Below are 109,462 nucleotides of genomic sequence, written 5' to 3'. Positions count from 1 at the left end.
CCGCGCGGCCCTGAACGTAGCGCTGAACGATGCGCTGGGCGCGAAGGCGGCGGAGGATTGGGAGCGCGAGCTCAACGCGGCCGGCGTGCCTGCAGGCTGCGTGCTGACGGTGCCGCAAATCCTCACCCAGCCGCAGTTGCTCGAGCGTCGATTTGTCGAAGCATTGCCGGCAGATCCGGACGAGGGAAAACCGCTGCGGATCACGCGGCCGGGCTTCCGGCTCGGCGAGGAGTTTCCGGTGCCGACGTTGCCGCCCGAGCTCGGCGCCGACACCGAAGGCTGGCTCGCGCAACTCGGCTACTCCGCGGCGGCCATCGCCCAGCTCGTGGCGAGCGGAGCGGTCGCAGGAAAGAAGGTAGAGCAAGCCACCGGGGGGCACCATGAGCGATGAAACAGCATTGCGGGAAGCGGCCGCGCATTGGTGGCGGACGTCGATCTGCGATATCGCGCCTGGGCGCATCGCCTATCGGGGCTATCCGATCCAGGACCTGATCGGCCGGATCTCCCTTCCGGCGATGATCTGGCTGATGCTGCGCGGGGAGTTGCCAACGGCGGCGCAGGAACGATTGCTTCAGGCCGCGCTGGTCGCCTCCGTCGATCATGGCCCGCATGCGCCGTCGATTGCGATCGCCCAGATGGCGGTGAGCTGCGGCCTGCCGCTCAATGGCGCGATGGCCTCCGCCATCAACACGCTCGATGACGTCCATGGCGGCGCCGGCGAGCAGGCGGTCGAGCTCTATGACGACGTGTTGCGGCGAAGCGAAACTGAGGACATCGATGCAGCGGCTGGCGCGGCCATTGACCATTTCACCGCGACCCGCAGCAAATATCTGCCGGGCTTCGGCCATCGCTTTCATCCGGTCGACCCGCGTGCCGCACCGCTGCTCGCGCTGGTGGATGCTGCCGCGACCGAGGGCAGCGTCGGTGGCCGTTACGCCGCTGCAGCCCGCGCGATCGAGCGCGTGATGCAGGCGCGCAAGGGCAAGCTGATCCCGATGAACATCGACGGTGCCACCGCCGTCATCTATGGCGAACTCGGCTTTGCGCCGCCGCTGGCGCGAGGCGTGTTCTGCCTGTCGCGCGCGGTCGGCATTCTCGCGCATGCCTGGGAGCAGACCGGACGCAAGGACCGCAACAAGGGGCCGATGCCGAAGCAGTTCGCCTACAAATATGAGGGGCAGCCGCACCGCGCGCTCGGCGAACGGCCATGATGTATCTCGACACGCCGCCGCGGCGGCTCGAGAGCCGCGTCTTTTCGGCGATGCCGGCGGAATTTCGTCGCACCGGCGTTCGCTCGGACTGGGCCGATGCCAACCGCGGCGGCCATCCCGTCGACAGTTTCATCGAAGGGCCGGCCTTCGATGCGAATGGCAATCTGTACGTCGTCGACATTCCGTTCGGCCGCATCTTCCGGATTGCGCCCGAGGGGGCATGGTCTCTGATCACGGAATACCGGGGATGGCCGAACGGCCTGAAGATCGCGCCGGACGGCCGCATTCTCGTGGCAGATTACATGAACGGCATCATGGAGCTCGATCCCGGACGCGGCACGATCAGGCCAATCCTGGCGCATCGCAACTCGGAGTCCTTCAAAGGCTGCAACGACCTGCACATCGCCTCGAACGGCGATGTCTATTTCACCGATCAGGGCCAGACCGGGCTGCATGATCCGAGCGGCCGGGTGTTTCGCTTGCGCGCGGACGGCCGTCTCGACTGCCTGATCGCGAACGGGCCAAGCCCGAACGGGCTTGTGTTGAGCCCGGATGAGGCGGTGCTGTTCGTCGCGATGACGCGCGACAACAGCGTCTGGCGCGTGCCGCTGATGCGCGACGGCGGCGTCGCCAAGGTCGGGCGCTTCGCCTCGTTCTTCGGCACCAGCGGGCCGGATGGGCTTACAATGGATCGCGCCGGGCGCCTGTTCGTTGCGCATGCCTCGCTTGGCCATGTCTTCGTGCTGGCGCCGAACGGGGAGTGCATCGCACGGATCAAATCATGCACCGGGCAGACCTGCACCAACGTGGCGCTGGATCGGACCGGCGAGACCTTGATGATTACGGAATCGTCGAGTGGGTCCGTATTGGCGGCTTGCGCTTGATTTTGAGTGGTGATGATGCTTCTGGTGGCTGACCGTCACGTCCCGCAGAACGTCTGCAGCACCCGCTGGTCCGGCAGCGGCGGATCGGCGTAGGCGGCGTACTCCGGCTGGTCCTGATACGGCCTCGCCAGCACCTTCACCAATTCCTCGAAAGGCGCGTAGTCGTCGTTGTTGACCGCGGCCTGGATCACGGCCTCGACGCGGTGGTTGCGCGGGATGAAGATCGGATTGACGGCGTGCATCGCGGCTTGCCGCTCGGTCGCGCTCTGCGGCTCCAGCGCGATGCGCGCGCGCCAACGTCCAGCCCATTCGTCGAAGGCTGCGGGCTCCATGAACTGTGCACGCACGTCGGCCCCGTCATCGGCCGCGGCGTCGCCGAGCTTGCGGAAGGTGAGGGTGAAGTCGGCCTGGTTCTTGGCCATGGCGTCGAGCAGGTCCTGGATCAGCGCCTCGTCGCCGTCGCGTTCCGTGAACAGGCCGACCTTCTTGCGCAGGCCGGCTTGATAGGCGGCGCTGAACGTCTCGCTGAAGGCGCCGAGAATGTCCTGGGCTTCCGCGACGGCCTTTTCCTGGTCGTCGGACAACAGCGGCAGCAGGCATTCGGCGAGCCGCGTCAAATTCCACAAGCCGATGCGCGGCTGGTTGGCATAGGCATAGCGGCCCATCTCGTCGATCGACGAGAAGACCTGCGCGGGGTTGTAGGCGTCCAAGAAAGCACACGGGCCGTAATCGATCGTCTCGCCGGAGATGGAGGAATTGTCGGTGTTCATCACGCCATGGATGAAGCCGACCAGCAGCCAGCGCGCGATCAGTTCGGCCTGGCGCGCGACGACGGCGCCGAGCAGGGCGTGATAGGGCCGTTCGTCCTGAAGCAGATCCGGATAGTGCCTGGTGATGACATGGTCGGCGAGCCTACGGATCGCATCGGTGTCGCGGCGCACCGCGAAGAACTGGAAGGTGCCGACGCGGATGTGGCTCGACGCGACGCGCGTCAGCACGGCGCCGGGCAGCACGGTCTCGCGGATCACGGGCTCGCCGGTGATGACGGCGGCGAGCGAGCGCGTGGTCGGAATGCCGAGCGCAAACATCGCTTCGCTGACGATGTATTCGCGCAAGACCGGTCCGAGCGCCGCGCGGCCGTCGCCGCGGCGAGAGAACGGGGTGGGGCCGCTTCCCTTAAGCTGGATGTCGCGGCGGATGCCGTCGATGTCGATGACCTCGCCGAGCAGGATGGCGCGGCCGTCGCCGAGCTGGGGCACGAAATGCCCGAACTGGTGGCCGGCATAGGCCATGGCGATGGGATCGGCTCCGGTGGGAACCGTCTTTCCGGCCAGGATCTCGGCGCCCTCAGGGGTCTCCAGCACATCAGGATCGAGGCCGAGCTGGACCGCCAGCGGCCGGTTCAGCTTGATCAGCCGGGGCGCGGCCACGGGGGTCGGCGCGACGCGGGCAAAGAAGCTGTCCGGCAGTGCCGAATAGGAGTTCTGGAAGGGGAAATGGACGGTCATGGAGGTAAAGATAGGCGGGGAACGCCTGATGGCAAAGGCTTGGGGCCCAATCGGCCAAAAATGGGCGCTTCAAGCCCCAAAACAGGCCGTTCCCTTGGTTGCCGCATCCGGCCTCGTCGGGTAAACCCTGCCGCAACGTCGGACCGGTCGTTTCAGGCCGTCCGATTCGTATCCTCCGACATTGATTTTTGGGACGACCATGCATCGCTACCGGTCACATACATGCGGCGCGCTCCGCGAGAGCAACATCGGCGAGACCATCCGCCTCTCGGGCTGGGTTCATCGCGTTCGCGACCATGGCGGCGTGCTGTTCATCGACCTGCGCGACCATTACGGCCTGACCCAATGCGTGGTCGACCCGGACTCGCCGGCATTCTCGCTGGCCGAAAAGCTGCGTTCGGAATTCGTGGTCAAGATGGACGGCAAGGTTCGCCGCCGCCCCGAAGGCACCGACAACGACGACCTGCCGACCGGCAAGATCGAGATCTACGTCAGCGAGATCGAGGTGCTGGGTCCTGCCGGCGACCTGCCGCTGCCTGTTTTCGGCGATCAGGAATATCCTGAGGATATCCGGCTGAAGTACCGCTTCCTCGATTTGCGCCGCGAAAAGCTGCACCAGAACATCATGACGCGCGGCGCGGTGGTCGACTCCCTGCGCAAGCGGATGAAGGAGCAGGGCTTCTTCGAATTCCAGACGCCGATCCTGACGGCCTCATCGCCGGAGGGCGCGCGTGACTTCGTGGTGCCGTCGCGCATCCATCCCGGCAAGTTCTATGCGCTGCCGCAGGCGCCGCAGCAGTACAAGCAGCTGTTGATGATGTCGGGCTTCGACCGCTACTTCCAGATCGCGCCCTGCTTCCGCGACGAGGACCCGCGCGCCGACCGTCTGCCGGAGTTCTACCAGCTCGACGTCGAGATGAGCTTCGTCACCCAGGACGATGTGTTCGCCGCGATGGAGCCGGTCATCACCGGCGTGTTCGAGGAGTTCGCCAACGGCAAGCGTGTCACCAGAAACTGGCCGCGGATTCCGTTTGCCGAGGCGCTGCGTAAATACGGCACCGACAAGCCAGACCTGCGCAACCCGATCGAGATGCAGAACGTGTCGGAGCACTTCCGCGGCTCCGGGTTCAAGGTGTTCGCGCGCATGCTCGAAGACCCGAAGAACCAGGTGTGGGCAATCCCGGGCAAGGGTGGCGGCAGCCGCGCCTTCTGCGACCGTATGAACTCGTGGGCGCAGGGCGAAGGTCAGCCCGGCCTCGGCTACATCATGTGGCGCGAGGGCGGCGAGGGCGCGGGGCCGCTCGCCAACAATGTCGGCCCGGACCGCACGGCCGCGATCCGCGAACAGCTCCATCTCAAGGAGGGTGATGCCGCGTTCTTCGTGGCCGGAGACCCGGAGAAGTTCTGGAAGTTCGCCGGCATGGCGCGCACCAAGGTCGGCGAGGAGTTGAACCTGATCGACAAGGATCAGTTCGCGTTCGCCTGGATCGTCGACTTCCCGATGTACGAGTATGACGAGGAGAACAAGAAGGTCGACTTCTCGCACAACCCGTTCTCGATGCCGCAGGGCGGCCTCGACGCGCTGAAGTCGCAGGATCCGCTGACCATCAAGGCGTTCCAGTACGACATCGCCTGCAACGGCTACGAGATGGCGTCGGGCGGTATCCGCAACCATGTGCCCGAGGCGATGGTGAAGGCCTTCGAGATCGCCGGCTATGGCGAGCAGGAGGTCGTCGAGCGGTTCGGCGGCATGTACCGCGCGTTCCAGTACGGGGCACCGCCGCATGGCGGCATGGCCGCCGGCCTCGAGCGCATCGTCATGCTCCTGTGCGGCACCAACAATCTGCGCGAGATATCGCTGTTCCCGATGAACCAGCAATATGCCGACCTCTTGATGGGCGCGCCGTCGGAAGCGACGACCAAGCAGCTTCGCGAGCTGCATGTGCGGGTGAACCTGCCGCAGAAGTGATCTCGTGCTCCGGACGCTGCGCAACAACGCTTGCGCGTTGCAGCGCGTCCGGGACACGAGGGTTCGCTATCTTCCTGCAACCCCGTCGATGCCTCGATCCTGAATTGCGCCAGCGCGTTCTGCGGGTCGGATTGCAGGAGCTGCATGATCTGCATCAGCGACGCTTCGGTCGCCCGGCAGCGTGACTCGTCCTCGTTCTCCGTTGCTCATTGTGCGCTGCGCAAGCTGCCACCTTCGGGGAGCGTCGCAAGGCCCAGGCAAAGCTAGCGCTATCAGGTGTTTGACAGTGCGCCCTGTTGATGGGGGCGCAATCGGATGTTGCCACCGGGCCTTCGGCCGTGCTTGATCCGGTTTCCACGACCCGGAAATACCAACCGCTTGGAAGGCTGCTCCGGATGATGCATTTTGAGGCCGGTAACGCGAGGCAAGAGACCGCATGTCGTCCTATTCCGATGATCTCCACCAGGCGGCGCTGGCCTATCACCGTCTGCCGCGCCCCGGAAAGCTCGAGATCCAGGCGAGCAAGCCGCTCGCCAACCAGCGCGACCTCGCGCTTGCCTATTCCCCGGGCGTTGCCGCCGCCTGTACCGAGATCGCCAAGAACCCGGCGGAAGCCGCGACCCTGACGACGCGCGCCAATCTGGTCGCCGTGGTCTCCAACGGCACCGCGGTGCTCGGCCTCGGCAATATCGGCCCGCTGGCCTCCAAGCCGGTGATGGAGGGCAAGGCCGTCCTGTTCAAGAAATTCGCCGGCATCGACGTGTTCGACATCGAAATCGCCGCCGACACCATCGACCGCGTGGTCGAGACGGTTGCGGCGCTCGAGCCGACCTTCGGCGGCATCAATCTCGAAGACATCCGCGGACCGGAGTGCTTCGAGATCGAGGCGCGGCTGAAGGAGCGCATGAAGATCCCGGTCTTCCATGACGATCAGCACGGCACCGCCATCATCGTCGCCGCCGCCATCACCAATGGCCTCCGCCTGAACGGCAAGAAGCTGTCCGACGTCAAGATCGTGGCGTCGGGGGCAGGGGCCGCGGCGATCGCGACGCTCAACCTGCTGGTGTCGATGGGTGCGCAGCGCAAGAACATCTGGGTCTGCGACATCGATGGCCTCGTGCACGAGGGGCGCAACACCTCGATGGACCGCTGGAAGGCGGTCTACGCGCAGAAGACCGACAAGCGCACGCTCGGCGACGTCATCGGCGGCGCCGACATCTTCATCGGCCTGTCGGCCCCCGGTGTGCTCAAGCCCGAGATGGCCAAGTCGATGGGCGAGAAGCCGCTCATCATGGCGCTCGCCAACCCGACCCCGGAGATCATGCCGGAGGAGGCGCGCAAGGTGCGTCCCGACGCGATGATCTGCACCGGCCGCTCCGACTACCCGAACCAGGTCAACAACGTCCTCTGCTTCCCCTTCATCTTCCGCGGCGCGCTCGACGTCGGCGCCAGCGCCATCAACGAGGAGATGAAGCACGCCGCCGTCGAGGCCATCGCGCAGCTCGCGCGCGAGGCGCCGTCCGATGCGGTCGCGCAGGGCTTTGACACCGGCGAGACGCAGGGTTTTGGCCCGGGCTCGCTGATCCCCAGTCCCTTTGATCCGCGTTTGATTCTCCGCATCGCGCCCGCCGTGGCAAAGGCTGCGATGGAGTCGGGCGTCGCGACGCGCCCCATCACCAATTTCGACGAATACACCGCGCTGCTCGAGCGCTTCGCCTTCCGCTCCGGCCTCGTCATGAAGCCGATGTTCGCGAAAGCAAAGACCCAGCCGGTTCGCGTGATCTACGCCGAAGGCGAGGACGAGCGCGTGCTGCGCGCCACGCAAGTGGTGCTCGAGGAGAAGCTGGCGACGCCGATCCTGGTCGGGCGTCCCTCGGTGGTGGAGGCGCGCATCAAGCGCTTCGGCCTGTCGATCAAGGCGGGCAAGGATTTCGACCTCGTCAATCCCGAGGACGATCCGCGTTACCGCTCCTACGTGCAGTCCTATGTCGAGGTCGCCGGCCGCCGCGGCGTGACGCCGGATGCGGCGCGGACGGTGGTGCGCACCAACAACACTGTCATCGCGGCGCTCGCGGTGACGCGCGGGGAGGCGGATGCGATGCTCTGCGGCGTCGAGGGCCGCTACATGAGCCATCTGCGTCATGTCCGCGAGATCGTCGGCTTCTCGCCTGGCGTCAGCGACTACGCCGCCCTGGCGCTGCTGATCACCAGCAAGGGCGCGTTCTTCATCGCAGATACGCAAGTGAGGCCCAATCCGAGCGCGGAAGAGCTGGCCGAGATCGCTTCGCTGGCCGCCGTCCACGTCCAGCGCTTCACCATCAAGCCGAAGATCGCCTTCGTCTCGCATTCCGATTTCGGCAGCTACGACACCGACTCCTCGCGCAAGATGCGCCGGGCGACCCAGCTGTTGAAGGAGAAGCATCCGGAGATCGAGGCCGACGGCGAGATGCAGGGCGACACCGCGCTGTCGGCTGCGGCGCGCCGCATGGTGCTGCCGCACTCCAAGCTCGAGGGCGAGGCCAACATCATGATCATGCCGAGCCTGGATACCGCCAACGTCGCCTATCAGATGATCAAGTCGCTGGCGGACGCGCTCCCCGTCGGTCCGATCCTGATCGGCCCGGCGCGGACCGCGCACATCCTCACCCCCTCGGTGACCGCGCGCGGCATCCTCAACATGACGGCGGTCGCCGTGGTCGAAGCGCAGGAGCGCGCGGCCCGGCAGCAGCCGACGTTGTTTACGTAGAACGGAAGCGTCATCGGAAGTGCAAATCCTTCTCCCCTTGTAGGGACCTTGTAGGGGGAGAGGGGAAGAGGCGCTCCGCCGCTTTTGAATAACTTGCGGTTTTCCATTTCCCCGTTTGTAAACCGCGAACGGACTCTTCATAATCCTTGTGCGTCCCGTGCTCAGCGTTTTGCCAAGAGGCCGATCATGCCAGCGTTCGTGACTTTCGGGCGAATCCTGTTCGCCGTTCTGTTCATCTACACGGGCGCGACCAAGTTCTTTCCCCTCCAGGCGACGGCCGATTTCATCGCTGGCAAGATCGTGGTGCCCGATGCGATCGCGCCCTATGCCAAGCAGGTCGAGACGGCGACCGCGATGACGACGCCGCAGCTGCTGGCGATCGCGGCCGGCGGGCTCGAGATCATAGCGGGGTTGATGATCGCGCTGAATTTCGGTGCGCGTTTCTTCGCTCTGCTGATGGTCATCTACGTGGCGGTCTCGACCGTCCTGTTCTCCGATTTCTGGAATCAGGCGGCGCCCGACAATGCGGCGATGGTGGTCGACGCGCTGAAGAATCTCTCGATCATCGGCGCGCTGTTCATGATCATGGGGTATGGCCGCGCCACGCGGTCGGCCGAAACCGCCTACGGCGACGTCTAGCCGGACAGGCGTTTCTGCACGCGCGAGTGCGCGTGGCGTGAACCCTCATTCACACGTTATGGCTTTGAGATCACAGCGGTTCTACAAAATCGCGGCCGCTGGACCGAGCGCACCTTTCTAGCCTTGTCGGACTCTGCCGGAACCGAATACGACCAGTCGACCGGTTGGATGGGCTCGACCGGCATGGCGTATTCGGGGGCGGGACTTGGTTCATTCGAAGCGACTGATGGCGGGTGCGGTGGTTGTTCTGGGAGCCGCGCATGCCGCAGCCCTTGCCGTCACGGCGGCCGATGCTGCCGACCTGCCCGTGAAGGCGCCGCCGCAATTGGCGCCCGCGGCGAACTGGACCCAGTTCTATGTCGGCGCAGGACTTGGCTTCGACTTCGCGTCGGGGCAGTCGAACCTGGCGCCGCTCGGCGGCGGCCCTTCGCTCTTCAGCCTCGACGGCTTGCAGGGCGCCGATCTCGGATTGTCCGCGTTCGCCGGCTTCGACGTCCAGGTTGCGACGCGCTTCGTGGTCGGCGGCTTCGTCGATTACGACTGGTCGCGGCAGCGGACGACCGTGAACGTGGGCGGGGCTGGCTTCGGGCAGACCCTCACGGCGGCCATGCCGTCGCTCGACCAGGGCTGGACCATCGGCGGTCGTGCCGGATTTCTGGCGACGCCCGATATCCTGCTCTATGGCCTCGCTGGTTACAGCCAGATGCGCATCAATGACTGGAATCTCAATTACGCGGTGCTCGGCGGCGGCCCGTCGTTCACCGTGCAGGAGCCCGCACTGACCGCGTACGGCTATACGGTGGGTGCAGGCGCGGAGTATCGCCTCGCCAACAATTGGTCGCTGCGTGGCGAGTATCGCTATGTCGGGCTTGGCCACAACACCACGGTCGATCCACTCGGCGCGGTCTGGACCACCGATCTGTCGGAACATGTGATCCGGATCGGCGCGGCCTACCGCTTCGGCCAGTTTGGCGGTGCCGCGACGACTGCGGCAGCACCGGCGCTCAATCCGGCGTGGACCGGTGTCTATGTCGGCGCCGGCATAGGCGGTGACGCCATCACGCCCCATGTTGCGGCCTCGGCTCCTGGCATTCTGGACTTCAACGCGGCGGGCCTTGGTGGCGCCGATGTCGGCGGCACCTTCACCATCGGCTACGATCGTCAGATCGCACCGAAATGGGTGATCGGCGCATTTGGCCTGATCGACGTCGCGACGAACGGCGGGGCGAGCATTACGGCGACGGGCGCCGGTGCCGGAGGAACGATCACGTCGGATCTCGCCTCGGTGAAGTGGGCCTGGACCGTGGGCGGGCGTGCCGGCTATCTCGTCAGCCCGGAGACACTCGTCTACGTGCTCGGCGGTTACAGCGGATCGACGGCGCGTTCCGTCAGCTACGATCTCTTCGGCGCCATTCAGAGCACCAGTCCGGCGCGCGAATATCACGGCGCCACGATCGGCGGCGGCTTCGAGCGTTTCTTCAGCGACAGGATCTCGGCCCGCGCCGAATATCGCATGACGCATGTCGAGACGCGCGACGATCTGACGGACAGCTTCTTCACCAGCCTGAGCGCGGGCGGCACGATCCACACGCTGCGCGGTTCACTGGTCTATCACCTGCCGACGCCCTGAGCCGCCGATCGGCGGAGCTAGCCCCGCCGCCACGGCGTGACGGTGACGTCGTGCGCGGCGTCGAGCATGTAAGGCGTGCCCGGCGCCAACCCGTGTGACGCCAGCACCTCGTGCGGAGTCCGCCTGGGCACATCGACGAAACAGCCTTCGCCGCCGGGCAGCCGCACATGCGGGGCTTCCGAGAGCCAGAACGTGTCGTAGCGGTGCATGAACATCTCGAACACGACGGGGCCGCCGATGACGGCGACCCGTCCCGCCGCGACATCGGCAAAGGCGCAGGCATCCTCGAAGCTCGCATGCTCCGGATTCCACAGCGTCGCGTTTGGCATCTCCGGATCGACGGTGAGGGCCTTGATCTTGCGGGTGGCGATCAGCCGCTTGCGCTTGGGCGAGTTCGTCTGCTGTTCGTACGAGTTGCGGCCGTGCACGATCAGCGCGGCGCCATCGAGCGCCTGCTCGAAGAACAGCTTGTCGCCTTCGAACTTCAGGCTGTCGGGCATGACGCGGCTGGCGTCGGCAAGCATGCCGTCCGCCGAGACGATGACGTAGCCTTCGAAATGGAACGTCAAGCGACGACTATTCGGAAACGGTCGTCACCACGGAACTGACCGGACGCGTGCTCACCGTCGGCAGCTTGACGTCCTTCATCAGCTCCTGGTCGTATTCGGGGAGCGAGGCGACCGGCGCCTTGGCGCGCATCGCCACCACCTTGTAGCCGCCGGCCTTGAGGCGGTTCAGCAGCTCGGGCAGGGCTTCCGCCGTGTGCTTCTGGAAGTCGTGCATCAGAATGATGCCCTTGCCCTTGTTCTCGAGCTTCTTCATCACGGTCTCGATCACCTTCTCGGGCTTCGAGGCCTTGAAGTCGAAGGAGTCGATGTCGCAGGAGAAGATCGCGACGTTGCGGTTGCCGAGATAGGTGACCATCTCCGGCGGATGTTGCAGCGCCGGGAAGCGGAAGAACGCAGCCGGCGAAATGCCGCCGAGCGCCCACTTCACGGCGCTGATGCCCTTCTCGATCTCTTCCTTGCGCTGCGCTTCGGTCAGCTTCTTGTTGTTGAGGTTGGCGTGCGACCAGGTGTGAGTGCCGATGGTGTGGCCGGCCGCGTACACCTGCTTCAGGAGCTCCGGCTCGTAAGTGGCGTGCTTTCCGATCGAGAAGAAGATGCCGGTGGTGCATTGGTCGGCGAGGGCCTTCAGCACGGCGGGCGTGTTGTGGGGCCAGGGACCGTCGTCGAAGGTCAGGACGACCTCCTTGTCGCGCAGGAAGTCGAGCTCCTTGAAATGCTCGAAGCCGAAGCCGGGACCGCCTGTGGTGTCGATCTCCACGGTGCGGGCGACGCCCAGTGCGTTCGGATTGTTGCAGGCCGCGCGCGCCGGCTGCGGCGCCTGTTGCGGTGGCGGCGGGAAGGCAGCGGCTTGCGACGCGGGCGCTGCAGCAGCGGGGGCCGCAGCGGCCGGAGCCGGGGCTGCAACAGCCGGCGCCGGCGCGGGAGCGGCCTGCGTGGCCGCCACGGGTTTCGCAGCCGGGGCTTGCGACCAAGCCGCGCCTGTCAGCGCAACAGAGATCGCGCCTGCCAAAATCAGTCCTGCCGCCACACGCATGGTGTTGTCCTCGAGATGATCCCGTTGTTCCGCCGTGGCTTTTCACCTCCGGCAAAACCTATCCTGCCCAAAATATCTTACCGTTCATCCTAGCCTAGATGGTGGTCCGTCGCCATTGCAACGGCTGTTTGGCACTTCGCCACAATTGTGCCCAAGCCTCTTTCGAGAGGCGCGTCAACTGTCCGCCAATGCCCGCGCGATCGCAGTCTTGATGCGGGTGTCGGCAGGCTCGACCGCGGATGGAAACACCTCGGCGATGTAGCCATCACGACCGAGAAGGTATTTGTGGAAGTTCCACTTCGGAACTTCCTTCGGCCGCGCTTCGGCGGCCCATCGGTAAAAGGGATGCGCCTTGGCTCCGACCACGACCGCCTTTGCCGTCATGGGGAAGGTAACGCCGTATTGGTGATGCGCGGTCTCCGAGATCTCGCTGGTGCCTCCCGGCTCCTGACCGCCGAAATCGTTGGAGGGCACGCCGATTACGACAAGGCCGCGCGCGCGAAACTCGCTCCAGAGCTCTTGCAGGCCCGCATATTGCGGCGTGTATCCGCACAGCGAGGCCGTGTTCACGACCAGCACCGGCTTGCCGGTGAAGGCGGCGAGGCGAATGTCGTCGCCTGATAGCGCCGGGAAGGAGAAGGCGTAGGCGGAAATCCGGCTCATGCCGCCATCGGCCCGCGCGCGCGTTGCCGATGCTGCGAGCAGCGCCGCGGTGAGTACGGTTCTGCGGTTCATCATGACGGCGTCCCCCGGATGTGATCCGGCACGAAGCTTACTCCGCCGTTGCGGCCGTCCCGCTCAACACCGCGTTATCGCTGCCAGGCTCAGTAGAGGCGGACGATGAAGTCGGTGCCTTCGCCGGTCTCGCCCTGGTTGATGCCCTGGTCGGAGACGATGACCGAGCCGCCGGTGGTGAGCATCTCGTTGATCTTCGCCATGGCGTCGGCGGGGATCGTGATGCGATCCAGGGCCTCGGCCGGGCTATCCGGTGTGACCACGGGCTTTGCGGCGACAGGGATCACGGCGGCGCCGCGCCGGCGCACGACACGGCCATCATCGTCGCGCGCCGCGGCACGGACGGAAACCGGCAGCGACACGACCGACCAATGCAGCGCATTGGAATCGGACTTGTCGACTTCGGCGGTGAAAACGTGCGTGCCGAGCGGCCGGTCGCTTGCGGCGATCGTCACGGGCACATCGAACAGCGGCGCAAAGTTCTGCCGCACGTAGAGCTTGGAATCCTTGCGACTGATGAACACGGCAATCTGGCCGGTCCGCTTCGGCAGGTCGGGCTTCACTGACGGCGCGGGATCGGCGACGCGGGTCTGGTCCTTCTTCACATCCGGCGGAGCAGCTTGCGCAGGAGCCGTGGCCGTCACTGCCGCGTCGGGCTTCTTCTCGGTTGCCGTCGTGTCGGCCTTGACCGGCTCAGACTTTGCGGCCTCGACCTTGTCGTCCGAAATTGCCTTGGGCGCTTCGGCAGCCTCGGCTGGCTTCGCGGCCGGGCTCACTGTGTCGGCAGGCTTGGCTGCATCGTCCGTCTTCGCAGCTACGTCGGGCTGCTTGACCGGCTCGGAAGCCTCGGCTGACTTGGTGTCGTCGGTCCTGACCTCGGTCTTAACTTCGGTCTTGGCGGTTTCCTCGCGGACCGGTGCATTGCCCGTGGTCACGTCAGACATCACGGCATGGCCGACTGTGGAGCGCAACTCGAGCACGGCGTCGGCGCTGGCGGTCTGTGTCTCCAGCGATTTGGTCTCTACGGGGCTGGCGTCCGTGACCCTCTCAGGCGCGCCCTTGTCCGCCTTGTCGCCGACGCTGGTCGTCGGCTCGAGGCTTGCTGCGGGCTGTGGCGGGACACGCAGCGAGGCGAGCATCGGATGCGAGAAGCTTTGCGGCGTCATCTGGCCGGGCGTGACGATCACGCGCGCGCCCATCTTGGTCCAGTTCCACATCTTCACCGCGAACGCCATCGGCATGCGGATGCAGCCGTGCGAGGCCGGATAGCCCGGCAACACGCCGGCGTGCATGGCGACACCGGACCAGGTGATCCGCTGCATGTACGGCATCGGCGCGCCGCTGTAGATGTTGGAGTGGTGGAATTTGTGCTTCTGGATGATGCTGAACACGCCCATCGGCGTCGAGTGGCCCTTCATCCCCGTCGACACCGGCGATTCCGCGAACACGCCGTTGGAATCGTAGATCGTCACCTTCTGCCGCTCGATCGAGACGACGATGACGAGCGGACCTTGCGGCTTCGCGCCGCTCTCCTTCTCGACGAGCGCCTCTTTCTTGTTCCTGGTGGAAGCAGCGCTGCGCTTCTGCGGCCCCAGCCGCGGCTCCTCGATACGCCGTACCTGCCGTCCATAGGATCCGTCGGAATAATCAGGATAATAATAGAACGCTGCTTCCGCCTGGCTCACTGTCCCGATCGTACCTGCCGCCGCCAGAATCGCGACCTGCCACAACCGTGCCGGCGCAGCCGAAAAAGGGGACCCGTTCACGCTATTCATTCCTCGAATCCGCAATCCAAATCAGACGTTAGTGTCGCAGAGGGGATACGCGTTCACTAGCACGGCAGTTCTGCCGTCAGCGACTTTTGTCCAATCCGTAACAAAAAAGCCTCACGGAGCGGTAAACGGCGGCCGTGTTCGCCTGCCGTCATCTTCCTGACGCGACATCCCATACCTACATTGCGGGGACTTGTTACCGGAGAACTTCATGTCATCTCGTTTCCCCGGTCTTTCCGGCATCCGCTTGAAAGGCCTCGTTTTATTCCTTCTGGCATTGGTCGCGTCCGCGGCAACCGCGCAAGCCGCCGACGAACCGGATCTGATCTTCCGCCGCTCCACCGTGTTCAAGTGGATGAGCCCGAACGACAAGCTCGCGACCTATGGCCTGGACGACCCCGAGGTCGAGGGCGTGGCCTGCCATTTCACGGTGCCGGAGAGGGGCGGGTTCAAGGGTTGGCTCGGGCTTGCCGAGGAGGTCTCTGACGTCTCGCTCGCCTGCCGCCAGATCGGCCCGATCAGGTTCAGGGACAAGATGGAGCAGGGCGACGACATGTTCCGCAAGCGCCGCTCGCTCTTCTTCAAGAAGATGCAGATCGTCCGCGGCTGTGACGCCAAGCGCAATGTGCTGGTCTACATGGTCTATTCGGACAAGCTGATCGAGGGATCGCCGAAGAACTCGACCTCGACGGTGCCGATCATGCCGTGGGGACCGGCTGACGCGAACGTCCAGAAATGCGGCGACTTCTTTACTCAGTAGTATGATCGCGGCTGAGGTGCGGTTTCACGAGGTGCGAACCGCTCAGCCGCACGAATGCCTGCGGCGCGGCCTCGCAGCCGCGTCCCGATTGCAGTGCCATCGCGCCAGGCGAGTCACTGCGGCGGCTGATCCGTCGATCGGCGCGGTCCGGCGGCTGCGTCGTGTCGCGCATCGTTGCGCGATCTTGCGCCATCATAATGACCATCCCTCACATCCGACCCTCGGATGCCAACCTCTTCAGCAGAAAACCGTAAAATGCATGTGAAGCGCTGACGTCGTCGATATGACCGCACGGCTTCAGCCAGGCCGAACGCTGGTTCCCAAGCGGGTTCAAGGTGCCGTCGCCCCTTTTGAAATGATTGATGTTTTCCGCGAATTGTTTCGTCAGGCCGCCGCCGACGAAACAATTCTCACCGGCAATGAAACCATTTTGGGCTTTGGGCGCATCACGGGAGAAACCGGTGATGGTTATCAGCGTCACAACGACGACGGCAGACCGCCGGCCACGCAATTCAGGGACATCGCCATGCGCGCGCTCAGTTTCATCCTGGCTTTCGGCTTCGTGCTCGCAGGTTCGTCGCTCGCCGGCGCGCCGGACGGCGATCTTCCTGGTATCGGCACCTTCCATTACAGCGGCTCGCCGGTCACGATCACGGCGGCGCAGCCGGTGGTTCTCGCAGCGCGCTTGTGATCAGCAACAAGACATCAGCCGGCAAAGTCCATCATGCACCTTCGTCTCTGCGCCGCGGCGTTCCTGACCCTTCTGACGATCGGCTCCGTTGAGGCGCAGGTGCGCGCACCGAGCCGGTTGCCGGACCCGCGCACCGAATTCGTGAGGCAATGTGCCCCGCGCATGCTCGGACGCTGGGAGCATCCGGAGGAGGTCTGCGGCTGTCTGCATGATCATGCCGCGGCCGTTGTCGAGGACCGCGACCTTCGCGAGGCGCTGCTGCGCGGCATCAGCGAAACCGGCGTTCCCACCATCGAGACCGATTGGGTGCCGGTATCAAAGCAAAGCGAGATCGGCGCCACCTTCACCAAGATCGCCAAGCCGACCCTGCAGTGCATGTTCGATCCGGCGAAGTCTTAGGCGGTCACCTCGACTTCGGGCCGAACCGCGGCACGCAACTGGCCGTTCGCACCACGCCCTTGTCGGTCATCTTCGAACCGCGCACTTCCTTGACCTGTCCCGCTGGGCAAGTTCCGTCATCCACTTGCACGCGTTGGCCGAGCTTGAGGTCGACGATGTCCTGCTCGCGTCCGACCGTCGTTGCGCAGGCCGTTGACACGAGCGCAGTGGAGATCAGAAGCGCGAGGCAGCTTGCGCGGCCAATTGTTGTGACATGTGACATGATGAGAGATCCCGAAAGCGAGCCGGGATGTTAGGGAGCGATCGGTGATTCTGATAGTCAACCTTCGTCATGCCCGCCGGGCCGGCTTGACTTTGCGCAAGGCGAAGCGTGCTTCCCGCGCCAGCCGTTCGGCGGCGACGACGATGTGTGGAACCGCGTGCCCCGAAAATCCCAGCACGAAACCGGGCAGGGGTCGCGCCCGCGCGTAGGTGTCGGCGAGCAGCCAACCTTCCGCGCCAGCGGCCTGCTTCGCCTCGGTCGCGGCGACAGGCGCAACCGATGGATCGAACCGCGCCACGAGGTGCAGGCCCTGTGACGGCACCGGAACCGACAATGCGCCGTCCGAGGCCGCCTCGAGCGTCTCGGCCAGCGCATCGCGCGCCTCGCGATAGAGTCTTCGCACGCGCTTCAAATTGGCCGCAAACGCGCCGGAATTGAGCATGTCGGCGACCGCACCCTCCATCAGCGTGGCAGGAAAGCGGTCGAGCGCGGCGCGCGCGGCGGTGACGTCGCCGATGAGGCGCTCGGGCAGCGCGCAATAGCCGATGCGCAAGCCCGGAAACAGCGTCTTGGCGAAGGTGCCCATGTAGATCACACGCTGGAGGCGATCGATGCCGGCGAGCGACATCAGCGGCGCGCCGTCGTAACGGAACTCGCTGTCGTAGTCGTCCTCGAACACGAAAGCCCCGGCCTGCCTGGCCCAGTCCAGCAGCTCGAGCCGCCGCGGCATCGACATCTGCACGCCCAGCGGAAACTGATGCGACGGTGTCACATAGGCCGCGCGCGCCGATGGAGCGGCGGTGCGGCCTCTGGCGACTTGCAGCCCCTGCGCATCGACGGGAACGGGTACGGTGCGATAGCCGCATTGCGCGATGGTCCTGCGCGCGATGGGATAGCCGGGATCCTCGCACCAGACCCGATCGTCGGTCTTCAGGATCGCACCGAGAACGATGCGCAGCGTGTGCAGCGTGCCCGACGTGAGCATGATCTGGTCGGGGTCGCAGCGCAGGCCCCGCGCCGAAAGCAGATGATCGGCGATCGCGACGCGCAACTCGCGGCTGCCGCGCGGGTCGCCGTAATGCAGATGCTCGCTGCCAAAGGCGCGCATCCGCCGGCCGACGAAGGCGCGAAATCGCTGCACCGCGCGCTCGTCGATATGCGTGCAGCCGAGTGCGAGCGCGCCTCGCCGCGGCGTCTCGACGATGACCTTCGACTTCTTCGGTGCTGTGGCACGCGTGGGAATCCGCGCCGCGACGTAGGTGCCGGAGCCGACGGTCGCTTGCGCAAATCCGTCGGCGATCAGCCGCTCATAGGCGGTGACGACGGCGTTGCGCCGAAAGCCGGTCTGCTTCGCCAGTGTGCGCGAGGGCGGCAGCGGCTCGCCCGGTTTGACCAGGCCAGAGACGATCATCTCGCACAGCGCCTGGTACAGCCGGTGTGCCGATGACGCGCCGGGGGTGATATGCGGCCCAGCGAGATCGAGCGGCAGTTCGGTCTTTCCAGGGGAATTGGTCGGAATTTTTTGCATGGAATTGGCACTATCGCAGACCAAATGCGTCGCTACAACGGCTCTGGAATTGTTCCAGATACGACAGGAGTGGCCGTGAGCCCGAATTCCTATCCGACGTCAGCGCGCAACCAGGTGAAGCGCCGGCACGACCGCGGCTTCTACGATTACGCCACCGTTCACCGCATCCTGGATTCCTCGATGCTGTGCCACGTCTCCTACGTGATCGACGGCCAGCCCTATTGCACGCCGACCTTCTTCTGGCGCGAAGGGAGCAGGCTCTATTGGCACGGCTCGAGCGCGAGCCGCATGCTGCGCAACCAGACCAGGGGCGAGCGGGTGTGCCTGACGGTTGCCCATCTCGACAGCCTCGTGCTGGCGCGATGCGGCTTCAATCACTCCGCCGACTACCGCGCGGTGATGGCGTTCGGCACCGCCTATCTGGTCATTGATCACGAAGAGAAAGAGCGCGCGGTGGTCGCGATGGTCGACCGCTTCTTCCCGGGTCGCACCGCGAGCTTGCGGGCCAGCAACGTCCAGGAAATCAAGGCGACCTCCTTCATCGCGATGGAGATCGAGGAAGCCTCGGCAAAGGTCCGCGCCAAGGGTGTAGCCGACGACGATGAGGACTACGAATTGCCCATTTACGCCGAGCGTATTCCGGTCCGCACCGTTCTCGGCGCGCCGGAGCCGTGTCCGCGGCTGCTCGATGGCGTGACGCGCCCTGCGACGCTGACTGGCTATTCGGAAGGCCGACTGCTCGAAGATGCATTGCGGGATGCATATTTTGTGGAGTACCCGAACGGCTGAAATCGGCTAGCTTGCGCGCACCCTTGATCATTTGGATGCCCGGAGTTGCCTGATGAATGCCGAAACGCAGCAGAGGATTCTTGACGCCGTCGATGCCGGCTTCGAAGCCCAGCTTGCGACGACACGCGATTTCGTCGCGATCCCTTCGACCCGCGGGGCGGAGGGACCGTGCCAGGACATGATCGGCGATCTCCTTCGCGCGCGCGGCTATGAGGTGGACGACTGGCATATCAATGTCGACGACTTGAAGGATCTGCGCGGCTTCGGTCCGATCGAGCATGACTTCTCCAAGGCACGTTCGGTGGTCGGCACCTATCGCCCGGCGACCGAGACCGGCAAATCGCTGATCCTGCAGGGCCACTGCGACGTGGTGCCCGCGGGGCCGCTGGAATTGTGGGACACGCCGCCGTTCTCGCCCGTGATCAAGGACGGCAAGATGTTCGGCCGCGGCGCCTGCGACATGAAGTCGGGCACCATCGGCGCGCTCTACGCGCTGGATGCGATCAAGGCGGCCGGCCTCAGGCCGACGGCGCGAATTCACTTTCAGTCTGTGATCGAGGAGGAAAGCACCGGCGTCGGCGCGCTCTCGACGCTGCAGCGCGGCTACCGCGCCGATGCCTGCTTCATCCCCGAGCCCACCGCCGGCAAGATGGTGCGCTCGCAGGTCGGCGTGATCTGGTTTCGCCTGCGCGTGAAAGGCCATCCGACCCACGTCGCGTTTGCGGGCTCTGGCTCGAACGCGATCATGGCGGCATATCACCTCGTCCACGCCTTGCAGAAGCTCGAGATCGAGTGGAACGAGCGTGCGAAAGCGGATCGTCACTTCAAGACGCTCAACCATCCGATCAATTTCAATCCCGGCATCATCAAGGGCGGCGACTGGGCGTCCAGCGTGCCGGCCTGGTGCGACGTCGATTGCCGCATCGCGATCCTGCCGGGCTGGTCGGTCGCCGATCACCAGAAGGAGATTTTGGCCTGCGTTGCGGCTGCCTCGCGCAACCATCGCTTTCTCGCCAACAACCCGCCCGAGGTTGAATGGTCCGGCTTCCTGTCGGAAGGCTATGAGCTGACCGATTCCGCTGCGCCAGAGGCCGCATTCGGCAAGGCCTTCGACAAGGTTTATGGCGGCGCGGTCGAAGATCTCGTCTTCACCGCGCTGACCGACACCCGTTTCTACGGCCTCAACCACGGCATCCCGAGCCTGTGCTTCGGCGCCAGCGGCGGCGAGATGCACGGCTTCAACGAGTTCGTGGACCTGGAGTCGCTGAAGAAGACCACCAAGGCGATGGCACTGTTCATCGCGGAATGGTGTGGGGTGGAGAAGGCGTAGAGGCCGCTCCGTCTACGGCATCTTGGCTGGGTGCCGGTTGCCCGAAACAACGGCTCCGTCAAATCCTTTAAGCTTAAAATAAAGACTAGGATGCGGCCGCTCCCGGTGGCAGACTGGCGCCCGATCGCAAGGCCTGAGTCCGTCGAGGGAGTAGCAATGCGCGATTGGGATGACGCTTACGCCAACTCGGCCCATATCCCGGGCTCGGACAAGATGCCGGCGCAATGGGCGGAGCGGGCGGCGGTTTACCGCGCCGGGCTGAGAAGCTTTCGTCCCGATATCGCCTACGGGTCGGGCGAGCGCCAGCGTTTCGACCTGATCCTGCCCGATGGCGACAGCAAGGGCCTCGTCGTGTTCGTGCACGGCGGCTACTGGATGCGCTTCGACAAGTCGACCTGGACGGATCTCGCCGAAGGCGCGCGGCACCACGGCTGGACGGTTTGCCTGCCGAGCTACACGCTGACGCCGGCCGCGCGCATCTCCGACATCACCGCGGAGATCACCGCCGCTGTTGCGAAAGCGGCTTCGCTCGTCGCGGGGCCGATCCGGCTCGCCGGCCATTCCGCCGGCGGCCATCTCGTCACGCGCATGCTGTGCGAAGACAGCCGGCTAGAGCCCGCAATCTTCAACCGCATTGCCGGCACGCTCTCGATCAGCGGCCTGCATGATCTGCGGCCGCTGCTCAAGACGAAGATGAACGAGACGCTGCGCATGACCATGGAGGAGGCGACGCTCGAAAGTGCGGCGTTGTATCTGCCGCGCGGGCACGCGCCCGTGACTGCCTGGGTCGGCGGCAGCGAAAGGCCGGAGTTCATCCGCCAGTCCGACCTGCTGGCCAATGTCTGGACCGGCTTCGACGTACCGACGCGCCTCGTCGTCGATCCCGGGCTGAACCATTTCACCGTGATCGACGGCCTGAAGGATCCGTCGTCGCCGATCACTGCGCGCCTGATCGGGCTCGACTGACGAGGGCAGGGATGATCGATCGAGAGGGCTTGTCATGACGTCCAGCGATTACGATCCCGCAAAAGAAGGCGCCGAGACCGATTTCGCCCGCCGCATGTCCTATGGCGATTACCTCGCGCTGGATGCGATCCTCGGCGCACAGCATCCGCTCTCCGAAGCGCATGACGAGATGCTGTTCATCATCCAGCACCAGACCACGGAGCTGTGGATGCGGCTCGCGATCCACGAGCTCAGTGCCGCGCGCCGGGCCATCGCCAAGGACGAGGTGGCGCCCGCGATGAAGATGCTGGCGCGGATGTCGCGCATCTTCGAGCAGCTCAACAACGCCTGGGACGTGCTGCGCACGATGACGCCCAGCGAATATACGCGCTTCCGGTCGCAGCTCGGCCAGTCCTCGGGCTTCCAGTCGCGCCAGTACCGGCTGATCGAATATCTGCTCGGCAATCGCAACCACGCCATGCTGAAGCCGCACGCGCACGATGTGGAAACGACGATGCTCCTCGAGGCCGAACTCGCCACGCCGAGCCTCTATGACGAGGTGCTGCGGCTCGCCGACCGCAACGGGCTGAAGATGCCGGCCGCCGTGCTGGCGCGCGATGTCCGCGAGACCCACGGTTTCAGCGAGGGCGTGCTGCAAGCCTGGCGTATCGTCTACGAGGCGCCGGAGACGCACTGGATGCTGTACGAGCTCGCGGAAAAGCTGGTCGACTTCGAGGATTATTTCCGGCGCTGGCGTTTCAACCATGTCACGACGGTCGAACGCGTGATCGGCTTCAAGCGCGGCACCGGGGGCACGGGCGGCGTCAGCTATCTCAAGCGCATGCTGGAGGTCGAGTTGTTCCCGGAGCTCTGGCGCGTCCGCACCATTCTGTAGAGATCCATCCATGACCAGGCTTCGCGTCTACGACGACACAAGGGCGCTGTTCCACCTGCCTGACGGCGTGATCTATCTCGACGGCAATTCGCTCGGTGCATTGCCGCTCGGCGTCGCCGAGCGCGTCAATCGGGTGATCACCGCGGAGTGGGGCGTTAAGCTGATCCGCGCCTGGAACACCGCAGGCTGGTATGCCCAGCCACGCCATGTCGGCGATCGCATCGCGCGGTTGATCGGCGCCGAAGTCGGCTCGGTGATGGTCGGCGACACGCTGTCGCTCAAGGTCTATCAGGCGCTCGCCGCCGCGCTCGACATGAATTCGTCGCGCAAGGTCGTGCTGTCGGACACCGGCAATTTCCCGACCGATCTCTACATGGCCGAAGGCCTGATGGCGACACTCGGGCGTGGCCATCAATTGCGCCTGGTGGCGCCGGAGGCGATCGAGGCTTCGCTGTCGGAAGAGATCGCGGTGCTCTACATCACCGAGGTCGACTATCGCACCGGCCGTCGCCACGACATGGCGAAGCTGACTGCGAAGGCGCATGGGCTCGGCATCGTCACGGTCTGGGATCTCGCGCATTCGGCCGGTGCGCTGCCGGTCGATCTCGCAGGCTGCGCCGTCGATTTCGCCGCCGGATGCACCTACAAATACATCAACGGCGGCCCCGGCGCGCCGGCGTTCCTCTACGTCTCGCCGCGCCACGCCGATAACGCGCGCGCCGCACTGTCCGGGTGGATGGGCCACGCAAAGCCGTTCGCATTCGAGCTTGCCTACGCGGCCGCCGGCGGCGTCGAGCGCATGCGCGTCGGCACGCCGCCGGTGCTGGCGATGGCGGCGCTGGAGGCCTCGCTCGATATCTGGGACCGGGTCGACATCAAGGAGGTCCGCATGCGCTCGCTGGCGCTCGGCGATCTCCTGATCGCGGAAGTCGAGCGCCGCTGTCCGTCTCTGACGCTCGTGACGCCGCGTGCACACGAGCAACGTGGCTCGCAGGTCTCCTTCGCCTTCGAGGGCGGATACGCTGCAATGCAGGCCCTGATCGCCCGCGGTCTCATCGGCGATTTCCGCGCGCCCGACATCATGAGGTTCGGGATCACGCCCCTGTATATCGGCGAGAGCGAGGTCCTCCGGGCGGCCGAAATCATCGAGGAGGTGATCGCGGGCGAGGTGTGGCGGCGGCCGGAATATCAGGTCGTCAATGCGGTGACGTGAGGCGCGAAGTCTTTCCGAGGTCACAGCCATTACCTCCGACGTCATTGATTTGCCGCGCGAAGCCATTCACGTTGCGGCAACAATGAATTGGGAGGAGATCCGATGACGCCGCTGGAAAAGCTTAAAGCGATGAAGATGCCATTCGCCGATCTCAAGGGTGTCGAATTCGTCGAGGCCGAGAAGGATCGCGTGGTGGCGCGGATGACCGTCCGCCCCGATCTGTGCACGCTGCATCACACGATCCATGGCGGCGCGGTGATGGCGTTTGCGGATTCCGTTGGAGCTGCTGCGACCGTGATCAATCTGCCGGAGGATGCCAAGGGCACGACCACGCTGGAGAGCAAGACCAACTTCATTGGCGGCGCCAAGGAGGGAACCACTATCATCGCCACCGCCACCCCCGTTCACCGTGGCCGCCGGACCCAGGTCTGGACCACCAGGCTGGAGACCGAGGACGGCAAGCTGGTCGCTGTTGTGACCCAGACGCAGCTGGTCCTGTAAGACTACGGGGCCTTGATTTTATTAACGAATTAGTCGTTCCCTTCGCCTCAAACTTGGGCAGGTTCCCGTCTTGAAAAGTTTGTTGCGACGCACAATATTGGGGGCCTAGGGATTCGAACGCCTCCTCGAGGGACACCAAGAGGAGTTTTGACGTGGTACTTGAAGACACCGTCCGCACCGCCCCGGGCTATGTGCGGACCCTAATCCAGCAGGAAGAATTGCCGCTCTTGCGCGATCACCTGCTCAGGCTCGATGCCGAAAGCCGGCACGACCGATTCAACGGATTTCTCGACGACAGCTTCATCGAGCGTTACGCCGCCCGCTGCGCCGAGGATGGCACCGTCATCGTCGCCTATATCGTCGACGGTGTGGTTCGCGGTGCGGCCGAGCTGCATCCGCCGGAGGGCGATTCGCTGCCCGAAGTCGCATTCAGCGTGGAAGCCTCCGCGCGCCGCCAGAACGTCGGCACCGTGCTGTTCAGCCGCCTGATCGCGGAAGCGCGCTGGAAGGGCTACAAGAGCCTACGCATCACCACGGGCGCGGAGAACCACGCCATGCGCGCGCTCGCCAAGAAGTTCGGCGCGCACCTGCAATTCCGCCACGGCGAATCCACCGGCACGATCGATCTGACCAAGGCTCCCGAGGACGAGCTGGCCGATCTCGCGGCGGCGCCGTTCAAGGCCGGCCGTGCGCTTCTCAGCTTCAACTCGACCTGCTGGAAGCTGATTTCCAGCATGTACGGCAATCGCGCGGCCTGAAATCGAAGGCCTGAATCAAAAAAGCGGACCGGCCAGGCCGGTCCGCTTTCTTGTCGAAGCAAATGAATGAGCGCTCAGGTGCCGGTGCGCTTGTCGTTGCCGAAGCGGCGGACAACGCGGCGTTCGACCACGACCGAGCGCTGTGCGCCCTGTTCGCCGGCGATTACGCGTGTGGCGGTGATGCGGCTGTTGGTGCGGGCCTGCTTCTTCACCTCGGCCTGAACGACGTCGAGCGGCATCCCCATCAGCGCGGCAGCGATCTCGGCCTGCTGCTCCTGGTCGTCGGTGATGCCGACGGCGGCGAAGATCGCCTCATCCAGGGTGGGCGGATCGTGGCGCACGCGCCGCGTGCCATATTTGGTATTCCAGTCTGCGCTCATAACGGCCTCGTCTTGATGCCGGGATACCTAGTGCCATCGATGTTGCATTGCAATATGAAATCAGTGTGGCATCACAGCTATGCACCGGTCGGGTGTCATGGTGGTGACGCAGCACCGGCATCGACCTCAATCCGCTGTTGCGGCCAGCGTTTCAGCGCCGCATGGCCTGCCGTCGTCAGCCCGTAGATTCCCCGGTCGGCGCGCTCGAACCAGCCATACACATTGTTAAGCAAGATTTTGCCGGCATCAGGACAACGTTCGCGCAGCTCGCGCACGCGCCGAGGGCCAGCAACGAGCTCGGAAGCGCAGGCCAGCGCCTGCTGCCGGTAGGCGGTCATGATCGGCGCGCGAGTGCTGCCGCCAAGCACGGGATCGCCCTGGCGGCGCTGATGCTCGGCGACCAGCCGCGAGCGCGTTTTCGGCTCGCGGCGGGGAGCCGTGGTCGGGGGCTTCACCAGAACCTCGACCTCGCCCTTGTCGGTTACCCCGAGCATACCGAAGCCGAGGCGCCGACAGAGATTGCGATAACGCGCATCGCTCTCGCGGCCCTTGCCGCGCGCCGATATCTTTGCCGCGATCCAGACCTCGTCGCCCGCCGGCGCGCGATCGACCGCTTGCAGGATCAGTTCGAGGTTGAAGGCGAGCTTGAGCTCGCCGATCACCACCATGGGAGGATCGCCGGCGCTCAGGCCCACGAGATCGCAGCCGCGAATTTCGCCCTTCACGTCGAAGCCGAGGCCTTCGAGGAATCGTTTGACGGGCAGATAGAGCGCGGTTTCCAAGGCGAGTTTCCGATTGGAGAATCAGTTGCCGTCAGTCTAGCCCGGATCGGACTCACGGCTGATCGGGATTTGCCCGGATCCGGCCATGCCGGCTATATCCTCGCGCGGGGAACAGGGTGCTCGCGAACATGGCGATCAGGAACGGGCTCTATCACATCCGGATCGAGATGCTGGACGGCGTGCAGGGCGGCAATCAGGGCGTCATGGTGCTGCGCGATGGCACCATGCGCGGCGGGGATTCCTTTTTCTTCGCCTATGGCAGCTACGTTTCCGCCGACGGCAAGTGGAAGGGTGAGCTGACTAACGAGGAGCATTCGCCCTCATTCGACGAGCGCCCGGTGTGGGGCCGCAAGGTCGTGACCATCGGGTTCAGCGGCACCTACACCGGCGATACCGCTTATGGCGAAGGCATCGCGCTCGCGGGCAAGCAGAGCATCCGTTTCAGGGGCAATCTGCGGCTGCTCGTGCCGGATTGATCACACCCGTCCGCTCACAGGAATGAGCGCGCCGGTGATGCCGCTCGCGGCGTCGCTGACGAGGAACAGGATCACCTCGGCAAGCTCCTGCGGCGTGACCCATTTGGCGAAATCCGCTGTCGGCATGTCGGCGCGATTGGCCCTCGTGTCGATGATCGACGGCAGCACCGCGTTCACGGTGACCTTGCCCTTCCATTCATTGGCCAGCGCCTCGGTCAGCCGATGCACGCCCGCCTTCGATGCCGCATAGGGCCCCATGCCGGAGCCGGCCTGTAGCGCGCCAATCGCGCCAATATTGACGATGCGGCCGGCCTTCGACGCGGCAAGATGCGGCAGCGCCGCGTGCGAAGTGTTGAGCGCCGTCAGCAGGTTCAGCGCATGCATGCGGTGCCAGGTCTTGATGCCGCCGTCGCCGACGGTCTCGAAGGCAAAGCCGCCGGCGATGTTCACCAATGCGTCGACCTTGCCGAAATGCCTCGCGGCCGCCTCGACGGCCGTCTTCGCCTGCGCCGCGTCGGACAGGTCGACGCTGCCGATTTCGATGCGCTCGGCTGTTGCCGCAACCTGAGAGGGCGCGTGATCGATGCCGGCGATCCGCGCGCCGCGCGCGAGCGCGGCCTCAGTGACCACCTTGCCAAGCGCGCCGAGCGCGCCGGTCACGATCAAAACCTTGCCTTGCATCGTCGATCTCCCGGGCGCGGTCGCCTATGATTGCAGGTAGCGTTCCTTCAGCGCGGTCCGCTCGGCCGCGCCAAGCTCGAGGCCATCGCGCAAGTAAGTCTCGACATCGCCATAGTCGCGGCCGACGGCGTCGAAGGCTGCATCGAGATAGGAGGCGTTGACCGAACCGATGGCGTCGAGGACGTCGGCTGGCAGATCGGAGACACTCGACACGTCGCGCTTGTAGTGGCGGTTGGTCAGCAGATAGTCCTCCGCGATGACGTCATCGGGCACGCCGAGCGCATGCAGGATCAGGGCGCTGGCAAAGCCGGTGCGGTCCTTGCCGGCGGTGCAGTGGATCACGAGAGGAGCGCGGTCCTCCAGCAGATGGCCGAACAACATGCGGAAACTGTGCGTGTTGTGGCGGACATAGTTGCGATAGGACTCGCGCATGAGCTCGAGCGCGACCGGTCCGGTGAGCGTGCCTCTCGCGAGTTCAGCGCGCAGCGCGGCGACAACGGTCGGTTCGATCGGCAGCGAATGCACGGTGATCTCGTTGACGACGCAGATGCCGGCCGTGCGCTCCTCGAGCCCACGAAAGTCGAACGCGCTTTTCACGCCGAGTGCGCGGACGATCGCGATATCGTCAGCGGTGAGCTGGCCGAGGTGGTTGGAGCGGAAGATGCGGCGCCAGCGCGTGGTGCGGCCGTCACGGGTGGCATAGCCGCCGAGGTCGCGAAAATTGCTGGCGCCTTGCAAAGCGAGGTGACGGGCAGGGGAATCTGACATGGGTTAGGTTGGGCTCAGCTTGGGTTATGGTTCCACCGGACGCACTGAGGGCGTCCTTGAGGTCTATTACAGGGGGCGATCATGGGCCGGCACAAGGCCATTCTTTGGGGGATCATCATGCTGGCGGCTGGAATGTCCGGCGGGCGGCAGGCCGAGGCGCAGACGTTCCGCACCTATCGCTGCGCCGATGGTACCCAGTTCATCGTTGCGTTTTATGACGACGACAAGCGCGCGTTTCTCCAGATCGACGGCGAGCCGGTGACGCTCGCCAAGCGATTGGCCGTTACGGGCGCGCGCTATTCGGGGGCGGGGATCACGCTGCGGGTCGACAAGACCGGGGCCACCACGGTCAAGCATTTGAAGCGGCCGGTGACGGCCTGCGCGGTCATCTAACGACGCCACCAGGTCCGGAATCAAAAAGGGTCGAAACGTCGTTGTTTCGACCCTTTTTCAAACTTCCGCTGAGCGCTTGTGAGCGCGCGGTGCTCTCAAACCAGACACTGGCATCAGCGTTCCCATTTGGGCTTTGCTTCGTCGACCGCGTCCTGGTGGTACCAGCTATCGCTGCAGATCGAGACGTTCGCGGGAAGCGACGCGTGATCGGCAGGAAGGCGGGTCTCGCCAAAGCGGCGTCCCGCGAGAGCCGCGCGGCCCCCGGCAGGGAATTGGTAGATCTTCGCAGATCCGTGACTCAGACCATTGTTCATCATTGCGATTGCTCCTTGGTCGAAGCGCCTTGGCCTCCATGGTGCGCCCGACTCGTTCTGATGTGGTTACTTGGAATCCCCATATCGGCCGCGCCTCCCGGATTGGAAAGTGCTGAAAAGGAAATCAGTTTCCGCCCAATTATTGGGCAGACGACCATCTGCACCCCCCAAGGCACCGTCTGAGTGACTAACGCCTGGGCCATTCCAAAGGTTGCTGGGCAGGGCCGGGACGCTTTTCGAAAGTTGCCGGACGTTGATGCGCGTTTGATCGGCAACCTTGGAGCTGCGCCTGCCTGCTCCAGAATCAGGCGTTTTCCGCGGGATTTTTGCAGTGCAGCTTCACGGTAAGGTGCGCGGCTATGCCGCATGCCGCTGTGGACGGTTTTCCATCAGCCGTCTGGTTCGGGACGCAGTGGAAAACCTCCCGCGCTGCGGCCTTTTGGCACGCAACATGCTTGTAAGGGGCCGGCCGATGATGGCCGGGTACAAACGTGCGGGGCTCTCAACCCCACCTTTCGCATCATCTACAGAGAGGCTCAATGACCAAGTATAAGCTCGAGTACATCTGGCTCGACGGATATACGCCGACTCCGAACTTGCGCGGCAAAACTCAGATCAAGGAATTCGCGTCTTTCCCGACGCTCGAGCAGCTTCCGCTCTGGGGCTTCGATGGCTCCTCCACCCAGCAGGCCGAAGGCCACAGCTCGGATTGCGTGCTGAAGCCGGTCGCGGTGTTCCCGGACGGTGCCCGCACCAACGGCGTGCTGGTGATGTGCGAAGTCATGATGCCCGATGGCAAGACCCCGCACGCGTCCAACAAGCGCGCCACCATCCTCGACGACGCCGGCGCCTGGTTCGGCTTCGAGCAGGAATACTTCTTCTACAAGAACGGCCGTCCGCTCGGCTTCCCCGAGGCCGGCTATCCGGCACCGCAGGGCCCGTACTACACCGGCGTCGGCTATTCGAACGTCGGCGACGTTGCCCGCAAGATCGTCGAAGAGCATCTCGACCTCTGCCTGGCTGCCGGCATCAACCATGAAGGCATCAACGCGGAAGTCGCGAAGGGCCAGTGGGAATTCCAGATCTTCGGCAAGGGCTCCAAGAAGGCCGCTGACGAAATGTGGATGGCCCGTTACCTGATGCTGCGCCTGACCGAAAAGTACGGCATCGACATCGAGTTCCACTGCAAGCCGCTCGGCGACACCGACTGGAACGGCTCGGGCATGCACGCCAACTTCTCCACCGAGTACATGCGTACGGTCGGCGGCAAGGAGTACTTCGAGGCGCTGATGGCGGCCTTCGACAAGAACCTGATGGACCACATCGCCGTCTACGGTCCTGACAACGACAAGCGTCTGACCGGCAAGCACGAGACCGCTCCGTGGAACAAGTTCAGCTACGGCGTGGCTGATCGTGGTGCGTCGATCCGCGTTCCGCACTCCTTCGTCAACAACGGCTACAAGGGCTATCTGGAAGACCGCCGTCCGAACTCGCAAGGCGACCCATACCAGATCGCTTCGCAGATCCTGAAGACGATCGCGTCCGTCCCGGCTGACAAGAAGGCCGCGGCCTAAGATCCTCCCGGCCCGGACCTTGGGGGCTTGGTCCGGGTTGGCTTTCAATCCGCCGGAGCAGAACTGCTCCGGCGGATTTTTACATTCAAATGACGGCCATTCCTGTGCAGCGCGGGGCTGCGCCGCGCGAAACCTGCCCATCATCGGCGAAAGCGGGATAGACTGTTTCTCGATGTGCGCAGGGCCGGGGACGGCTGGTGTTTGAAGGTTTCTACAAGGTTCGATTTCAGCTCGGCGACGCCGTCGGCCGGAGCGTGATGCATGCCGGCAATGGCAAGATGCTCGGCGGCAATTCGGCGTTCGCCCATATCGGCACCTACGAGAAGACCGAAGGCGGCGTCGACACCATCATCAAGACCGTCCGCCACAACCCCGATCCGAACTACCGCGCCATGGCCGGCACCGACGATGCGACGCTGATCGCGAAGGGATTTGCGGACGGCGATCTCTACCGCTTCAAGGGTGAGCTGAAGGAGCTGCCCGGCGTGCCCTTCCAGTCGCTGATGACGCCGATCACCGACGACGAGGTACCGATCGCCGGCGGCATCGGCGAGGCCGGCATCATCGACGGCCTCTACTCGGTTCACCTGCGCATGCTCGACGGCGTCGACGGCGGACTTACCGGCGTGATGCTGCTGAACAAGGGCCGCATCCTCGGCGGCGATGCGTCCTTCTACTATCTCGGCAGCTACGCGGCCGCGAACGGCCGCTGGAAGGGACAGATCCTCAACCAGGAGCACACGCCCGCCAAGGACGATCCGATCTTCGGCGGCCACGAGGTCGGCATCGGCTTCTCCGGCAGCTATGACGGCGAGGGCGCGGTGCTGGAAGCCACCGCGCTCGCCGGCAAGCGCAGCCTGCGCCTCACCGCCGCGCTGAAGCTGATGCATCGCGCCTGATCGCGACAGGGAAGCCGCCCATGGAAAAAGTTCGCATGCTCTCGACGCTCGGCCTGATGGGGGCGATGCGCAGCCTGTCCGCCGCGTTCGAGACCGCAACGGGCATTCACGTCGATGCCGATTTCGCGCCGACGCTGGCGCTGCTCAAGCGCCTGCGCGCCGGCGAGGCCGCCGATCTCGTGATCCTCACGCGCGAGGGGCTCGACGACATGATCGGCGAGAGGCGGGTGATCGCAGCCAGCGCAGCTGATCTCGCGCGCTCCTATGTCGGCCTTGCCGTGCGGAAAGGCGCACCGCACCCCGACATCGCCAATGAAGCCGCGCTGCGCAAGGCGCTGCTCGCGGCGCGCTCCGTCGCCTATTCGCGGCTGGGGGCGAGCGGGGTCTACTTCGCCCAGCTGATCGTGCGGATGGGCATCGCCGACGAGATCAACGCCAGGGCGACCATCGTCGAGCAGGGCTTCACCGCCGAGCGGCTCGTCAGCGGCGAGGCTGACCTCGCCGTGCAGCAGATCAGCGAACTGAAGCAGGTTGGCGGCATCGAGGTGATCGGCCCGGTGCCGCACGATCTGCAGATTCCGGCCGTGTTCTCCGCCGGCCGCATGGTGGACGCGAAGCAGGCCGAGGCTGCCGACAGGTTGCTGCGCTATCTGGCCTCGCCGGAGGTGGTGCCTGTGTTGCGGCAGTCGGGGCTCGAGCCTTGAATTCGCCGGAGCGCGGACGCAACGTGATCGCCATGCGGATTTTTCTTTTTGCCATCCTCGTTGTGCTTGCCGCGTCTGTCATCGCGCATGCGCAATCGGCCGACCTCGTGCTGTGCGACCGTGTCGCCGCCGATCCCAGCGATCCCGACAAGCCGGCCGACGTGAAGGGCGTGCCGGAGATTGCAGCCTCGGACATCGCAACCGCGATCAAGTTCTGCAGGCAGGCGTCGGCTTCATCGCGGCGCGCGATGTATGCGCTCGGGCGCGCCTATGCGGCCAACCGGCAGACGGCGGAGGCGATCGCCGCCTGGCGCAAGGCGGCCGACAAGGGCTCCAGTGCTGCGATGGTCGAGCTCGGCGTCGCCTACGGCACCGGCGCCGGCATCGCGAAAGATGAAGCCCAGGCGCGAAGGCTGTTCGAGAAGGCTGCTCAAGCGGGCAATCCCCGCGGCGTCTCCAACCTCGCCGCGCTCGGCAGCGCCGGCGGCGGAGCCCCTGCCGATCCCGCGCAGGCGCGCGCGTTGCTGGGCAAGGCGGCGGAGACCAATGCGGAGGCGCAGTACCAGCTCGGCCTGATGCTCTCCAATGGCAATGGCGGCGAGAAGGACGATTTCGCCGCGCGTGCACTGTTCGAGAAGGCGGCTGCGCAAAATCACCCAGGAGCGCTGGAGCGCATGGGTGCCTTCGCGCAGGAAGGCCGCGGCGGTCCGAAGGACAAGGACGCGGCCAAAGCCTATTACGAGCGCGCGGCTGCGCTCGGCGACGAGGACGCCAAGAAGGCGCTGGAGCGGCTACGCTGCCCCTACGCGATCAAGGACAAGCAGGGCAAGCTCGTCACCACGCTGTGCTTCTAGCTCGCGGTCCTTGATCGAGCGCAAGGTCCTTCGGGATCGGCACGTCGTAGACTGGGTCTTCAGAAAGACTGGAGATCTGTGATGAAGCTTCGGGTGTGGATGCTGGTGCTGGCCGGCCTGGGAGCGGCCACCGCCGTGGCGGCGCAAGATCTCAAGTCGCCGTCGACCGACCTGTACGTGCCGCGGCTCGGCGACATCATGAGCGCCGCGCAGACGCGCCATCAGAAGCTCTGGCTTGCGGGCCGGGCGCAGAACTGGGAGCTGGCGGCCTTCGAGCTGCGCCAGCTCACGGCGAGCCTGGTCGAGGCCGCGGTGCTGTATTCCGGCATCCCCGTCAGCAACGTCACGACACTGGAGCCGTCGCTGCAATCCGTCACCGGCGCGATCGCGGCGAAAGACGGACGCAAATTCGCAAAGGCTCTGGGCGATCTGACCGAGGGCTGCAATGCCTGCCACCGGTCGATGGGGCGCAGCTTCGTCGTCATCAAGGTTCCCACCGATCCGCAGCCGTTCGCCAACCAGCAGTTCGCACCACAGGCCAAGCCGTAAAGGAACGCAACGCGAGCCAAGCTGGTTGACCTCGCGGGCATGACAGGAGGCGCAACCATGATCCGCAAGCTCGCATCCGGCGAATACCGGCTGTATTCGCGCAAGGTGAATCCCAAGACCGGCAAGCGCCGCAACCTCGGTACGTTCAAGAGCCGCGCGGCGGCCGAGAAGCACGAGCGCGACGTGCAATATTTCAAGCGCCACTGACGCGCGCAGCGATGCCGGTGGTGAACCGGGCCGGCACAAAGCCGAAAACAACCCCATGCACAGTAGGCAAGTGGTTGAAGTTCAAGGCAGCCGGACCCTCGGAAACCGCGATTTCGGTTTTTACGAAATTTTGTTGACCCGTCGGGCAAAACAGGTGCATGATGGGACGATGGCCGGACCGGTTCCGCGAGTCCCTGCGCGGATAAGCCGGATGGCATCGGTGCGGCGACGGTGCTAGGTACCCCGCGATTCTTTATTGATTTTGCGGGTTCAGGACATTGCTCGACGGACTTTACAAAGTTGAATACGGCATCAACGGCGCCTTCGGCCGCAGCATCATGTGCCTGCATGACGGCAAGATGCTGGGCGGCAATTCCGCCTTCGCCCATCTCGGCAGCTACGACGTCAGGAACGGCGTGATCGAAGCCGAGGTCATCACCGAGCGCCACAATGACGATCCGCATTTCAAGCCGCTGATGGGCGCCGACGTCACTGGGATCAAGGTGCGCGGACGCACGGAGGGATCGACGATCCTGCTCGAGGGCAAAGCGGACGCGATGCCCGACGGCGTGTTCTGGGCCAACCTCGCGCCGCTCGACGACGCGGCGCTGCCGCCGCGCGGCGCGATCGGAGAGGGCGGCATCGCCAACGGGCTCTATGCGATGCAGCTCCGTGCACTCGACGGCGTCGATGCCGCGCTGTCAGGCGTGATGCTGCTGCTCGACGGCCGCATCCTCGGCGGCGACGCGTTCTTCTACTATCTCGGTTCCTATTCCTCGGTGTACGGCCGCTGGAAGGGCGAGATGCTCAACCAGGAGCACACGCCGGCAAAGGGCGACAATCCCGTGTTCGGCGGCTACGAGGTCGGGATCGGCTTCTCCGGGACCTGCACCGAAGACAGCGGCGAGCTCGAAGGCATAGCGCTCGCGGGCAAACGCAGCCTGCGGCTGGCGGCGTCGCTGAAGCTGATGCGTAGGGCGTAGATCACACGTTCGAGGTGTCCGCCTTGTTATTGGACGGGACTTGAAGTCGACGAAGCAGCCCATGACAGTTCCGCCCTTGGCCGCAGCCGAAAGTCCTGGCGGCAGGCGTATCCGTCTCTTCGTAGGGATCTATTAATCAACTATTCCTTTTGCGCGCAGGAACTCAGTTGCGCAACCTTGTTTTATTCTACTTTAGATATGCATCCATATCGGGCTTCAATACGCGCAACACCGCGAGGCGGTTAGAAGTGCGCGGGGCTCTGGAAGTGGAAGTGCAGTGTGAGCGATCGGAATTTGTGGCTGCGCGAGGCGTTTACAAAATCACCTCTCGAAGGTCACCTGTCATCGCAAATACTGGGAACATACGCATTCCTGATCTCGCTCTTGAGCATCTTCTATCTTTCCAACGCGTCGGTTCTTTTGAGCCACTACGATCTCGGCTGGCACCTTGCCGCTGGTGATCTGATCAGAAGCGAAGCTCGTGTTCCATTTCAAGATCCGTGGGCGTTCACGCTTGGAACCAAACAATGGTTCAACCTCTCCTGGCTATGGGATGTCATCGCCAGCGTCATTTTTGATTATGCCGGATATGGTGGGCTCGTCAGCCTGGTTGTCGCGTGCGGAGCCCTGATTGTTGGTTATCTCACGTCGGCGTGCCTGATAGACGGAGCCTCTGCACTCGCAACCTGCATCGCAGTGTTTCTGGCGTGCCTGCTGTATCCCGCCTACGAAGGGGCTCCCAACATCTACTTGGCGGCATCCCCGAACGTCGCGACGATGCTGTTCAGCGTCATCTTCTACCGTGCATGTCTGAGGTCGGCGAAATTGTTGTGGCTGACTTTGCTGATGGTGCTCTGGGTAAACCTCCATGGCGGATTTGTGCTTGGCTTCATGATCCTCGCTGTATTTGGCGGCGGGGCTCTGCTCCGGCGCGATTGGAACAGGCTCAAAGCCATGGTGCTGGCGGCGGTCGGTTGCTCCCTGGCAACATTGGTGAACCCTTTGGGCTGGCACATTTACGAAGGTGTCACGGCGACCTTGGGGCACTTCGTCCAGAGCAATATTGGCGAATGGCTTCCGTACTCGCACAACATCGAGATCCCGGGCAGCATCCCCGGCATGGTTTACATTCTGGCGTTTGTTGGATTCGAGTTGCGCTACGGCGCGACATCCGACGTCCGTCTGGAGTCGCGCATCCTTTCCTGGGTTTTTCTTGGGCTTGGGTTTCACCAATTTCGATACATGTCATTATTCTTCATGTTTTCGGCGATCCCCGTAGCTCTGCACCTCGATCAAGTTCTTCCCAAGCGGCTACCTCAGTTCAAAGTTCAGTCAGCGCTGCTGACAGCCGCAATCGTCGGTGCATTTGTACTACCCATCGTTTTTCTGAGGATCGAACCCGCGCTGGCGTTGCCGGAAATGTTGTCGGATCAGGATGCAGAATATCTGAACACACATCTTGCGAATGCGCGGGTGCTCAATCATTGGAACGTCGGAGGATACCTGATCCTCAAGACCCACGGATCAGTCCCACTATTTGTCGATGGGCGAGCCGCGACCGCCTATCCAGATGAATTGCTTCGGGACTACTTCAAGCTCGTCCATTGGGAGATCGATGAGAGCACTTGGGACACGGTTCTCGAAAAATACCACATCGATGCCGTGCTGTGGCCAAAGGGGCATAAACAACTGAGGCAGTTCCTCGTGGGAAAGCGCGGCTGGAAGGAAGAACACACCGGGCTCTACGAAAGCGTCTATACAAGGCCAGCAACGGCGCGTTGACGTCCGTTCCGAAATGTCCGCTGTGGGGCTCACTTGAGGAGCCTCAGCGAGGGTCCGGCCATCAAGGTCGGTTACAGCCGTCGCCATTTGATGAGGCGAACGGCTCCTTTGGCGCCTGCCACGCCACCTGCCACTGTGCACACCAGGATTGCGAGCAGCACGACGAGGTCCAGTCGCTATGGATGCCCCCGGGGACTTGACCTAGAAGCGAAATCCCGATCGACATGGCGACAAAGCCTAGCGCAGCTGCTCCGGCAACGCAGCCTATCAAGCCTGTGAACAGGACGAGCAACGACGTTCTTTCATCTCCCACCCGAAATTCTTCGGTCGCGGCTGGACTAGCCTCCCTGTCGCAGCGCCTCGACCGGATCGAGCCGCGCGGCGCGCCATGACGGGTAGAGTGTCGCGAGGAACGATAGCGTCAGCGCCATGACTACGACCGCTGTGGTCTCTACGAGGTCGACGTTCGCCGGCAGTTTTGAGAGAAAATAGAGCTTTCGTGGGAACAGATCAGTGTTCGTCAGCCAGGACATAAACTGCCTGATTCCGTCGATATTGACGCAGACAACAAGACCGACGAGCAGGCCGACCAGCGTCCCGGCCACGCCAATTGATGCGCCCGTGATCATGAAGGTTCGCATCACCGCGCCCTGGGAGGCGCCCATGGTCCTGAGGATCGCGATGTCGCTGCCCTTGTCCTTCACCAGCATGATCAAGCCCGACACGATGTTCAGCGCGGCGACGAGGACGATCAGGCTGAGAATCAGAAACATCACGTTGCGCTCGACCTCGAGCGCGCCAAAGAAGGTCGAATTGCGCTGCCGCCAGTCGACCAGGAAGATCGGCCGACCGGCCGATTCGGCGATCGATTTGCGAAAACGGTCGATCCGGTCAGGATTGTCCGTGAAGATCTCGATCGCGGTAACGTCCTGGTTGCGGCTGAAGAAGGCCTGCGCCTCCGCGATCGGCATGAAGATGACACCAGAATCATATTCGGACATTCCGATCTCGAACACAGCCGTCACCTGATATTTCTTGACGCGGGGCATCATGCCCATTGGCGTGACTGCGCCGCGTTGGGCAACGAGCGTGATGGCGTCACCGGCATGGACGGACAGTTGATCGGCAAGGCCCGCGCCGATGACGACGCCCTGGCCGTCATCGAAATGGCCGAGCGATCCGTGTCTGATGCCGCCGGCAATCGAGGGCAGCTGTTCGAGATCAGTCGCACGAATGCCGCGCACGAATGCCGCGCACGAGGACGCCGGAGGCGCTGGATGAGGAGGCGAGGGCCGGGCCGTCAACGACGGGAACTGCCAACCGGACGCCCTGTACCTGGCTGATCCGCTCAGCGACATCCCGCCAGTCGGTCAAGGGAGTTTCCAGCGGCTGTGCCACGAGATGTCCGTTGAAGCCGAGAATCTTGCCGAGGAGTTCGGCGCGAAAGCCGTTCATCACCGCCATGACGATGATCAGCGTGGCGACCCCGAGCATGATACCCAGAAACGAAAAACCTGCGATGACCGAAACGAACCCTTCCTTGCGCCGGGCTCGCAGGTAGCGTGCCGAGAGCATCCACTCGAAGGGGGCAAAGGGGCCGGCTTTTGGCGAAATCATCGCTGTCTCGTCGGTTATCCGCTAGGACGGTCATTCTCTCCGGTTGTGAGCGGATTGGCTACAGGGACGTGCCTCACGGCGCAGGGCACGCCGCTCCTGTCTTCACCCAGGCCTCCACCAGTGCGCCGGCCTGTGCCTGCGTGCCCGGCACGGGCGAGCGGCCGAAGCCGGGCTTCCAGGCCCAGCCGACGAGGGTGTCCTTGCCGATGTGGTCGATCAGCTCCTCTATCTTGCGGCCGCCGTTGCGCGCGGGGTCGCGGATCTGCTCGCAGATCTCACTGATCGTCTTGCCCTCCCAGGCCATCTCGCGCGGGGCGAGGTGCCATTCGGGGTGGCCGGGAATGCGGCCGGGTTCGAAGTTGGCCTTCTGGTGGCAGGTATGGCAGCGCATCGCTGCGGTGCCATGGCCGTCGGCGCCGCGCGTCACCGGCGGCTGATGCGGGTGGGGATTGTCGCCCTGGCGCGGGCTGTCGCCGGCGGGATGGCAGTTGGTGCAGCGCGGATGCGTCAGCACCTTGCCGAGCTCGGTGAAGATCGCGGCCGAACGCTTCCCGGTGTCGGCAATGTTCGCAAAGCTCTCGGGCGAGGCGAGGCCGTGGCTGCTCGTATCAGAGGCGGCGTAGCCCGCACACAGGCTGCTCGCCAGCGCGGCCATCACAACCATGATCTTGACGCGCGCATTGAACATCGCTGGCGTACTCACTTGGTGGCGACGAGATAGCGGCTGGAATCGGCGAGGATCACGTCGCGCACCGCCTCGTGATATCTGATGTAGCCGGTGCAACGGCACAGATGCCCGTCGAGCGCATCCGCAATGGTCTGCTCCAGCGCCTCGCGGGCGACCGGAGCGCGCGCGAGACGTTCGAGCAGCACCTGGCCCTCGCCAAGGAAGCCTGCGGTGCAATAGCCGCACTGGAAGGCGAAGTGATCGATGAAGGCCTGCTGCAGGGGCGAGAGCTGGCCGTCTTTGGCGTGCCCTTCGACGGTGCGGATCGACTTGCCGTCGAAATTCACGGCCGGCGCGATACAGGTCGGGCTGGTGTAGCTGGTGCCGTCTGGCTCGTCGACGATGATGGCGCAGCTCAGGCACTGCGCGGCGCCACAGCCGAACTTGGTGCCGGTCATGCCGAGCATCTCGCGCAGGAAATCGTTCATCGAGAGATCGTCGCGGACGTCCACCGGGCCATGTTTCCGGCCGTTGATGGTGAGGCTGAGGGTCGTCACGCGAGCACTCCCTTCAGGAGATTGGTCGTCACAGGCAAGGCGCGGAAGCGATGGCCGGTGGCGTCGTGGATGGCGTTGATCAGCGCCGGCACGATCGGGATCATCACGACCTCCGCCATGCCCTTGGGCGCTTCGTCCGGGGTGAGCGGCTTCAGCATCTCGATCTCGAGATCGCGCAAGGGCAGGTCGGAGCCACGTGCCACGAGATAGCGGCCGAGATTCCATTCGCCGTTGCCGGGACCGCCCTCGAACGGCGGCAGGGTCTCCAGCAGTGCGTAGCCGACGCCCATGGCGAAGCCGCCATGGGACTGGCCCATCACCACTTCAGGCACCAGCGCGGTGCCGCATTCGAACACGCTGTAAGCCTTGGCAATGCGGATCGCGCCGGTTGCGCGTTCGATCTCGACGCGGGCGAGCGTGCCGCACATCGAGGTGTAGGCGGTGCCAATGCGGTTATTGTCGGTCGGCGGAAACGCGACGCTTGAGCGGGTGATCCGCTCGAATTTGTTGCCGCCGCGGCGGATCGCGAGCGCGTCGATCTCGGCGCGATATTGCTCGCCGAACAGCGGAAAGCGCGCCCGCGACCAGGCCCAGCGCGAGAAACTGTGCGTGACCGCGCCGGTGACGAAGCCGCGCGCATGCGCGGTTGCTGCGAGTCTTGCCAGCGGCAGCGGCTCTAGTCCTTGCATCGTAAGCTCGCCGTTCTGCCAGCTTGCATTCGCCGGTTGTTTGGCGCGGGGATCCGTCTTCGGAATGCGCCACAGCTCCAGCGCGGCGGGCCACAGGCCGAAGCGGAAGATGACGCGGGCGGCTTCGGACGACGAGTGCGTGCCGACATGGGCGCCGATCGAGGCCGATGTCGCCGAGGAGATCGAGGGCACCCAACGCGGATTCCTTTGCGCCGCGTCCTGGGTCTTCTGGTCCATCGTGTAGGGATCACCCGAGGTGACGAGGCCGAGCACGTCGTAGCTGTCGACGCGCGCGACCGAGACCTCGTCGGCGATGATGCCGAGATGACTAGCGACGCGGTTCGCCAGCGCCGTGCCGATGCCGTTGCCCATCTCGACATGGTCGCAGAAGATCGCGATCTTGCCGTCGGCGCCGAGCTCGACGCGGCCGAGCGAGCAGTCTGCGCCCGAGCCGTAGTCCTTGGTGACGCAGGCAACGCCGGTGCCGACCAGGCGATCTCCGGTGGTTCGCCTGAGCTGCCCGCGCTGCTGCCAGATCGGATGCTTTTCGAGCTTGTCGAGAATTTCGGGCGTGCGCACCGAAACGATGTAGGGATTGCCGGTCATGGTCCGGCCGTTCTGCTTCAGGGCATTGCGGCGGCGGAATTCGATGGGATCGAGCTTGCTCGCCGGCTGCTTCGTCGATCAGCGCTTCGAGCGCGGTCATGGTTTGGAGCGTGCCGTAGCCGCGCATCGAGCCGGCGGTGACGCCGCGCGAATGCAGCGCTGTCGTGGTGACGTCGACCTTCGGGATGTCGTAGATGCCGATCGCGCCTGTTGCGGCGACCACGGCGACGTTGGCCGAGAAGTTCTGCAGGCCGCCGCCGTCGAGCACGTGGTCGGCGGCAAAGGCTTTGATCAGGCCGGTCTTGCGGTCGATGCCGATGCGCGAGCGCATCTTGATCGGGTGGCGTTTGATGCCGCCCTGGAATTGCTGGTAGCGGTCATGCGCGAGCCGCACCGGCTTGCCGGGGAAGCAGATCGCCGCCAGCGCGACGTAAAGAATGAAGGGCGTGTGGTCGCGACCGCCAAAACCGCCGCCGACATGGGCGAACTGCGCATTGATATGCGAGGGCTTGTAGGGCGCGTGCGCCTTAGCCAGCAGATGCGCGAGCGATTCCGCGGCCTCGTAGGGAGACTGCACGCCGAGCACCAGCTCGAGATTGCCGCCCTTGCCAGCGTACCAGGCGAGCCCGCATTCCGGCTCCAGGAACATCGGGTCGACTGACTGCGTCTCGAACTCGCGGTCGAGCACGAGCAGCGAGGAATTGTCCGCGGCGAGCTCCGCGCGGATCTGCTCGCCGAGCTTGGCGGCCTTGACGTAGTCGGCCGGCATCTCCCTGGCGAGCGGCGACCACACCGGCAGCGCGGTGGTCTGAATCTTCTTCGGCAAGACCCAGCCGGCCTGGATCGGCGAATAGACGTCGGGTTTGTCGGGCGAGGCGCCCGCAACGCGGGTGAAGCGATAGGAGCCGTAATCGGGCGCGATCACCGGTCCTGTTTCTTCGCCGAACGTGACGAACGTGCCGTCGCGCAGCACGAGGCGAGCCTGGTCGAAGGCGTCGAATTTTTCGAAGATCAGCAGCGCGACCGGTTGTCCCAGATAAAGCGGCGTCTTGCCGAGCGGACAGAACAGGTCGCCGGCGTAAAACTCCGGCACTTGCGTGCCGATGCGGTCGAGATCGCTTGCCTGCACGATGACGGATGGCTTCAGCGTGCCGCCGAGGCGGGCGAGGTCCATGCCGGTGTAGACATGCGTGGCGTCGTTGGCGCGGACCAAAATCGCGTGCGAGGTGGTCTGCGGCCAGCCAGGCATGTCGTTGGCGCGGAAGTCGGAAGCGTAGAGCTTTGCGCCCGTGACCTTGGCGACGCCGTCGACGCGGCCTGCGCCCTTTGTCGCGGGATTGAAGTTGCCGCGTCCGGGCAGCGTCTCGTGTGCCGCGAAGGGCGCGCTCGCCGCCGCCGCAAGATGCGACAGGCTGACCGAAATACCGCCCGCCGATATCAACTTCACGAACTCGCGTCGCGAAGGCCGCATGATCTCATCCTTGCACAAGGTTACTTCGGGCACACGATGCTTGCGGCACCGTGGCGACACCTACGCACCAACGCTGGCGCGAAGCTGTCATGATTCGCCCACGGGCAGATAGAACAGGGCGGCCGTTTACGGGAGGTGAAGGCGACTGAGGTGAATGCAGCCGCCTTGTGTTTCGATGTTTCTATTTGAGATCGGCGATGGTTGCGGGGCCGGGGCCCGGCGTCACCAAGGTAGGCCACTGCTTGGAGCCGAACGGAACCAGTGGTGGCAGGAACGGCGTCATGCCGCGCTTTCCTGTTTCGGCGATGATCGCGGCGCGCGCGTCGCCTCCCATCAGCTCATAGTCCATCAGGTGATAGTTGCCGAAGAACAGCGCGCCGACCGAGCGATCGGCGATGATCCGCGTCAGCGATTCCAGCATGTCCGCCGGCGTCGTCGTGAAGGAGACCGTCTCGATCAGCAAGAGGCGCGTGTTGATGGCGTCGGGGCCGAAGAACTGCGCGAGCACGCTGAAGATCACGTTGTTCTGCCTCGCGACGTAGATGGTGTTGCTGGCGGCGTAGGTCTTTTCCCAATCGGGACCGAGCTGCGTCTTCCAGTCGGCCAGCACGCCCATCCAGTGCGCGACCTGGGTCTGGGCCGCCCACGCGACGTTCTTGGCGAGGAATGGGGCCTGCTGCTTGCCGAAGGCTTCGAGCTTGGCGAACGGGATGACGCCGCTGGCGAGGCACTCGTCCATGAAGGCGATGTTGTTCTTGAGGATGGTGCGGTTGTTGTCGCGCCAGTCGACCTGCATCGGCGTGGCGTCGAGACTGTCCAGCGCCGACTGCATCCGGCTGCGAAAGGCCAGCATCGAACCGCGCCAGGATTTGTTGTCGGGATTGTCGACATAGGGACCGACCACCTCGGCCAGCGCCATGGTGCTGTGGCCGACCGATTTCAGCAGCTGATAGACGACCGGCACCTGCGGCGCATCGAGCGGCGGCTGGCCGGGCCGGTAGAGGATCAGGCGTCCGCCGGCGCCGGAGAACAGGCCGAGGATCACCGGATGCTTGTCGAGGATGTTCTTCTGGAACACCTTTGCAGCGTCGCCGTAGAGGTCGAACATCGCCGTGTTCAGCGCGAGCACGTCCCTGGTGGCGACCTCGCCGGGTGCGGCATTGGTCTTGCCTGAGATCGGCGCCATGTAGTCGGGCAGGGTCTGGGCCGTTGCGGCATTGCCGCCGAGCATCAGCGCGGTGGCGATGGCGAGGCCAAAGCGAGTTTTCATCCTTATTTCCCCAGGAGCATTCCAAAACGTCAGGTTGACGGACGCCCGCCAGAATCGCTGGACGGCGCCGTCAGCGCTTCTGGCCGAAAATTGCTAAGGATTTCTCAGGAGGGGACGAAACCCGTACCCCGCCGGGCTTCCCTTGGGCGAGGGCATGGCCTATTACGCTGCAACGCAAAATTCCCCCAAAAGACCCTCATGATCCGCCTCGACAACGTCAGCAAGCAAGCCGGCCACCAGATCCTGTTCATCGAAGCCTCCGCCGCCCTCAACAAGGGCGAGAAGATCGGCCTCGTCGGCCCGAACGGCGCCGGAAAGACCACCCTGTTCCGGATGATTGCCGGCGAGGAGCTGCCCGACGAGGGTCAGGTCTCGACCGATCGCGGCATCACCATCGGCTATTTCAACCAGGACGTCGGCGAGATGAGTGGCCGCAGCGCCGTGGCCGAGGTGATGAATGGCGCAGGCCCCGTCAGCGAGGTCGCGGCCGAGCTGCGTCAGCTCGAAGCTGACATGGCCGACCCCGACAAGGCCGACCAGATGGACGAGATCATTGCGCGCTATGGCGAGGTCCAGCACGCCTTCGAGGAGCTCGACGGCTACGCGCTCGACGGTCGCGCGCGCGAAGCTCTGTCGGGCCTCGGCTTCAGCCAGGAGATGATGGACGGCGACGTCGGAAAACTCTCCGGCGGCTGGAAGATGCGCGTGGCGCTGGCGCGCATTCTCCTGATGCGCCCCGACGTCATGCTGCTCGACGAGCCGAGCAACCATCTCGATCTCGAAAGCCTGATCTGGCTCGAGAAGTTTCTGCATGACTACGAAGGCACGCTCTTGATGACCTCGCATGACCGCGAGTTCATCAACCGCGTGATCTCCAAGGTGGTCGAGATCGATTCCGGCTCACTCACGACTTACACCGGCAATTACGAATTCTATGAGCAGCAGCGTGCGCTGAACGAGAAGCAGCAGCAGGCGCAGTTCGAGCGTCAGCAGGCGATGCTGGCGAAAGAGATCAAGTTCATCGAGCGCTTCAAGGCGCGCGCCTCGCATGCCGCTCAGGTGCAGAGCCGGGTGAAGAAGCTCGACAAGATCGAGCGCGTGGAGCCGCCGCGCCGCCGCCAGTCGATTGCGTTCGACTTCCTGCCCGCGCCGCGGTCGGGCGAGGACGTCGTGGCGCTCAAGGGTGTCCATAAGGGCTATGGCAGCAAGCGCATCTATGACGGGCTGGATTTCATGATCCGCCGCAGGGAGCGCTGGTGCGTGATGGGCGTCAACGGCGCCGGCAAGTCGACGCTGCTCAAGCTCATTGCGGGCGCGAGCGAGCCGGACGAGGGCACCGTGGCGCTCGGCGGCAGCGTCAAGATGGGCTATTTCGCCCAGCACGCGATGGATCTGCTCGACGGCGAGCGCACCGTGTTCCAGTCGCTGGAAGACCAGTTTCCGACCGCGGGGCAGGGGAGCTTGCGCGCGCTGGCCGGCTGCTTCGGCTTCTCCGGCGACGACGTCGAGAAGCGCTGCCGCGTGCTGTCAGGCGGCGAGAAGGCGCGTCTGGTGATGGCAAAGATGCTGTTCGACCCGCCGAATTTTCTGGTGCTGGACGAGCCGACCAACCATCTCGACCTCGCCACCAAGGAAATGCTGATCAATGCGCTGTCGGATTTCGAAGGCACCATGCTGTTCGTCTCGCATGACCGGCATTTTTTGGCGACGCTGTCGAACCGCGTGCTGGAGCTGACGCCCGAGGGCATCCACCAATATGGCGGCGGCTATACCGAATACGTCGCACGCACCGGGCAGGAAGCGCCGGGGCTGCGGAGCTAGCATTCCTCCGCGCGTCTTGACGCGTTGGCGCCTGCCGCTACGCTCCCTCAAAAAGGGAGCGAACAACCATGAAGCAACTGCGGATCGGCGACATCACCATCGACGCGGTGATCGAGCGGGAAGGGCCGTGGCGGCGGCCGCAGGATTTTTTCCCTGGATATGACGACGCCGTGTTCAAGCGCCATCTGCCGACGATGGAGCCGGAGGTGTTCGACGCCGCGCGCGGCATGATGGTGATCACCTATCAGACCTTTGTCGTGCGGACGCCGCGCTACACCATCCTGGTCGACACCTGCACCGGCGAGGACAAGGGCCATCCGCCGCCGTTCGACTTTCCCGGCAAGGAGCGCTGGCGCAACGAATTGTTCGCGCTCGGCATCGGCTTCGAGCAGATCGACTATGTCTTCTGCACCCATCTGCACATCGATCACACCGGCTGGAACACCACGTTACGAGATGGTCGCTGGGTGCCGACCTTCCCGAATGCGAAATACGTCTTTCACAAGGGCGAGTACGCGGCCTGGGAGGCCGAGAACGCCAAAGGCAACAACCCGCCCGGCACCGTGTTTCGCGACAATTGCCTGCCGATCGTCGAGGCGGGGCAGGCGCTCCTGGTCGACGACGACTACGCGCTCGACGACACCGTCACGCTGACGCCGACGCCGGGGCATTCACCCTGTCATTGCTGCGTGAACATCTTCTCGAAAGGCCAGCGCGCGGTGGTCGCCGGCGATCTCATGCATCACCAGATCCAGTGCCGCGAGCCGGACTGGTCGGCGAGGCCCGATTGGGATGCAAAGCTGTCGGCAGTGTCGCGGCGAAAGTTCTTCGCGTCGGTTGCCGACACCGACACGCTGATCCTGCCGATCCATTTTCCGGCGCCGACGGTCGGCCTGATCAAGCCGTTCGGCGATGCGTTCGATTACCGGTTCAGGCGGTCATGAAAAAAGATACGCCCGCGATGCAGCGGGCGTATCGGGCGCGGTCGAAGTCCGGAGAGCGTTACGCGCCCATCTCGCACTTCTTCATGAAGCTGTTCTTGGCGGCGCCGGCGAGCGGCTTGCCGTCGGAGCCGACGGCCTTGGGCGCGCAGGCGTCTTCCTTGCACTTCTTCATGAACGAAGTCTTGGCCGCGCCGGCGAGCGCCTTGCCGTCCTTGCCGACCGCCTTGCTCTCGCAGGTGTCGTCCGCAAGAGCCGAGCCTGCCGCAAAGGTGGCAAGGATCGCAGCCAGGAAAATCCGTTTCATCATTGGGTGTCTCCCTAAACCAAAAATGGCGAGCGGATTGGAGCCCGGAATCGTGGCGCAATCAAGCGGTGCATCCGCGTGCGGCTCAATTTTTCCAGCGATCGAGCCAGCTTGCGGCCTTGACGAGGGCATCGTTCATGGCAGCCTGATTCCCCGGCGTCGCTTGCCGGCGCGACGAGGGCTCGTCGAAATCATGGGTCGCGCCGGGATAGAGGGTGACGTCGATCGGACTGCCCGCCTGCCGCGAGCGGTCGGCGACGCGCTGGCAGAGCGCCGGCGAGACCTCCTCGTCTTCGGCGCCCATGAACATCGCGATCGGCGCCGTCGTCAGGATCGTCGATGCCAGCAGCGCGCTCTGCCCGCAGCCGGGATAGAACACGAGGGCGCCGCGATAACCGGCCTGACGACCTTGCCGGATCATCACGTTCAGCGCGGTGCTGCCGCCGTTGGACCAGCCCTGGAGATAGATCTGACCGGCGACGACGTCGCTGCGGCCGCGCAGGTAAGCGAGTGCGCCCTCGGCGTCGAGCGGGCGCACACTGATCTCGTTGACGTCGGCGCGGTCAGGGTCGCCATGGGTGAAGCGGCCAAAGCCATGCGCCTTGCCGCGCGGGCCAAAACTGTCCGGCAGCAGCGCGAGATAGCCGCGTGCCGACCAGTACGCGCCCCACATCGCGTGGCGCTTCGACAAGGTATCTGCATTGCAGGGCGAAACGGTGCCGGCGCCGACGAAGCTGCAATCTTCATTGTCGTTGCTGGAATATGGGCCGCCGCGACCGTGCAGCATGACGATGGCGGGCCAAGGGCCGGGCTTGCTCGGCTGGAACAGATAGCCGGTAAGCGCCGTGCGGCCATCGGCGCTACGGAAATAGACGGTCTGCGGTGCGGCCAGGACCGCCTGCACCGATAGCAGCAAGGCTGCGATCAGGCCGACGATATGGCCAAGACGGGATCGCAAGGCGAATGCGCCGGGCCGCAACGCGATCAGACCCCGCGGGCCAGCAACGCCTTGAAATCGGCGCGCGCTCGCCTGGCCTCGGCGCGGGCGACGTCGGAGGCGTCGCCGAGCCCGAAATAGCCGTGGATCAGGCCGGCGCCCTCATGATGCTTCACGCGGACACCGGCGGCCTCCAGCGCTTTCGCATAGGCGGCGCCTTCGTCGCGCAGCGGATCGAACCAGGCGGTGGTCACGATCGCGGGCGCGAGGCCCGCGAGCGAGCTGGCGCGCAGCGGTGACACCCGCCAGTCGGTAGCATCTCCCGGATCGGTGAAGTAGTGGCCGCAAAACCACTCCATGGTGGCCCGCGTGAGGAAGTAGCCGTCGGCATTCTCCGTGCGTGAGGGAAAGCGTGCGTTCTCGCGCGCGTCCGCATAGAGGCCGACGGCGTCGGTGACGGGATAGACCAGCAGCTGCGCGGCGAGCCTGATACCGGCATCACGAGATGCTATCGCGGTCGTGGCTGCGAGGTTGCCGCCGGCGCTGTCGCCGGCAACGCCGAGGCGTTTGGCATCGCCACCAAATTCCGCAACGCGGTTGAAGATGTCGCTTGCGGCAGCAAACGCGTCCTCGAAGGCGCCGGGGAAGCGGGTCTCCGGTGGGCGGCGATAGTCGACCGAGACCACGACGGCGCCGGTTTCGATCGCGAGATTGCGCGCCTGCCGGTCGTGGGTCTCGAGATCGCCCGCGACCCAGCCGCCGCCATGGAAGAACACGACAGTGGGCGCGGTGGCGCCGCCGACCCGGTAGACCCGTGCATCCAGCGGGCCGGCGCCGCCCTTCACCGTGATATCCTGGACGGTATCGACTGATGGCGGCGGCACGGCCGCGCGCGCGGCAGCCAGTGCGCGCAAGGATTCGCGGGCGCTCTGTGGCGTCATCGTCGCGGGATCGCGCAGCGGCAGCTTCGGAATGATCTCTGCGATGACGGGATCGAGCGGTGCGGGCATTTGCCGGGTCCTCACAGGGTTCTTTGTCTTGCTTGTGGGCCAGCATAGATTTGGCGCGCCGCATCGGCAACGGCTCGCATGCACCAATTGCGATTCTGCGGGATCGTGCTGGCGGCCTGGGACCGCGGTCTCGGCTCCGTCATCGACGGCGAGGCATCATGCGCTCCGACATCGTGCGCGCGGTCGCGCGGATTCCGGAGGACGAGGTCATCATGACCTGCGTTGCGATGGGTTATCCCGACGACAACTTTGCCGCGAACGCCGTTCGTTCGGATCGCGAAGGTAACGACGAGTTCGTGCGCTACGTCGGATTCGCCGACTGAATTGCGAGGCCGGAGGAGATTATTCCCTCGCGAAATTTTTCGTGCGGACTCCTCGGCGCCTCTTGCAATCTCCACCGTGCAGGAGGAACAATACGCGGACTGAAGGGTTTGTTGCTGGCGCGAGGGAATTGACATGCGGCGGCTGGCTAGCCTGGTTCGATGGTTCTTCGGCCCGCGAATGCGGCGCCCGATCGATGATGATCCCACGCTTCCTTTCACCCCTGAAGAATTCAGCAGGCTGATCCGCAGCGGCAAGCGCGAGGACATGAAGCAACTCGCCGAGGGGCTGGCCTGTCGCTCGATCCCGCGCCGGATCAAATACCGGGCGACGCACTAATCGGCACGCGCTCGTGACGTCGTCGCAGCCCGCGCTCAGCGTGAGAGTGCGACCTCCTTGAAAGCCTTCACGAGCGCCTTCTCCAGCTTTCCCGTCATCCCGCAGAGAATGTCGTAGGCGTCCGATCGCGGCATCGTCGGCTTGTAATGCCGGTGCTCGATCAGCGCGGCGAAGATGTCCGAGATCGTGAGGATGCGCACGATGTCGTTGATGCTCTCGCCGGCCAGCGCGTCGGGATAGCCGCTGCCATCGAGATACTCGTGGTGGTGCCGGACGGCATCGAGGATCTCCGGCGAGATGTTCTCGTGGTCCTTGAGAAAGTCGTAGCCTGCGGTTGGATGCGTTTCGATCATCGCTCGCTCGGCGGCGTCGAGCCGGCCGGGCTTGTCCAGGATCGCGAGCGGGATACGGGCCTTGCCGATGTCATGGAACATGGCTGCCGAATACAGCCGCTCCAGATCGGAGTGTCGGACACCGAGGCTTAGTCCGAAGTCGATCGCCACCCCGGTGACGAGCAGGCAATGCTGATAGGTGCCCTCGTGATGACGCCGCACCGTCGTGAGCCATTCCGACAGGCCGTGCTCGGTGATGCGGTCGGCGATCCTGCGGCCGGCCTCCCTGGTGCCATCGACATCGAGCGGCTGGTCCACGGTGACGGCCGTGAACATCGACGCGATGGCGGTCGCCGCGGTTTCGACGGCGTTGTCCGGCTCCGCCGAGCCGGCAGGCGAATCCGACGTTGGCCCGGCTGGATCAGCCAGGGCCGCCAGCAGCCTGGCCTTGTGGGTCAGCCCCGGAAGTACGAGCGTCGCGCCGAGTGCGTAGGCTTGCGAGATGCAGACGTGGGAGAGATGCTCGACGAGGAAGATGCGCTTCGTCGCCTTGATCAGTCGCGCGGACCGCCTCTTGATCGCTGCGATGGTGTCGACGTCACGCAGCTCGGCCCGGACGACGATTGCGGACGGAACTTGCGACAGCTTCGCTTCCGCGTCGAGCCGTTCGCCCGCGACTGCGAATTGCGGCTCGAGTGCCGCGCAGATGCCCGACAATTTGTCGGAAGAGTCGGCCAGCACGTGTACGAAGGGCCGCGCCGATCGCGCCGCTCGGGTGCCGCCCTCGCCTTTGACGGGGCTGGGGATGGTTCGCGCATTCCGCACGGAGTGCCTGGACTGTATGAGAGTTGAACCGGCCCGAAGCTGCCTCGAGCCGGATTGTCTACTTGGCCTGTGCGCCCAGCGCCTTTGCGTTCACCGACTTCTTCTTGCCGTCCGCTGTGACGAAGTGAATGCCGGCGGTGGTGCCGTCGATCCAGACCAGTTCGCAGCGCCGATAGGCCAGCCCCGTCGACGACAGCACCAGGAAGAATTCCTTGGCTTGCAGCACGTCGAGCGTGCCCTCGACCTCGACCTTGGCGCCGGTGTTCGACACGTCGAGCAAGACGCAACTGCGCCGCCAGGTGCCGTCCGAGCCCATCAGATTGACGGGTTGCCGGTGATCCATTTTCACGCGAGCGTCCTTGCGGCCATCGAGCTTCATCGACTATTTCCCCATTCCGGCGCCACGATGTCCCGGATCGCGCGTGTTTGCGCCCGCTGAGATCTCCCCCCAGCGCACCGTCCACTGGCTGGTCGACAAGAGAAGCGTATTAAAGGTCAGTTGCGCGCGTTCGCGCTGGGCGAAGGAGAGCCGTGCGCCGTTGCGGTTGCTCAGGATCGCGAGCGTGGTCGCCCAGTTCAGTCGCGAGGCCCGGCAGGCCATCACCAGGCCCTCGCAATCGTCGTCGATCATGACATGCTCGACGACCTCGATCGGAGCACCCGACAGCACCGACAAGGCCGTGAGCAGCTTGGCGGTCTCGCCGCGGATTGCGAAACGGTTCACCGTGGAATCGTTGAGCTTGCCGACGCGGCTGAGCGCGACGATCTCGGGTCTTGCGTTCGCGTAGTCGTCCGCGCAGGGCAGGGCCGGCGCGGCGTCCTGTGCGGGCGGAACGGAGGATGCGGTGGGCTTGGCCGGCGCGGTCTTGCGTGAAGGGGCGGCGAGCAATTTCCGCACGACCGGATCGGGGATACCGGGCCGGAGCACCAGCGCCTTCGCAACCTCGCCGTCCTGATCCGCGCCGGCGACCAGCGTGGCATAGGCGGCCTCGGAGAATTTTGTTCCTGGGTTCTTGATCAGCGCAAGGCAGATCTGGTCGCCGCGCGCGATCAGCACCTCGGTCACGTCAGGCTCGATGCACTGGCGCGCCGCGATCGCGCGTTGCTGCCGTTCGCCGCAGCAGGCCGCGACCGCCGCGAGATCGGTCGTAGCGAGTGCCTGCGATTTGAGCAGGATAGGGCACGCCACATCAGGGTCGTTGTGCGATGCGAGGCGTCGCAACGTCTCGGGCGGCGCCACCCCGAGCTCGGCAAGAGCGGTGCTGAGCTGGACCAGCGCGCCGGTCTCGACCCGCTCCGTCAGACGAAGCAGAACGCCGTCAACGACACTCGCGAGCAGTTCCTGAGGCCGGTCGCGACTGCCGGTAAGCAAGCGGACGATACCTTCGAGGATGCGTGCACAGCGGTCCAAAGGACATGATGCGACCGCCTCTTCCAGTTCGATCAGAATATCGGCAGGCGAATTTGCCGTCATGGCAGGGCCTGAACTCAAATAAATTTCGACTATCCAACGCCCGCCATTGCGCGCCATGGGCGTTAATTTGAATTTTAGATCCCCGCGTCTTCGGGTATCAATGCACCTTCTGCGTGTTGGAAACGATATCGAAAATTGGCAGGATACGATCCGTTTGCTTGTCCTTTGGATCGAACCCCCGCCAACTGATCGGCAGGGGAAAGTGATTCTTTCGGTCTTGCAGGGGCATTCGGAGGGGGAAATCGAGCCGGTGATGTTGCCGGATGCGCGCCGCTTGGCGGTGCCGCGTTTCATTTTGTCATGACCAATATTGATGATGCGCCCGGATTGGCGCCGAGCATATTTCGCTTTTCAGACGTCGATGAGTTCCGCAGTTCCATCCGAGGCCTGAACGTGGAGTTCACGCCGTTCGTGCGAAGGATTTCTGCCGAGCAGATCATCCTGCGTCTGCCCGGTTGCGACGTGAACGTCACGCGCGCCTTCCCGCGCGTGGTCGATGCACAACTCGTCGCCGATTGCACCGCGATCGGATTCGCGATGGACGATCTCGATGTGCCCATTCGCTTCAACGGCGCGCAGCGCGATCGCTCCGTCCTCGTCATCGGGGACGGTGGTGCTTCCTACAACACCATCGAGGAAGTGCAGCGCCAGATTGCCTCGATCGTATTCAGGCCGCGCGTGACGGATCGCGGCTGGCCGGAAGCGCCATCGAGCTTCAAATTGTTCGAGACCAGCACCACGGCCCTGTACCGGTTGAGGCGAACCGTCACGGAGGTCGTGGCGGCCGCATCCGATCCGATCGAGGCCGCCGAGGTGCCGCTGAAGGCGGCGGCCATGCGGGAGTCCCTGTTCGGCGCGGCGGACGCGGCAATCGCCGACATCGTTCCGGCGCGCTGGACGCTGTGGCCCAATGACGAGCGGAACTTCAGGACGTTCCAGCAGATCCGCGCGCTGCTGTCGGACGATCTCGCCCAGCCCATCTACAGCGAGGAGGTTGCGCGCAAGCTTGGTCTGTCCGTTCGCACCATGCATGAGGTGATCCGGCGCTATCGCGGCATGAGCCTGCACCGCTATCTGCGCCTGCGCCGCTTGTGGCTGGTTCGCCAGCGGCTGCTGGCCGGCGCCGAAAGCGTGAAGGCCGTGGCGCTGGCCTTCGGTTTCTGGCACCTGTCCGACTTCTCGCGAAGCTACCGCGACCAGTTCGGCGAGACGCCGTCGCAGACCCTGGAATTCGGGCGAAAACGATAGCGCGGCCAATCGGCTGCGGCACGTTCCGCCGTTTCATGCTAGCCTGCCGCCATGAGCAACCGCATTCTCGTCCTTTACGGTTCCTACCGTTCCGACCGCATGGGCATCCGCCTTGCGAAGTTCGTCGTCGATCGCCTGCGCAGCCGCGGCGAGGAGGTCGAGTTCATCGACGCCAAGGCGATCGGCCTGCCGATGCTCGACCGCATGTACAAGGAATATCCCAAGGGTGCGGCTCCGGAGGCGCTGGAAAAACTCGCCGGCCAGATCCGCGGCGCCGACGGCTTCGTCTTCGTCACCGGGGAATACAATTGGGGCATTCAGCCGGGCTTGAAGAATCTCACCGACCATTTCCTGGAGGAGTGGTTCTGGCGGCCGGCCGCGATCGTGAGCTATTCCGCTGGCCGCCTGTCCGGCGCGCGTGCCTCGACCGCCTGGCACGGCACGCTGTCGGAAATGGGCATGGTGGTGATCTCGAGCACCATCGGCGTCGGACCGATCGCGCAGACTTTGTCGGCCGACAGCGAGCCGATCGGCGAGGGTGGCAAGGCGCTGGAACGCTCGTTCCCGCGCTTCGCAGATGATCTTCTCTGGTGGATCGAGGCAGCGAAAGCGCAACGCGCGCGCAAGGCGCCGCCGTATTGAGCGCATGACGGGCTGCGGCGCCGGGCGCGGTTGTCGTCGGCGATCCGCTGGGCTATGCGTTGACCGCAATGGAAGCGCAACGGAATTCGGCGTTCTTGCCGCGGCTTGAGGCCATGCGTGGGTACGCTGCCCTGTCGGTGCTTGCATTCCACGCCTGCGCGCTGTCCTGGGACACAATTGCCACCGGAATGGCGCCGGTTGTCGTCTTCTTCGCGCTCAGCGGATTCCTGCTGGCCCGATCGCTGGATCGGGATCCCGATCCATTCACCTTCGTGCGTCACCGGCTGTTCCGGCTGCTGCCGGCCGCAATCGCGACAGTGCTGCTGTTGGCGCTGGCCCATCAGAGCTTCGGCTTCTACATGGGCTCGAGCCCGCCCTCGTTCGACCCGCTCAACGTGATCCTCAATGCGGTTCTCATCAAGAGCGACATCAACGGCGTGATGTGGTCCTTGACCGTGGAATGCGTCGCGGTTCCGGTGATCCTGATGTCCCATGCCTTGCTGCGGCGTTACGGAACGACGGCGGTATGGATTCTGGTCGCGATTCTCGTCGCGCTCTCGTTCTGGGGCCCCTATGTGCACCTGCTGGACGGTGCCACCAATCTTGCGCCGCTGTATGCCTTCGTCGTCGGCCTGCTCATGCAGTCGAGCGGGACCGTGCTGACCGATGCATCGCAATCGAGATTGCGACCGTCCCTGACGACCGTCGTTGCCTGTGCCGCCTTCGCCGTCATGTTCATTGTCGCGGTCCGGAAGCAGACCGCAGTCACGATCGCGTTCGAAACGCTTTGCGCGTCCGTACTCATCTGCCTTGCGGCCGGTCCGCGCACACTTGCCGTGCTGCGGCCGTTCGATCTCGATGTCGTCCGGTTCTACGGACGCATATCCTACAGCTTCTATCTTCTGCACATGATCGGGCTTGCGCTTGCGGCCCGTCTTCTGCCGTTCGACCAGCAGTCGGTCGTGCGCGCGGCGATCCTGTTCGCGGCCGGGGTGCTGATCACGACGCCGGCGGCCTGGCTGATGTGGCGCTTTGTCGAAGTGCCTTTCATCGAGGTCGGCCGCAGGCGGATGGTGACAAAACCCGCCTGACGTCGTTGCTGCCCTAAGCCGCCCTGACTTCGCCGAGGAAGCGGTCGAACTGGCCGGCAAGGTCGCGCGACTGGGTCGAGAGCTGTTCGGCGGCGCCGAGAACCTCCTGCGCGGCCGTGCCGGTGTCGTCTGCCGCGCGCTGCACGCCTGAAATGTTGGTGTTGACCTCCTGGGTGCCGCGCGCGGCTTCCTGGACGCTGCGGGATATCTCCCGGGTCGCCGAGCCCTGTTCCTCGATCGCGGCCGCAATCGCGGTGCCGATCTGGTCGATCTCGGCGATGACGTCGGCGACGTTGCGGATCGCGTTCACGGTCTCGTCGCTCGCGGCCTGGATCGCCGTGATCTGCTCGGAGATCTCGGTGGTGGCCTTGGCGGTCTGTCCGGCCAGCGACTTCACCTCGGACGCGACGACCGCAAAGCCGCGGCCGGCGTCGCCGGCACGCGCGGCCTCGATGGTGGCGTTGAGCGCCAGCAAATTGGTCTGCTCGGCGATGCTCTGGATCAGCGTGACGACGTCGCCGATCTTCTGCGCGCCTTCGGCAAGTGCACGCGCGGTGTCGCCGGTGCGGCGGGCGTTGTCGACGGCGCGGGCCGCGATCTCGGTCGATTGCGCGACCTGACGGCCGATCTCGGCGATCGAGGAGGTCAGCTCTTCCGTCGCGCTGGCGACGGTCTGCACGTTGGTCGAGGTCTGCTCGGAGGCGGCAGCGACGACCGCGGCCTGGCTGTTGGTCTGGGCCGCCGTCGAGGTCATCGACTGCGCGGTGCTCTCCATGGTGGAGGAGGCCTGCGACAGGCCGCCGACCAGTTCGGTGATCTTGGACTCGAAGGCGCGGGTCAATTCGTCGAGCGCCTGGGCGCGGCGCATCTTGCCGTCGTTCTCGGCCTGCTTTTCGGCCGCGAGCCTGTCGGCGCGGATCATGTTGTCCTTGAAGACCTGCACGGCCGCGGCCATCGCCCCGATCTCGTCGGAACGCTCGGCGCCGGGGATGGCATCCGCAACGTCGCCGTCGGCGAGCTGCGACATCCGGGTCGTCAGGCTGACGATGGGAGCGCAGACGCGGCGGCGGACCATCACGATGAGGCCGGCGCTGGCGATCAGCACGGCGAGCAGGCCGACAAGTGCGATCGTGAAGCTGGTGCGCGCGGCGGCGGACGCGCCGGCGAGGATCTGCTCGGCATTGTCGTAGAAGGCGTCGCGGACGCCGATGATCGCGCCGAGACCGAGTTGCGATGCGGCGTAGTAGGTGCCGACGTCGTGCTCGTATTTGCCGCTGACCGCGCCGTCCTTGACGAGTTTCAGCTCGCGGCCGAAGCCTTCGACATAGACGGTGTTCATCCTCTCCAGGGCGGATGCGACGTTCGCGGGCGTGGTGGGGTTACCGCGCAGTTCCTGGAGCGACATCACGATCTGGTCGTTGCGACCCTGCATGCGGGCAACATCGGCCTTCTCGGCATCGGTCGCCACCTTCTTGCCGCCGACGAGGTTCTTGTGCACGCTGGCATTGAGACCGCCGATGTCGCGCAGCGTCATCGCGATGTTGGCATAGCTCGCCTGGCGGTAGGCATCGCCATTGAGGATCGCCATGCGGCGGACCTGCTCGTTGAGCAGCGCGGTAACGCCGGCGTTGAGCACGGCATTGTCGGCGACGATCTTTCTGGCGGCGTCCTTGCGTGCGTCTGCCGGCCCCGCGATGGCTTGGTCGACGGCTTCGCGCAGTGAAGTGAATTTCGAATTGATGGCGTCGATGTTGCTGCCGATGGTGCCGCCGTCATCGAACGCGCCGGGCAGCTCCTTGCGCAGCGCGTTCATCTTGTCGCGCGCGCCGTCGGTCTGCTTGCGAAGCTTGTCGTGCTCGGACAGCTGGGCAGGGTCGACAGTCGCAGGACCATAGAGGATGTTGGTGGCAAAACCGCGCTCGGGGTTGAGATAGCGCGGGATGTCGCTGACGGCACGCACGATGGCGAGCCGGCCCTGCGCCTCGGTGATGCGCTCTATCGTCTGGTATTTCGTCACGGCGACGTAGACGGCAAGACCTCCGCCGACGGTCGAGAGCGAGACGATGGCAGTGGTCAGCAGCGTACCGATTTTCATGGTTCGTCCAGCAATTGCGCAGGTGGAGAAGGAAATTCTCCGAAAAATAGAGCGAGCGCCTTAATTGCGGGTTTACGCTGCCGGCCGCGAGACGGGTGCCGGCTAGGTCTTTCGATCAAGGGCTGCGAGGATCTCCAGCGTCGCATCATCGCGCTCACCGTCGAAATATCTGGCGAGCGCTTCGCCGAAAACGGGTTCTGCGGCGACCTCGCCGAACAGCGTCATCGACGAGCGGAATTTGGCGTCGTCGGGCGCGCCGAGGATCGCATTGATGGTTCGCCCTTGCACGGCGAGCACGAGGCGAGTGCATTCGATCAGGCGCGGGCCGAGGACGGGGTGGGCGAGATAGGCCTCGGCCTCCGCGCGCGAGCCGATGGCGTAGCGCTGGGACATCGCGCTGAATCCGAGGCCGGTGATTTGCGGAAAGACGAACCACATCCAGTGGCTTTGCTTCCGTCCCTCGGCCAGCTCACCCTGGACGGCGCGAAAAACCGGGTCTTGGGCTCTCAGGAAGCGCTCTAGATCGAAAGGATCGGTCATAGGATACCTCCGGGCGACTTGCCGGCCGCGATTATGCCTAACTTTTGGCTCCCAATGTGGTAGCTGGTATAGAGAGTCTCCGGGTGGGGGTTGGGTCCCCCGGGGGCTGATTTGGGGATCTGATGGTTTCCGACCGCGTACGCGCCGAGAGGCTGTTGTCGCGCCGCCGTATTGGGCGAGCCGAGACAATACTGCTGTCTATGGCTGCCATCGCGCTGGCGCTCGGCGCCGCTGCGTGGGTCGCCGATATCGGCGACTCGACCCCGCTGGTCACTGCTGCACTGCCGCCGGCCAATGCACCGTCGTTCGAAGACCGCTTCGCCTCGCTGTCGGGCAACCCGCCTGCGCGAGAGCTTGGTCTGCGGACGATGGAGCGCTCCGCCCTGAACGCTGTCCAGCTCAAGCTGCGCGATGCCAAGGCGATGCTCGCCCAAAAGCTCCAGGGCGACGACTGGCGCTCCACCCTCGCCGAGAACGACCCGTCTGCAACCGACGAGACCGCGAAGTCCTCGCAGCACGCCGACGCTGTCCCGATGCCGCGCTCGCGGCCGGTGCAGGCGGACTTCAGCGCGCAGATTGCCTCCAGCCAGGCCTATGCCGAGAGCAATCCTCGCGTCGACAATCGCAACTTCTTCGAGAAATTCACCGACAAGATCAGGCTGGCCTCGCTGACACCCGACAGCGGCCTGTTCGGCAAGGCGCCGGATCTCGCCGCGCTCGGCTACGATTCGCGAACCGCGGTCTACGACATCAAGGCCAAGGCGCTTTACTTGCCGAGCGGCGTCACCATCGAGGCCCATTCGGGCATGGGCGCGCTGATGGACGATCCTGACCATGTCGACCAGCGCATGGTCGGCGCGACCCCGCCTGCGACCTACGACCTCAAGCCGCGCGAAAAACTGTTCCACGGCGTGCGGGCGCTGCGCATGACGCCGACGGACGGCACCAGCGCGCTCGGCCGCGTCGGCCTGCTCACCCACACCTACATGCTCGGGCCGCGCGGCGATTCCAACGGCTGCGTCTCGATCAAGGACTATGATCGCTTCCTCAAGGCCTACGACAATGGCGAGTTCAACCGCCTGGTCGTGGTGCCGAGCCTGAGCGGCGCGACGACCGCCTCGCAGCGCGGCAGCACCGATTCCTGATATTCGCTGGACGGCGGGGCTGCCGTTTTCCCTTCGTTAAGCCGTTGTCGTCCAGAAGCAGCCCATGAGTGATCCAGCAAGCTCCGAGACCCCGCTGCGCACCACGTTCAAGATCAAGCTGAACGGTGACACGCTGGCGATCGCGACGGTCGGCCAGGCCTATCAATTCCTCACCAACTTCAAATCGGTCGAGTGGATGGAATTCCGCTCCCTGCATGACGACGCCGTCCACGCGCTGGAGGGCGCCGCCGGCAATGCCATGCTTGCGGTCCAGGCGACCAACGCGGTGCGCGCGCTGTTCGTGAGCGCCAAGCTGCTCTGAGTTCTAGCGCGAGCTCTGTCCGCTTGCGCCCGGGACGCAGCGCGGCAAAGCTAAGAGCGTTGCAGCGCGTCCGGGACACGATACGGAGGCGCGATGGTCAATCCTGATCGCGGCTGCGGCCGTCGTCATCGTCGTGGAAGTCGTGGTCGCCGCCACGGCTGAAGCCGGGATCGATGCACGCAAAGTTGGCGGCATCGCTGGTCAGGCCGCTGCCCTTGTACGATGCGATCTTGGGATAGACGCAGAGCGGTCGCGTGCCTCCGGCCGGGAAGTTCTGGGCAATTCGCGGATCGAATAAGCCGCCGGTCGGGTAGGGCGAGGCGGTGTTGGTGTTGGCCGCGACGATGCGTTCCGGCGCGATGCCATTCTCGACCCAGTCCGTGATGGCCTTGAGCTCGTTGGTGGCGAAGCTGGTGGTGGCCGCGCCGCCGCCGCAATGGGCCATGTTGGGGATCATGAACAGCCGCGCGAAATCGCTCGCATGATTGTCCATGCGCTGGTTCATCTTGCGATACCAGCGTGCGATCGCGGCGCCCGAGAAGATGCCGTCATTGACCGAGGACGAGATGATCAGCTTGCCGCCGCGCGACTTGAACGGGCGCAAATCGGTCGAGACCGCCGCCATGAAGTCCATCGAGCTTTCCGGATAGGCCGCCGTCTTCGTGAAGATCTTCGGCGCGTCGGTGTCGAAGCTGAACTTGAACACGAAGGCTTCCTGGCCGTTCGGTCCGTTGACGGGCGTGACCACGGGCGGCGTCTGGAAGATCATCGGGATCGCGCCGGCGCCGAGCGTCAAATTGATCGCGGTGTTGACGCCGGGCACCGGGGCGGTGACGACGTTCCAGAATTGCCAGCCTGCACCGGGCGCGGTGGGCGGCGTCCAGATGCCGGCATCCCAGAACCAGTTCGAATAGAGCCGCTCGCCCTTTGAATTGACCGGGCCGGCATAGATCTTCTTCAGCACATCGACCTGCGCGCCGGTGAGACAGGTGCCGCCATGCGGCGTGCCGCCGTGCGTGCCGGTGCCGCAGGTGTAACTCGCGAGTGCCGGATAAACCTTCTTCGCCGTGCAGGCGTGGTAATTGTCGATGATGCCGTCGACGAGGCCGTCGAGCGCGTCGCAGGCGCTCAGGATCGCGGCCGACGCCACCTGAAGGTCCTGCTGCGGGAAGGTGTCGGGAATGAACGGCTGGCCGTTGACATCCTTGCTGGTTGATAGCGTGCCGAGCACCTGTTCGTTCCAGGCTTCGGCAAGGCCCGCCTGCGGCAAGTTGAAGCCGGGGTTCTGCGAGATCACGCCGTCGAACAGCCAGGGCGACCGCTGCGAGGCGACCATCGCATCGCGCCCGCCGTTCGAGCAGCCCATGATGTAGGAATGGACGGTGTCGAGGCCGTAGAAATAGGAGATGATCTGCTTGGCGGTCGTCGCGGTCTTCTCGATGCCGTTGTAGCCGTAGTCGCGGCGTGCCTGCGCATCGATCGCGAAATGTGCGGAGCCGCCGGCATTGGCATCGTCGTCCTGATGGCCGCCGACCACATTGGTCGCGCTGTCCTCGTGGCCGCCGTCATCGGCCGCGACCGCCCAGCCCTGGCCGACCTCGACTCCGGCCGCGCCCTGCGGGTCGGGATTGAGGCTGCCGTCGGTGCCGCCGCCGCCCATCATCTCGAAGCGGCCGTGCCAGGTGTTGGGCAGGTTGAGCGCAAAGCCGATGCCGTAGGTGAAATGATCGGGGTCCTGCGTGGAGACGCGCTTGTTGATGATGCCGACCACGTTGCAATAGCCCGGCTTCTGCGTCGCGCTCAGGATCTGCGTGTTCGGAAGCGTGAGGCCGGTGAGGGCGGTGCAGGACGCGCGCGGGGCGACGCCGCTCGGCGGTAGCCCGTGCGCGGCGGCCTGCGGGCCAACAGATGCCCATGTGGCGATGATCGACGAGGCGAGGAAAAGTCGGTTCATGTCATGCCCTCCCGGTTTCATTGCTGATGATCGAACGAAAGCGCCTGGCGCCCGCCATCCGGCGAAGCGTCACGTGATCGGAAGCATCCTTGGAATTGCCGTTTGGAGATACGCGCGCGCCGGCGATGAGCCACGACGCAGCTTCGGTCGCGTGAAAAGTCTCCCGACGCGATGCGCAATGGCATGCGGATCGGTGCCCACCCCAGATGACGGCACGGACGTTCGCTCCCCTTGAACCCGCTCGTGTCACGGCGGGTTTTCACGATCCTTAGGCGAGCCATGTTGCCGTGTCAACATGACGCATTGCGCGATATTGCCGTGCAACCTGTCGTAGAAGCTGCAGGCCCGATGGCCGGGTTTCGCTCGGCTTCTCGATCGGGCGGCGTTGCGTTAGACTCATTGCCCGAATCCACACATCCCAGCCGGGTGCGCGTGCACAGGCTTTGCGAAAGACGCGCGACGATGCAGCCAGGCAAGGCACCGGTGAGAAAACGGGTCGCATCCAAGCGACCTCAGGCGCGTGTGACCAAGCCCTCGCGAGCCGCACCGCGCGTCGCGTCCGGCGCGACGCCGGTCCGGGCGAAACCGCTTGCGCTTGGAGATCTCTCGCAGCTGCTCGGCTATTCCATCCGCCGGGCGCAGCTCTGGATCTTCAAGGAGTTCAGCCGGCAATTGGCGGCCTTCGAGATGAGCCCCGCGCAGTTTTCCGTGCTCTGCGTGATCGACGCCAATCCCGGCGTCAACCAACTCGCCGTCGCGCAGCTTCTGTCGATCGAGCGGGCAGGGCTCGGCAGGCTGGTAGATCATCTTGAAGGCCGCGGCCTCGTTCGGCGCACGGCGTCGGCGATCAACCGCCGCTATTACGTGCTCTACCTGACCGAGACCGGCACGGCGCTGCTGGGCCGGCTGAGGCCGGCGGCCGCCGCGAGTGACAAGGCGCTCGCAGCCAAGATCGGACCGCGCGCCTACAAGGAATTGCGACAGGCGCTGTCGATCTTCGTGGGGCACGCCTGAGCGATCCTCGGGGCATGCGACGGCGGCGATTCGGCAGGTCGCCCCTCCTTGATCATGGCTTGAACTGCATGGCTGGAACGGACAGACGGTCCGCGAAGACCGCGGCTTACGCCATCCATTTCAAGCCTGAGGCCGAGGGAGAGACCCATCATGAAACGCCGTACAGTACCAGGCGATCGTCAAGCAGGCCGCGTCCGCCGCCGGCGCCTGGATGCTCGAGAAATACGACGGCGTGAATCCGGCTGTTCTACACGCAGATCGCGGAGAATTTTTACGACAACCATCTGCTGAGCAAGATGCGCAACAAGATTTGACGATGAGAAGGGCGCGGCGGTCTCCGCGGCGCCCTTGCCCATCCGGGCTACGGGCAGGGCGCTGGCCTCGCGCCACCCGCGTAACCCCACGGAGAGATTAACCGGACGTTAACCATATCGGCGGCATCGTTAACCATTCAATAACAGGGAACGAGTCGGCCGCCATGGAGGCTGCAGCAAAAGTCCAACGCCAGATGGTGCGCCTGCGCGGGCGCTCCTATGTGGCCTTCGTGTTCGTGCCGACGGTTCCGATCCAGGACTGGCTCCAGGAGATCGACGCCACCATCGCGCGCTCGCCGGGCTTCTTCGCCGGGCGGCCCGTGGTGGTCGACCTGTCCTCGGTCGATCTCAGCCAGTCGGGCATCGGCCATCTGCTCACCAGCCTGCAGGACCGCAACATCCGCGTGCTCGGCATCGAGGGCGTGGAGGAGGGTCGGCTCACGCCATCCATGCCGCCGCTGCTCTCGGGCGGACGGAGCTGCGTGATCGAGCAGTCTGCACCCAGGAAACCGGATGCGAAGGCCGAGACCAGGCCGACTTCGCTGCTGCTCGAGAGCCCCGTGCGCTCCGGCCAGACCGTGATCTTCCCCGAAGGCGACGTCACCATTTTGGGCTCGGTCGGCTCCGGCGCCGAGGTCGTTGCCGGCGGGTCCATCCACATCTACGGCGCGCTCCGCGGCCGCGCCATGGCGGGCGTGAACGGTCACACGAGCGCGCGCATCTATTGCCAGAAGATCGAGGCCGAACTGCTTGCAATCGACGGATTTTATCAGACTGCCGACGACATCGACGAAGCCTTGCGCGGCCGGCCAGCCCAGGCCTGGCTGCAGGGCAACACCATGCGAATTACTGCGCTGAACTGACCAGAAGGAGATATTTGAGATGGCCAAGGTACTGGTCGTGACATCAGGCAAGGGCGGCGTCGGCAAGACGACGACGACCGCCGCACTGGGGGCTGCGCTGGCGCAACGCGGCGACAAGGTCGTCGTCGTCGATTTCGACGTCGGCCTGCGCAACCTCGATCTCGTGATGGGCGCCGAACGCCGCGTGGTGTTCGACCTGATCAACGTGGTGCAGGGCGTTGCAAAACTCCCGCAGGCGCTGATCAAGGACAAGCGGCTGGAGAACCTCTGGCTGCTGCCGGCCTCGCAAACCCGCGACAAGGACGCGCTGACGGAAGAGGGCGTCGGCAAGGTCATCGCCGACCTGCGCAGCCGTTTCGACTGGGTGATCTGCGACAGCCCGGCCGGCATCGAGCGCGGCGCCTCGATGGCGATGCGCTTTGCGGATGAAGCCGTGATCGTCACCAATCCGGAAGTCTCCTCGGTGCGCGATTCCGATCGCATCATCGGCATGCTCGATTCTAAGACCGTGCGGGCCGAGAAGGGCGAGCGCGTCGAGAAGCACATTCTCATCACCCGCTACGATCCCTCGCGCGCCGCGCGCGGCGAGATGCTGACCATCGACGACATCCTGGAAATCCTCGCGACGCCCTTGCTGGGCATCATTCCCGAGAGCCAGGACGTGCTGCGCGCCTCCAACGTCGGCACGCCGGTGACGCTGTCGAACGCCGATGGCGCCCCCGCGCGGGCCTATATCGACGCAGCGCGGCGGCTCTGCGGCGAGACCGTCGCCATGCAGGTGCCGACCGAGCGCAAGGGCTTCATGGATCGTCTGCTGCGACGGAGGGCTGCATGAGCATGGGTCTGCTCCGGCTCCTCCGCGGCAACAAGGCGTCCGCACCCGTCGCTCGCGAACGGCTGCAGATCCTGTTGGCCCATGAACGCGGAATGCGCGGCCAGCCCGATCTGCTCGGTGTGCTGCGTGAGGAAATTCTCGCCGTCGTCTCCAGGCACGTGACGCTCGATCCGACCAAGGTGATCGTGAGGCTCGAGCGCGGCGACGAGGTTTCGACCCTCGAGGTCGACATCGAGGTGCCCAACGACTTCGAGCGCAAGAAAGTGGCGGTCGCGTAGGGGGCGCGGCCGAAGACTTTGGGGTGGGTGAAGGCGGTCCGCCGGGCACGGCGGGCCGCCTTTGTTTTGCGTGCATGGTGGAACGGGATCTGCAGCGAAATCGTTGTCCGAGACCCGCGTGAGCCAGGCTCCGCGGTATCGTCAAATCCGGAGAAGCGCCCATGATGTCCGAGGTCCAGGTTCACACCGTCGCCCGGCAGATGCTGGAACAGCATGGTTTCGCTGCGATTGCGAAGGCCTCCGAACAGGCCCAGGCTTGCGAAGGCCGCGGCGATGCCGAAGAGGCCAAGGAGTGGCGCCACATCGCCGACGCCATGAAGATCATGCGCGGACCGGCCCATAGCTGACGCGCTGGAACCGGATCCGTCAGCCCGGCCCGGTTCCGTCCTTGATCATATCGAGCACGCGGCCCGCCAGCGCCTCGACGACGAACGGCTTGGTCAGCACTTGCATGCCCGGCGCGAGCTGGCCGTTGCCGATGATCGCGTTCTCCGCATAGCCGGTGATGAACAGCACCTTGAGTTCAGGCTTGGTCGCGCGCGCCGCATCGGCGAGCTGGCGGCCATTCATGCCGCCGGGCAGGCCGACATCGGTGATGAGCAGGTCGATGGTCGCGTCCGATTGCAGGATCTTCAGGCCGGTCGGGCCGTCATGCGCCTCGATGACGTCAAAGCCGATTTCCTCCAGCGCGTCCGTCAGCAGCATGCGGATCGACGGCTCGTCATCGACGATCAGGATCGTGTGGCTCGCCCGCGGGCGCACCGTGCTCTTGCTGACGAGTGCCGAGGGCTTCTCGGTCTCCCTGCCGTAATGGCGCGGCAGATAGAGGCACATGGTGGTGCCCTGGCCGACCTCCGAATAAATGCGCACCTGGCCGCCGGATTGCCGCACGAAGCCGTAGACCATCGACAGACCGAGCCCGGTGCCCTGGCCCATCGGCCTGGTGGTGAAGAACGGATCGAAGGCGCGCTCGATCACGTCGGGCGCCATGCCGGTCCCGGTGTCGGTGACGCACAGCGAGACGTATTGCCCGGGTTCGAGATCGCGTTCGCCGGCGCCATGCTCGTCGAGCCAGCGATTGGCGGTTTCGATAGTGATGCGGCCACCCCCGGGCATCGCGTCGCGGGCATTGATGCAGAGATTGAGCAGCGCGTTTTCGAGCTGCGAGGCGTCGATCAGCGTCGCCCACAATCCGCCCGCGGTGACGACCTCCAGCGCGATCTCGGGTCCGACGGTGCGGCGGATCAATTCCTCCATGCCCATCACGAGCCGGTTCAGGTCGGTGGGCCTCGGATCGAGCGTCTGCCGCCGCGAGAAGGCGAGCAGGCGGTGGGTGAGGGCCGCTGCGCGCCGGGCTGCGCCTTGGGCAGCGGTCACGTAGCGGTCGATCTCCTTGACGCGTCCCTGGCCGAGTCGGGTCTGCAGCAGCTCCAGCGAGCCGGTGATGCCGGTGAGCAGATTGTTGAAGTCGTGCGCGATGCCGCCGGTCAACTGGCCGACCGCTTCCATCTTCTGCGACTGGCGCAGCGCCTCTTCGGCCTGACGCAGGCGTTCCTGCTCCTTCAGGCGCTCGGTGACGTCGTAGACGAACTGATAGGCGCCGATGAGCCGGCCTTCGCCATCGCGCAGGCAATTGAAGCGCATCTCGTAGGATCGGCGGGTGCGCCGGGGATCGCCGAATTCGCCGATCTCGACGAATTCCTCACCCGCAAGAGCTCTGGACCAGACGGCGCTAATGGCGTCGCGATGCTCCGGCTGGTCCTTCAGAAGCTCAAGCATGTCGTCACCAACCTTCGGCATGATGCCGTAGATGCGGTGAAATTCCTCGGCCGAGGCGCCGTTGATGGCGAGCCAGCGGAAATCGGGATCGACGACCTGCACGAAGGCGTTGGTGCCCTCGACGATGTCGGCCATCAGCTTGCGTTCCGCAAGCGCTGCGACCACGCGCGCCTCCAGCGTCTCGTTGAGACGCTGAAGCTCGACTTCGGCGCGCTTCCGCGCGGTGATGTCCTGGAACAGCACCGCGACCTGCTTGCGGCTGGCCGGCTCGACCCGGAAGGCGGCCAATTCGAGGTAGCGCCGGGTCGCAACCAGCTCGCGCTCGAAGCGGATCGGTATACCGGTACGCAGGACACCACCATAAAGCTCCACCCAGCCGTCCGCCTCGGCAGGCACCATCTCGCGGACCTTCTGCCCGACGACGTTGGGAATGCCGGCATGCTGGGTGTAGGCGGGATTGGCCTCGACGTGGATGTAGTCGCTGAGCGGGCCGTGCGGACCATCGAAGAATTCGATGATGCAAAAGCCTTCGTCGATCGAGTTGAACAGCGTCCGATAGCGCTCCTCGCTTTCGGCGAGCGCTGACTCCGCCTTTTGCCGCTCGCTGACGACGGCGATGCCCTGCGCCTTGAGGCGTGCGTTTTCCTCCTCAAGCGCCTTCAGGCGGCGTTGCAGGTCATCAAACTCGATCGAATCCACAAGCGCTCGCGGGGTTGGCGTTTACAGAGGGCTACTCCTCAGCCCTGCCCACGGCACTTTAATCGGCCTACGGACCGCGGCAAGCTGCCGGGCTCAACCCTGATGAAGCCGGCCGGTTCCCGCTCGCGCGTTGGGCTTAGCGCTCGCCCTGGTCGGCGCCCGGCGTCACCGGCTTGTGGTGGGTTTGTGGTTGCGCCCGCTCGCCGGTCTCGTTGCAGGGGAGCTGCTCCCACGATCCGTCCGGCGCCTGCTGATAGGCGCTGCACGACGACGAGGTCTCCTTGTCCTCGCCCTTCTGGGCCTTGTAGTTCTTCGCCAGCGCTGGCGCGGCCAGCGCGGCGCTCGCCACGAGTACGCCGGCGAAGACGAAATGAGCGATCCGCATGGGATTCTCCAGATTTAAGACGCCCGCATGCTGGCCAGGAATGTGACGATTATGGGCCGGGACGCAGGTTCCGTCCCAGCGTCCTTAACGGTGAGAAAGGCCTAACTGCCCTTGCTGCGGATCAGGCCGGCAAGGCTGGTCTTCTGTTTCTCGCACCAATTGCTCATGCCGAGCCGGCGCTGGTCGAGATCGGTCATCTGGGTCGCGACTGCAACCTCCGCCATGACGTCGTCGGCCTGCTTCTCGCCCATCTTGCCGCCGGTGTGCATCCAGGCAATGGCCTTGCGAACCTGTTCGGTGGTCCCGTCGGGCAGCTGCATCTGCTGCGCCTTCTGCACCAGATCCTGATAGACGACGTCCGTATTGGGGCATTCGACCTTGGCGGCAAAGGCCTGCAAGACCATCGTCACATAGGTCGAGCGCGTGTGGTCGTCAGCCGCCTGGGCGGGAGCTGCGATCAGCAACAGGCCTGCCATCAGCAAGGGGTAGCGCATCCTTGGGTCCTCCTCGTTTTTTGGGGAGGCTATCGTCCGGCGCGCCGCTCCGCAATGGTTGCCGGGGCCGATTGTCGCCAGTTCGTGGGGCGCGCTAGATTAGCTGTCCCCGGCCTCCGGAGAACGCCATGAGCCTGTTCAGCACGCCGTTCGATCCTGCGCACGACCGGGCGCTCGTCACCGGTGCCGGCAACGGCATCGGCCGCGCCATCGCGCTGGGCCTGGTCGGGGAGGGTGTCAGGACGCTGTTTGCCGATGTGAATGCCGAGCGGGTAAAGGCCGCCATCAGCGCGAGCAAGACTCCCGGCCTGGCGCTGCCCTGGATCGGCGATCTCTCCAGACTGGAGGCGTGCGACGAGCTGCTTGCGGCCGCCGATGTCGATCTCAGCGGGGTCACGCATTTCGTGCACAGTGCCTCTCCGCCGCGGCGTGAGGCCGATCACGCGCTCGCGGTCGATCGCCGGACATGGCAGGAGATGCACGCCGTCAATCTCGAAGCCGGCTTTCATCTGGCGCGCGAGATCGCAAAGCGGCTGATCGCGGCGAAACGATCGGGCTCATTCCTGTTTCTGACGTCGCTGCATGCGGGCACGCCGCGCAACCTGCCGCACTACTCGACGGCGAAGGCGGGGATGGCGATGCTGGTGAAGGAGCTTGCGAAGACGTTCGGCCGTCACGGCATCCGCGTCAACGCGCTGGTGCCGGGGGCGATCGCGGCCGGCGGATTCGTCGCGGATGCTTCGCTGGCGAAGCACATTCCGCTCGGGCGTCTCGGCGAGGCAGGCGACCTCGTGCCTGTCGCGCTTACCGTGCTGTCGAACAAGCTCTCCGGCTACGTCACCGGCGCAGCTTTCGTCGTCGACGGCGGATTGTCGCTGACGAACTGGTTCGAAGCGCCTGACGTCGGCGAGTAGCTAGCGACGCCAGGCCGGCACGGGATCGAGCGGCGTGCGATAGACTTCGTTGTGATCGCGATCGGTGACGCGCACGGCGCAACCCTTCCGCTGCAACTCAGGCTTCACCTGTGACAGCTCGCTGGCCAGTTGAACGGCGCGATCGGAAGCGACCTCGATACCCTCGAGGATGATTCCGCCCTGGTTCTTGAACTCTTCACCGTCAACGAGATCGAAGGAATAGTAAGGCATCCGAATTCCCCGGTGTGACGACCCAATGTCTCGAAAGAAGCCTTCAACGGAAGTCTTCAAGACATGCTGGATCGTACCACTGAGTCGATATCCAGCCGATGAACGGAGCGCGTAATCTCTGTGCTTATGGCGCAGAAATGATGTGCATCGTTCGCGCGCCTTAAGATTTTATTAAATGTGTCGGCCTGATCATGAGGCATGGAATTGCAGCAGAACCGGGCTCCGGGAACCGGCAGCTGCAAGAGAAGGCCGGCGGCATAGATCCCGACGGCCTTTTCTCTTTGCGCGAGCGACGCATCACCGTAGTTGCACGGACTCAACCGACCGCATCGAGTCGGACAGCTTGCGTCGTCATTCGAGGCAGATCTCTCGACGCAGCTCTAATGCACCGGCATCGGCGGACGCACGACGGGTCCGTCATCGTCGGCAACGGCTTGCGTCGTTGCGACCGGTGGCGGTGGGACAGCGGCAGCCTGCGAAGGCGGCGGCGGAGGTGCGGGCGGCGGCGAGTAGGCCGGCATATAGGTGTGCGACACGACCGGTTTCGGTTTGCGAACCGGCTGCTTGGGCGCCGGAGGTCGCTGCGGCAGTGCAGATACACGCGTGGGCGGATTGACCGGCGGTCGCGCTTCAGCCACCGGCTTTGGCGCAGGGGGCTTTGCCATCTCCCGCGCCATCTGCTCCTGACCGGCCTTCAACTCGGCGATGTTCGCCTTGAGCTGCTCGATCTGCTGCGCCATCGCGGCCATGTCGCGCGTCATCGATTCCACCGATGGCGCGGCATCGGCTTGCGTTGCTGCTGGCGCGGCTGCGTCCGTCGCAACCGGCATCGTCGCGGGCGGCGTTGAAGCTTGATCGACGGTCTGATCCGGCGCAGCCGGCGGCGCGGCCTGTGCGGCCGCGACCGGTGTCGTCTGCGATGGCGAGGGCAGCAGCGACGCCAGCGCCGGTGTCCATTCGGCGAGCATCCTGGTCGCGGTGTCGCCGTGCTTCTCCCAGGCGACCGTGGCAGCGGCGCTGCCGCCCGCGAACACGAACGTCACGAAGGCGCCGCGCAGCCACCTGCCGGCGGCCGATCGCTTCGGCCTGATGTGATCATCGCTCGCGGTCATGCGCACGGCAGTGTCGACCGAGGGCACAACTGCTTGCGGCTCCGGCGCGGGGCTGAGCTTCGGCTCCATCGTCACTTTGGGCTCGGGCCCGAATTTCGGCTCGGGGCGAGCCGTGAACTCCGGTGCCAGCGTTGGCGCCTCGCTGCCGGTGCGCGATGCCCTGATCACGTCGGTTGAAATCTGCACCGCGTCATGCGGGTCATTGTCCTTGACCGTGTCCTTCACGATCTCATCAACGATTTGCCGGCTGTTCAACGTCGCGAGCATCGCAGCTCCTTTGACCCCTTGGTCGTTCGCATTGGCGCGAGCCGATCCGTTGCGTGAGCCCATCCACATCCGACGAGGCTGGCCCGATGGCGCACGAGTCCAGCCGCGTTTGACCAAAGCAAGGCGAGGCGATGGAGACATCGCGGCCGTCTTCCGCCAGATGTGGTGATGGAACCGGACCGGCCGGACACGGTCACGTGTTCCGCATTGCCTTGTTTTCAGCACGATTTGGGCAGCATCTCGCTCTGCTGGGGGCGCTGCTATCCGCTATCGGGGGGCCGGTGGTGCCAAAATCTAGACTCGCTTGGTTCGTCGTTGCCTTGCTGCCGCTTGGCGGCTGCATGCAGACGACACTCTCGCCGTCGACGGACGCGAGCATGACGCCGCGCGACCGGCAGTTGCTCGCGCACGCGCCTTACGCGCAGGCGAGCGTGCCCGAGCAATATCTCCGTCACATCGTCGATTATCCGCGCAAGGAGCAGCCGGGCACGATCCTGGTCGATACCGATGCGCGCTACCTCTACTACGTCCTGCCCGACGGCAAGGCGATCCGCTATGGCGTGGCGGTCGGCGAGGAGGCGATGGCCTTCTCGGGCGTTGCGCGCGTTGGACGCCTTGCGGAATGGCCGGACTGGGTGCCGACGCCGGAAATCCAGGCGCGGCTCGGGCCGTATCCGGCGCGCGTTCCCGGTGGTCCGGCCAATCCGCTGGGCGCACGCGGCATCTATCTCTATGTCGGCAACAAGGACACGCTCTACCGCATCCACGGCACCAACCAGCCGGAATATATCGGGCAGGCAATCTCGTCGGGTTGCATCCGGATGCGCAACGAGGACGTGATCGATCTGTTCGATCGCGTGAAGCTCGACGCGACCGTCGTGGTGCTGCCGCCGGGCCAGAGCGCGCAGATCGAGACGGGCCCCAACTGGCGCGGGTGACGGGCTTGCCGACAATTTTAGGCATTGTCTTGCGCAGGCCGTAACGCTTCGCGTCTAGCGTGCAGCGAGCAAGGGGTTGCTCGCATGCATGTCGTCAAGAACTCGCCGCGCGCGCTGTTCGCCGCGCTGATTCCGCTGGCCATCGTCGAAGCCGTGCTGATGGCCTTCGCCATCGCGGGCGGGCAGGTGACCGATCCCACCGGCGTGCCTGCGCCGGACCAGATCCTGGCGTTCTTCGCGGGCCGCATGGCGATCAATGCAGCCTTTCTGTTCGCCGGGCACATCGTGCTGCGGCAGTGGACGATATCGAGCCGTCTCGCCTATGGCCTGATGGGCGGCATCGTGGCCGCCGCAAGCTACTGCGTCGCGGTCCGCAACCACATCCAGCTGGCCGCGCCCGGCGACGGCGCGGTGGTGACGATCGGTCTGTTGCCGACAATCGCGGGAATGTTCGGCGGTTTCCTCTATGGCCAGTTCGCCGGCCTGAGCCCGGTTTTGGGCGCAACCGGTGCGGCCGCCGCCGGCACGCCGGCGGCTCCGCCAAGGGTCTTCGACGGACCGGTGCGCGTCCGCACGTCGGTTGCGGGGATTGCGATTGCCGCCCTGATGCCGACCGTGCTTGCAACGCTTCTGCCCTATACGCTGATGCCGCTCCTGATGAACGGTTTCGCGGACAAGAGCACCGCCCATATCTTCGCGGCCGTGATCCCGGCGCAGACCTTCATGGTCATGATCGTGATTTCGGTTATTCCGTCGTGCATCTTCATGCTCTGCGTGCACCACATCGCGCGCGCGATGAGCCGCCGCAGCGCGTGGCAGTACGCGGCGATCGGAGGCGTGGCGGCATTCGGCTGCGCGCTGTTGCTGGTGCTGGTCGTGCCGGTCTTCGCTGCCCTGCTGGTGCCGGCAGCCTTCTGCGGGGCCATCATGGGCGCGCTGTATCGCCGCTTCGCCGGCCTCGAGCCGGTGCCTTTGCCGGAGGTGGTGATCGTTGCCGATCCGGACTCGCTGGTCGGCGCCGATCATCCGTCGCGCCATCAGCACGGCGTCGTTCTCAGCAACTGAGTGCCAGAGACGGAAGGGACGGAAAGATGAAGGGGTTTGCAGCTTTTGGCGTAGCGGTGGCGATCACGGCCGTGGCAGCGGTCTGGTTCTTGACCGGACCGGTGGTGGTGAACGCGGAAGTCAAACCGCTTCAGCCGAGCGCGAAGATACCGGTCTGGAAGCCGGTCCCGACTGACCTGGCGCGCTAGCAGAGCTCAATTTTCGGGCCGCGCGATGCGCCATTGCAGCGTCGTGGCGTTGCCGTTGGCATCGCCCGGCGCCTTGTCGGCCGGCGAGGTGTAGAGCGGGCGATAGCGATACGCCCACATCTTGCTGCCGTCTTCGCGGTCGATCACGGTGAAGTCGCCGATGGCCTTGGCTTCGGCGGTTGCGGCGAGCGGCACCCAGCTCTGGGTGCACTTGCCGTTGCAGTTCGACGTCTTGCCGGTGGTATCGCGCTCGTAAGTGTAGAGCGTCATCCCCTTGAGATCGACGAGCTTGGGACCCTGCTTGGTCAGGATCACCTTCGCGGGCGCGATCGTCGCGTCGGGCTTCGGCGGAGGAGGGGCTTCACTGCCGCCGTGGCCGTTCGCGAGCGCATGGCCGGCGGACAGTACGATGACTGCGGTCGCAACAACGAACCTGAACATCCGAAACTCCAAACCGGCAAAGTTAATTGCGCGTTAAGCGCGGAATTGACGCCGACCGTAACAGCCGAAGGTTAGTTCCAGGTTTCGCAGCACTGCGACAAATACGTGCAGAGTGCCGCTCAGGCCTGCGCCTCGCGCAAGGGCGCACGGCTGAGCTCGTTGCCGGCGGCGATGGCCTTGCGCAGCAGCCGCATCAGCTCCTCGCCCTCCTTGGCGCTGAGACCGCGCAGCATGATCGCTTGCGCGGATTCGACGGCCGGTGTGATCTTGCGCAGCGTACGGCGGCCCTCGTCGGTAATCTCGAGCTCGCGGGCGCGGCGGTCGCGCGAACTGGCGCGGCGCTCGGCAAGGCCCTTCTGCACCAGCCGATCGACCACACCGGTGATGGTGGTGCGGTCATAGGCGATCAGGCCGGCGAGCGTGACCTGGTCCAGGCCCGGATTGGCCTTGATGGTCGCAAGCGCCGCATATTGCACCGGGGTGAGGTCGAAGCCGGCCTCTTCCACTTCGGCCAGAAACACGGCCACGGCGATCTGCTGGAACCGGCGCGCCAAGTGGCCTGGCATGTCGTTGGGTTCGCTCACCGAATTCTCCTCAAGATGCAGGGAGGGAGTGGATGATTGACAAGTATACTGATAGTCAGCATACTGAGCAATATCCAAACAGAACGTTTTCCGGGAGAGGTGCTCATGCAATTCCATCTCAATGGATTCCAGCCGGGCGATCCTGAGATCGCCGATCCCGCCGAGCGCATTCAGGCTCCGGGCGCCGTTGGCGCAGTGCCCGGCGAGGTCGATGTCCTCATCGTCGGCTGCGGCCCGGCGGGCCTGACGCTTGCGGCCCAGCTTGCGCAATTCGGTGACATCAAGACCTGCATTGTCGAGCAGAAGCCGGGCCGGCTTACGGTCGGCCAGGCTGACGGCATTGCCTGCCGCACCATGGAAATGTTCCACGCCTACGGCTTCAGCGAGCGCGTGTTGAAGGAAGCCTATTGGGTCAACGAGACAACGTTCTGGAAGCCGGACGAGCGGGCGCCGGAGAAGATCATCCGCAGCGGCCGGGTTCAGGATGTCGAGGACGGTCTGTCGGAATTCCCGCACGTCATCCTCAACCAGGCGCGCATCCACGACGGTTTCCTCGACGTCATGCGTAAATCACCGGCCAAGCTCGAGCCGTATTACGGAAGACGTCTGCTCGACCTGCAGGTCGATCCGGCCGCGGGGCCTGCCGATCATGCCGTGACGGTGCGCATCGAACGCGTCGACGGTGCTGACGAGGGCAACGTCGAGACCATCAAGGCGCGTTACGTCGTCGGTTGCGACGGTGCGCGAAGCACGGTGCGCAAATCGATCGGCCGCGAACTTCATGGCGATTCCGCCAACCACGCCTGGGGCGTGATGGACGTGCTGGCGGTGACCGATTTTCCTGACATCCGTTTCAAGTCCCTCATCCAGTCGACGAAGGACGGCAGTCTTCTCATCATCCCACGCGAGGGCGGCTACATGGTCCGCCTCTATGTCGAACTGGCGAAGCTCGATGTCGGCGAGCGCGTCGCCAACCGCAACATCACGGCCGACGACGTGATTGCGAAAGCGCAGCGGATCCTGCAACCGCATACGCTCGAGGTGAAGGAGATCGCCTGGTGGTCGGTCTACGAGATCGGACAGCGCCTGACCGACAAGTTCGACGACGTGCCGGAGACCGAGATCGCTTCGCGTCTGCCGCGCATCTTCATCGCCGGCGATGCCTGCCACACCCACAGCCCGAAGGCCGGGCAGGGCATGAACGTCTCGATGCAGGACGCCTTCAATCTCGGCTGGAAGCTCGCCGCCGTTCTCCGCAAGCGGTGCGCCCCACGCCTGCTGCATTCCTATTCGGCGGAGCGGCAAGCGGTGGCCAAGGAGCTCATCGATTTCGATCGCGAATGGGCGGGCATTCTCGCTTCCGCGGCCAAGGCCGGCGGCGCCGACGCAGCGAAGACGCAGGACTATTTCGTCAGGCATGGCCGCTACACCGCGGGCACCGCGACGCATTACACGCCGTCGATCCTCACCGGCGCAGCTTCGCATCAGCATCTCGCGCAAGGCTTCGTCATCGGCAAGCGTTTCCATTCCGCGCCTGTCATCCGGCTTGGAGATGCCAGGCCGATGCATCTCGGCCACGCGGCGCAAGCTGACGGACGCTTCCGGATCTTTGCATTTTCCCCCGCTGAGAATCCCGCAGCGTCGAGTTCGGCCATTCGCGCGCTGTGCAACTTCCTCGCCGAAGCCAGGGAATCCCCGCTCAGGCGCTACACCCCCCCCGGCGCCGACATCGATTCCGTGATCGATCTGCGTGCCGTATTCCAGCAGGACCATCGCGAACTCGCGATCGAGGCGATGCCCGCGCCGCTGCTGCCGCGCAAAGGACGCTACGGTTTGCTCGATTACGAAAAGATGTTCTGTCCGGACCTCAAGGGCGGCCACGACGTTTTCGGGATGCGCGGGATCGATCGGAAGACCGGCTGCATGGTCGTGGTGCGGCCCGATCAATACGTCGCGCAGGTGCTGCCGCTCCATGATTTTGCGGGGCTCGCGGCATACTTCGACGGCTTCATGCTGCAGGTGAACTGACGCGTGCTCCGCCGATGAACGGCGGATGAATATCGAACTCTGTGCACGGCGTGCATCTCAATCTTTTGGCTGATGCGGCGATCGCGAGCGGAACGCTTTAATCTGCTCGCGCGTTCCGCCTTTCAAAGGAGGATTACGCCATGAGACTGAGAACCGCTTTAGTTGCAGCATTGCTGCTTGCACCGACGGCCGCACTGGCCGCGCCCGGTGTCGTCACCGTCTCCACCGGCCTGCGCGCCGGTCCCGGGGCGGGCTTTCCCCTGGTCGATCGGGTCCCCGAGGGCGCCCGCGTCAACATCCATGGTTGCCTGCGCGGCAATGCCTGGTGTGACGTGAGCTTCTCCGACGACCGCGGCTGGGTGTCGTCGCAATATCTCGAATATCTCTACCGCAATCACTACGTCTATCTGCCTGATTATGTCGACGAAGTCGACGTACCCGTCGTTCCGTTCGTGCTGAGCTCGTACTGGTCGAGCTATTACGAGGGACGTCCCTGGTATCGCCGTCACGCCTACTGGAATAGTTACTGGACCTCGCATGAGCGTTTCGCGACGCGGATGACGATCGATCCGCGCGCCGCGCGTATCGGCCGCGCGGCAACGCGTGACGCTGCGGTCGCGCTGGGACGGGAGGGCATCCACGGCAAGGGCCATGTCAACGGCGCCGCGGCGATCTCCGGGCGTGATGCTGCAACGGCACGGCACGACGCTGCGATCACGAAGCGCGATGCTGCCGTGACGGCCGACCGTGCCGGCGCCGGGCGGAGCGAGCGCATCGCGCATGAGCGCGCTGCGGTGCAGGTGCGCAACCCCCGTGATGCGCAGGCGCGCATGATGCACGAGCCGAACGCTGCCCGGACCGCTGTGCGGGCGCAACCGATGGCCCGTGCACATGAAGCGCCGCGGATGTCCGCTGCGCCCGCCGCCCGGCCTGCGATGCCACACATGGCTCAGCCAAATGTCAGCCATGGGCCGCCGATGAATGCGCATGCACAGATGCCGGCACCGCGTGCGGCCGCGCCCGCCCCCGCGATGCCGCATCCGGGCGGTGGCGGTGGCGCGCCGCACGTCAATGCCGCTCCGCACGGTGGCGGCCCCGGCGGCGGTCACGAGAAGCACTAGCATTTGCCAACGAAAGCCCGGCCCTTGCGCCGGGCTTTCTGCTGGTGTGCTGCGGGTTCCGTGCACGTACAATTTGAGAAAGTTCTTCGCCGGCAGATTTCATCGATCGTAATATGTCTACTCAAAGCTGTAAGCATCCACTCCGGGGCAGCGGGGCTACGGGAGGATGATGATGAGACAGAACCAGGCGGAGTCGCGCCGCCAAAATGTCGCGAAGCGGTCGATGACCAAAGAGGCCAAGCAACTGGCCGGCCTGATTGCAGGCTTGCGCAAATCCCTCGACGGCATCCACAAGGAACGGGCGAGCACGAAGCTCACCGGCGCCGAGATGGGCATGCTCGACGAGCGTCGCAACAATTTGTTGCTCACCATTGCTGCCCTGAACGACCGTCTGTCGGCCGTGCAGGGTTTGATTGATCTCGGCCGGCCACATGTGATCCGCGTCCACTGAGCGGATTCCGGGTCCAATCGGTTCCGTCGCGGCGGCGATGGGCCGGAACCCGGTTGACGGCTCTGCGCCTGTCCGGCCTTAGGTCAGGCAGCGAACCAGATCCCGACAAGCAGAATCACATTCAAGATGCTGCGTATGACGTGGCTCCCTTTGCTCCGAAAGGACCGGCGTCGGTGCACAATGCTGCCGCGGACGGCACCAAATTGCCATGCTCCCGGCGAATTGCCGCCAAAGCCCGCTGCCACCACGAGGACGGGTGCAGGGCGACGCAAGGGGATGCGAATTGGCCTACAAAATGATCGCAGAACGCGACAATGAGAAGTACAGTTTCGCTCGCGAGAGCCGGTTGCTCATCGTGGCGAAAGCAAGGGTTTGGGCAAGCGAGGGCTGGCGGGTCGTCATCACGGATCAGGACGGCAAGGCCTATGCGCCGCCGGAGTTCGATCGGTTGCTGGCGGCATGATCGCAGGACGGGCCGGGGGACGACATTGAGACCGCTCATTCGACCGGGGCGCGACGTCATCGCGCCTCTGGTGATTCTCGGGACCATTGCTGTGGTGCTGGCGGCGCCGATCGCCTCCGCGCAAAATCTCGACGCGGGCAAATCGCCCGAAAAGCTCTTCGCCGACGGCTGCGCCACCTGCCATCGCAGCCCGCGGGGGCTTGCAAAAGGGCGCTACAGCCTGACGCTGTCCTGGTTTCTCCAGGACCATTATTCGGCCGGCCCCGACACCGCCAAGGCGCTCGCGGCCTATCTGGTGTCGGTCGATACCCCGCCGCCGGGTGCTGCGGCAAAGCCTGGGCGTAAATCAGCGAAATCCAAGCCGCGTACGCCCAAGCCTGTGCAGAACTGACAGTCGCCTGACTAACCGCGTCGATAGGTCTGCGCGATCAGCCGATCATGCACCGCGCGCAAGTTCGCATTCATGCGGGTCTGTCCCGTCATGACGAAGGACAGCCAGGCGCCGTCGGCGGCGAGACGCACGATCTGAAGCTCCGGCGCGGTGTCGGTGGCGCGATGGCGCTTCAGGCGCGCCTTCATCCAGTCGTTCCAAAATCTGCGTCGCGACGGATCTGTGACGACGACCATGCTCAGCGCCGCCCAGAGGGTGGCAAAGCCGCGCTCGCCGGCATCAGTGCGCCGCCGTCCGCGAAAACAGGTTGATGACGACGACGCCCGACACGATCAGGCCGATGCCGAGAAAGGCTGCGGCGTCCAGCATCTGGCGGAACAGCACGAAAGAGACGGTGGCCGTCAGGATGATGCCGACCCCGCCCCAGATCGCATAGGCGATGCTCAAGGGGATCACCCGGATCGCGACCGACAGCGCGTAGAACGAGGCAACGTAGAACAGCACCATCGCCAGCGTCGGCAATGGTCGCGTGAATTGCGCGGATTGCTGCAAAAAGGCTGAGGCCGTCACCTCGAACACGATGGCGAGGGCAAGGGCTGCATGGGAGAGGGCGGACGTCATGAGCTGCTCGAGATGTGGTGCTCGAAAGATACCGCGCTGTAGGTATGTTCAACCGAGGGGTCGTGGTTTTTCGGTGGGCTGGCCATGCTGAGACGGCATATCACCCGGACGTGACGAACCCGCGACGAATCGCTAGCCTCGCATATGCCGTTCGTGCTGACAGAGCGCGACGGGCGCATGATCGTGCTGGTCCATATCAGAGCCACGCTTGCGCCGCGGCGCGATTGCTTTTACGGACCTGCCCATGCTCGTCATCTCCATACAAAGCCAGGTGGTCCACGGCCATGTCGGCAACAGCGCGGCGGTCCACGCCATGCAGGCGGAGGGCGTCAACGTCGCCGCCGTGCCGACGACGTTGCTGTCGAACCATCCGCGCTACGAGACAGTGCGCGGCCGGGTGCTCGACGTCGAGTTGGTGGCCGATCTGCTGAGAGGCGTCGAGGAGCGGGGCCTCGTCGACGAGGCCGCCGTGCTCGTCACCGGTTATCTCGGTTCGTCCGACAACGCGGCCGTCATCGCCGATTTCATCGAGCGTGCGCTGTCGCGCAATTCGAAGCTCGTCTATCTCTGCGACCCCGTCATCGGGGACGATGGCCGCGTCTATGTCGCCGACGGCATCTTGGACGTGCTGCGACACCGCCTGTTGCCGGCTGCACACCTGATCACGCCGAACCAGTTCGAGCTGGAGCTGCTTTCCGGCGTCAAGATCGCGGACACAGAGGGCCTGCGCGCCGCGGCAACGGCACTTGCGGGGCATCGCCGCATCGACGTCGTCGCCACCGGCTGCACGCTTGTCGACACGCCGGCGGGGCAGGTGGAGACGATCCTGTGCGCGGACGGGCAATTGTCACGCTTTGCGACGCCTCGCCTGCCGATCCGTCCCTACGGCACCGGTGATCTCCTCACCGGCCTGATCGCAGCGCACCTTGCCAAGGGCACGGCGATGGAGGCGGCGGTGCGGCTTGCGGTCGAGACCATCTTTGCCGTGCTCGTTCGCACCCAGCAGGCAGGATCGGCCGAGATGCGTCTCGTGCCGTTGCCGGCGTCTGTCACGCACGACCGAGGCTAAGTCGTCCGCTTCGTGGCGGATTGCGCTGATTTCTGCGGCTTTGCCGGGCTCTTCTGCTCGCGCGCGGCCTGGGCCTTCGGCGGCCTGGCGCTGGCCATGGCGCGCGCCTTCTTCAATTTGACGTTGGCTGCTTCCTTGCGATCCGTCGCACCGCCGCGCTTCGAGATATATTCCGCACCGTCGATCGGGCCGACATGCGGCGGGTCGCGGCCGAGATAGGGCCGGCCGATCCCGAGCGCCTTGCCGTTGGCATCGACCCATTTCCACAGCACTTCCGTCGAGGCCCAGCGTTGTGCGCGATTGTTGCCCTGGGTGCTGACGATGTCGGCGGCCATGCCGTGGCCGTAGCCGCCGCGCAGACTTCCGCCATGATAGGAGCGGTTGGAGGCCGCCTTCAGGCCGCTCGCGATCTCCTGGCGGTAGTCGTCCCGGAACGCGCTGGTGATGCCCGGCGACAGGCCGGCGGCTTCCGCCGCGAGCAGCATGCGAAACAGCTTCTGCTTGAAGCTCCTATCCATCCCGCCGATGACGTAGTCCATCAGCGGCATGTTGGCGTGTTCGGCCGCCTTCGGATCCTTCCAGGCAAAATCCTCGTCGACGAGTTTCGTGAAGCTGCGCATCACCGTGACCATCTTGCCCTTGCGCCTGATGGTGACGGCACGGCGGTCCTCGACCTTGATCGAGTCTTCCTTCGGCGTGCGCTGATAGAGCGCCCAGAGATAGCGATCGACGCAAGCGTCCATGGAGAAGCATTCGTCGAGCACCGCCACGGTGTTCGCGGGGGGCGACGGCCTGCTCTCGGCCACAGGTCCGCTCGCGATGGCGGCGGATGACAGCGCGTCCTCTGGCACGACATCGCCGGGATCGGCGGAGGCAAGCTTGACGGTGGGCTCCGGCGCGGGCTGGGCCGCGGCTTCGCTCGCGACGGGCGCAGGTTCAACGGCTTCGCTTGCGACAGGCGCGGGTTCAGGCGCGATCTGAGAGTCAGGCGGTGTGGCAGCCGATACGATGTCGGAGGGATCGGCCGACGCGAGCTGGACGGTGGGGGCGGGTGTCTCGGGCGGCGGCGCTTCGACCGCAGCCATGCTCGGCGTGGCAGCCGCCGCCGCGGCGATGTCGGCTGTCAGGGCGATGCCATCGTCGATCGTCGCGGCACGCGGGATGTCGGCAAGCTCGAGACGGCTGAGATCTTTCGCGCGGGAGACAGCCGCTGCGTTGGCGCCGCTGTTCTCGATCAAGGCAGGGGCATGGGCGGACAGGGAGAGCGCCAGCCAGCCGACCATCACGGCCGAGGGGCACGCAACAGCCACGAGAAGAGACCGCCGATCATTCATGATCCCTGCCTCCGAGGTTCGAGAGCGAACCAGATTGCACAGCCAAGCACGCGGCACGTCAATTGTTCGGAGGACCATGTGGCAGTGCAATGGCGTAAATCCTCCCATAATCGGCTTTTCAGGCCGGTGTGTCCCGAATGCAACGCCGGTTCCCCACGGGGAAACAGACAAAATCGGCAGCTTTTGCCGATAAAATTGAATGATCCGGATTTACTCAATCTTGGATTGCAGTGGGGCATTGCTGTCGTGCCGGCAACGTCCGGTAGATTCTGGGAAGGACATGCTTGTGAAATTGAAATGCCTCTTGATTGAATTTGCGGCCGATGAATCCGGCGCCACCGCGATCGAATATGGCCTGATCGCAGCGGGGATCGCGCTTGCGATCATCGAAGTCATCTATGCACTCGGCACTGATCTTGTCGCGAAACTGCAGTCGCTGGCGACTGCGTTGAAATAGTCGCATCACCGCCTCGCGATCGTGACGGAACCGAAGCGGCCGACATCATGGCCGGGCTTGTCCCGGCCGTTTCTTTTTTCGCACGATCGATATGCCGCGGTCGGCAAGAAAAGGCCGCGCATCGTGCGAGCTGTGGACGGCGATTCAAACCGAGTGTGATCTCCTTAATAGTTGTTTTGCGGATCGCGGCGCTTGATGCGGGCGCCGCATATTGGCGGCCAAGAATCGTTTTCATAACGGAGTCCGTCATGCCCATTGCGCAAAAAGCCGTTGTTGCCGCCACCTCGCCGCGCGAATTCATCGTCCGGCATCTCGCGACGTTCGCAGCCGCCGCGCTGTTCGTGTTCGTGCTCAGCCTGAGCTACGGGCTCGATCTCAGCCCCGGCTTCTTCTGAGCAGACTCTCATCCGCGCTCCTTCCGCGCGCCAGCCTTGCAGCTGCGTGGGTTGAGCGGCAACGTCCGCTGACGTACCGCTTGGTCCATGGATCAGCGGACGAGCGGCGCTGGCGCTCTCACTCAAAACAACGACGCGACGCAGGCGCTGCTCGGCGTCGTCTGCGGGCTGTCGGCTGCGCTGTTCTGGGCGCTCGGCTTTGCCGGGACGCGGCACGGCCTGAAAGTCGGCTTCACGCCGGTCGATCTGCTGGTGCATCGCTACGTCTGGTCGGGCATCGCCTTCCTGCCGCTGGTCCTGCGCGCCGGCATCTCGGATCTGTGCGGCATCGGCTGGGCGAGGGGCCTTGCACTGATGGTGCTCGGCGGGCCGGTGATGTCGCTGATCTCCTACACCGGGTTTCTGTTCGTGCCGCTCGGCCATGGCAGCGTGATCCAGCCGTCCTGCGCGACGCTCGGCGGGCTGTTGCTGGCGGCTGCGTTCCTGAAGGAGCGGATCTCCGCCTCGCGCCTGACCGGCGCGATCGTCATCGTCGGCGGGCTCGGCGTGATCGGCGCGGAATCGATCGGGCATATCGGCATCGACGGCGTGCAGGGCGATCTGATCTTCGTGCTGACCGGTTTGATGTTCGCAGGCTTCGGTGCGCTGCTGCGGCACTGGCGCGTCTCGGCGGTGTCGGCCGCGCTCGTCATCAACGTGCTGTCGCTGCTGCTGCTGCCGATCTACCTCGCGACCGTGGGTCTTGCCCACATCGCCGCGATCGGCCTCACTGAAAATGCGATCCAGGCGCTGGCGCAGGGCGTGCTCGCGGGGCCGGCGGCGCTATATCTGTTCGCCGTCTCGGTGCAGCGCCTCGGCGTCGCGCGCGCGGCGGTGTTTCCGGCCTGCGTGCCGGCGCTGACGGTCCTCACGGGATGGCTGCTGCTCGGCGAGCCGCCGACGGCGTTGCAGGCGGCCGGCCTCGTGACGGTGCTGTGCGGATTTTATCTGGCGCAGAGGCAGAGGTAGCGCGGCGCGGCCGGCCCCTCGGTATCGCGCCTCAGATCCAGTCCTTCGCCTTCGGGAAGCATGCTTGCTTGCGCTGGCTCCAGACATAGTCCGAGCCGCCGCAGGGCGGGCGCGGACGCGACGTGGCCGGGCATTCGTTCCGGACCCGCGCACCGGTGCCCCAGCCGTCGACCACGCAGACGCCGGCAATGGTGGGATGGCAGCCGGGACCGCAGATGATATCGGCGTTGGCGACGGACCCCGCGCCGAGCAGAAGCGCTGACCCGGCGAGGGCCAGCAGGAATCGTGGAAGGTGCCTCATCACGCGCTCCTCCATCGGCCGAGCCTCGAGCCTCGCACGCCTCCATGACGTGAGGGGGACGGCCGCTCCAGTGAGCCTAGCACCAGATCCCCCGGCTGAGAACGGCGGCGACCGGCTGGACCGGAAAACGCGAAAACAACCCCATGCACAGTAGAAATCCCGACGAATTTCCAGATTTCGGCGATCCCGAATAATTCTTGACCCGTCGGGCAAAACAGGCGCATGATGCCAAGGTGGGCGATTGCGCGGATCGGCACTCACGTCGTCGGCCGCGCCGCATTCACCCCGTGCCTCACGCCTTCTTCACGAACTCCGACTTCAGGTTCATGGCGCCGATGCCGTCGATCTTGCAGGCGATGTTGTGACCGTCGGTTGCGTCCTGGAGACGGATGTTGCGGACCTTGGTGCCGCCCTTGACGACCGAGGACGAGCCCTTGACCTTGAGGTCCTTCATCACGATGACGCTGTCGCCATCGTTGAGCACGTTGCCGTGGGCGTCGCGCACGCCCGTATCCGCCGGCGCCTCCGCGACGGCGCTCGACGCGGCGCTCCATTCATGGCCGCATTCCGGGCAGATCCAGAGATCGCGGTCCTGATAGGCGTGCTCCGACTGGCAGGCGGGGCATCTGGTGGCGTCGGTCATGTCGGGCCTCGATCTTGAAGCGATGCGGGAGAAGCAGGAGCAGGCGGCGCGTGTTTACCGGAACAACGCGACGAAGACCACGTAGAGCCAGCCCAGAATTCCGTGGATGATCGCCCACAGGATCGAGTGGTTGTTGGTGTAGGAGATCGCGATGGCGAGCGCCGAGCCGAAGCCGACGCCGTATTTCGCGCCCTCGACGCGGACGCCGTAATAGCGGTTGCCGTTCATGGTGATCCCTCCCGGAATTGCGCTGCATCTCTTGCTACGCGCATCGCGCCGGCCGCTTGACGCAGATCAATCATTCTTCATGCGCGCCGACCTACGCTTGCCAAGTCAACGAAGCGAAGGCGAGGTCAAAGCGATGTCGCGCAGCGTTCGAATTTACATCGGCCTCGCCATCCTGATCGCGTTGTCGGTGCTGTTTCTCTTCAGCGTCGTCCACACCGCCGCCGGCGCAACCAGGCCATCGTTGCGCAGGATAACCGAAGGGCATCGCCTCGCGCAGGCCTGGTGCCAGACGTGCCACGCCGTCGAGCCCGGCATGGCCGGGTTCTTCGACCTGGCTCCGAGCTTCCAGGCCATTGCCGACCGCAAGGGCACCACTGCGCTCTCGCTCAAGGTGTTCTGGCGAACCAGCCACCAGGACATGCCGAACCTCGTGATCGCCCCCGGTCAGGCCGACGTGCTCTCGGAGTACATCCTGAGCCTGCAGCGCAATTGACGGCGTCGAACGCCGGGGGCTTCTGCCTCAATCGTCCATGAAGCGCGCCGAGCCCGATACCCGGATCGAGCCGCCCTTGGCCGCGCCGATCTCGGCCCGGATCAGCGAGCGCGCGCCCATGTCCTCGCCCTGGACGATGTCGATGTCGCCGCCATGCGGCCAGTCGATGTCGCGCAAATAGCCGGCGAACGCGGCGGCGGCCGCGCCCGTGGCCGGATCCTCGACCACGCCGCCGGCGGCAAAGGCATTGCGCACGTGGAACAGCCGCGGTGTCTCCGCCGTCACCAGCGCGATGGTGACGAGGTTTTCGCGCGCCATCAGGGCGCGGCCGCGCTCGAAGTCATAGGCCATGCCCGCGAGCGCCTCGCGCGACGTCAGCGCAAGCAGGGCGTGATCGGCGCCGCCGTGGATTTTCGCCGGCGGCAGCTCGGGGTCGAGATCGGCGCTTGTGTAGCCGAACAGGTCGAGCAGGGCGTCCCGCAGCGAGGGATCGAGCGGCGCGCGGCGCGTCGGCGGCGATTGCAGCGCGGCTGCGATGGTGTTGCCGTCGCGCCGCCCCGAGACGGAAATGACCGAAGCGTTCAGATGCAGCTCGAAACTGCGGTCGCCGAACCGGTGCGCGAGCGCCGCGCCGAGCGCGATGGTGGCGTGGCCGCAGAACGGCACCTCCATGGCAGGCGCGAAATAGCGCACGCGCCAGGCCCCCCCTGCGGGCGCGGCAAAAGCGGTCTCGGAAAAGCCGACCTCGGCAGCAATCGCCTGCATGTCAGCGACATCGGGCAGGGCCTCGCCGATCCAGACCCCGGCGGGATTGCCCCCTCGGTTGCCGTCGGAGAAGGCTGCGATGCGAAGGACTGTCATGGGGGGATCCTGCTGGCGGCGGATTACGATGCCCCAAGTGTAGTGTGTAGATGTGTAGCGTGTAGCCCGGATTGGGTTGCAAGCGAAATCCATCCTTCCGGGGCTTGATGTCTCTCGCAGCCTCCGCGCAGTCTATTTCTGGACCATGGCCTGCGCGCCTGAGGAGGCAGGCGCAGGCTCCCAGGGCGCAGGGAGGATCACGCGGATATGCTGGGCCGCGCCGGCATGGTCGGTCGCGGGAGCGGCGGGCCTTGCGGGCTGGTCCTGCGCGCCCTCGGCGGCCGCCACCGCGATGGATGCCAGGATCAAACTCGCCGCGATCACCGCAGCCCGCAAATCAAACGTCATTGTCGCCGTCCTCCGTTGGCATGGAGAACGAACGAGCGGCCCAAAAGTTCAGTGGCAAGCCTTTCGCTGGCAGCAAGGCTTTCGCTACCAGCAAGGCTTGCGCCGATGATATCGCGGACTGCGGGGCATCAGGGATGGAAGCGGGGCGAAAGCCGTCTTTCAAGAAGCGGTCATCCAGCCGGGCCCGCGGGCAAAATCGCTTGCCTTGGCGGATGTCCTCCAGCACTCTTCCCGCGAAGGAGACCAACGCATGAAACTCATGACTGTCGCCTGCGCGCTCGGAACGGCCCTGGTGCTGTCGAGCCTCGCAACATCAGGTGCCGAAGCCCGAACGCGGAAGGCTGTCGTCGTTCGCGCACCACAGGAGAGGCTGATCGTCACGGCGCCCGTGCTGCGGCCGACGCCGTGGGACTACAATGTCGTTCCGCGTTATCGCTATCGTCCCGAGGACGACCGCGTCGATCCCTACGGCCCGCCGTTCGTGCCGTCCTATGTTCGCTACGAGGGATGGCGCTGGCCGTATTGGTGGTAGCGATCTGCAGTGCGCGCAGGATGAGTTTCGCTGCGATCTACCCATCCCACGGCACTGACCGCCGTCGAGCCCCGCGCGCCCGGCGGGCTCACCAATCCGGATCGCCGTAGTAAGGGCCGCCCATGTAGGGCGGAGGCATCCAGCGTTCTCGCGGCGGCGGCCTGGGTCGCCGGGGCGGTGGGGCGTCCGGCACGTGAGGTCGCGCCCGCGCCGCTGCATCCATGTTCACACTGCGCACGGCGGGCTTCGCGGCTGCGGACGCCGGTGAAGCCGTCAGTTGCGTCTGCAGTGCCTGAACCTGCGCGGCCAGGCGCGCATTGTCCGCCGCATCCTTCTCCTGCGCTGCCTTGAGCTGTTGAATGGTGTCGGCCTGATCACGCAAGGCCTGCTCGTTGCGGCTTTTCAACTGCTCGAGCTTCGTGGTGATGTTGGCAAGCTCGGTGGTGACGGTCTTGAGCGACTGCGCGAGGTCGGGCGATGACGGGTCAGGCGCTTGGGCACTGGTTCGTGGACCATCGGCTTTTGGCGCGTCAGCTTTGAGAAATTCGGCTTTTGGAACGTCAGGTCCCGGGGAGTCGGCTTTTGGCGTGACGTCCGTGTCCTTGCCACGCGGCGGCGCGGGCACCGAATTTGGCTGATCCGCCGCAGCCAGTTGCACGGCGGCCGGTTGCGCCGGAGGTTCGGCCGCGGACGCGCGTGGGGGCTGACTGGCCGGCGGAACCAGGCGCGCCATGATCGACTTGCTGAGCGATGTGGCCTCCTCACGATATTGCGACGCGACGGCGGCACCGAGAACGCCGATCGCGAGCACGAGGATGAGCAGGGCACGCAGCATAGGCCGATTTCCCTTCAGACCTGGATTGCGAACTGTGCTCACCGGTGCCGGCGTGATTTTATCAGGAGTTTCGGCATCCCTCGGAGTTTCCGCCGCCTTTGCAGCGGCGTTTGCCGGCGCGGTTTGCGGGCGTTCGCCATCGCGTTCCATTCCGGAAACCAGCCGGTCCAGCCGCGCAAGGTCTTCCTCCGCGCTCTTGATCCGGTCGTAGGCCCGCGCCAACCCGCCCTCGGCGCGCGCCTCGTCCGGCTTCGCGGTATCAGGCTTCACGGTATCAGGCTTGGCGGTATCAGGCTTGCCGATATCGGGCTTGACCATATCAGGGTTGGCGTCGTTCGTTTCAGGCACCGATGCGCTCTCCATCCGGTCGGGCGTCAATGGGAGGCGGTCCGATCACGCGAAGGATAGGTCTCGCCGCTGTCCAACACAACGCGCGCGCAAAGGAAAAATTATGGCGGGCCGGGAGCGGGTTGGAGCAGGGGCGCCCGCGTCATCCGGAAGATCTCTGCCGAGCTGGCAAACATTGATCTCGACCGCGCCGTTCGCCGCGGCCAAAATTTGCGTGTCGCAACGTGTTCAGCTTTTGGGGGAAAGCATGACCGAACGATCGTCACATTCATATCTTGCCTTGACCGACGGCATCGCCACGCGCGCGACCGATCCGATCCTGCTCGCCGGCCGCGTGCTGCTGGCCGTTCTGTTTCTCATGACCGTGTGGGGCGGCGGGCCGAATGCCGACTATCTCAAATCGCTGGGCTATCCCGCGCCGGCCGTCATGAGCACGCTCGCGCATGTGGTCGAATGGGTCGTTGTCGTCTCGCTGCTGTTCGGCGTCGGCACGCGCTACGGCGCGCTTCTCGCCATCGCCTTCGTGGTGATCGCCTTTGCCACCGCGCACCGCTACTGGGACTTTCCTCAGGCTGCACAGAATTTGCAGTACACGCTGGTGAGCAAGGATCTCGCGATCACCGGCGGCCTCCTGCTGCTGTTCGTGACGGGGCCGGGGCGCTGGAGCGTGGATGAAAGGTTGAGGGGATAGTCCGCAGCAGCGCGCAGGCTTGGCTGGTGACCAATGCATTCAATTCGGGGTGGATGGGTCAATTGAGTGCGCCGTCGCCGTCATTCTGGAGCCGGCCATCAATAGCGGCCGCCGCTGCCCTTTTGCTGGTTGATCCAGGCCGACAATGATTTCGGCGCCGCTTTCGCGGTCCGGGTGAGCGATGCCTTCGCGTTGTCGCGGGCGCCTTTCGCCGGACGGGTGCGCGACGCTTCCGCTGCGCTGACGCTCCTCACAGCAGCCATCGATGCCTCCGCGGCTTCCTTCTCGAGCCGCAACTGCTTCAATCGCGCCATCTTGAGGCGCTCCGCCTCGACTTCGGGCCGTTCGGCGAGCAGCGGCTTGTGCTGAGCAAGCTCGGCCGTAACAAGGACACCGAGAATGGTCGTCTCGCCGAGCGCCTTGCAGGCCTCCAGCCGATGCAGTCCCTCGACCAGAACGAGGCGGTCGCCGTCGAGCCTGATGGAAATGGGCTCCTGCTGTCCGATCTCCATAATGCTTTCCGCGACCTCCGCGACGGTCTCGGGCTTGATGGCTTTCTTCTGCTTCGTGGGGACGAAGATCTTCTCGATCGGGAAGCTCTCCGGTTTGGGCATAACTTTAACTCCGCTTCTACCGGGCCAGTCGGAACCCATGCCGGGGAGGTCGGAGTTTAGGAGGGAAGGGCGAAGCCGCAAAGGTAATTCGGAGGAATGCGGTGTGCACTTAATCAGTGGCGCATGCGAAAGTTAGCTGAAGTCGATGGTCTGGCGAGAGCGAATGAATCTGTTGCACTGTCACCGATGGATTCGGCAACGGCTCAACCCGTCTTACAGGTTGTCATCGTAAGCTCAGCACCTGAACAATTTTGGGTTGAATCCCGTCGATGCATCGTCAAGGATGTATTCTTTCATTGATCGATGAGAGAGATGTGTATCGTCCATGTCCTTGCCTGCGGTCCGCGCGCTACTAGGAAGCATCGACGATCTGCCTGATGACCTCGACTTCGAAGAGGAAGATGGCTGCATCTATCTCCGGGCGCCGATCGGATTGAGTGAAGACGATCGGTGGCTCACCCTGATCGATGTCGGCCTTACACCGCGACGCGACTCGACGCCGCTCCCCGATTTGAGATCGTTCGACTATCACGAATTTGGGTATGAAATTACCATACTGGATCAGCTCGGGAAGGTTCCGATCCGGTCAACGATGAACAGGGACATCGCGAAGACCTGGTTGCCACCGAGTTGCTCCGGATTGGTTCTTGATGTCGTAAGTCATTGTTGCCGCAGGCTTTTGCAGGAGCTTTCGCCTGGCTATATCTATCGCGTGACGTCCGCCAGACAGGTCGGCGGGCCGGCGCTGCACAAGCACACTTTGGTGACGAATGTGATGCAGAATGAAGGTTACTCGATCCTTATGGACGGAGTGGACGATTGGAAGCGGACATTCTGGCTGATGGGCCGAGAGGGGTTTGATCTCTCCTATCTCAGGTAGGGAGCTCGATGAAGGTCTTGCGATGAACTGGCAAACGTTGATCTCGACCGCGCTACGCGCCATCGGTTTCCGCAAGGAAAGCGAGCCGCGGCCGCGCGTCTATGAGGGCATCCGCGAGCGCCGGGGAGAAGAGGCGCAACGCTATCTCGAACAGGCAAACCGCTCGCTGGCCAAGCTTCGGAAGAAGCGGGACGAGCGCGCGCATGAGTGTGCGTAGTTTGTAGATGGAGCCATGCGTGGCTCATCGTCCTTATCGAGCGACTGATAATGGGTATCCTTTGCTCCACCCATCCTAGGAGTCGGTCTGTTTCAAGACGGACAAGCGACCCGCGCTCCGTACGATCTCTGGATATCGTCGTATAATTGACATCGGTGCAGTGCCAACTGTGTATTGATTTCCGTGCGCGATGGCGAACTCTTCGGATAGCCGTTGAACAACCCATCGGGCATGGGCGGCCGTTACATTTGCATTGACATCGTGAAGGCCTCTCTCCGACTGGCTGATGAACTCGGCGGCCAAAGAAGTCGCAGAGACCGTTTCGGGTTGTCGACCGAAATCCGGCGAGCAGAGGATCATCCGCGTGATCATCTTGCCAAGCGTTTACTTCGGCGACGAGATATTTGTCATGTCGCAGCATTTGTGCGAACCGAGAAAGGAAGAATGATTTCCCCTGGCCCCATTGTGCATCGATGTTGAGTACGTACGATGCTGGACGCTTAGCTGCTGCGCGCTCGGCGACGCGGTTCAAAAGGAACGATTTCAGGAATAGCGCGTCATCTGCTCGCCGAAGTCGGTCATCGGCCCAGATATCACAAGGTTCGTCTGCAACTGTCATGTCGATGCGGTCCTTGGACAAGGCGCCCGCCGGCTGCGCGTGCTGTTGAGTAGACGCAACAGAATTGCGTGCGCTCTGGTGGCTGCCGGTTTCGGTTGTAACCAGAAAGGGCGATCTTTCGATCGCCCTTCCCGTAGTAGTCAAAATAGCCGCGATGCTTGTTGCTACCGCCGTTTGTTGGCCCTCACGAACACCCCGTCGTGCTGCCGCAAGTATCGCACTTCATGCAGGTGCCATTCCGCACCAGCGTGAAGTTGCCGCACTCGCTGCACATCTCACCTTCATAGCCCTTGGCCTTGGCTTCCGCGCGGCGCTCGGCCTTGGTGGGGGCGGCGACTGACGCGGCGCTGCCGGCCTTGCTCCACTGGAGCGCTTCGAGCTTCTCCGTGGGGGAGAGGTCGTGTTGCGCTTCCTGCTTCAGCGCGACGGCGCCTTCGATGGCGTCGCCGACACGGGCCGAGGCACCGTGCGCGAGGGCCGTGACCTTGCTGCCGCCTGACGGCGCGCTGTCGTTGCCTTGCGCGATGGCGGCGCTGCCGCCGCGCATCACGACGAGGTTGTCGGTGCGGGAGCGGGTGAGGCCGCGCGACACCAGCTTGGTGGCGTGATGGGTCTCGTCCGGCTCCTTGCCTTCCTCGACGCCCTTGCCGAGCGCATCGAAGCCCGTCTCGTTGGGATCGACATGGGCGAGATCGAAGCGCGACATGTAGCTGACCGCCAGTTCGCGGAAGACGTAGTCGAGGATCGAGGTCGCGTACTTGATGCTGTCGTTGCCCTGCACGGGGCCCGCCGGCTCGAAGCGGGTGAAGGTGAAGGCGTCGACGTACTCGTCGAGCGGCACGCCGTATTGCAGACCAAGGGAGACCGCGATCGCGAAATTGTTGATGAAGGAGCGGAGCGCTGCGCCTTCCTTGTGCATGTCGATGAAGATCTCGCCGAGACGGCCGTCGTCATATTCGCCGGTGCGCAAGTAGACCTTGTGGCCGCCGACGACCGCCTTCTGGGTGTAGCCCTTGCGTCGGTCAGGCATCTTCTCGCGCTCGCGCATCACGATGATGCGCTCGACCAGCTTCTCGACGATCTTCTCCGAGACCTGGGCGGCACGCGCCGCCATCGGCTTCTCGTAGAGCGTCTCGACCGCATCGTCCTCGTCCTCGTCATCGCTGATGAGCTGCGAGTTGAGCGGCTGGCTGAGCTTGGAGCCGTCGCGATAGAGTGCGTTGGCTTTCAGGGCCAGTTTCCACGACAGCATGTAGGCGGACTTGCAGTCCTCTACGGTTGCGTCGTTCGGCATGTTGATGGTCTTGGAGATCGCACCCGAGATGAAGGGCTGCGCCGCCGCCATCATGCGGATGTGGCTCTCGACCGACAGATAGCGCTTGCCGATCTTGCCGCAGGGGTTGGCGCAATCGAACACCGCGTAATGTTCAGCCTTGAGGTGGGGAGCTCCCTCGACCGTCATCGCGCCGCAGATGTGGACGTTGGCCGCCTCGATCTCGCGTTTTGTAAATCCGACGGCCTGGAGGAGATCGAAGCCCGGAGTCGCAATGGCTTCCGCACCGATTCCGAGCTGCTCGCGAATGAAATCCTCGCCAAAGGTCCACTTGTTGAAGGCGAACTTGATGTCGAAGGCGGTCGGCAGGGCCTTTTCGACCTTGGCGATGGCTTCGTCCGTGAAGCCCTTGGCCTTCAGCGTCGAGGCGTTGATGCCCGGCGCGTTGGAGAGCGAGCCGTGGCCGACGGCGTAGGCTTCGATCTCCGCGATCTCGCTCTCGCGATAGCCGAGCGCGCGCAGCGCCGAGGGCACCGCACGGTTGATGATCTTGAAGTAGCCGCCGCCGGCGAGCTTCTTGAACTTCACCAGCGCGAAGTCGGGCTCGATGCCGGTGGTGTCGCAATCCATCACGAGGCCGATCGTGCCTGTCGGCGCGATCACCGTGGTCTGGGCGTTGCGATAGCCGTTGACTTCGCCGAGCTCGAGCGCCGCATCCCAGGCCGCCTTGGCATGGGTGACGATGTCTGCCTGCGGGCACGAAGCGTGGTCGAGCGGCACCGGGTTGACGGAGAGCGCCTCGTAGCCGGAGGCCTCGCCATGCGCGGCGCGGCGATGGTTGCGGATGACGCGCAGCATGTGCGCGGCGTTCTTCTTGTAGCCGGGGAAGGTGCCGAGCTCGGCCGCCATCTCGGCCGAGGTCTTGTAGGTGATGCCGGTCATCACAGCGGTCAGCGCGCCGCAGAGCGCACGGCCTTCCTTCGAATCATAGGACAGGCCCATGGTCATCAGCAGGCCGCCGATGTTGGCGTAGCCGAGGCCGAGCGTGCGGAACTCGTAGGAGAGCTCGGCGATCGCGCGCGAGGGGAACTGCGCCATCATCACGGAGATTTCGAGCACGATGGTCCAGAGCTGGCAGAGGTGCTCATAGCCCTTGACGTCGAACTGCTTGGTCTCGGTGTTGTAGAAGGTGAGCAGGTTCGCGGACGCGAGGTTACACGCCGTGTCGTCCAGGAACATGTATTCCGAGCACGGGTTGGACGCGCGGATGTCGCCTGACGCCTTGCAGGTGTGCCAGTCGTTCATCGTGGTGTTGAAGTGCAGGCCCGGATCGGCCGACGCCCAGGCGGCGTAGCCGATCTTTTCCCAGAGGTCGCGCGCACGCAGCGTCTTCGTCACCTTCCTGGAGGTGCGGGCGTTCAGGTTCCAGTCGCCATCGGTTTCGACGGCACGCAGGAAGTCGTCCTTCAGCGACACCGAGTTGTTGGAGTTCTGGCCGGAGACGGTGAGATAGGCTTCGCTGTCCCAGTCGGTGTCGTAGGTGTCGAACTGGATGTCCTTGTAGCCTTGCTTGGCGAACTGGATGACGCGCTTGATGTAGTTGTCAGGCACGAGGCTGCGGCGGGCGAGCTTGATCTCGCGGCGGAGCGCCGGGTTCTTCTCGGGATCGAAGCAATCATCGCCCGAGCCTTCGCAGTTCACGCAGGCCTTCAATACAGCCTTGAGATGCTTCTGGTTGATCTTGGAGCCGGTGACGAGGGCTGCAACCTTCTGCTCCTCCTTCACCTTCCAGTCGATATAGGTCTCGATGTCGGGGTGATCGACGTCGACGACGACCATCTTGGCCGCGCGGCGCGTGGTGCCGCCCGACTTGATCGCGCCGGCCGCGCGGTCGCCGATCTTGAGGAAGCTCATCAGGCCGCTCGAGCGGCCGCCGCCCGACAGCTTCTCGCCTTCGCCGCGCAGGCGCGAGAAGTTCGAGCCGGTGCCGGAGCCGTATTTGAACAGGCGGGCTTCGCGGACCCAGAGGTCCATGATGCCGCCTTCGTTGACGAGGTCGTCACCGACGCCCTGGATGAAGCAGGCGTGCGGCTGCGGGTGCTCGTAGGCCGACTTGGACTTGGTCAGCTTGCCGGTGAAGGGGTCGACGTAATAATGGCCCTGGCCGGGGCCGTCGATGCCATAGGCCCAATGCAGGCCGGTGTTGAACCATTGCGGCGAGTTCGGCGCGACCATCTGCATGGCGAGCATGTAGCGGAGCTCGTCATAGAAGGCCTGCGCGTCTTCGTCGGTCGAGAAGTAGCCGCCCTTCCAGCCCCAATAGGTCCAGCAGCCGGCGAGGCGGTCGAACACCTGCTTGGAGGAGAGCTCGCTGACATAGCGCTCCTTCTCGGGCAGCGCTGCGAGAGCTTCGGTGTCGGGCACGGAGCGCCACAGGAAGGAGGGGACGGACTCTTCCTCGACCTTCTTCAGGCGCGCGGCGACGCCGGCCTTGCGGAAGTATTTCTGGGCGAGCACGTCGGAGGCGACCTGCGACCATTCGGTCGGGACTTCGACGCCGTCCATCTTGAACACGACCGAGCCGTCGGGATTCCGGATCTCCGACGTGGTCAGGCGGAATTCGATTCCCGCGTAAGGTGACTGTCCCGAAGTGGTGTGGCGCCGCTCAATCCGCATGGTCTTGCCCCGTCCTTATCTTTGACCCGATACGCCCCTCGTTGAAGGCGTCCGGGTCGCTATTTCGTTTCGCGTTTCCACCCAGGCCGATCGGCCCTCGGGCACCGCAGTTCAGCCGGTGGATCCGGCCCAGTTTCTCCCGACGTGATTCACCGATGCGCGCATCGATCATCCGCCGGCATGTCCAGGAACATCCGCCCCCAAGGGGATGAGCCCGACATGCGTTCAAACGCCCCACACCGTCACAACGTCTACCGATGCCATCAGAGCCTGTTGCCGGCCCGTTCTGGCGCCCCGGGGAGTCCACATTTCACGGGCAGACAAGCCCTCATTCCGCGGCCTTTGGCTGGCTTGGCGGAGTGTCGATTTGCGAGACCCTTTGGGGGAGTGCCGGCGGGACGCAAACTCACTCGCGCCGAACGGATCGAAAGCTAGGACTCTCCAAAGCGCCCGTCAAGAACTAGTGCGAGTTCCTGAATCAAATACTAAATATGGTGGATTGTGGGGGATAACAGGGGGCGAAGCCCGCGCCTGTCTTGAGCCAAGTATCAGTGAGTCCTGAGGGATTCCCAACCGAAAAAATTTGCATCCCGTGATGATCCGGACGCTTCATCCCGCTGTTCACAGGGCAGGTATATTTTTGGGCGATGGGATTGCGTCAGGCAGACTCACGTAGTGGTACGGAAGGTGAGGGCAGGCATGCCCGCCGAGGTGGTGGTCGGGGAGCCGAATCCGCGCCAAGCTGAGGGCGATTTTGCCGGACTGCCCACATGCTTGATTCGACTCGCCGGGATACGCAGCCGCGTATCGCCCCGGCCGGCCTGATGTTCCTCGCCATCACCTCGATCGGCTGGGGCTTCAATTGGCCGGTGACCAAATTCCTGATCGGCGAGCTGCCGCCGCTGACGCTGCGCGGCGTCACCGGCGTGCTGGGGGCTATCCTTCTTGCGCTGCTCGCACTCGTTCGCCGGCAGAGCCTGCGGGTGGAGCCGGGCGTCTGGCCGCGGCTGCTCACCGCCGCTGTCCTCAACGTCACCGGCTGGATGGTGCTGATGGGGCTGGCGCTGCTCTGGCTGCCGGCGAGTGAGGCGGCGCTGATCGCCTACACCATGCCGGTCTGGGCCTCGCTGATCGCCTGGCCCGTGCTCGGGGAGCGGCCGACCGTGCTGCGCACCCTGGGCCTGGTGATGGCGTTTGCCGGCCTTGCCTCGATCATGGGGGGCAACGGCATCGCCGCCAGCGCGCAGAAGGCGCCCGGGATCATCATGGCGCTGGGCGGCGCGCTCGGCTTTGCAATCGGCACGGTGTTCTCGAAGAAATATCCGATCCATCTGCCGCCGATCACGGCCGCGGCCTGGCAGATCGGCATCGGCTGCCTGCCGATCTCGATCATCGGCCTCCTGGTCGAGACCACGCATCTGGACAGGGTGACGCCAACGGGCTGGTGGCTGCTGGTCTATTCCACCGTGGTGCAGTTCTGCATCGCCTATGTCAGCTGGTTCGCGGCGCTGGCGCGCCTGCCGGCCTCGGTGGCGGCGATCGGCACGATGGCCGTGCCCGTCATCGGCGTCGTCGCATCCGCGATCGCGCTGCACGAGCCGCTGGGACCTGGGCAGATCGCCTCGCTGATCTTCACGCTGGCGGCGGTGGTGCTGGCGACGCGCTAGGCCCGCCGTTCAGCGCCTTCCGGATCATCTCGGCGAGCTGGTTGCGGCGATAGGGCTTTGTCAGCAGCATCACGCCGTCGTCGAGCTTGCCGTGATGGACGATGGCGTTGTCGGTATAGCCGGAGGTGTAGAGCACCCTCACGCCCGGCCGGCGCTTTGCCACTTCCTCGGCAAGCACGCGGCCGCTCATGCCGCCGGGGATGACGATGTCGGTGAAGAGCAGGTCGAAAGCCTGGCCGGCCTCGATCATCTGCAGCGCGGCACGGCTGTCGCCGGCGGAGACCGTCTTGTAGCCGAGGCTCTGGAGCTGGGCAGTGACGAAGTTGCGCACCAGATTGTCGTCCTCGACCACGAAGATGGTCTCGGCGCCGCCTTCGGCCTGCGGCGCGATCGAGCTTGTCGCTTCCGTCACGCCCTGGCCCGGCGGCAGATAGAGCTTGATCGTGGTGCCGTGGCCTTCCTCGCTGTAGATCTTGATGTGGCCGCCGGACTGCTTGACGAAGCCGTACACCATGGAGAGGCCGAGGCCGGAGCCCTTGCCGACCTCCTTGGTGGTGAAGAACGGCTCGAACGCCATCTCCTGCACGCTCTGCGGCATGCCGGTGCCGGTATCGCTGACGGCGAGCATCACGTAGGCGCCGGGCCGCACGTCGGGATTGACCTGCGCATAGGCCTCGTCCAGCACGACGTGGCGGGTCTCGAGCAGCAGCTTGCCGCCGTTCGGCATGGCGTCGCGGGCGTTGATCGCCATGTTGAGCACGGCATTGGTGAGCCGCGAGGGATCGATATGAGAGGTCATCGGCCCCTGCTGCAGGGCCGTCTCGATCTGGATCTGCTCGCCGAGGGTGGGGCGCAACAGTTTTGCGATGTCTGCGATGGCGGAATTGATCTCGACGTCGCGCGGCTGCAGCGGCTGTTTTCGCGCGAAGGCCAGCAGGTGCTGGATCAGTTCCGCGCAGCGCTCGGCGGCATCGTCGATCAGGCGCGCGGTGCGCTGCAGCTCGGGCTGGTCCTTCAGGCGCGCTACCAGCGTCTCGGTGTTGCCCGAGATCACGGTCAGCATGTTGTTGAAGTCGTGCGCGACGCCGCCGGTCAGCTTGCCGATGGCATCCAGCTTCTGCGACTGGTGCAGCTGCCGCTCGGTTTCGCGCGACGACGTCGCGTCGTGATAGACCAGCACGGCGCCGGAGATGTTGCCTTGCCCGTCGCGCATCGGCCGGCCGCTGATCATCAGATGGCGCACGTTGTTGCCGCTGTGCGGGCGGACGATCATCTCGAGATCTTCGAACTCGTCGCCGCGCAGTACGCGCACCGACGGCAGCTCGTCGGACCCGAGCGGCGTGACGCCGTCGCCGTGAAACACGTCGGACAGTGCGCGCAGATTGCCGAGGCTCATGCCGGTCCGATGCAGCAGCATGCGCTCGGCCGCAGGATTGGACAGCAGCACGGTGCCCTCGGCGTCGATCACCAGTACCGCCTCCGCCATGCTGCGGAACGTGCTCTGCAGCACGTTGACCGACAGGCGCAGCTCGTCATGGGCGGTGACGAGATGCTCGGTGCGTTCGGCAACCGCGGCCTCGAGGACTTCCTTGGCGGCCTGGGTCTCGTACAGCGTGCTCTTGGTGCGCTGGCTCTCGCGCGTCACGATCACGACCAGCAGCAGGATGAGCAGGGCGCCGGCGACGTCGATGCCGAGCAGCACGATGCCGGTGCGGCGCGAATCCTGCGATCGCGCGGTGAGCAGCCGCTCTTCCCCGGCGCTCAGCCGGTCGAGGTTGCCCATCACCGTGTCCATCAGGCCGCGGCCTTCGGCCTTGCCGTTGAGCGCGGCGATGCCGTCGGCGTCATTGGCCGCGCGCAGGCGCATCGCCTCAGCGGCAATCTCGACCCGGCGGAGCGCCAGCGGCTCGGTGCCCTCGATCAGCGCGGTCTGATCCGGATTGTCGCGCATATTGCGCTTGAGGTCGGCAAGGGCGGGCGCGATCTGGGCCCGCACCGCCTGGAATTCGTCGTTGAAGCTCGAACTCCGGTAGATCTCGTAGCCGCGCGCGGCGCTTTCGGCGCGGCGGATCAGGACGCGCAGATCGGAGATCTTCTTCAGCACGCCGACGGTGTGGTTGACCCAGGCGGCGTCCGACCGCGACTTGACGTCGAGACCGATCGAGGCGGCGGTGATGAGCAGGAGAACGGCAAGTCCAGCACCGAGAATGACGCGCTGCGAGGGGATCAAGGGGCCTCTTTCTGGTCCTTCGGCGGCGCGCGCTCGCCGAGGCATTCCCGGATTGTCGTCAGCAGCGTCTCGGGCGTGAACGGCTTGCGCAGGCAGCGCGTCGCACCGAGCTCCAGCGCCATGCGCAGGAAGTCCGGGGAGGGCGAGGCGGATGAGGCGAAGGCATAGCCCGACATGGCGATCAAGGGGATCGTCGGTGCACGCTCGTGAAAGATGCGGATGGATTCGAAGCCGCGCATATGCGGCATGAAGATGTCGACCAGCATCACATCGAACGTCTGCGCTTCCAGCGCAGCAAGCCCGGTTTCGCCGCCGTCAGTCAACGTGACGTCGAAGCCCTGACGCAGGAGGAGGACCTCGATGGTCGCGCCGACCATCGGATCGTCATCTACCACGAGAATACGCGGCATGACCTTCCCTAGTAGATCGAAGTCCCCACAGCGACTGGTGATATAAGCGAATCGTGCGCCGGGTCAATTTTGGATTGGGCCTGGGAAGGATATGCACGGCGCAATGCATAGCGGCCTTGCAGGTTCGGCGAGCTGGGTGAATTCCGTCGGACTTCAATGAAAAGTTGAAGCCAATCCGCACGCTCCACAAGAGCTGCTCGTGGCAGGATTCGCGGGAGATGGCCGAGCAAGATTGCCCGCAAACGAAAGGGCGGCCCCGATTGCCGGCGCCGCCCTCGAACGTTGCACGTCAGGTCGTGCTACGGGCAGGGATGGCGCAGGCCATCATAGCCGAGATAGGTACCGGACGCCGGATCGTAGGAGCGATAGCGCTGGGCGCAATAGGCCACTGAGTCGCCTCCGGTGTCGGGCACCACGGCGACGGTCGCACCGTCGTCATAATAGCCGTCGTCGTAGTAGCCATCGCCGTAATACGGACCGCCGTAATAGGCGTATGAGCCAAGGCCGCCGATCGCGGCACCCGCCGCGAAGCCGGGCCAGAAGCCGCCACCGCGATGGTGGTGCCAGCTGCCGCCGTGCCAGTTGCCGCCGCCGCCATTCCAATGGCCTCCGGCTGCTGCGAAGTTGCGGCTACCGCCGCTTAAAGTGGCGCCGCCGCTCGGGCGCACCGCCGCGCTGGCTGCAAAATTGCCGCCGCCCCCACTGAACCGCGCGCCGCCTCCAAAGCTGCCGCCGCCCATGCGGGCACCGCCGCCGCCACCGAAGTGAGCGCCGCCGCCACCACCGCCGAAATGGGCACCGCCGCCGCCATGGCCACCATGGCCCTGCGCGAAGCTCGGGGTTGCCATCGGAAGAACCAGTGCCAGCGCTGCGGCCGCACCCAAAACTCTTAGACTGTTCATGTTCAAACTCCTTTCCCGGAAGCAAATCCCTTGAAAGGGCTACGGTTCCAGGGATCACACCGGTTTGCGCATGAGAACCAGATTTTCACGCAGCCGCTGTACCCGGCATGAACGGATCGCGTCCGATTTGCGGCAGCCTCTATTGCCGTCGCTTTGGCTGCCCGCGTCAGCGCGTTTGGGCGGGGCACGGCCGCGCCCGCTGAACTGGACATTTGGCCGCCCGGATGGCATCAGGACCCACGAAGCAGGGCCCTTGCCGCATGAAACAATTCTTCTTGAAGCTCTTCACCTGGTGGAATGGCCAGACCTTTGGCACGCAACTCTGGACCTCCAGGTTCGGCGAATTGGTCGGCCAGGACGAGCAGGGCAATCGCTACTACCGCACCGCAGGCGGCAAGATCGACCCCACGCTCGGCTTCGAGCGGCGCTGGGTGATCTACAACGGCTATGCCGAAGCGAGCCGCATTCCGCCGGCCTGGCACGGCTGGATCCATCACGTCGTCGATACCCCGCCGACCGAGATCAACTACCAGCCGCGCGAGTGGGAAAAGCCGCACCAGCCGAATCTCACCGGCACGGCGAAGGCCTACCGGCCCTCCGGCTCGACGCTCGCCAGCGGCAAACGGCCGAAGGCGACCGGCGACTACCAGCCCTGGACGCCCGGCTAGGTCCACCGCTCTTCCATCATCGGATTGGATGCAGACGCATCCTGACGATCTTGCTGTGGACAACGGGATCAGCGGGGACGCCTTCCGCGTGCCCATTGCGTCTGCATGAGCGATGCGGCTCAATGAACCCATCTTACGGAGATGGGAGACCATCGCGTTCGGTTCGGGCAACAGTTCGCGACTGTCCCGAGATGCAGCGGCCGCCGAGGAAGGACTCGATCGGGAGATAGGCCCCCGGTCTGGAGTTCCGAAATCGCCCGATGAGAATGTGCGCCGCCGTGAGACAGGAAGGGCCGCTTGGGAAACCGAGCGGCCTTTTTCTGTTGGGGGGACACGAGAGCTGAAACTACTTCATCCGTGCCGACGCTCGCGCGACGGCTTCGAGGCGGCGGGCCTGCCTTGGCGCGCCACGCTCCTTCAGCAAGGCGAGCACCTCCGCAGGCGCAGTCTCTGGCGAGCCTGAATTGAATGGCGGCGCCGGATTGTATTCGAGCTGAAGCTGGATCGCTTCCGCCGTCGTGCGGTCGCGCAGGATCGAGACCAGCGTCAGCGCGAAATCGATCCCCGCGGTGACGCCGCCGCCGGTGACGCGGTTGCGGTCGACACAGACGCGCGTCCTGGTCGGCGTCGCGCCGAACTGGTTGAGCATCTCCATCGCGCTCCAATGGGTGGCGGCGCGATAGCCCTTCAGCAACCCCGCGGCGCCGAGCGCCAGCGATCCCGTGCAAACCGATGTCACGTATTTCGCGCCCTCGGCCTGCCGGCGCAGGAAGTCGAGCACCTCCTCGTCGTCGAGCAGGTCGTCGGTGCCGCCGCCGCCGGGCACGCAGATCACGTCGAGCTGCGGGCAGTCGGCAAACGTCGTGGTCGGCGTCAGCGTGAGCACGGAATCGCTCGGAACCGGCTCGATGCGCTTCCAGACCAGATGCAGCTTCGCACCGGGGACGTTGGCAAACACCTGGAGGGGACCGGTGAAGTCGAGCTGGGTGACGCGCGGAAACACCAAAAGTCCGATCTGCAGCGGTGCCGACATGAAAGCCTCCGATGAAATGCTTGACGGGCGCAAGATGGCATGGTGCCATCCTGTCCAAAATGGCGTAATTCCCTCACTTTCGGACATGACCATGATCGGCATCCTGATCTTCCCGGATTTCCAGTTGCTCGATGCGGCGGGCCCGATCTCGGTATTCGAGATCGCGGCGCGCGCCGGCGGCAAGCCGCTTGCGCTGCGGGTGCTGGCGCTGAACGCCGGCGCGGTGCGCTCGTCCGCCGGCGTCGAGATGATGGCGCGCGATTTCAGATCGGCGAACACGGTGACGACGCTGGTCGTGGCGGGCGGTTCGGGCGTCGAGGCCGCGGCGCGGTGTCCGGCCACGCTCGCCTTCGTGCAGCGGCTGGCCCGGCGCGGCGTGCGGATCGCCAGCGTCTGCTCGGGCGCCTACGTGCTCGCGGAGGCCGGCCTGCTCGACGGCCGCCGCGCCACCACGCATTGGGGCCGTACGCGCGATTTCGTCGCGCGCTATCCCAAGGTCAAGTTCGAGCCGGACCAGATCTTCACCCGCGACGGCCATGTCTGGACCTCGGCGGGCATCAGCGCCGGCATCGATCTCGCGCTCGCGATGGTCACCGAGGACCATGGCGAGGAGATCGCGCAGGCGACCGCCCGCCAGCTCGTGCTCTATCATCGCCGCAGCGGCGGCCAGTCGCAGTTCTCGTCGCTGCTGGAATTGAAGACACCGAACGGCCGCTTCGGCGCGCTGCTGTCCTGGGCGCGCGAAAATCTCGATGCGCCGCTGACGGTGGAAAACCTCGCCGATCGCGCCGGCATGAGCGCGCGGCATTTCGCCCGCGCCTTTGCCGCGGAGACCGGCACCACGCCGTCGAAAGCGATCGAGCGCCTGCGGATCGAGGTCGCGCGCGAGCGCGTGCAGTCCTCGCGCGAGGCCATCGAGCTCGTCGCGGAGGCGACCGGCTTCGGCGATCCTGAAAGAATGCGCCGCGCCTTCATCCGCGCCTTCGGCCAGCCGCCGCAGGCGCTGCGGAGGGCGGCAAGGGCAGGGTAGGGATTCTTACGTGCCACTCGAACGAGGAGGCGACGATGAGCGGGATGGAATACAGCGACGAGAACGCGAAGCGGCTCCAGAGAATCTATCTGACGAGCGACGTAAAGGCCCAGCGGGCGGAGACGATCCGGCAGCTTGGCCTATCGGCGGTCGAACGTGTTCTCGATATCGGATGCGGCCCGGGTTATCTCTGTGAAAGCATGGCGCAGCTCGTCGGGCCGGACGGCGCTGTCGTCGGTATCGATGTGTCGACCGACCTGATCGCCGTCTGCAACCGGCAGAAGGCCTCGGAATGGATTTCCTATGCCATCGGGGACGCGACGGAATTGGGCCAGCCTGACGCATCGTTCGACGCGGTCGTGTGCACGCAGGTCGCCGAGTACGTCCCTGATGTCGACCGCGTTCTCAGGGAGGCGTTCCGCGTTCTGAAGCCGGGCGGCCGAACGGTTTTTGTCGCAACGGATTGGGACGCAGTGGTGTGGCATTCTGACGACCGGGCGCGCATGGCCTCGGTGATGACATCGTGGGAAGCGCATTGTGCGCATCCGCGTCTTCCCAGATCGATGGCCTCCAGGCTGATCAATTCAGGTTTTCATCTGGACGGGGCATCCATCTTTCCGATCCTGAATTTGCGGTACGACGACGACAGCTACAGCAAGGGACTGGCCCGGGGAATCCGGGATTTCGTCGGCCGTACGAACGACGTTTCGGTCGATGACCTGAACGCGTGGCATAGCGAGTTCGAGCGCCTGGCCGGGGCGGGACAATATTTCTTCAGCACCAATCGGTATATCTTCAGGGCGTCGAGACCTGCGGGCGTGCCGATGTGAGATCGCCCTGGCTCGTGCGTCCTGCGGTCGGCGCGTCGTCACTGTGCGCCGTCAATCGCCGTGCAATTATGTCTAGCGACAGGTGGAGCGGGCATTCGGGCGGGATGCAGGGAGCAGCGCGCTCCCCACATCATCTGCATCCGCGGATGCCGCAGGGGCTTCGGCTCACTGAATTGTCGCGTTGAGCGTAATCACCGATGTTCCAGAACCGGATGGACCTTTTCCAGTGAAGCTCACGGCAAAGGCGTCGTTGCCCTTGTAACCCGCCTTGGCAGTGTACGTGTAGGTCGACGCATTCACCTTCTTGAGAGTCCCGTGCGCGGGCTTTTGAGAAACGGTCGAGCCTGCAATCACTCCGTCCAGCTTCACGGGAAATAGACACGTACCGCCGGAGGAGACGTTGAAGTAACCGGTCGAGTTGACGCCCCAGCTCGACATCGTGCCGACAACCGGACACTCCGAGGCGGCCTGCGCCGACAGCGGCATGAAGCCCAAGACGGCTGCGCCAAGAAGGAATGCAATGCGAAAAAGCATTTTAATACCTCCATTAAATCATAAAGTCTGAGCTGATTAACAGGCTGATGAAAAGGCGAATTGATCCAGCGCAAGCAGCAGCGATCCGCGTCTCGTGCCGGCGCTCCCGAGTCTCGTGGCACTCAAGCCGATGCGTCGGTCGAAGCCGCAGTGCCTGAGATATCCGCCCGCGCCGTCAGCCGCCGCGCGATCGGCATCAGCATGTAGGGTGAAAGATGAATCGGAAACTGCGTCATGGCGAAATAGAGCCAGGTCGTGGCCGGCAGCGCACCGGCTGTCGCCGCCAGCATCAGGCCGAGATTGCGCTGTGACACCATCAGCCCGAGTGCCAGCGCGCGCTCGTAGCCGATGCGGCGGAACAGAAAGGTCGTGACGGCGAGCAGCGTGAAATAGAGCGCGAAGGACAGGGCTGCGAGGCTGATGGTGAAGACCGGCCGCGCCACCAGATCGCTCACGACGTCGCCCATGATCGCGGATGCGAAGATCAGCAGGATGATGATGTTGAAGCCGTCGATCGGCTGCTTGTGGCGCTGGATGGCGTCCGCGCCGAACAGCCAGCGTATGAATGTCGCGGCCAGCAGCGATGCTGCGAGGATGCCGAGCAGTTTCAGGCCGAGCATAAGCGGCGAGATGCTGAGCATGCCGCCGAGGAACAGGCTTGCGAACACCGAGGCGGTGAACGGCACGATCGCGGTCGCGGTCACCAGCGTGACCAGCACCAGCGTCGCGTCGAGCCCCATGAGCGCTGCGAGCGCCGGAGAGGCCATCATCGGCGAGGCCATGCTCTGGAGCATCAGCGCGAGCGACAGGCCGGGGGCGCGATCGGTGAGCCCGGTCGCATGCGTGACGAGTCCAACGATGACGGGCACGCCGATCGTGGTCCAGGCCGTGGCTGATGCCGCCAGTGCCGGCCGGCGCAGATGGCCGTACAGCGCCACGAGATCGACCCGCATGAAGGAGATGCAGAGCAGAACGAGAATCGCCTCGGTGACGTAGGGCCGCAGCAGCGCGCCGAGCGGCGGCACGGCCGCCGCGATGAACACGACCGCCGCGACCGCGCGCGTGCCCTGGCTGCCGAGCCAGGTCAGGCCGCGCAGCGGAAGGGAGAAGACGGTGCGAATTGCGGACGACATCGGGTTGAGGGCGTTGTCAGCCCACGGCCTTGAGCCAGGCGCCGATCTCGCTCACCGCGACGTTGGCCTGTTGCAGCAATTTGCCCATGGTGAAGAAGCCGTGGAACTGGCCGGGGAAGTGCTTGTAAGTGACCGGCACACCGGCCTGCTTCAGGCGCGCGGCATATTCGCTGCCTTCGTCGCGCAAGGGATCGGCGCCGGCGGTCAGCACGTAGGCCGGCGGCAGGCCGGCAAGGTTTTCGGCGCGCGCAGGCGAGGCGCGCCAATCGTGGGTGTCGGCCGCGCCGTTGAGATAGTGGTCGCGGAACCAGCGGATCACACTGTGCGTCAGCAGCACGCTGGTCTCGGGCTCGCTGTGCGAGCCATGCGTCATGGCGAAATCGACGGCCGGATAGATCAGCACCTGGCCCGCAATCTCGGGGCCATCACCGTCACGCGCGGCGAGCGCGACCACGGCGGCGAGATTGCCGCCTGCGCTGTCGCCGCCGACCGAGAGCCTTGCGGCATCGACGCCGAGTTCGCGCGCATGTGCGGCGATCCATTTTGTCGCGGCGATCGCGTCATCGGTCGCGGCGGGAAATTTGTGCTCGGGCGCGAGGCGGTAGTCGATGGCGATCACGATCAGCGCGCCCTCGATCGCGAGCTGCCGGCAGACCACGTCGTGGCTGTCGAGATCACCGATCACCCAGCCGCCGCCATGAAAGAACACCAGCGCGGGCGCCAGCCCGTCCTCGCGGCGCGGCTGCTTCGGCACGTAGATGCGCGCGGGGATCGCTCCGTGCGGCGCCGGGATCGACAGCGAGGCGACGCGGGCCAGTTCGGGCGGTTCGGGGTTGGTGGCAAAGCGCGCCTGCAGGTAATAGGCGCGCGCCTCGGCCGCGGTCAGTGTCTCATAGGCAGGGCGGCCGGCCTCCTGGAACGCCTTGTAGACGGCAGCGGCATCGGGATCGAGCACGACGGGCATGGGCAGGTACCCCAGAGGTTCTGGTTATCGTTGGACGTCATTTTCGGGAGCGAGGCCCGCGTCGGCCCCGGGGAGAGGCCCCCGACTATCCCATCAGGGTGCCGGTCTGTCACGCCGGCAGCGGGCAGGGCAGGGATGCCGCCCTTTCCCCGCCGTATTCGGCGTGTTAACCGGATGGCCTGCGAGCGGCCGTATCCCCTGTAGAATGTCCAACAAGCCCGATTCGCTGTTGAAGCCGCGCGAGATGTTGAAAACCTTTACCCTGACGGGCCTTGCGGCGCTGCTGGCTGCCACCGCGCTGACGGTTGCAACGCCTGCGCAGGCGCAGATCGGCACGATCTTCTCCGATCCGCCGCCGCTCCGGCCGCCGGGCAGCATCCCCCGCGGCGGTCAGCCGATGCCGCAGCCGACCCCCGACGACGACGAAGAGGTGCCCGAGCTGCCGCCGCAGGGTCGCGTGCTGCCGTCGCGCCCGATGCCGCCGCCGGGCCGGCAAGGCAATGCGATGCCGGGACCGGTCGAGAGCCAGCCGCTGGCCCCCCCGCCGGGTACCACCGTCGCGCCGCAGAACCAGGCGCCCGTCGCGATTGCACCGCCGGGAGCTGTTCCCGGCCAGCGCCAGCCCCAGCAAAAGGGCGGGACGCAACAGGGTGCCGTGCCGCAGGCCCCGGCCAGCCTCCAGCCGGGCGACGAGGTCGTGACCGAGCCGCCGGCCCAGAAGATCGTGAACAAGAAGGCGACCTTCTCGGGCCTCGACAAGATCACCGGGCGCATCATCAATTTCGACGAGGAAATCGGCGAGACCGTGCAGTTCGGCGCGCTGCGCGTGAAGACCGATGCGTGCTACACGCGGCCCGCGACCGAAGCCGCCAACACCGACGCCTTCGTCGAGGTCGACGAGATCACCTTGCAGGGCGAGGTGAAGCGGATCTTTTCCGGCTGGATGTTTGCCGCGAGCCCCGGCCTGCACGGCGTCGAGCATCCGATCTACGATATCTGGCTGACCGACTGCAAAGAGCCGCAGCAGACCATTGCGACCGCGGCACCCGATCCCGCGACCAAGCCGGCTGCGCCCCCGCCGCCTCCAGCGCAGAAGAGGGCTGCGCCCAAGCAGGCTGTGCAGCGTCCGCCGCAGCCTCTGCCGCCGCAGCCGGCGCCCCCGCCACCTCCGCCGCCGGAGCAGCGGCCGGGCCTGTTCGGTATTCCGGGTTTTGGGCGCTAGGCCAGATCCCCGGGCTTTGGGCGCAGGCCAAATCTCCCGAATTCGGCAGCCGGCAAATCCGATTTATTGTCGTGAGGCGATGATCTCGAGCGCGCGCGCCCCTGGGACGGCGTCGCCGCGCGACAGCCGCAGGAAATCGCCGGGCTCGCCGGCGAGCGCTTTGTCCAGCAGCGCGGTATAGCGCCGCCGCGAGATCTCGGCCGCGCCGAAACTCTTCAGATGCTCGGTGACGTATTGCGTGTCGAGCAGCTCGAAGCCGCCATGGATGAGACGCGCGACCAGATGCACCAGCGCGACCTTGGAGGCATCGCGTGCGGTGTGAAACATGCTCTCGCCGAAGAAGGCCCGCCCCAGGCTCACGCCGTAGAGGCCGCCGACGAGGTCGTCGCCCTGCCAGGCCTCGACGCTGTGGCAATGGCCGAGCTCGAAGAGGCCGCCGTAGAGATCGCGGATGCGCTTGTTGATCCAGGTGTCCTCGCGCCCGGCCTGCGGCGCGGCGCAGCCCGCGATGGTCGCCTTGAACGCGGTGTTGACGGTGACGCGAAACAGATCCGAGCGCACGGTGCGTGCAAGGCGCGAGGCGACGCGAAAGCCGTCGAGCGGAATCACGCCGCGCATTTCCGGCTCGACCCAGAACAGGGTCGGGTCGTCCGCGCTTTCGGCCATCGGAAAGATGCCGCAGGCATAGGCGCGCAGGAGCACGGCCGGCGTGATTTCAGACGATGCGGAGTCGCGCGAAGTCATGCGCGCAACAATAGCAGGATCGCGGCGCCGGTGCGATGGGGGCTATCCTCGGTGATCAGCCTGCTGCGGCGCTGTTCGCCTTGCCTGCTACGGCGGGGGTGCGGCGGAACCGCAGCATGATGCGGGTTCCGGAATGGTTGGGATCGCGCTCGACGGTGGCATCGAGCTTGGAGGCCATGGCGGCGACGATGCGCTGGCCCATGCCGGTGGAGCGCGGATCGGCCTTGACGTTGTCGCCGACGCCGTCATCGGTGATCGACAGCAAGAGATCCTCGCCCTGCGAGGTCAGCTCGACGTGAATGGGACCGGCGCCATCGGGATAGGCGTATTTCACCGCGTTCATCACCAGCTCGTTGACGATGATGCCGACGGCGACGGCGCGGTCCGGGTCGATCTCGATCGGCTCGGCTTTCACCGTCAGGCGCGACATCCGGTTGCCTTCGGCGGATCGGCGGAGATCCTCGAGCAGGGAATCCAGGTACTGGTTCAGCACCACGCTCTTCAGATCCTGCGAGGTGTAGAGGCGACGGTGCACCTGGGCGACGGCGGCGACGCGGCCCATCGCGTTGGTGAGCGCGGCCTTGACCTCGTCCTGCGCGGCGGAGCTCGCCTGAAGATGCAACAGCGAAGCGATGATCTGCAGCGAATTGCCGACGCGGTGGTTGACCTCGCGCAGCAGCAGCTCGCGCTCGGCCGCAAGCGCGGCGTAGCGGTCGCGCGAGGCGTGGATCTCGGCCTCGGCTTCCTCGCGCGCCCGCTGCAACTCGGCCTGGCGGAGCGCGCCTTCGGCTGCGACGTGCAGCAGCGGGATGAAGTCGCCCTTGACGTCCTTGACGAGATAATCGGCCGCACCGGCCTTGAGCGCGGTGACGGCGATGCTGGAATCCTGCGAGGCCGTGACGAACACCACCGGCGGGGCGTCGGGGATCGCCATGATCTGCTCGAGCGTGTCGAGCCCGTCGAGGCCCGGCATGTACTGGTCGAGCGCCACGACATCGATGCCGCCCTCGGTCCCTGCCTTACGGATGCGCTCGAGGCCTTCCTCGCCGCTGGCGGCATGGATGACCTTGTAGCCGCGCCGCGTCAGGCCGCGGTCGACCAGGCGCGCCAGTGCGCCGTCGTCATCGATGTAGAGCAATGTTGGCGTGCGCTGTTGGGTCATGAGGCGGCGGGCGGGACCTGGATGACCGAGAAGAACAGGCCGAGCTGCCGGATGGCATTGGCGAAGTTCTCGTAATTGACGGGTTTCGTGATGTAGACGTTGCAGCCGAGTTCGTAGCAGCGCTTGATCTCCTGGCTGTCGTCGGTCGTGGTCAGCACCACCACGGGCGAGGCCTTGAGATACTTGTTTTCCTTGATCTGCCTGAGGATATCGATCCCGGTCATGTCGGGCAGGTTGAGATCAAGCAGGATCAGGAGCGCGTTGCCCTTCTGCACGAGCCCGCTGCCGTCAGGCCCGAACAAATGCTTCATCGCATCGGTCCCGTTGGCGAACGAGATGATTTCGTTGTTCACGCCCGAGCGGCGGATGTTGCGCTCGATCAGCCTGGCGTGCCCTTCGTCGTCCTCGATCATGATGATGCTGACAGGCTGGGTCATTTGTCGGCGTTCCGGTTGGTGGCGTTCCAGGTGATGGGCAGCGTGATCGTGAAGGTGCTGCCTGCGTTCAGTTCCGACGATACCGACATCGTGCCGCCGAGGCGGCGCACAAGTGCACGTACATGGGCAAGACCGATGCCCTGGCCGGGCTTGTCCTGGGTTCCAGCACGGCGGAACAGGTCGAAAATCCGCTGATGATCCCTGGCGTCGATACCGCGGCCGTTGTCGCTGATCTCGAAGATAGCGTAGCCGAGCTTGGTGCGCCCGCGAATTCTGATCTCGCCGGGCACGCCGTTCTTCAGATACTTGATCGCGTTATCGATCAGATTGGAGAAGATCTGCTCCAGCGCGAGGCGGTCACTGACGATACCGGGCAGCGGCTCGATGTGGATCTCGGCCTGCGCTTCGGCCGATTGATGCGCCAGCGTCGATACGATGGTTTCGACGAACTCGCGGGTGTCGATTTTCTCGGGGTGGAACTCGCGCCGGCCCTCGCGGGTGAGGTTGAGGATCGCCGAGATCAACCGGTCCATCCGGGCGATCGAGGATTTGATGAAGCCGAGCGCTTCGGAAAAATCCGCCGACAGCTGCTTGTCGGGGCCCTCGAGCGGAATCTCCGCGACATCGAGCGCAGCGGTGCCTGCCGGCACGCCCGTGAGTCCTCCGATCCGCCGAAAGATGTCCTTGCCCAATTCTTCGAGCTCGCTGGTGAAGCCCATGATGTTGACCAGCGGCGAGCGCAGGTCGTGGCTGACGATATAGGCAAAGCGCTGGATCTCGTCGTTGGCTTCGCGCAGGTCTGCCGTGCGTTCGTCGACGGTGGCCTCGAGGTTGAGATTGGCGTCGCGCAGGCGGGTCTCGGCG

The 109,462-nt window shown here is 64.8% G+C and carries 118 protein-coding genes and 4 pseudogenes (2 of these 122 running past the window's edge); 65 read left to right on the top strand and 57 right to left on the bottom strand.

Annotated features, from left to right (window positions below; genetic code table 11):
• The 3 genes in view from QY049_RS05180 to QY049_RS05170 are tightly spaced (each overlapping or abutting the next) and all read left to right on the top strand, a layout consistent with a single transcriptional unit that may run on beyond the window.
• Positions 1-391, top strand: partial view of a CaiB/BaiF CoA-transferase family protein gene (locus QY049_RS05180; protein WP_301269142.1) — the final stretch only. Its footprint begins 854 nt before the window's first position; the window shows 391 of its 1,245 coding nt (coding positions 855-1,245); the start codon falls outside the window, past its left edge; its stop codon occupies positions 389-391.
• Positions 381-1,211 carry a citryl-CoA lyase gene (locus tag QY049_RS05175; protein WP_301269141.1) on the top strand — a complete coding sequence of 277 codons (831 nt, stop codon included), beginning with the start codon at positions 381-383 and terminating at the stop codon, positions 1,209-1,211. The genes QY049_RS05180 and QY049_RS05175 overlap by 11 nt, the downstream gene beginning before the upstream one ends.
• The gene (locus tag QY049_RS05170; RefSeq protein ID WP_301269140.1) at positions 1,208-2,095 is read left to right on the top strand and encodes an SMP-30/gluconolactonase/LRE family protein; all 888 of its coding nucleotides are present in this window, start codon (positions 1,208-1,210) and stop codon (positions 2,093-2,095) included. Before QY049_RS05175 ends, QY049_RS05170 begins: the two co-directional genes overlap by 4 nt.
• A gap of 35 nt (positions 2,096-2,130) precedes the next feature.
• Here QY049_RS05170 and QY049_RS05165 read toward each other — a convergent pair whose 3' ends face one another.
• Positions 2,131-3,603, bottom strand: coding sequence for a YdiU family protein (locus QY049_RS05165; RefSeq protein WP_301269139.1), 1,473 nt, complete (start codon positions 3,601-3,603; stop codon positions 2,131-2,133).
• A gap of 199 nt (positions 3,604-3,802) precedes the next feature.
• Here QY049_RS05165 and aspS point away from each other — a divergent pair, with 199 nt between their 5' ends.
• From aspS to QY049_RS05145, 4 genes are all read left to right on the top strand, one after another.
• Complete coding sequence (aspS, locus tag QY049_RS05160; RefSeq protein ID WP_301269138.1) at positions 3,803-5,572, top strand: aspartate--tRNA ligase; 1,770 nt, start codon at positions 3,803-3,805, stop codon at positions 5,570-5,572.
• A 436-nt stretch (positions 5,573-6,008) separates the two neighbouring features.
• Positions 6,009-8,318 carry an NADP-dependent malic enzyme gene (locus QY049_RS05155; protein ID WP_194476235.1) on the top strand — a complete coding sequence of 770 codons (2,310 nt, stop codon included), beginning with the start codon at positions 6,009-6,011 and terminating at the stop codon, positions 8,316-8,318.
• 186 nt (positions 8,319-8,504) lie between these two features.
• Complete coding sequence (locus tag QY049_RS05150) at positions 8,505-8,957, top strand: DoxX family protein (protein ID WP_194476234.1); 453 nt, start codon at positions 8,505-8,507, stop codon at positions 8,955-8,957.
• Between the two features lie 205 nt (positions 8,958-9,162).
• A complete protein-coding gene (locus tag QY049_RS05145; RefSeq protein WP_301269137.1) occupies positions 9,163-10,587 on the top strand; it encodes an outer membrane protein in 1,425 nt (474 codons plus the stop codon).
• 17 nt (positions 10,588-10,604) lie between these two features.
• Here QY049_RS05145 and QY049_RS05140 read toward each other — a convergent pair whose 3' ends face one another.
• The 4 genes from QY049_RS05140 to QY049_RS05125 form a co-directional block, all read right to left on the bottom strand.
• A complete protein-coding gene (locus QY049_RS05140; protein ID WP_194476232.1) occupies positions 10,605-11,156 on the bottom strand; it encodes a dihydrofolate reductase in 552 nt (183 codons plus the stop codon).
• 7 nt (positions 11,157-11,163) lie between these two features.
• A complete protein-coding gene (locus tag QY049_RS05135) occupies positions 11,164-12,189 on the bottom strand; it encodes a polysaccharide deacetylase family protein (RefSeq protein WP_301269136.1) in 1,026 nt (341 codons plus the stop codon).
• A gap of 174 nt (positions 12,190-12,363) precedes the next feature.
• A complete protein-coding gene (locus QY049_RS05130; protein WP_301269135.1) occupies positions 12,364-12,927 on the bottom strand; it encodes a glutathione peroxidase in 564 nt (187 codons plus the stop codon).
• An 86-nt stretch (positions 12,928-13,013) separates the two neighbouring features.
• Complete coding sequence (locus tag QY049_RS05125) at positions 13,014-14,699, bottom strand: L,D-transpeptidase (RefSeq protein ID WP_301269134.1); 1,686 nt, start codon at positions 14,697-14,699, stop codon at positions 13,014-13,016.
• Positions 14,700-14,907: 208 nt separating this feature from the next.
• Between QY049_RS05125 and QY049_RS05120 the strand changes: the two genes are divergently transcribed.
• A complete protein-coding gene (locus QY049_RS05120; RefSeq protein WP_194476228.1) occupies positions 14,908-15,456 on the top strand; it encodes a CreA family protein in 549 nt (182 codons plus the stop codon).
• Here the strand turns inward: QY049_RS05120 and QY049_RS05115 are convergent.
• Positions 15,446-15,661, bottom strand: coding sequence for a hypothetical protein (locus QY049_RS05115; RefSeq protein ID WP_367401174.1), 216 nt, complete (start codon positions 15,659-15,661; stop codon positions 15,446-15,448). The two genes, QY049_RS05120 and QY049_RS05115, sit on opposite strands and share 11 nt — an antisense overlap.
• A 78-nt stretch (positions 15,662-15,739) precedes the next feature.
• On the opposite strand from QY049_RS05115, the gene QY049_RS05110 reads away from it, so the two are divergent.
• Both QY049_RS05110 and QY049_RS05105 read left to right on the top strand, forming a co-directional pair.
• Positions 15,740-16,147 carry a hypothetical protein gene (locus tag QY049_RS05110; RefSeq protein WP_301269133.1) on the top strand — a complete coding sequence of 136 codons (408 nt, stop codon included), beginning with the start codon at positions 15,740-15,742 and terminating at the stop codon, positions 16,145-16,147.
• A 33-nt stretch (positions 16,148-16,180) separates the two neighbouring features.
• The gene (locus QY049_RS05105) at positions 16,181-16,546 is read left to right on the top strand and encodes a hypothetical protein (protein WP_258761935.1); all 366 of its coding nucleotides are present in this window, start codon (positions 16,181-16,183) and stop codon (positions 16,544-16,546) included.
• Positions 16,547-16,550: 4 nt separating this feature from the next.
• On the opposite strand, the gene QY049_RS05100 is transcribed toward QY049_RS05105, so the two are convergent.
• Positions 16,551-16,808: a DUF6719 family protein gene (locus QY049_RS05100; protein WP_258761934.1), complete on the bottom strand. Its 258-nt coding sequence runs from the start codon at positions 16,806-16,808 to the stop codon at positions 16,551-16,553.
• 67 nt (positions 16,809-16,875) lie between these two features.
• Complete coding sequence (locus QY049_RS05095) at positions 16,876-18,336, bottom strand: PLP-dependent aminotransferase family protein (RefSeq protein WP_301269132.1); 1,461 nt, start codon at positions 18,334-18,336, stop codon at positions 16,876-16,878.
• Positions 18,337-18,360: 24 nt separating this feature from the next.
• On the opposite strand from QY049_RS05095, the gene QY049_RS05090 reads away from it, so the two are divergent.
• From QY049_RS05090 to QY049_RS05060, 7 genes are all read left to right on the top strand, one after another.
• Entirely contained in the window at positions 18,361-19,125 is a 765-nt protein-coding gene (locus tag QY049_RS05090; RefSeq protein ID WP_301269131.1) for a pyridoxamine 5'-phosphate oxidase family protein, read from the top strand.
• Between the two features lie 52 nt (positions 19,126-19,177).
• Positions 19,178-20,455, top strand: a complete 1,278-nt coding sequence (locus QY049_RS05085; RefSeq protein WP_301269130.1) for an ArgE/DapE family deacylase — start codon at positions 19,178-19,180, stop codon at positions 20,453-20,455.
• A 156-nt stretch (positions 20,456-20,611) separates the two neighbouring features.
• Positions 20,612-21,421 (top strand): alpha/beta hydrolase, encoded by an 810-nt coding sequence (locus QY049_RS05080; protein ID WP_301269129.1) that lies wholly within the window; start codon positions 20,612-20,614, stop codon positions 21,419-21,421.
• A 34-nt stretch (positions 21,422-21,455) separates the two neighbouring features.
• Positions 21,456-22,295, top strand: a complete 840-nt coding sequence (kynA, locus tag QY049_RS05075) for a tryptophan 2,3-dioxygenase (protein ID WP_301269128.1) — start codon at positions 21,456-21,458, stop codon at positions 22,293-22,295.
• Between the two features lie 10 nt (positions 22,296-22,305).
• Positions 22,306-23,508: a kynureninase gene (gene kynU, locus QY049_RS05070; RefSeq protein WP_301269127.1), complete on the top strand. Its 1,203-nt coding sequence runs from the start codon at positions 22,306-22,308 to the stop codon at positions 23,506-23,508.
• Positions 23,509-23,610: 102 nt separating this feature from the next.
• On the top strand, positions 23,611-24,009 hold the full coding sequence (locus tag QY049_RS05065; protein WP_258761927.1) for a PaaI family thioesterase: 399 nt from the start codon (positions 23,611-23,613) through the stop codon (positions 24,007-24,009).
• Positions 24,010-24,161: 152 nt separating this feature from the next.
• Positions 24,162-24,767, top strand: coding sequence for a GNAT family N-acetyltransferase (locus QY049_RS05060; protein ID WP_258761926.1), 606 nt, complete (start codon positions 24,162-24,164; stop codon positions 24,765-24,767).
• A 74-nt stretch (positions 24,768-24,841) separates the two neighbouring features.
• On the opposite strand, the gene QY049_RS05055 is transcribed toward QY049_RS05060, so the two are convergent.
• Complete coding sequence (locus QY049_RS05055; protein ID WP_015686575.1) at positions 24,842-25,147, bottom strand: hypothetical protein; 306 nt, start codon at positions 25,145-25,147, stop codon at positions 24,842-24,844.
• A gap of 95 nt (positions 25,148-25,242) precedes the next feature.
• Entirely contained in the window at positions 25,243-25,929 is a 687-nt protein-coding gene (locus tag QY049_RS05050) for a DUF2161 domain-containing phosphodiesterase (protein WP_301269126.1), read from the bottom strand.
• A gap of 128 nt (positions 25,930-26,057) precedes the next feature.
• On the opposite strand from QY049_RS05050, the gene QY049_RS05045 reads away from it, so the two are divergent.
• Entirely contained in the window at positions 26,058-26,405 is a 348-nt protein-coding gene (locus QY049_RS05045; RefSeq protein WP_301269125.1) for a GrlR family regulatory protein, read from the top strand.
• Here QY049_RS05045 and QY049_RS05040 read toward each other — a convergent pair whose 3' ends face one another.
• Together QY049_RS05040 and QY049_RS05035 are read right to left on the bottom strand one after the other, a co-directional pair.
• Positions 26,406-27,086 (bottom strand): SDR family oxidoreductase, encoded by a 681-nt coding sequence (locus QY049_RS05040; RefSeq protein WP_301269124.1) that lies wholly within the window; start codon positions 27,084-27,086, stop codon positions 26,406-26,408.
• Between the two features lie 24 nt (positions 27,087-27,110).
• A complete protein-coding gene (locus QY049_RS05035) occupies positions 27,111-27,854 on the bottom strand; it encodes a tyrosine-protein phosphatase (protein ID WP_258761923.1) in 744 nt (247 codons plus the stop codon).
• An 81-nt stretch (positions 27,855-27,935) separates the two neighbouring features.
• Here QY049_RS05035 and QY049_RS05030 point away from each other — a divergent pair, with 81 nt between their 5' ends.
• The gene (locus QY049_RS05030; protein ID WP_301269123.1) at positions 27,936-28,247 is read left to right on the top strand and encodes an MliC family protein; all 312 of its coding nucleotides are present in this window, start codon (positions 27,936-27,938) and stop codon (positions 28,245-28,247) included.
• 113 nt (positions 28,248-28,360) lie between these two features.
• Here the strand turns inward: QY049_RS05030 and QY049_RS05025 are convergent, their stop codons facing one another.
• Complete coding sequence (locus tag QY049_RS05025; protein WP_301269122.1) at positions 28,361-28,564, bottom strand: DUF2735 domain-containing protein; 204 nt, start codon at positions 28,562-28,564, stop codon at positions 28,361-28,363.
• 536 nt (positions 28,565-29,100) lie between these two features.
• Between QY049_RS05025 and QY049_RS05020 the strand changes: the two genes are divergently transcribed.
• The 8 genes from QY049_RS05020 (at position 29,101) to QY049_RS04985 (ending at position 36,113) form a co-directional block, all read left to right on the top strand.
• Entirely contained in the window at positions 29,101-30,135 is a 1,035-nt protein-coding gene (locus tag QY049_RS05020; RefSeq protein ID WP_063683952.1) for a glutamine synthetase beta-grasp domain-containing protein, read from the top strand.
• A gap of 197 nt (positions 30,136-30,332) precedes the next feature.
• A complete protein-coding gene (locus tag QY049_RS05015) occupies positions 30,333-31,034 on the top strand; it encodes a GrlR family regulatory protein (protein ID WP_194476211.1) in 702 nt (233 codons plus the stop codon).
• Positions 31,035-31,054: 20 nt separating this feature from the next.
• Positions 31,055-31,738 (top strand): substrate-binding domain-containing protein, encoded by a 684-nt coding sequence (locus tag QY049_RS05010; protein ID WP_301269121.1) that lies wholly within the window; start codon positions 31,055-31,057, stop codon positions 31,736-31,738.
• A gap of 32 nt (positions 31,739-31,770) precedes the next feature.
• A complete protein-coding gene (locus tag QY049_RS05005; RefSeq protein WP_301269120.1) occupies positions 31,771-32,592 on the top strand; it encodes a tetratricopeptide repeat protein in 822 nt (273 codons plus the stop codon).
• Between the two features lie 81 nt (positions 32,593-32,673).
• Positions 32,674-33,141: a hypothetical protein gene (locus QY049_RS05000; protein WP_301269119.1), complete on the top strand. Its 468-nt coding sequence runs from the start codon at positions 32,674-32,676 to the stop codon at positions 33,139-33,141.
• Between the two features lie 57 nt (positions 33,142-33,198).
• A complete protein-coding gene (locus tag QY049_RS04995) occupies positions 33,199-33,348 on the top strand; it encodes a hypothetical protein (RefSeq protein ID WP_084292415.1) in 150 nt (49 codons plus the stop codon).
• A gap of 278 nt (positions 33,349-33,626) precedes the next feature.
• A complete protein-coding gene (locus QY049_RS04990; RefSeq protein WP_301269118.1) occupies positions 33,627-34,331 on the top strand; it encodes a hypothetical protein in 705 nt (234 codons plus the stop codon).
• 279 nt (positions 34,332-34,610) lie between these two features.
• Entirely contained in the window at positions 34,611-36,113 is a 1,503-nt protein-coding gene (locus QY049_RS04985; RefSeq protein WP_301269117.1) for a hypothetical protein, read from the top strand.
• Between the two features lie 338 nt (positions 36,114-36,451).
• Here the strand turns inward: QY049_RS04985 and QY049_RS04980 are convergent.
• The 5 genes and pseudogenes from QY049_RS04980 to QY049_RS04960 form a co-directional block, all read right to left on the bottom strand.
• Positions 36,452-37,730 (bottom strand): annotated as a pseudogene (locus QY049_RS04980) (lipoprotein-releasing ABC transporter permease subunit).
• 73 nt (positions 37,731-37,803) lie between these two features.
• The gene (locus QY049_RS04975; protein WP_301269116.1) at positions 37,804-38,418 is read right to left on the bottom strand and encodes an Isoquinoline 1-oxidoreductase subunit; all 615 of its coding nucleotides are present in this window, start codon (positions 38,416-38,418) and stop codon (positions 37,804-37,806) included.
• An 11-nt stretch (positions 38,419-38,429) separates the two neighbouring features.
• The gene (locus tag QY049_RS04970; protein WP_301269115.1) at positions 38,430-38,954 is read right to left on the bottom strand and encodes a (2Fe-2S)-binding protein; all 525 of its coding nucleotides are present in this window, start codon (positions 38,952-38,954) and stop codon (positions 38,430-38,432) included.
• Positions 38,951-41,720 (bottom strand): annotated as a pseudogene (locus QY049_RS04965) (xanthine dehydrogenase family protein molybdopterin-binding subunit). The gene QY049_RS04970 and the pseudogene QY049_RS04965 overlap by 4 nt, the downstream one beginning before the upstream one ends.
• Positions 41,721-41,901: 181 nt before the next feature.
• Complete coding sequence (locus tag QY049_RS04960; RefSeq protein WP_301269114.1) at positions 41,902-42,990, bottom strand: hypothetical protein; 1,089 nt, start codon at positions 42,988-42,990, stop codon at positions 41,902-41,904.
• A 198-nt stretch (positions 42,991-43,188) separates the two neighbouring features.
• Between QY049_RS04960 and QY049_RS04955 the strand changes: the two genes are divergently transcribed.
• The gene (locus QY049_RS04955) at positions 43,189-44,811 is read left to right on the top strand and encodes an ABC-F family ATP-binding cassette domain-containing protein (RefSeq protein WP_194476204.1); all 1,623 of its coding nucleotides are present in this window, start codon (positions 43,189-43,191) and stop codon (positions 44,809-44,811) included.
• 68 nt (positions 44,812-44,879) lie between these two features.
• Entirely contained in the window at positions 44,880-45,755 is an 876-nt protein-coding gene (locus tag QY049_RS04950; protein WP_301269113.1) for an MBL fold metallo-hydrolase, read from the top strand.
• A gap of 58 nt (positions 45,756-45,813) precedes the next feature.
• Here QY049_RS04950 and QY049_RS04945 read toward each other — a convergent pair whose 3' ends face one another.
• The 3 genes from QY049_RS04945 to QY049_RS04935 form a co-directional block, all read right to left on the bottom strand.
• A complete protein-coding gene (locus tag QY049_RS04945; RefSeq protein ID WP_194476202.1) occupies positions 45,814-46,062 on the bottom strand; it encodes a hypothetical protein in 249 nt (82 codons plus the stop codon).
• An 82-nt stretch (positions 46,063-46,144) separates the two neighbouring features.
• Positions 46,145-47,017, bottom strand: coding sequence for a dienelactone hydrolase family protein (locus QY049_RS04940; RefSeq protein WP_301269112.1), 873 nt, complete (start codon positions 47,015-47,017; stop codon positions 46,145-46,147).
• A 26-nt stretch (positions 47,018-47,043) separates the two neighbouring features.
• On the bottom strand, positions 47,044-48,006 hold the full coding sequence (locus tag QY049_RS04935; protein ID WP_258761908.1) for an alpha/beta hydrolase: 963 nt from the start codon (positions 48,004-48,006) through the stop codon (positions 47,044-47,046).
• 158 nt (positions 48,007-48,164) lie between these two features.
• Here QY049_RS04935 and QY049_RS04930 point away from each other — a divergent pair, with 158 nt between their 5' ends.
• Together QY049_RS04930 and QY049_RS04925 are read left to right on the top strand one after the other, a co-directional pair.
• A complete protein-coding gene (locus tag QY049_RS04930; protein ID WP_258761907.1) occupies positions 48,165-48,329 on the top strand; it encodes a hypothetical protein in 165 nt (54 codons plus the stop codon).
• 133 nt (positions 48,330-48,462) lie between these two features.
• On the top strand, positions 48,463-48,666 hold the full coding sequence (locus QY049_RS04925) for a hypothetical protein (protein WP_194476199.1): 204 nt from the start codon (positions 48,463-48,465) through the stop codon (positions 48,664-48,666).
• Positions 48,667-48,701: 35 nt separating this feature from the next.
• Here the strand turns inward: QY049_RS04925 and QY049_RS04920 are convergent, their stop codons facing one another.
• The 3 genes from QY049_RS04920 to QY049_RS04910 are packed head-to-tail and all read right to left on the bottom strand — an operon-like array spanning position 48,702 to position 51,297.
• On the bottom strand, positions 48,702-49,823 hold the full coding sequence (locus tag QY049_RS04920) for an HD-GYP domain-containing protein (protein WP_301269111.1): 1,122 nt from the start codon (positions 49,821-49,823) through the stop codon (positions 48,702-48,704).
• 58 nt (positions 49,824-49,881) lie between these two features.
• Entirely contained in the window at positions 49,882-50,202 is a 321-nt protein-coding gene (locus QY049_RS04915) for a PilZ domain-containing protein (protein WP_194476197.1), read from the bottom strand.
• 3 nt (positions 50,203-50,205) lie between these two features.
• Positions 50,206-51,297, bottom strand: coding sequence for a DUF2336 domain-containing protein (locus QY049_RS04910; protein ID WP_301269265.1), 1,092 nt, complete (start codon positions 51,295-51,297; stop codon positions 50,206-50,208).
• A gap of 300 nt (positions 51,298-51,597) precedes the next feature.
• Here QY049_RS04910 and QY049_RS04905 point away from each other — a divergent pair, with 300 nt between their 5' ends.
• The 3 genes from QY049_RS04905 to QY049_RS04895 all read left to right on the top strand — a co-directional run bounded on the left by QY049_RS04905 (position 51,598) and on the right by QY049_RS04895 (position 54,278).
• On the top strand, positions 51,598-52,545 hold the full coding sequence (locus QY049_RS04905; RefSeq protein WP_301269110.1) for a helix-turn-helix domain-containing protein: 948 nt from the start codon (positions 51,598-51,600) through the stop codon (positions 52,543-52,545).
• A gap of 51 nt (positions 52,546-52,596) precedes the next feature.
• Complete coding sequence (locus QY049_RS04900) at positions 52,597-53,187, top strand: NADPH-dependent FMN reductase (RefSeq protein WP_301269109.1); 591 nt, start codon at positions 52,597-52,599, stop codon at positions 53,185-53,187.
• Positions 53,188-53,300: 113 nt separating this feature from the next.
• Entirely contained in the window at positions 53,301-54,278 is a 978-nt protein-coding gene (locus QY049_RS04895; protein WP_301269108.1) for an acyltransferase, read from the top strand.
• Between the two features lie 13 nt (positions 54,279-54,291).
• Here QY049_RS04895 and QY049_RS04890 read toward each other — a convergent pair whose 3' ends face one another.
• Together QY049_RS04890 and QY049_RS04885 are read right to left on the bottom strand one after the other, a co-directional pair.
• Positions 54,292-56,373 (bottom strand): methyl-accepting chemotaxis protein, encoded by a 2,082-nt coding sequence (locus tag QY049_RS04890; protein ID WP_301269107.1) that lies wholly within the window; start codon positions 56,371-56,373, stop codon positions 54,292-54,294.
• Positions 56,374-56,475: 102 nt separating this feature from the next.
• Positions 56,476-56,913 carry a DUF1810 domain-containing protein gene (locus QY049_RS04885; protein WP_258761901.1) on the bottom strand — a complete coding sequence of 146 codons (438 nt, stop codon included), beginning with the start codon at positions 56,911-56,913 and terminating at the stop codon, positions 56,476-56,478.
• A gap of 200 nt (positions 56,914-57,113) precedes the next feature.
• Here QY049_RS04885 and QY049_RS04880 point away from each other — a divergent pair, with 200 nt between their 5' ends.
• Both QY049_RS04880 and QY049_RS04875 read left to right on the top strand, forming a co-directional pair.
• Positions 57,114-58,058, top strand: coding sequence for a DUF2778 domain-containing protein (locus QY049_RS04880; RefSeq protein ID WP_246755888.1), 945 nt, complete (start codon positions 57,114-57,116; stop codon positions 58,056-58,058).
• Positions 58,059-58,122: 64 nt separating this feature from the next.
• A complete protein-coding gene (locus tag QY049_RS04875) occupies positions 58,123-58,380 on the top strand; it encodes a hypothetical protein (protein ID WP_194476190.1) in 258 nt (85 codons plus the stop codon).
• 97 nt (positions 58,381-58,477) lie between these two features.
• Here QY049_RS04875 and QY049_RS04870 read toward each other — a convergent pair whose 3' ends face one another.
• Positions 58,478-60,334 (bottom strand): tannase/feruloyl esterase family alpha/beta hydrolase, encoded by a 1,857-nt coding sequence (locus tag QY049_RS04870; protein WP_301269106.1) that lies wholly within the window; start codon positions 60,332-60,334, stop codon positions 58,478-58,480.
• A gap of 522 nt (positions 60,335-60,856) precedes the next feature.
• Between QY049_RS04870 and QY049_RS04865 the strand changes: the two genes are divergently transcribed.
• The 5 genes from QY049_RS04865 to QY049_RS04845 all read left to right on the top strand — a co-directional run bounded on the left by QY049_RS04865 (position 60,857) and on the right by QY049_RS04845 (position 63,985).
• Positions 60,857-61,348: a MarR family winged helix-turn-helix transcriptional regulator gene (locus QY049_RS04865; protein WP_301269105.1), complete on the top strand. Its 492-nt coding sequence runs from the start codon at positions 60,857-60,859 to the stop codon at positions 61,346-61,348.
• A 478-nt stretch (positions 61,349-61,826) separates the two neighbouring features.
• Complete coding sequence (gene minC, locus QY049_RS04860) at positions 61,827-62,525, top strand: septum site-determining protein MinC (RefSeq protein WP_301269104.1); 699 nt, start codon at positions 61,827-61,829, stop codon at positions 62,523-62,525.
• A gap of 19 nt (positions 62,526-62,544) precedes the next feature.
• Positions 62,545-63,360: a septum site-determining protein MinD gene (minD, locus tag QY049_RS04855; protein WP_194476186.1), complete on the top strand. Its 816-nt coding sequence runs from the start codon at positions 62,545-62,547 to the stop codon at positions 63,358-63,360.
• The gene (gene minE, locus QY049_RS04850; RefSeq protein ID WP_100175708.1) at positions 63,357-63,638 is read left to right on the top strand and encodes a cell division topological specificity factor MinE; all 282 of its coding nucleotides are present in this window, start codon (positions 63,357-63,359) and stop codon (positions 63,636-63,638) included. The genes minD and minE overlap by 4 nt, the downstream gene beginning before the upstream one ends.
• Positions 63,639-63,799: 161 nt before the next feature.
• Positions 63,800-63,985 (top strand): hypothetical protein, encoded by a 186-nt coding sequence (locus QY049_RS04845; protein ID WP_301269103.1) that lies wholly within the window; start codon positions 63,800-63,802, stop codon positions 63,983-63,985.
• A gap of 19 nt (positions 63,986-64,004) precedes the next feature.
• Here the strand turns inward: QY049_RS04845 and QY049_RS04840 are convergent, their stop codons facing one another.
• The 3 genes from QY049_RS04840 to QY049_RS04830 all read right to left on the bottom strand — a co-directional run bounded on the left by QY049_RS04840 (position 64,005) and on the right by QY049_RS04830 (position 66,995).
• Positions 64,005-66,116, bottom strand: coding sequence for a PAS domain-containing protein (locus tag QY049_RS04840; RefSeq protein WP_301269102.1), 2,112 nt, complete (start codon positions 66,114-66,116; stop codon positions 64,005-64,007).
• Positions 66,117-66,252: 136 nt separating this feature from the next.
• Positions 66,253-66,501, bottom strand: a complete 249-nt coding sequence (locus QY049_RS04835; protein ID WP_258761895.1) for a hypothetical protein — start codon at positions 66,499-66,501, stop codon at positions 66,253-66,255.
• A gap of 101 nt (positions 66,502-66,602) precedes the next feature.
• Positions 66,603-66,995: a hypothetical protein gene (locus tag QY049_RS04830; RefSeq protein ID WP_194476182.1), complete on the bottom strand. Its 393-nt coding sequence runs from the start codon at positions 66,993-66,995 to the stop codon at positions 66,603-66,605.
• Positions 66,996-67,123: 128 nt separating this feature from the next.
• On the opposite strand from QY049_RS04830, the gene QY049_RS04825 reads away from it, so the two are divergent.
• A complete protein-coding gene (locus tag QY049_RS04825) occupies positions 67,124-67,909 on the top strand; it encodes an SDR family NAD(P)-dependent oxidoreductase (RefSeq protein ID WP_301269101.1) in 786 nt (261 codons plus the stop codon).
• Here the strand turns inward: QY049_RS04825 and QY049_RS04820 are convergent, their stop codons facing one another.
• Positions 67,910-68,140 carry a hypothetical protein gene (locus tag QY049_RS04820; RefSeq protein ID WP_194476180.1) on the bottom strand — a complete coding sequence of 77 codons (231 nt, stop codon included), beginning with the start codon at positions 68,138-68,140 and terminating at the stop codon, positions 67,910-67,912.
• A 380-nt stretch (positions 68,141-68,520) separates the two neighbouring features.
• The gene (locus tag QY049_RS04815) at positions 68,521-69,519 is read right to left on the bottom strand and encodes a hypothetical protein (protein WP_301269100.1); all 999 of its coding nucleotides are present in this window, start codon (positions 69,517-69,519) and stop codon (positions 68,521-68,523) included.
• A gap of 341 nt (positions 69,520-69,860) precedes the next feature.
• Here QY049_RS04815 and QY049_RS04810 point away from each other — a divergent pair, with 341 nt between their 5' ends.
• The 3 genes from QY049_RS04810 to QY049_RS04800 all read left to right on the top strand — a co-directional run bounded on the left by QY049_RS04810 (position 69,861) and on the right by QY049_RS04800 (position 71,710).
• On the top strand, positions 69,861-70,457 hold the full coding sequence (locus tag QY049_RS04810; RefSeq protein ID WP_194476178.1) for a L,D-transpeptidase: 597 nt from the start codon (positions 69,861-69,863) through the stop codon (positions 70,455-70,457).
• Positions 70,458-70,541: 84 nt separating this feature from the next.
• Positions 70,542-71,522, top strand: coding sequence for a hypothetical protein (locus QY049_RS04805; protein WP_301269099.1), 981 nt, complete (start codon positions 70,542-70,544; stop codon positions 71,520-71,522).
• Positions 71,523-71,548: 26 nt separating this feature from the next.
• The gene (locus QY049_RS04800) at positions 71,549-71,710 is read left to right on the top strand and encodes a hypothetical protein (RefSeq protein ID WP_194476176.1); all 162 of its coding nucleotides are present in this window, start codon (positions 71,549-71,551) and stop codon (positions 71,708-71,710) included.
• 6 nt (positions 71,711-71,716) lie between these two features.
• Here QY049_RS04800 and QY049_RS04795 read toward each other — a convergent pair whose 3' ends face one another.
• Positions 71,717-72,151 (bottom strand): hypothetical protein, encoded by a 435-nt coding sequence (locus tag QY049_RS04795; RefSeq protein WP_301269098.1) that lies wholly within the window; start codon positions 72,149-72,151, stop codon positions 71,717-71,719.
• Between the two features lie 119 nt (positions 72,152-72,270).
• A complete protein-coding gene (locus QY049_RS04790) occupies positions 72,271-72,735 on the bottom strand; it encodes a MarR family winged helix-turn-helix transcriptional regulator (RefSeq protein WP_194476174.1) in 465 nt (154 codons plus the stop codon).
• Between the two features lie 105 nt (positions 72,736-72,840).
• Here QY049_RS04790 and QY049_RS04785 point away from each other — a divergent pair, with 105 nt between their 5' ends.
• The 5 genes from QY049_RS04785 (at position 72,841) to QY049_RS04765 (ending at position 77,189) form a co-directional block, all read left to right on the top strand.
• A complete protein-coding gene (locus QY049_RS04785; protein WP_301269097.1) occupies positions 72,841-74,763 on the top strand; it encodes an FAD-binding monooxygenase in 1,923 nt (640 codons plus the stop codon).
• 140 nt (positions 74,764-74,903) lie between these two features.
• Positions 74,904-75,884 (top strand): SH3 domain-containing protein, encoded by a 981-nt coding sequence (locus QY049_RS04780; RefSeq protein ID WP_194476172.1) that lies wholly within the window; start codon positions 74,904-74,906, stop codon positions 75,882-75,884.
• Between the two features lie 223 nt (positions 75,885-76,107).
• Positions 76,108-76,335 (top strand): hypothetical protein, encoded by a 228-nt coding sequence (locus tag QY049_RS04775; protein ID WP_301269096.1) that lies wholly within the window; start codon positions 76,108-76,110, stop codon positions 76,333-76,335.
• A 256-nt stretch (positions 76,336-76,591) separates the two neighbouring features.
• A complete protein-coding gene (locus QY049_RS04770) occupies positions 76,592-76,798 on the top strand; it encodes a hypothetical protein (RefSeq protein ID WP_258761890.1) in 207 nt (68 codons plus the stop codon).
• A 73-nt stretch (positions 76,799-76,871) separates the two neighbouring features.
• Positions 76,872-77,189 (top strand): hypothetical protein, encoded by a 318-nt coding sequence (locus tag QY049_RS04765; RefSeq protein ID WP_194482749.1) that lies wholly within the window; start codon positions 76,872-76,874, stop codon positions 77,187-77,189.
• 11 nt (positions 77,190-77,200) lie between these two features.
• Here QY049_RS04765 and QY049_RS04760 read toward each other — a convergent pair.
• A pseudogene (locus QY049_RS04760) lies at positions 77,201-77,437 on the bottom strand (TetR/AcrR family transcriptional regulator); the annotation flags it as partial.
• Positions 77,438-77,468: 31 nt separating this feature from the next.
• Positions 77,469-77,810: a multidrug efflux SMR transporter gene (locus QY049_RS04755; RefSeq protein ID WP_301269095.1), complete on the bottom strand. Its 342-nt coding sequence runs from the start codon at positions 77,808-77,810 to the stop codon at positions 77,469-77,471.
• A gap of 244 nt (positions 77,811-78,054) precedes the next feature.
• Between QY049_RS04755 and pdxY the strand changes: the two genes are divergently transcribed.
• Positions 78,055-78,879, top strand: coding sequence for a pyridoxal kinase (gene pdxY, locus QY049_RS04750; RefSeq protein ID WP_301269094.1), 825 nt, complete (start codon positions 78,055-78,057; stop codon positions 78,877-78,879).
• On the opposite strand, the gene QY049_RS04745 is transcribed toward pdxY, so the two are convergent.
• Complete coding sequence (locus tag QY049_RS04745) at positions 78,876-80,213, bottom strand: hypothetical protein (RefSeq protein WP_301269093.1); 1,338 nt, start codon at positions 80,211-80,213, stop codon at positions 78,876-78,878. The two genes, pdxY and QY049_RS04745, sit on opposite strands and share 4 nt — an antisense overlap.
• A 292-nt stretch (positions 80,214-80,505) precedes the next feature.
• Here QY049_RS04745 and QY049_RS04740 point away from each other — a divergent pair, with 292 nt between their 5' ends.
• The 3 genes from QY049_RS04740 (at position 80,506) to QY049_RS04730 (ending at position 82,073) form a co-directional block, all read left to right on the top strand.
• Positions 80,506-80,670, top strand: coding sequence for a Flp family type IVb pilin (locus tag QY049_RS04740; protein WP_194482748.1), 165 nt, complete (start codon positions 80,506-80,508; stop codon positions 80,668-80,670).
• Between the two features lie 248 nt (positions 80,671-80,918).
• Positions 80,919-81,065 carry a hypothetical protein gene (locus tag QY049_RS04735; RefSeq protein ID WP_194476166.1) on the top strand — a complete coding sequence of 49 codons (147 nt, stop codon included), beginning with the start codon at positions 80,919-80,921 and terminating at the stop codon, positions 81,063-81,065.
• An 87-nt stretch (positions 81,066-81,152) separates the two neighbouring features.
• Positions 81,153-82,073, top strand: a complete 921-nt coding sequence (locus tag QY049_RS04730) for a DMT family transporter (RefSeq protein ID WP_301269092.1) — start codon at positions 81,153-81,155, stop codon at positions 82,071-82,073.
• A 31-nt stretch (positions 82,074-82,104) separates the two neighbouring features.
• On the opposite strand, the gene QY049_RS04725 is transcribed toward QY049_RS04730, so the two are convergent.
• From QY049_RS04725 to QY049_RS04715, 3 genes are all read right to left on the bottom strand, one after another.
• Entirely contained in the window at positions 82,105-82,374 is a 270-nt protein-coding gene (locus tag QY049_RS04725) for a hypothetical protein (protein WP_194476164.1), read from the bottom strand.
• A 292-nt stretch (positions 82,375-82,666) separates the two neighbouring features.
• The gene (locus QY049_RS04720) at positions 82,667-83,017 is read right to left on the bottom strand and encodes a zinc ribbon domain-containing protein YjdM (RefSeq protein WP_301269091.1); all 351 of its coding nucleotides are present in this window, start codon (positions 83,015-83,017) and stop codon (positions 82,667-82,669) included.
• 54 nt (positions 83,018-83,071) lie between these two features.
• Positions 83,072-83,245 carry a hypothetical protein gene (locus tag QY049_RS04715; protein ID WP_194476161.1) on the bottom strand — a complete coding sequence of 58 codons (174 nt, stop codon included), beginning with the start codon at positions 83,243-83,245 and terminating at the stop codon, positions 83,072-83,074.
• Positions 83,246-83,378: 133 nt separating this feature from the next.
• On the opposite strand from QY049_RS04715, the gene QY049_RS04710 reads away from it, so the two are divergent.
• Positions 83,379-83,738: a cytochrome c gene (locus tag QY049_RS04710; RefSeq protein WP_301269090.1), complete on the top strand. Its 360-nt coding sequence runs from the start codon at positions 83,379-83,381 to the stop codon at positions 83,736-83,738.
• Between the two features lie 27 nt (positions 83,739-83,765).
• Here the strand turns inward: QY049_RS04710 and QY049_RS04705 are convergent, their stop codons facing one another.
• Together QY049_RS04705 and QY049_RS04700 are read right to left on the bottom strand one after the other, a co-directional pair.
• Positions 83,766-84,599 carry a PhzF family phenazine biosynthesis protein gene (locus QY049_RS04705; RefSeq protein WP_301269089.1) on the bottom strand — a complete coding sequence of 278 codons (834 nt, stop codon included), beginning with the start codon at positions 84,597-84,599 and terminating at the stop codon, positions 83,766-83,768.
• 132 nt (positions 84,600-84,731) lie between these two features.
• A complete protein-coding gene (locus QY049_RS04700) occupies positions 84,732-84,947 on the bottom strand; it encodes a hypothetical protein (protein ID WP_194476159.1) in 216 nt (71 codons plus the stop codon).
• Positions 84,948-85,197: 250 nt separating this feature from the next.
• Here QY049_RS04700 and QY049_RS04695 point away from each other — a divergent pair, with 250 nt between their 5' ends.
• Positions 85,198-85,479 carry a hypothetical protein gene (locus QY049_RS04695; RefSeq protein WP_194476157.1) on the top strand — a complete coding sequence of 94 codons (282 nt, stop codon included), beginning with the start codon at positions 85,198-85,200 and terminating at the stop codon, positions 85,477-85,479.
• Between the two features lie 88 nt (positions 85,480-85,567).
• On the opposite strand, the gene QY049_RS04690 is transcribed toward QY049_RS04695, so the two are convergent.
• The gene (locus QY049_RS04690; RefSeq protein ID WP_367401173.1) at positions 85,568-86,692 is read right to left on the bottom strand and encodes a hypothetical protein; all 1,125 of its coding nucleotides are present in this window, start codon (positions 86,690-86,692) and stop codon (positions 85,568-85,570) included.
• A 73-nt stretch (positions 86,693-86,765) separates the two neighbouring features.
• On the opposite strand from QY049_RS04690, the gene QY049_RS04685 reads away from it, so the two are divergent.
• Positions 86,766-87,353 (top strand): DoxX family protein, encoded by a 588-nt coding sequence (locus QY049_RS04685; protein WP_301269263.1) that lies wholly within the window; start codon positions 86,766-86,768, stop codon positions 87,351-87,353.
• 98 nt (positions 87,354-87,451) lie between these two features.
• Here QY049_RS04685 and QY049_RS04680 read toward each other — a convergent pair whose 3' ends face one another.
• On the bottom strand, positions 87,452-87,967 hold the full coding sequence (locus QY049_RS04680; protein ID WP_301269088.1) for a ParB N-terminal domain-containing protein: 516 nt from the start codon (positions 87,965-87,967) through the stop codon (positions 87,452-87,454).
• Positions 87,968-88,292: 325 nt separating this feature from the next.
• Here QY049_RS04680 and QY049_RS04675 point away from each other — a divergent pair, with 325 nt between their 5' ends.
• The 3 genes from QY049_RS04675 (at position 88,293) to QY049_RS04665 (ending at position 89,512) form a co-directional block, all read left to right on the top strand.
• Positions 88,293-88,847: a hypothetical protein gene (locus QY049_RS04675; RefSeq protein ID WP_301269087.1), complete on the top strand. Its 555-nt coding sequence runs from the start codon at positions 88,293-88,295 to the stop codon at positions 88,845-88,847.
• Positions 88,848-88,869: 22 nt separating this feature from the next.
• The gene (locus QY049_RS04670) at positions 88,870-89,064 is read left to right on the top strand and encodes a hypothetical protein (RefSeq protein WP_301269086.1); all 195 of its coding nucleotides are present in this window, start codon (positions 88,870-88,872) and stop codon (positions 89,062-89,064) included.
• 286 nt (positions 89,065-89,350) lie between these two features.
• On the top strand, positions 89,351-89,512 hold the full coding sequence (locus QY049_RS04665) for a hypothetical protein (RefSeq protein ID WP_301269085.1): 162 nt from the start codon (positions 89,351-89,353) through the stop codon (positions 89,510-89,512).
• On the opposite strand, the pseudogene QY049_RS38950 reads toward QY049_RS04665, so the two are convergent.
• A pseudogene (locus QY049_RS38950) lies at positions 89,468-89,683 on the bottom strand (P-loop NTPase fold protein); the annotation flags it as partial. The gene QY049_RS04665 and the pseudogene QY049_RS38950 sit on opposite strands and share 45 nt — an antisense overlap.
• Positions 89,684-89,867: 184 nt before the next feature.
• Positions 89,868-93,632 (bottom strand): vitamin B12-dependent ribonucleotide reductase, encoded by a 3,765-nt coding sequence (locus QY049_RS04660; protein ID WP_301269084.1) that lies wholly within the window; start codon positions 93,630-93,632, stop codon positions 89,868-89,870.
• Between the two features lie 770 nt (positions 93,633-94,402).
• Between QY049_RS04660 and QY049_RS04655 the strand changes: the two genes are divergently transcribed.
• Positions 94,403-95,299 carry a DMT family transporter gene (locus QY049_RS04655; protein ID WP_301269083.1) on the top strand — a complete coding sequence of 299 codons (897 nt, stop codon included), beginning with the start codon at positions 94,403-94,405 and terminating at the stop codon, positions 95,297-95,299.
• Here QY049_RS04655 and QY049_RS04650 read toward each other — a convergent pair.
• The 3 genes from QY049_RS04650 to QY049_RS04640 form a co-directional block, all read right to left on the bottom strand.
• A complete protein-coding gene (locus QY049_RS04650; RefSeq protein WP_301269082.1) occupies positions 95,265-97,529 on the bottom strand; it encodes a CHASE3 domain-containing protein in 2,265 nt (754 codons plus the stop codon). The two genes, QY049_RS04655 and QY049_RS04650, sit on opposite strands and share 35 nt — an antisense overlap.
• Positions 97,526-97,939 carry a response regulator gene (locus QY049_RS04645; RefSeq protein WP_258761869.1) on the bottom strand — a complete coding sequence of 138 codons (414 nt, stop codon included), beginning with the start codon at positions 97,937-97,939 and terminating at the stop codon, positions 97,526-97,528. The genes QY049_RS04650 and QY049_RS04645 overlap by 4 nt, the downstream gene beginning before the upstream one ends.
• A gap of 299 nt (positions 97,940-98,238) precedes the next feature.
• A complete protein-coding gene (locus QY049_RS04640; RefSeq protein WP_301269081.1) occupies positions 98,239-98,841 on the bottom strand; it encodes a BA14K family protein in 603 nt (200 codons plus the stop codon).
• 260 nt (positions 98,842-99,101) lie between these two features.
• On the opposite strand from QY049_RS04640, the gene QY049_RS04635 reads away from it, so the two are divergent.
• Positions 99,102-99,509 carry an NADH:ubiquinone oxidoreductase subunit NDUFA12 gene (locus QY049_RS04635; protein ID WP_194476146.1) on the top strand — a complete coding sequence of 136 codons (408 nt, stop codon included), beginning with the start codon at positions 99,102-99,104 and terminating at the stop codon, positions 99,507-99,509.
• 346 nt (positions 99,510-99,855) lie between these two features.
• Here the strand turns inward: QY049_RS04635 and QY049_RS04630 are convergent, their stop codons facing one another.
• Positions 99,856-100,542, bottom strand: a complete 687-nt coding sequence (locus QY049_RS04630) for a DJ-1/PfpI family protein (protein ID WP_301269080.1) — start codon at positions 100,540-100,542, stop codon at positions 99,856-99,858.
• 91 nt (positions 100,543-100,633) lie between these two features.
• Between QY049_RS04630 and QY049_RS04625 the strand changes: the two genes are divergently transcribed.
• Together QY049_RS04625 and QY049_RS04620 are read left to right on the top strand one after the other, a co-directional pair.
• Positions 100,634-101,572, top strand: a complete 939-nt coding sequence (locus QY049_RS04625; RefSeq protein WP_301269079.1) for a GlxA family transcriptional regulator — start codon at positions 100,634-100,636, stop codon at positions 101,570-101,572.
• Between the two features lie 35 nt (positions 101,573-101,607).
• Positions 101,608-102,402, top strand: a complete 795-nt coding sequence (locus QY049_RS04620; protein ID WP_301269078.1) for a methyltransferase domain-containing protein — start codon at positions 101,608-101,610, stop codon at positions 102,400-102,402.
• A gap of 165 nt (positions 102,403-102,567) precedes the next feature.
• Here QY049_RS04620 and QY049_RS04615 read toward each other — a convergent pair whose 3' ends face one another.
• The 3 genes from QY049_RS04615 to QY049_RS04605 all read right to left on the bottom strand — a co-directional run bounded on the left by QY049_RS04615 (position 102,568) and on the right by QY049_RS04605 (position 105,033).
• Positions 102,568-102,936 (bottom strand): Ig-like domain-containing protein, encoded by a 369-nt coding sequence (locus tag QY049_RS04615; protein WP_246755535.1) that lies wholly within the window; start codon positions 102,934-102,936, stop codon positions 102,568-102,570.
• 122 nt (positions 102,937-103,058) lie between these two features.
• Complete coding sequence (locus QY049_RS04610; protein ID WP_301269077.1) at positions 103,059-104,069, bottom strand: Na+-dependent transporter; 1,011 nt, start codon at positions 104,067-104,069, stop codon at positions 103,059-103,061.
• Between the two features lie 16 nt (positions 104,070-104,085).
• Positions 104,086-105,033 (bottom strand): alpha/beta hydrolase, encoded by a 948-nt coding sequence (locus QY049_RS04605; RefSeq protein WP_301269076.1) that lies wholly within the window; start codon positions 105,031-105,033, stop codon positions 104,086-104,088.
• A 205-nt stretch (positions 105,034-105,238) separates the two neighbouring features.
• On the opposite strand from QY049_RS04605, the gene QY049_RS04600 reads away from it, so the two are divergent.
• Positions 105,239-106,255: a DUF2155 domain-containing protein gene (locus QY049_RS04600; protein ID WP_301269075.1), complete on the top strand. Its 1,017-nt coding sequence runs from the start codon at positions 105,239-105,241 to the stop codon at positions 106,253-106,255.
• 63 nt (positions 106,256-106,318) lie between these two features.
• On the opposite strand, the gene aat is transcribed toward QY049_RS04600, so the two are convergent.
• The 4 genes in view from aat to QY049_RS04580 are tightly spaced (at most 55 nt apart) and all read right to left on the bottom strand, a layout consistent with a single transcriptional unit that may run on beyond the window.
• Entirely contained in the window at positions 106,319-106,999 is a 681-nt protein-coding gene (gene aat / locus QY049_RS04595) for a leucyl/phenylalanyl-tRNA--protein transferase (protein ID WP_301269074.1), read from the bottom strand.
• Between the two features lie 55 nt (positions 107,000-107,054).
• Complete coding sequence (locus QY049_RS04590; protein WP_194476137.1) at positions 107,055-108,161, bottom strand: sensor histidine kinase; 1,107 nt, start codon at positions 108,159-108,161, stop codon at positions 107,055-107,057.
• Positions 108,158-108,598 (bottom strand): response regulator, encoded by a 441-nt coding sequence (locus tag QY049_RS04585; RefSeq protein ID WP_194476136.1) that lies wholly within the window; start codon positions 108,596-108,598, stop codon positions 108,158-108,160. Before QY049_RS04585 ends, QY049_RS04590 begins: the two co-directional genes overlap by 4 nt.
• On the bottom strand, positions 108,595-109,462 hold the 3' portion of the coding sequence (locus QY049_RS04580; protein ID WP_301269073.1) for a CHASE3 domain-containing protein. Its footprint extends 650 nt past the window's final position; only the last 868 of its 1,518 coding nucleotides appear in the window; the start codon falls outside the window, past its right edge — the gene reads right to left on this strand; it ends in the stop codon at positions 108,595-108,597. Before QY049_RS04580 ends, QY049_RS04585 begins: the two co-directional genes overlap by 4 nt.

This window comes from Bradyrhizobium sp. WYCCWR 13022 (genome assembly GCF_030435535.1).
Classification (GTDB): domain Bacteria; phylum Pseudomonadota; class Alphaproteobacteria; order Rhizobiales; family Xanthobacteraceae; genus Bradyrhizobium.
This window is presented reverse-complemented; position numbering and strand designations above follow the sequence as displayed.

Bases quoted from the DNA above. Each gene is read 5' to 3' on its own strand.
- QY049_RS04610 (WP_301269077.1), bottom strand. From the start codon at position 104,069: ATGTCGTCCGCAATTCGCACCGTCTTCTCCCTTCCGCTGCGCGGCCTG.
- QY049_RS05175 (WP_301269141.1), top strand. From the start codon at position 381: ATGAGCGATGAAACAGCATTGCGGGAAGCGGCCGCGCATTGGTGGCGG.
- QY049_RS04665 (WP_301269085.1), top strand. From the start codon at position 89,351: ATGAACTCGGCGGCCAAAGAAGTCGCAGAGACCGTTTCGGGTTGTCGA.
- minC (WP_301269104.1), top strand. From the start codon at position 61,827: ATGGAGGCTGCAGCAAAAGTCCAACGCCAGATGGTGCGCCTGCGCGGG.
- QY049_RS04635 (WP_194476146.1), top strand. From the start codon at position 99,102: ATGAAACAATTCTTCTTGAAGCTCTTCACCTGGTGGAATGGCCAGACC.
- QY049_RS04890 (WP_301269107.1), bottom strand. From the start codon at position 56,373: ATGAAAATCGGTACGCTGCTGACCACTGCCATCGTCTCGCTCTCGACC.
- QY049_RS04655 (WP_301269083.1), top strand. From the start codon at position 94,403: ATGCTTGATTCGACTCGCCGGGATACGCAGCCGCGTATCGCCCCGGCC.
- QY049_RS04640 (WP_301269081.1), bottom strand. From the start codon at position 98,841: ATGAACAGTCTAAGAGTTTTGGGTGCGGCCGCAGCGCTGGCACTGGTT.
- QY049_RS04600 (WP_301269075.1), top strand. From the start codon at position 105,239: ATGTCCAACAAGCCCGATTCGCTGTTGAAGCCGCGCGAGATGTTGAAA.
- QY049_RS04885 (WP_258761901.1), bottom strand. From the start codon at position 56,913: ATGACCGATCCTTTCGATCTAGAGCGCTTCCTGAGAGCCCAAGACCCG.
- QY049_RS05025 (WP_301269122.1), bottom strand. From the start codon at position 28,564: ATGATGAACAATGGTCTGAGTCACGGATCTGCGAAGATCTACCAATTC.
- QY049_RS05005 (WP_301269120.1), top strand. From the start codon at position 31,771: ATGCGGATTTTTCTTTTTGCCATCCTCGTTGTGCTTGCCGCGTCTGTC.
- QY049_RS04755 (WP_301269095.1), bottom strand. From the start codon at position 77,810: ATGACGTCCGCCCTCTCCCATGCAGCCCTTGCCCTCGCCATCGTGTTC.
- QY049_RS04825 (WP_301269101.1), top strand. From the start codon at position 67,124: ATGAGCCTGTTCAGCACGCCGTTCGATCCTGCGCACGACCGGGCGCTC.
- QY049_RS05090 (WP_301269131.1), top strand. From the start codon at position 18,361: ATGCGTCGCTACAACGGCTCTGGAATTGTTCCAGATACGACAGGAGTG.
- QY049_RS04675 (WP_301269087.1), top strand. From the start codon at position 88,293: ATGTCCTTGCCTGCGGTCCGCGCGCTACTAGGAAGCATCGACGATCTG.
- QY049_RS04660 (WP_301269084.1), bottom strand. From the start codon at position 93,632: ATGCGGATTGAGCGGCGCCACACCACTTCGGGACAGTCACCTTACGCG.
- QY049_RS05080 (WP_301269129.1), top strand. From the start codon at position 20,612: ATGCGCGATTGGGATGACGCTTACGCCAACTCGGCCCATATCCCGGGC.
- QY049_RS05055 (WP_015686575.1), bottom strand. From the start codon at position 25,147: ATGAGCGCAGACTGGAATACCAAATATGGCACGCGGCGCGTGCGCCAC.
- QY049_RS05045 (WP_301269125.1), top strand. From the start codon at position 26,058: ATGGCGATCAGGAACGGGCTCTATCACATCCGGATCGAGATGCTGGAC.
- QY049_RS04830 (WP_194476182.1), bottom strand. From the start codon at position 66,995: ATGCGCTACCCCTTGCTGATGGCAGGCCTGTTGCTGATCGCAGCTCCC.
- QY049_RS04815 (WP_301269100.1), bottom strand. From the start codon at position 69,519: ATGCTCGCGACGTTGAACAGCCGGCAAATCGTTGATGAGATCGTGAAG.
- QY049_RS04680 (WP_301269088.1), bottom strand. From the start codon at position 87,967: ATGCCCAAACCGGAGAGCTTCCCGATCGAGAAGATCTTCGTCCCCACG.
- QY049_RS04780 (WP_194476172.1), top strand. From the start codon at position 74,904: ATGAGACTGAGAACCGCTTTAGTTGCAGCATTGCTGCTTGCACCGACG.
- QY049_RS04930 (WP_258761907.1), top strand. From the start codon at position 48,165: ATGCGCTCCGACATCGTGCGCGCGGTCGCGCGGATTCCGGAGGACGAG.
- QY049_RS05085 (WP_301269130.1), top strand. From the start codon at position 19,178: ATGAATGCCGAAACGCAGCAGAGGATTCTTGACGCCGTCGATGCCGGC.
- QY049_RS05100 (WP_258761934.1), bottom strand. From the start codon at position 16,808: ATGTCACATGTCACAACAATTGGCCGCGCAAGCTGCCTCGCGCTTCTG.
- QY049_RS04685 (WP_301269263.1), top strand. From the start codon at position 86,766: ATGGCGGGCCGGGAGCGGGTTGGAGCAGGGGCGCCCGCGTCATCCGGA.
- QY049_RS04720 (WP_301269091.1), bottom strand. From the start codon at position 83,017: ATGACCGACGCCACCAGATGCCCCGCCTGCCAGTCGGAGCACGCCTAT.
- QY049_RS05095 (WP_301269132.1), bottom strand. From the start codon at position 18,336: ATGCAAAAAATTCCGACCAATTCCCCTGGAAAGACCGAACTGCCGCTC.
- QY049_RS05030 (WP_301269123.1), top strand. From the start codon at position 27,936: ATGGGCCGGCACAAGGCCATTCTTTGGGGGATCATCATGCTGGCGGCT.
- QY049_RS05135 (WP_301269136.1), bottom strand. From the start codon at position 12,189: ATGCGTGTGGCGGCAGGACTGATTTTGGCAGGCGCGATCTCTGTTGCG.
- QY049_RS04960 (WP_301269114.1), bottom strand. From the start codon at position 42,990: ATGAAAACTCGCTTTGGCCTCGCCATCGCCACCGCGCTGATGCTCGGC.
- QY049_RS04705 (WP_301269089.1), bottom strand. From the start codon at position 84,599: ATGACAGTCCTTCGCATCGCAGCCTTCTCCGACGGCAACCGAGGGGGC.
- QY049_RS04805 (WP_301269099.1), top strand. From the start codon at position 70,542: ATGCATGTCGTCAAGAACTCGCCGCGCGCGCTGTTCGCCGCGCTGATT.
- QY049_RS04895 (WP_301269108.1), top strand. From the start codon at position 53,301: ATGCGTGGGTACGCTGCCCTGTCGGTGCTTGCATTCCACGCCTGCGCG.
- QY049_RS05010 (WP_301269121.1), top strand. From the start codon at position 31,055: ATGGAAAAAGTTCGCATGCTCTCGACGCTCGGCCTGATGGGGGCGATG.
- QY049_RS05035 (WP_258761923.1), bottom strand. From the start codon at position 27,854: ATGTCAGATTCCCCTGCCCGTCACCTCGCTTTGCAAGGCGCCAGCAAT.
- QY049_RS04775 (WP_301269096.1), top strand. From the start codon at position 76,108: ATGACCAAAGAGGCCAAGCAACTGGCCGGCCTGATTGCAGGCTTGCGC.
- QY049_RS05165 (WP_301269139.1), bottom strand. From the start codon at position 3,603: ATGACCGTCCATTTCCCCTTCCAGAACTCCTATTCGGCACTGCCGGAC.
- QY049_RS04710 (WP_301269090.1), top strand. From the start codon at position 83,379: ATGTCGCGCAGCGTTCGAATTTACATCGGCCTCGCCATCCTGATCGCG.
- QY049_RS04725 (WP_194476164.1), bottom strand. From the start codon at position 82,374: ATGAGGCACCTTCCACGATTCCTGCTGGCCCTCGCCGGGTCAGCGCTT.
- QY049_RS04800 (WP_194476176.1), top strand. From the start codon at position 71,549: ATGAAGGGGTTTGCAGCTTTTGGCGTAGCGGTGGCGATCACGGCCGTG.
- QY049_RS04715 (WP_194476161.1), bottom strand. From the start codon at position 83,245: ATGAACGGCAACCGCTATTACGGCGTCCGCGTCGAGGGCGCGAAATAC.
- QY049_RS04585 (WP_194476136.1), bottom strand. From the start codon at position 108,598: ATGACCCAGCCTGTCAGCATCATCATGATCGAGGACGACGAAGGGCAC.
- kynA (WP_301269128.1), top strand. From the start codon at position 21,456: ATGACGTCCAGCGATTACGATCCCGCAAAAGAAGGCGCCGAGACCGAT.
- QY049_RS05155 (WP_194476235.1), top strand. From the start codon at position 6,009: ATGTCGTCCTATTCCGATGATCTCCACCAGGCGGCGCTGGCCTATCAC.
- QY049_RS05115 (WP_367401174.1), bottom strand. From the start codon at position 15,661: ATGGTCATTATGATGGCGCAAGATCGCGCAACGATGCGCGACACGACG.
- QY049_RS04995 (WP_084292415.1), top strand. From the start codon at position 33,199: ATGATCCGCAAGCTCGCATCCGGCGAATACCGGCTGTATTCGCGCAAG.
- QY049_RS05170 (WP_301269140.1), top strand. From the start codon at position 1,208: ATGATGTATCTCGACACGCCGCCGCGGCGGCTCGAGAGCCGCGTCTTT.
- QY049_RS04605 (WP_301269076.1), bottom strand. From the start codon at position 105,033: ATGCCCGTCGTGCTCGATCCCGATGCCGCTGCCGTCTACAAGGCGTTC.
- QY049_RS04925 (WP_194476199.1), top strand. From the start codon at position 48,463: ATGCGGCGGCTGGCTAGCCTGGTTCGATGGTTCTTCGGCCCGCGAATG.
- QY049_RS04935 (WP_258761908.1), bottom strand. From the start codon at position 48,006: ATGCCCGCACCGCTCGATCCCGTCATCGCAGAGATCATTCCGAAGCTG.
- QY049_RS04645 (WP_258761869.1), bottom strand. From the start codon at position 97,939: ATGCCGCGTATTCTCGTGGTAGATGACGATCCGATGGTCGGCGCGACC.
- QY049_RS04975 (WP_301269116.1), bottom strand. From the start codon at position 38,418: ATGTTCAATGCGCGCGTCAAGATCATGGTTGTGATGGCCGCGCTGGCG.
- minD (WP_194476186.1), top strand. From the start codon at position 62,545: ATGGCCAAGGTACTGGTCGTGACATCAGGCAAGGGCGGCGTCGGCAAG.
- minE (WP_100175708.1), top strand. From the start codon at position 63,357: ATGAGCATGGGTCTGCTCCGGCTCCTCCGCGGCAACAAGGCGTCCGCA.
- QY049_RS04785 (WP_301269097.1), top strand. From the start codon at position 72,841: ATGCAATTCCATCTCAATGGATTCCAGCCGGGCGATCCTGAGATCGCC.
- QY049_RS04615 (WP_246755535.1), bottom strand. From the start codon at position 102,936: ATGCTTTTTCGCATTGCATTCCTTCTTGGCGCAGCCGTCTTGGGCTTC.
- QY049_RS04910 (WP_301269265.1), bottom strand. From the start codon at position 51,297: ATGACGGCAAATTCGCCTGCCGATATTCTGATCGAACTGGAAGAGGCG.
- QY049_RS04620 (WP_301269078.1), top strand. From the start codon at position 101,608: ATGAGCGGGATGGAATACAGCGACGAGAACGCGAAGCGGCTCCAGAGA.
- QY049_RS04625 (WP_301269079.1), top strand. From the start codon at position 100,634: ATGATCGGCATCCTGATCTTCCCGGATTTCCAGTTGCTCGATGCGGCG.
- QY049_RS05020 (WP_063683952.1), top strand. From the start codon at position 29,101: ATGACCAAGTATAAGCTCGAGTACATCTGGCTCGACGGATATACGCCG.
- QY049_RS04700 (WP_194476159.1), bottom strand. From the start codon at position 84,947: ATGACGTTTGATTTGCGGGCTGCGGTGATCGCGGCGAGTTTGATCCTG.
- QY049_RS04695 (WP_194476157.1), top strand. From the start codon at position 85,198: ATGAAACTCATGACTGTCGCCTGCGCGCTCGGAACGGCCCTGGTGCTG.
- QY049_RS04670 (WP_301269086.1), top strand. From the start codon at position 88,870: ATGAACTGGCAAACGTTGATCTCGACCGCGCTACGCGCCATCGGTTTC.
- QY049_RS05125 (WP_301269134.1), bottom strand. From the start codon at position 14,699: ATGAATAGCGTGAACGGGTCCCCTTTTTCGGCTGCGCCGGCACGGTTG.
- QY049_RS04900 (WP_301269109.1), top strand. From the start codon at position 52,597: ATGAGCAACCGCATTCTCGTCCTTTACGGTTCCTACCGTTCCGACCGC.
- QY049_RS04835 (WP_258761895.1), bottom strand. From the start codon at position 66,501: ATGCGGATCGCTCATTTCGTCTTCGCCGGCGTACTCGTGGCGAGCGCC.
- QY049_RS04955 (WP_194476204.1), top strand. From the start codon at position 43,189: ATGATCCGCCTCGACAACGTCAGCAAGCAAGCCGGCCACCAGATCCTG.
- QY049_RS05120 (WP_194476228.1), top strand. From the start codon at position 14,908: ATGTCATCTCGTTTCCCCGGTCTTTCCGGCATCCGCTTGAAAGGCCTC.
- QY049_RS04880 (WP_246755888.1), top strand. From the start codon at position 57,114: ATGGCTGCCATCGCGCTGGCGCTCGGCGCCGCTGCGTGGGTCGCCGAT.
- QY049_RS04950 (WP_301269113.1), top strand. From the start codon at position 44,880: ATGAAGCAACTGCGGATCGGCGACATCACCATCGACGCGGTGATCGAG.
- pdxY (WP_301269094.1), top strand. From the start codon at position 78,055: ATGCTCGTCATCTCCATACAAAGCCAGGTGGTCCACGGCCATGTCGGC.
- QY049_RS05065 (WP_258761927.1), top strand. From the start codon at position 23,611: ATGACGCCGCTGGAAAAGCTTAAAGCGATGAAGATGCCATTCGCCGAT.
- QY049_RS04630 (WP_301269080.1), bottom strand. From the start codon at position 100,542: ATGTCGGCACCGCTGCAGATCGGACTTTTGGTGTTTCCGCGCGTCACC.
- QY049_RS04905 (WP_301269110.1), top strand. From the start codon at position 51,598: ATGACCAATATTGATGATGCGCCCGGATTGGCGCCGAGCATATTTCGC.
- QY049_RS04820 (WP_194476180.1), bottom strand. From the start codon at position 68,140: ATGCCTTACTATTCCTTCGATCTCGTTGACGGTGAAGAGTTCAAGAAC.
- QY049_RS04745 (WP_301269093.1), bottom strand. From the start codon at position 80,213: ATGAATGATCGGCGGTCTCTTCTCGTGGCTGTTGCGTGCCCCTCGGCC.
- QY049_RS05105 (WP_258761935.1), top strand. From the start codon at position 16,181: ATGCACCTTCGTCTCTGCGCCGCGGCGTTCCTGACCCTTCTGACGATC.
- aat (WP_301269074.1), bottom strand. From the start codon at position 106,999: ATGACTTCGCGCGACTCCGCATCGTCTGAAATCACGCCGGCCGTGCTC.
- QY049_RS04875 (WP_194476190.1), top strand. From the start codon at position 58,123: ATGAGTGATCCAGCAAGCTCCGAGACCCCGCTGCGCACCACGTTCAAG.
- aspS (WP_301269138.1), top strand. From the start codon at position 3,803: ATGCATCGCTACCGGTCACATACATGCGGCGCGCTCCGCGAGAGCAAC.
- QY049_RS04915 (WP_194476197.1), bottom strand. From the start codon at position 50,202: ATGAAGCTCGATGGCCGCAAGGACGCTCGCGTGAAAATGGATCACCGG.
- QY049_RS04730 (WP_301269092.1), top strand. From the start codon at position 81,153: ATGGATCAGCGGACGAGCGGCGCTGGCGCTCTCACTCAAAACAACGAC.
- QY049_RS05040 (WP_301269124.1), bottom strand. From the start codon at position 27,086: ATGCAAGGCAAGGTTTTGATCGTGACCGGCGCGCTCGGCGCGCTTGGC.
- QY049_RS04810 (WP_194476178.1), top strand. From the start codon at position 69,861: ATGCAGACGACACTCTCGCCGTCGACGGACGCGAGCATGACGCCGCGC.
- QY049_RS05110 (WP_301269133.1), top strand. From the start codon at position 15,740: ATGACCGCACGGCTTCAGCCAGGCCGAACGCTGGTTCCCAAGCGGGTT.
- QY049_RS04870 (WP_301269106.1), bottom strand. From the start codon at position 60,334: ATGAACCGACTTTTCCTCGCCTCGTCGATCATCGCCACATGGGCATCT.
- kynU (WP_301269127.1), top strand. From the start codon at position 22,306: ATGACCAGGCTTCGCGTCTACGACGACACAAGGGCGCTGTTCCACCTG.
- QY049_RS04845 (WP_301269103.1), top strand. From the start codon at position 63,800: ATGATGTCCGAGGTCCAGGTTCACACCGTCGCCCGGCAGATGCTGGAA.
- QY049_RS04945 (WP_194476202.1), bottom strand. From the start codon at position 46,062: ATGATGAAACGGATTTTCCTGGCTGCGATCCTTGCCACCTTTGCGGCA.
- QY049_RS05150 (WP_194476234.1), top strand. From the start codon at position 8,505: ATGCCAGCGTTCGTGACTTTCGGGCGAATCCTGTTCGCCGTTCTGTTC.
- QY049_RS05130 (WP_301269135.1), bottom strand. From the start codon at position 12,927: ATGATGAACCGCAGAACCGTACTCACCGCGGCGCTGCTCGCAGCATCG.
- QY049_RS04590 (WP_194476137.1), bottom strand. From the start codon at position 108,161: ATGACCCAACAGCGCACGCCAACATTGCTCTACATCGATGACGACGGC.
- QY049_RS05000 (WP_301269119.1), top strand. From the start codon at position 32,674: ATGAAGCTTCGGGTGTGGATGCTGGTGCTGGCCGGCCTGGGAGCGGCC.
- QY049_RS04735 (WP_194476166.1), top strand. From the start codon at position 80,919: ATGCCCATTGCGCAAAAAGCCGTTGTTGCCGCCACCTCGCCGCGCGAA.
- QY049_RS04795 (WP_301269098.1), bottom strand. From the start codon at position 72,151: ATGTTCAGGTTCGTTGTTGCGACCGCAGTCATCGTACTGTCCGCCGGC.